This window comes from Streptomyces sp. NBC_00209 (assembly GCF_045206345.1).
Taxonomy (GTDB): domain Bacteria; phylum Actinomycetota; class Actinomycetes; order Streptomycetales; family Streptomycetaceae; genus Streptomyces.
In genome coordinates, this window is sequence record NZ_CP108121.1 from 2401612 (window position 1) to 2514997 (window position 113386).

The window sequence follows — 113386 nt, forward strand, 5'->3', positions numbered from 1 at the left end:
CCGGCCGTAGCGGACCCGGAAGTCGTCCAGCAGGCGCAGGGCCTGGCGGGCGAAGTAGCCGAGCTCCGGATGGTGCCGTTTGGCCTCCAGTTCCGTGACCACGACGACGGGGAGCACGACCTCGTGCTCGTCGAAGCGGGCCATGGCGTTCGGATCGGCCAGCAGGACGCTGGTGTCGAGAACGTAGGTGCGCCTGTCGGGCAGGCGGCGCTTTGTGCTGGTCACCACGGAAGGACGTACCCCCTCGGAAGAGGCTGGCGTGCGACGGCGGGCCGTCGCGGAGCATCCCGCTTGTCATCGGCGCCCACCTGGTTGGCGACCGGGCGCCGGCCTGTCAGGGATATGCCCTCTTACCCGGCCGGCCATGCCGACCGGATCTCTTCCGGGGGACGGCGGGGCGGACCCCGCCGGGCTCAGCCTCCGTAGCGCCGGTGGCGCGCGGCGTAGTCGCGCAGGGCCCGCAGGAAGTCGACCCGGCGGAAGGCCGGCCAGAAGACCTCGCAGAAGTAGTACTCGGAGTGGGCGCTCTGCCAGAGCATGAAGCCGGAGAGGCGCTGCTCGCCGCTGGTCCGGATGACGAGGTCGGGGTCGGGCTGGCCGCGCGTGTAGAGGTGCTCGGAGATCAGGTCGGTGGAGACGATCTCGGCCAGGTCCTCGAAGGAGGTGCCCTTGGCGGAGTGGTCCAGGAGCAGGGAGCGCACGGCGTCGGCGATCTCCTGCCGGCCGCCGTAGCCCACGGCGACGTTGACGAGTATCCCGTCGACCCCGACGGTGGCCTGCTCGGCCTCCTTGAGGACGGTCTGGGTGTGGGCGGGCAGCAGGTCGAGCGTGCCGACGTGGTGGACCCGCCAGCGGCCGTCCGCGGCCAGGCCGCGCACGGTGTTCTCGATGATGCCGAGGAGCGGGGTCAGCTCGGACTCGGGCCGGTCGAAGTTGTCGGTGGAGAGCAGCCAGAGCGTGACGACCTCGACGTCGGTCTCGCTGCACCAGCCCAGGAGTTCCTTGATCTTGTCGGCACCGGCCTGGTGGCCCTCGGCCGCCGTGCCACCGGACGCCTTGGCCCAGCGCCGGTTGCCGTCGAGGATGACGCCGATGTGCTTGGGCACCTGGGAGTGGTCGAGGCGGGCCTCCACCCGGCGCGCGTAGAGCCCGTACACCAGGTCGCGCAAGTTCACTGAGTCCACCTCTCGGTTCCGTGCGGGCCCGCCGGCCCCAGCTCAGGGGTCCGGGGTCGTCCCCTGGGGATCGGATCGCCGCACTGGAAGGGGGCGGATCGCCCCGCCGTGTCATGGCAGTCCCGTCAGGCCACATTACTGCGCGGGCGCCGCACCCACCCAACTCGGCCTGTCACAAGTCCGTGATAAAGAGATAATCGTGACTGATTCCTCTTCCCCCTACCAGGCCGCCGCATCCCGCTACGACTCCATGGAGTACCGCCGCAGCGGACGCAGCGGCCTCAAGCTGCCGGCCGTCTCGCTCGGCCTCTGGCACAACTTCGGCGACGACCGGGCACTCGGCTCCCAGCGGGCCATCCTGCGCCGCGCCTTCGATCTCGGTGTGACCCATTTCGACCTGGCCAACAACTACGGCCCGCCGGCCGGCTCGGCCGAGCTGAACTTCGGCAAGCTCTTCCGCCAGGACTTCGCCCCGTACCGGGACGAACTGCTGATCTCGACCAAGGCGGGGTACGAGATGCACCCCGGGCCGTACGGGGAGTGGGGCTCGCGCAAGTACCTGCTGTCGTCGCTGGACGCCTCCCTGAAGCGGATGGGCCTGGACTACGTCGACATCTTCTACTCGCACCGCTTCGACCCGGAGACTCCGCTGGAGGAGACGATGGGGGCGCTGGCCTCCGCCGTACAGCAGGGCAAGGCGCTGTACGTGGGGGTGTCCTCGTACAACTCGGCGCAGACCGCCGAGGCGGCGCGGCTGCTGCGGGAGATGGGCGTCCCGGCCCTGATCCACCAGCCGTCCTACTCGATGATCAACCGCTGGACCGAGGACGACGGGCTCCTGGACACGCTGGAGGCGGCCGGGATGGGCTGCATCTCCTTCGTACCGCTGGCCCAAGGGCTGCTGACCGGGAAGTACCTGAACGGCATCCCGGAGGGCTCGCGGGCCACGCAGGGCAAGTCGCTCGACCCGGACCTGCTGTCGCAGGAGGTGGTGCGCCGGCTGAACGGGCTGAACGACATCGCGCGCCGCCGCGGCCAGTCGCTCGCCCAGCTGGCCCTGGCGTGGGTGCTGCGCGACAGCCGGATGACGTCCGCCCTGATCGGCGCGTCGAGCGTGGGACAGCTGGAGGAGAACGTCGCGGCGCTGGCGGGCCCGGAGCTGTCGGCCGAGGAGCTGAAGGAGATCGACGTCTTCGCCGTCGACACCGAGGGCACCAACATCTGGGCCGCGCGGGGCTGAGTGCGAGCCCGGCCCGGCGCCGGGCACAAAAAACGGGCCGGTCCGTGGGGGGGGGTTACGGACCGGCCCGAGGGGGGGTTTCCACCATAACCCTTCGTAAGTGATGCTGGGTGCCGCGGCGCGAAATAATTACTCTCCGAGAGTGACAGGCTTCGCTCCCGTCACGAGGCGACCCTCGCCGGACGTCTCTGACCTGCGGGGACACCGCCCATCCCGGGGCGGGCACCGGAAACACGCCCGAGACGTCCACAGGATGTCCACATTCCGCTCGTCAGTGGCCGCCCCGGGGCTTCACACAGCCCGTTCCCTCCATGTAGCGGCCGTGCGCCTCCGCGTTGACGAGTCCGTTGACCACACCGTCCAGCGAGCCGTCCAGACAGAGGGTCCCGAGGGTCACGGTGAAGGAGGTGCGGTGCGTTCCGAAGGTGCTCGTGGTGACCGATCCGTCCGGGTATCCGAGGGCGTGGAGTGCCTGGAAGACCGTGTCCTCGGTGGACTCCTGCCCCTCCGCGAGCGCGGCGAGCCCCTGCTTCACCCGCTTCACCTCCGCCTCGCCCCGGGCGCGGTCCGCGTCGGACAGGTCGAGGGTGGACTGGAAGGCGTGGTTCTCGGCGTAGTGCGGGTTGGCGTCGCCGCCCTGTTCGACGTGCTGACCGGGGGTGGGCTCGGCGCGCTGACCGGCGGTCGGCTCGGCGGCATGCCCGTCGCCCGGGCCCTCCGGGACGGAGACGGCGGAGGCCGGGGGCGGCGCCGCGTCGCCGGGGGTGGCCCGGACATGGCCGCAGCCGGTGAGTGCGGCGGCGGTCAGGAGCAGGGCAGCCGTGCGTCTCGCGGAGGTCATGGGTACGAGTATGGAACGGCGGTCCGGCGTGTGGCGGCGGGAGTTGGCACCCGATGCCATTCCGTCACGTCGCGGCCGCCGCGCCCCGGTGGCCCCGGGTGAAGCGGACGCCCACGGTGTCCCCGCCGACGACCACGAAGCGGCCGCCCTCGCAGCGGATCACGGCCTCGTGGACCTCACCCCGCTCGTCCCGGCGCTCGTCCGTGCTGAGCACCGTCCAGCCGCCTTCCGGGGGCTGCGGCAGACCGGCCGGCTCGGCGAACTCCCACTGGGCGGCGGGCACACACCAGTCGGGCAGCCGTGGCCAGGTGCCGGCGCCCACGTGCAGGGTGCCGTCGGAGGCGCAGGTCAGGCGGACCGACTGGCCGTCGTCCAGCACGAACGAGACGGCCTCCGGCTCGCCCATCCGGCCCTCGGGGCGGTAGAAGATCCCGAGGACGCCGACGATCCTGGCCCCCTTGAGCCACTCGGAGCCACCCCGGCGCGGGCCGTGCGCGGCATCCCCGTCGGTGCCGAGGTCCATGGCCAGCTCCTTCCCCGAACGCTCGCGACCAGAGTGCCATCCTTCTCGCTCCGTGGGGGCGCCCGTCTCACGCGGGTTTGCGGGCCTCGATCAGGAAGCGGGTGGTGTGGGCGACGAACGGGCCCTCGGTCTCCAGGCGGTGGTGCAGCGCCGCGAGTTGGGGCCGGTAGTGCTCGACGGTGAAGCCGGGCACCATCCAGATCACCTTGCGCAGGAAGTAGACGACGGCCCCGATGTCGAGGAACTCGGTGCGCAGCCGCTCCGACCGCAGGTCCACGACGTCCAGCCCGGCCGCCTCGGCGTCGGCCCGCGCCCGCTCCGGGTCGCGCGCGCCGCGCACCTCCGGGGGCTGCGGCCCGAGGAAGTACTCGACCAGCTCGAAGACGCTCGCGGGGCCCACCTGCTGCGAGAAGTACGTGCCGCCGGGGGCCAGCACCCGGGCGATCTCCGCCCACCAGGTGGTCACCGGATGCCGGCTGACCACCAGGTCGAACGCCCCGTCCCCGAACGGCAGCGGCGGCTCGTCCTCGTCCGCGACGACGGCCGCCCCTCGCGGGTGCAGCAACGCGGTGGCCCGGGCGATGTTCGGCGGCCAGGACTCGGTGGCGACGGCGAGCGGCGGCAGCTCCGGCACGGAGGCCAGCACCTCACCCCCGCCGGTCTGGATGTCGAGCGCGGCCCGCGCCCGCCCCATCCGCTCCCCCATGGCCCGCGCGTACCCCCAGGAGGGCCGCTGCTCGGTAGCCCTCCCGTCGAGCCAGGAGAAGTCCCACCCGTCGACGGAGACGCTGTCCGCCTCCGCGACGAGAGCGTCGAACCGGGCGGCTTCACCGGACATGGGCGGGGTGGCGTCGGATTCAGCGGGCATGGGCTCATCGTCCCAGCCGGACCGTGCGGCACGCGACCGCATTACGGGCGGGCACCGTGAGTGCCCAGGCGTGCCCGAACAGTGGAGTACAGGCCACTGTGAAGCTTCCCCTTGATGTTGGACACCTGGAGACTGGGACGTGAGGTTCCAGAGGAAGTAGTGCCAGGTGGGAAGCAAGAGCAACCGCAGTAGGCGGTACTCGGAGGAGTTCAAGCGCGACGCGGTCGCGCTGGTCCGCTCCTCCGGTAAGACCGTCACCGAGGTGGCCCGGGAGATCGGGGTCAGCGCCGAGGGCCTGCGGAACTGGGTCAAGCAGGACACGATCGACCGCGGGCAGGGGGCGTCGGGCGAGCTCACGAGCGCGGAGCGGGAGGAACTGCGTCGGCTGCGGCGGCAGAACCGTGAGCAGGCCGAGACGATTGAGGTGCTGCGAAAAGCGGCGGTCTTCTTCGCGAAGGAGAGCGATCGATGAACGACGTGTATGCGTTCATCGAGGCGGAGAGGACCACCCACAACGTTGCTCTGTTGTGCCGGCTGCTGAAGGTGGCCCGGTCCTCCTTCTACGCCTGGCTGGCCGGTGAGCCGGCACGCGCCGCCCGCCGGGCCGCCGACGAGGCCCTGGCCCACGAGATCACCGTCTTGCACATCGCCTCCCGGTGCACCTACGGAGTGCCGCGCATCCATGCGGAACTGCGCAGGCTGGACCGGCGGGTCAACCGCAAGCGGGTGGAGCGGATCATGCGTGAGCGCGACATCACCGGGGTCACCCGGCGCAAGCGTCGGTCGCTGACCCGTCCGGCGAAGAAGGCTGTGCCCGCTCACGACCTGATCGGCCGCGACTTCACGGCCGCCGCCCCGGGGCGGAAACTGGTCGGTGACATCACCTACATCCCCACCGACGAGGGCTGGCTGTATCTGGCGACCTGGCTGGACCTGGCAACCCGCGAGATCGTCGGCTACTCGATGGCCGACCACCACCGCGCATCCCTGGTGGTCGACGCACTGACGATGGCCGCCGGCCGCAGCGACCTCCGGCCCGGCTGCATCGTGCACTCGGATCGCGGAGCGGAGTACACCGCCGACGAACTCCGCCGGGTGGTAAGCCGGTTGGGGCTGCGGCAGAGCATGAGACGAACCGGCTCGTGCTACGACAATGCCGCCGCCGAGAGCTTCTTCGCGCTGCTGAAAGCGGAGATCGGCACCCGCCGCTGGCCCGACCGGACCACTGCCCGCGCTGAGATCTTCACCTTCATCGAGAGCTTCTACAACCGCAAGCGGCTGCGGAGGCATCCGGTCTGGGGCTACCTCACCCCGCTGGAGACCCGGCAGCGACACGAGCAAGAACACGCCCTCGCAGTGTAAGCATCGAGTGTCCAGCATCACGGGGAAACTTCAGGACCTCGCCGAGGCCGACTGGATCAGCGTCCTCCACAACTTCACGCCCCGCCTGCAGCTTGCCGCCTGCGCCGGCGGTCGCCACCAGGAACCCCCGGCGCCGGTGTCACTGTCGCTCGGCACATCCGAGGCACTCGAGGTGTACTTGGTCACTGCCGAGGCCCTCACCAGGGAGGCCGTGCACCCTGCCGCCGCGGAACTGGCCCGTCGCGCCGCCGAACCGGATGCCCCGTTCCAGGCTCCATAGTCGCTGTCCCCATCTCGTTCGCCAGACAGGATGGAACGGACAACGGCGACGCAAATCCACTGCCCCCGAGAGAAAGCAGGGAAAGCCATGCAGAACATCACGCCTGAACCAAGTGCCCCCTACACGGCCGCGCAGGCCGAGTCCTACGGGGACGCCCGCGGACTGCTCAATGCCCTCATCGCAGCCTGCAGTGCCAAGATCGGCAACACCGACGCCACTGACGAAGCAACCCGGCTGCAAAGCGAGCAACAGGGCTACCTGGACGAGCGACGTCACCTCACAGTGACGGATGATGCAGCTGTGGCTCGGATCCTGCGCGACTACCCGGCTCGGCTTCGGGCTGTCCGCGGAGAGGGCACGTGAGCGACGAGCTCTACCCACGTCTCGGATCCGACCGTGAGAACGCCCGTGTCTTCAACCGGCACGTTCGCCCAAGGATCACCGGCACGCCGCGCGAGAACCCAAACGTCCTGTTCATCGGTGGGACGCCCGGCTCAGGCAAAACCACCGCGCAGGACACTCTGCTGTCTCGGATCGGCCGGACCGATTCCTTCTCGCTCGACGGTGACGAGCTGATACTCCAACACCCTCAAGCCGAACGGTTGCACAGAGAAGGGGAATTCACTGGTGCGTACCTGGCGTCGGAGGCCCTCAAAGGGCACTGGTGGAGCCGAGCCGCCAGGTTACTGCGCATGCAACGCCTGGACACTGTGATCAGTGCCCCACTCGCCGGCCCCCAATGGGCGATCAAACGGATCACTGAGTTCCGCCGAGCGGACTTCCAGGTCGGCGTCGCCTTCGTCGCCACCCACGAGGCCCTGAGCCTGCAGGGCGTTGTCGACCGGTACCACCGCAACCGCCAATTGTACGGATACGGCCGATGGATTCCGCCCCAATGGCACGACGCCGCCTACTCCGGTGTACTGGATACGGCTGACCAGATCGACGCCTTACGGGCCGCCGACACCATCTACGTCGCCCGCCGCGACGGCACCCTTCTTCATACCAACCAGTTGAGCCCCAAAGGTGCCTGGTCTCTCGGGCTTGCGACCAGCCAGGCAATCGAGGCCGAGCGCAACCGCCCCTGGACCGCTACAGAAAGCAGCCATTTCCTGCAGAAGCAAGGACAGTTGCGCAGAGAGTTGAGCGCCGAATGGACGCCGCTCCTGGACAGCATCGACCGCCGGGCCATGCCTGCGATCTCTCCCCTTGTCGTCCGCGACGACGTCCAGCTGGCAGCTCATCGCGCGGAAACCGAGGGGCTGCTCCAACGGATCGAGCACGAGGCCGCGACGATGAAGTCCCGCAGCGGGGAACTTGGCCGGGCACACCACAGCGGTGAGAATGCGACCCGCCTGAAGGAACTCCGCGAGGCCGGTGCTCCGGCCGCCGAGCTACGACAGATCCGCGAGACGATGCACCAGGACCGATGGAACGCGAACATCACCGAGTTCAATCTCGGCCGCCGGATCGCAGGCACGACCCAGCTCCTCGAACGCACGGGACAGGAACAGCAACGCCGAGGCGAATTGGCTCCTGCGGAGCGACTGTACGAAGACCGGGCCCGCCAGCATCTTCAAGCCCTCGCGGCCAATCAGCCCGTCAGGTCCGTCCCTACCCGAAACGAGGGCCCGCGGCTCAGCGGACCGGAAGGGGGAGGTCGCCGACAAGGATGGTGAAACCGGCGGACCGAGCGGGCCGGGCACCGGCCCCCGGCTCACCACCAGTAGACCGGGTACGCCTGCTTGTTGAGGCGGTTGCCCACCAGGCCCACCAGGACCAAGAGGACCGTCGCCGCCGCCAGCAGGGCGAGGAACGGGCCGGCGGAGGGGCCGGTCGCCGCCACGATCACGGCGGTCGCGGCGGCGGGTGAGTGGGCGACGCGGAGCAGCATCATCGCGCCGAGGGCCAGGCCGCCCGCGAGGCCGGAGGACCAGATGCCCGGCCCGAGGACGGCGAGGACCAGGAAACCGGTCACGGCGGAGACGAGCTGGCCTCCGATCACGCTGCGGGGCTGCCCGAGAGGTGTCTGGGAGGCGCCCGCGATCAGCGCCATGCTCGCCGCCAGCGGCGGGATGAGCAGGACCTGGTGCGACCACTCCCCCACCGCCACCAGGAGGGTCAGGGCGACGACGCTGCTCGCCGTGGCGACCAGCGTCGTCAGCGGCTTCGGCCGGGGCGGCGCCTGCGTCGCGTGCCAGGGGCGCGCGGGGACGGGGACCTCGGCCGGGGGCCTGGTCTGCGCCATCGTGTCGGGTTCCCTTCGGGACAGGTGCTAATGGCTTGCACGTTAGCGTCGGTGGGGTGAATCTACCCGCAACCGCCCGATCACGCGGCCGTTCGCGGAACCTGGAAGAATCCGCGTACGCGGGTCAGGGAGGGCCGGAATGACGACGCACGGCAAGGACACGCTCGAAATCCGCCCCCTTGAGCCTCTGGCGGTCGAGTTCACCAGCTCGTGGCATTACGAGGCGGGCACCCTGATCGACGAGATCGGCACCCCGCACGGGCTGGCCCACTGGGTCGACGCGTACCGCCCGCGCCTCGGCATGGACGCCACCACCCCCGTGAAGACGGGAGCGCAGGACGTCACGACCGCGCTCGCCGTCCGCGAGGCCGTACGGGACCTGCTCGACGCCCTGGTCGACCGGGGGCGGCCGCCCGCCGCCTCCCTCGGCCTGGTGACCGAGCGGGCCCGGGGCGTCCAGCGGGCCGCGGTCACCTGGCCGGACACCGGGCCGCGGCTCGAATGGCCGGACGGGGTGCGGGTGATGGACATCGTGACCGCCCAGGTCTGCGCCTCGGCCACCCGGCTGCTGACCTCGCCGCGCCGCGCACTCCTGCGCCGCTGCCCGGCGCCCAGCTGTGTGCTGTTCTTCACGGCCCTGCGCACGGGCCAGCAGTGGTGCGGCCCCGCCTGCGGGAACCGCGCCCGCGTGGCGCGCCACAGCGCCCGGACGCGCTGAGCCCCCTGCGGTCAGGCCGCCAGCCCGCCGAACAGCAGGCCCAGGAACGCCCCCGCGATCATGAACGGGCCGAACGGGATCCCCGTCTTGCGGTCCGCGCGGCGCAGTGCGACGAGCCCCGCCCCGTACACCGCGCCGAACAGGAAGCCCGCGAAACCGCCCGCGAAGACGACGGGCCAGCCGTACCAGCCGAGGACCGTGCCCAGGGAGAGGGCCAGTTTGACGTCGCCGAAGCCCATGCCGCGCGGGTTGACGAGGAAGAGCAGGAAGTAGAACGCGCCCAGGACGAGGCCGCCGAGGAGGGCGGAGAGCCAGGAGCCCGCGTGTTCCGGCAGCAGTGCCGCCAGGCCCAGGAGTACGGCGGAGGCTCCGGCGGCCGGCAGGGTCAACCCGTCCGGCAGCCGGTGCACGCGGTGGTCGATGCTCGCGAGGAGCACGGCGACCGGGGCGAGCAGCAGCCAGGCCGCCAGCTCGGGGCGCGTGCCGGTGGACCATGCGAGGGCGGCGCAGGCGAGCGCCGTGACGACGGGGGCGAGGCGGTGGGGGGCGTAACGGGGGGTGGGCGCGTCCCCGGTCGGTACGGCGCCCGGGGCGCCCGTACGCACCTCCGCGACCGCCCCCTCCCCGCACCCGCCGCAGCGCGCCGCACCGAGCCAGGCGCGGGCGGGGCCGGTGAGCGGGTGGCCCGCCGGGCAGGCGTTCCGCCAGGGTTCGCCGGGCGGAACGGAGAACCGGTAGACGGCGCGCGGTACCAGGAGCCCGGTCGCGGCGCCCCAGAGTGCGGCGACCCCTATCAGCATGGCGTACACCTGAGCGATCCTAATCGGCCCGCCCCGGAAGGGGGTTGGGCCTGTGGATTCGGGCCCGGCGGCGGGACCGCGCCGCTACCGTCGGGCCATGGCTCGATGGCGCGATGGCGCGGGGACCCTGACGATCACGGACCGGGACGGGGTGACCGAGACCCGGGTGCCGCTGCGAATCGCGGCCTCCTACCGGCACCGGGCGCGCGGGCTGCTCGGCCGGGACGGGGTCGACGGGGCGCTGATGATCACGCCGTGCGGGAGCGTGCACTCCTTCCGGATGCGGTTCACGATCGATGTGGCCTATCTGGACCGGAAGTTCAACGTGCTGGCGGTCCACACGATGAAGCCGGGCCGGCTGGGCCTGCCCCGGCCGCGCGGCCGGCATGTGATCGAGGCGGAGGCGGGCGCGATGGCGGCGTGGGGGCTGCGGCCGGGCGTACAGGTCCGGGTCGAGCAGGCTCCGTAGGCACCCGCGGTCTATCTGCGGGGCACGTCGCTGCCGTAGACCACCCACGGCGACTGCTGGAAGGAGTTCACTCCGGACAGCTGCGGCTGGGCGCCGGCCACTTCGGGCAGCAGCGCGAGCGTGTCCGGCCAGCAGTCGAAGTACACCGAGCCCTTGACGATGAAGCCCGTCCAGTCGGTGGCCGCCGACGCGCCCTCGCGGTCGAGCACGAAGCCCACGCAGAGCAGCGAGGCCCGTCCGATCGCCTCGCGCACCGCGCGGACCACCCGTTCCCGGGCGTCGCGGTCCAGCGCGCCGAGGCCGAAGCACAGTTCCACCGTGCCGTCGTCGCCCCGGCTGATCCTGGCCCGTATCTCCTCGCCGCCGGGCAGCCAGAGCAGGAAGTCGACCCGGTCGAGGCGTTGCAGCCCGGTCAGCAGCACGAGTTGGTCCCGGCTCACCCAGGACTGCGTACCGGACGGGTCGGCGCCGGGGCTGATCAGGGTGATGCGCCGGGTGACCGGGTGGTCAGCGCGCACCCCCGCCACCTCCAGGTCGCCGAGCAGCGACTCGGCGTCGGGGCGGCTCCAGCACAGGTGGTACGAGCAGAAGAAACCGTCACTCATCGGCGCGTCACCTCGGCACTCGTGGTGGCTGCCCGCCCCGCCCGCGGCACCGCACGGGGCGGCGGCGTGGGGGCCGGCGGGTGGTCGGTACCGAGCGTACGGGCAACCCCTGGTCCGCGGCTCGGGCCTGCTTCCTCACTCGGTCATCGGGCCCGGCGGTCATCGGGCCCGGCTCGTACACTCGCCCGGCGGGCCGACCGGTCCGCGGGGCGGGGACGGCGGGGAGTCGCGACATGGCCAGATGGGTCCAGCCGACAGGCGCCGAGGCGCTGTTGGCGCGGCGGGACGGCATACGGCGGACCTATGCGGAAGCGTTCGCGGGCCCGCCGTGGCACGAGGACCCGGAGCTGGCCGACGGCTACGTCCACCGCCTGGCGAAGGACGCCGCCCGTCCCGGATTCAGGGCCGCGCTGGCGCTGGACGGCGTCCCGGAGGAGCCGGACGCCGCCTCGGTGGTGGGGTTCGCGACGGCCTGGACCACCGCCTCCCCCTTCCCGTCCGCCCGGGGCTACGCGGCCGTCGCCTCGGTCCTGGGCCCCGAACGGACGGCGGCCTGGCTCGTCGGCGCGCTGGAGGTGGACGAACTCGCGCTCAGCCCGCACGCCCGGGGGACCGGCCTGGCGGCCGCGCTGCTGGAGTCCGTCACCGCGTCCGCGCCCGAGGGCCGCTGCTGGCTGCTGACCTCGGCGGACGCCGAGCCCGCGGTGCGCCTGTACCGGCGGCTCGGCTGGCGCCGGGTGCCCGGCCCCGCGGAGGGCCCGGACATCGCCGTCTTCCTCGGGCCCGGGCATCCGGCGCTGCGGGATCCCGCCCTGCGCGCCGACGCATAAGTGGTGGACAACCCCCTTCCGCCCGGGGAAGCTGTGCGGCGATGACACGCACCGACACGCCTCCCGCATGGGACGAGCGCACCCAGCTGACCACGTTTCTCGACTACGCCCGCGCCACCGCGGTCGCCAAGTGCGAGGGGCTCTCGCAGGAGGACGCCGTGCGGGCGCCCCTGCCCGGCTCCCCGCTGATGACGATCGCGGGGGTGGTCAACCATCTGCGCTGGGTGGAGTACCACTGGTTCGAGGTGGTCTTCCTCGGCGGCGAGGACGAGGGCCCGTGGACGGACGAGGACCCGGACCGCGAGATGCGGATCGCCGTCGACATGCCGCTCGCCGATGTGCTGCGGGAGTACGAGGAGCATTCCGCCCGCTACCGGGAGCTGGTCGCGGCCCATGACCTGGACACCCGGGCCGTGCGGAAGCGCTCCAGCGGCGCGACCCCCGATCTGCGCTGGATCCTGCTGCACCTCGTCGAGGAGACAGCACGTCACAACGGCCACATCGACATCATCCGCGAGATCGTGGACGGGACGACGGGGGACTAGTTCTGCCGGGCCCGGTCCAGCTCGACGTTGAACTGGGCCCCGGACAGCAGCGCCAGGTTGGTGAACCAGACCCAGATCAGGAACACCACCAGCCCCGCCAGGGAGCCGTACAGCCGGCTGTACGAGCCGATGTACGTGGCGTACAGCGCGAATCCCGCCGACGCGGCGAGCCACAGCAGCGCCGCGAGCACGCCGCCGGGCACCGCCTGCCGGGCCCGGCGGGCCGGCTCCGGGCCGGTGCGGAAGAGGACCGTGATCAGCCCGGCGACCAGGCACAGCAGCACCGGCCACTTCAGCACCTCCCACACCGCGTCCCCCACCTGGGTCAGACCGAGGCGGTGCCCCGCCCAGCGCGCCAGCGGTCCGGTGAGTACGAGGGCGAACGCGCTGGCCATCATCAGCAGGAGCAGCCCGACCGCCCACGCCACGATGAGGTGCGCCTGGCGCAGCGCCGGCCGGGTGTCGTGCACCCCGTGCATGGCGTGCAGCGCCCGCCGGAACACCGCGAGATAGCTGGACGCGGACCACAGCGCGCTGACGGACCCGGTCACGACGAGCAGCCAGACGGCGGTGCGCTGCTGGGTGGCGGCCTCCAGCGGCTCGCGCAGCGCGGCGGCGGCCTCGGCGGGCGCGAAGGCGGTGATGTCCGCGATCAGCGCACCGGTGGCGCCCGGGCTGGCGAGCCCGATGACGGACACGGTCACCAGCAGCGCGGGCAGCAGGGCGAGGATCGCGTAGTACGTGAGGGCCGCGGCCCAGTCCGATAGGTCGTCGTTCCACAGCGAGACGGGCGTGCGGCGCAGCGCGAGCGGCCAGCGCCGGGCCCTGCCGGGACCGGGGGCGGTCGGCGGGGTTCTGCGCGGGTGGGGCGGGGCCCCGGCGGCGGTACCGCTGGACTGACTGGACACGGTTGCGGCTCCGGGGACGTGAGCGGTGTGGACGGGGCGGCGTCGGGGTACGGAGCCGGGCCCGCTCCCCGCCTCTCCTCTTCTGCTCGGGTTCCCGTCCGGTACACCCGGTTCCGCACGGCAGGAGCCTTCGGCCGCCCTCGTTGTCGTACCCCGCCCTTACGCTCCCCCCCATGAGCGTCTCCCTCTACTACACCGCGCGCCGCGCGACCCCGCGGACCGGGGCGGAGTCGGCCGCCGTCACCCGTGTCGTCACCGCGCGCCAGACGACGTTCCCGTACGGGGACGAGGAGAGCCTGTACGTGTACGACCCCGGGGCGGCGGAGCCGGGGACCGTGCTCGACGGCTCCACCAAGATGCCGTTCGACCCCGGCCGGCTGCTGCCGGTGGTCGCCCATGTGCTGGGCTCGGTCACGGAGTTGCGCCGGGCGCTGCCCGACGCGGACTGGCATGTGCACATGGACGACCTGGACATCGAGTGGGATGAGGCCAAGGGCTACGAACTGCCCGGCATGCGCGACCCGGACCTCGTCGCGGAGCTTGCCGCAGGACCGGATGCCGTGGGGAACGCGCCGGACGGCCGTGCCACGCTTGGCCCGTGACGACGCCCTCGCCCGTGACACCCGACGCCCCCGACATCCTGCGCCGCCCGCTGCTCACTCAGCAGTGGCTCGACCTCTGCTTCGTCCACTGGGCCGTGGAGCCCGAGGCGGTGGCGGGGCTGCTGCCCGCGGGGACGGTGCCCGACACGTTCGACGGGGCCACGTACGTCGGTCTGGTGGCCTTCCGGATGCACCGGGTGGGGTGGCTGGGGCTGCCCGGTGTGCCGTATCTCGGCTCGTTCCCCGAGACGAACGTCCGTCTGTACTCGGTGGACGAGCGGGGTCGGCGCGGGGTCGTCTTCCGCTCGCTGGACGCGTCCCGGCTGGTCCCCGCGGCGATGGGCCGGCTGGGCTTCCACCTGCCGTACGTGTGGTCCCGGATGCGGGTGGAGGCGACCGGGGGCACGATCGGCTACACCAGCTCGCGCCGCGTACCCGGCCCTCGCGGCGCGTACAGCCGCGTCACCGTGCGTCCCGGCGAACGCATACACCGGCCAACGGAGTTGGAACACTTCCTCACCGCGCGATGGGGCCTGCACCAGTCCCTCCTCGGCCGCACCGCCTACCTGCGCAACGACCACCCCCGCTGGCCCCTGCACCGCGCGGACCTGCTCCTCTGCGAGGAGAACCTGATCGAGGCGGCGGGCCTGCCGGCTCCGGGCGAGGCCCCCATCAGCGTGCTGTACTCCCCCGGCGTGCCGGTCCGTCTGGGCGTCGTACGCGACCCTCGGCAGCGACTGCCACGTCCCCGCCGACCGTGAACGCCGGAAGTGATCGGTGATCGGCCGAAAACCGCTTGCCGATGTCCTTGCCCCCGCCTACCTTGGTGGGTATGGGTTCTCTGTGATACTCCCCCTGCGCCTGCGTTGAGCTCGGCTCCGCAGTAGCGCATTCTCCTGCGCATCCGCACTCTCACGCCTCAGCGGCTCCGTGACGCCTGCCTCCCGGCACGCGGCCCCGGTGTGCCGTCGGCGTGCGCGGACGCGCCCCGACCACCGCGCATCGATCGGCACGGGCCGAGAATCAGGGGCTTCTCTTGCACACCGGACAACTCACACTTCAGAACGTCACCCGCCGCTACGACGACCGCGTCGTGCTGGACGACGTCAGCTTCACCGTCAGGCCCGGCGAGCGGGCCGGCATCATCGGCGACAACGGGACCGGCAAGTCCACGCTGCTCCGGCTGGTCGCCGGGCTCGACCGGCCCGACAACGGGGAGCTGACCGTCGTCGCGCCCGGCGGCACGGGCTACCTCGCCCAGTCGCTCGACCTGCCCGCCGGGGCCACCGTCCAGGACGCGGTGGACGCGGCGCTCGCCGGGCTGCGGGAGCTGGAGGCCCGGATGCGCCGGGCCGAGGCCGGGCTCGCGGGCCTGGCGGGCGCGGAGCTGACCGCCGCGCTGGAGGCGTACGCGCTGCTGGTCGCGCGGTACGAGGCGCGCGCCGGTTACGAGGCCGACGCGCGGGTGGACATCGCCCTGCACGGTCTCGGGCTGCCCGGCCTGGGCCGGGACCGGCCGCTGTCCACCCTGTCGGGCGGCGAGCGGTCGCGGCTGGCGCTGGCGGGGACGCTGGCTTCCCGGCCGGAGCTGCTGCTGCTGGACGAGCCGACCAACGACCTGGACGACCGGGCGGTGGACTGGCTGGAGAACCACCTGCGGGCGCACCGGGGCACCGTGCTCGCGGTGACGCACGACCGGGTGTTCCTGGAACGGGTCACCACGACGATCCTGGAGGTCGGCGAGGGCCGGGTCACCCGGTACGGGGACGGCTACGAGGGCTACCTCGCCGCGAAGGCCGCGGATCGCCGGCGCCGGCTGCGGGAGTACGCGGAGTGGTGCGCCGAGCTGGCCCGCAACCGCGAGCTGGCCGCGTCCAACGTGGCCCGGCTGGACGCGATCCCGCGCAAGGTGCCGCTCACCGTGTTCGGGCACGGCGGCTTCCGGGCGCGGGGGCGGGGGCACGGGGCGATGGTCCGCATCCGCAACGCGAAGGAACGCGTCGAGCGGCTCACGGAGCGGCCGGTCGCACCGCCGCCGGATCCGCTGGTGTTCGCCGCCCGGGTGACCACCGCGGAGGCGTCCGCCCCCCGGGTCGCGGCGGAGCTGGCCGGGATCCGCGTCGGCCGGCGCCTCTTTGTGCCCGCGCTGCGGATCGGGGGCGCGGAACGGCTGCTGGTCACGGGGGCGAACGGGGCCGGCAAGTCGACGCTGATGCGGGTGCTCGCGGGTGAGCTGCGGCCGGACGCGGGGACCGTGCGGACGCGGGGGCGGGTCGGGTACCTGCGCCAGGAGGAAACACCGTGGCCGGCCGGTCTGACGCTCCCTGAGGCTTACGCCCACGGGCGCGGCGGGGACCTCGACGCGCACACGGAACACCTGCTGTCGCTGGGCCTGTTCAGCCCGGCGGACCTGCGCCTCCGGGTCGGCGAGCTGTCCTACGGGCAGCGGCGCCGGATCGAACTGGCCCGCCTGGTCGGCGAACCCGTCGACCTGCTCCTGCTGGACGAGCCGACGAACCACCTCTCCCCGGCGCTGGTGGAGGAGCTGGAGGGCGCCCTGACCGGGTTCGGGGGTGCGGTGGTCGTCGTCACGCACGACCGGCGGCTGCGGGACCGCTTCCGCGGGAGGCGGCTGGAACTGGACGGTGGGCGGGTGGCGGAGATGCCCCCGCGCGGCGGCGGCCCGGGTGCCGCCGCCGCGCGGTGCGGTGTGGTCTCAGTCGGCCGGCGCACCGGGGACGACCAGGCCGTACTCGTAGGCCATGACGACCACCTGTGATCTGTCCCGCGCACCGAGTTTGGCCATGATCCGGCTGACGTGCGTCTTCGCCGTCAGCGGGGAGACCACCAGTTGCGCGGCGATCTCGCCGTTGGTGCGGCCGGCGGCGATCAGCCGCATCACCTCGCGCTCACGGCCGGTCAGGACGTCGAGGCGTCGGTCGGGCGTCCGGGAGCGTTCCGGGCGCTCGGCGAACTCGGCGATGAGGCGCCGGGTGACGGACGGGCTGATGAGGGCGTCACCGCGGGCGGCGACGCGTACCGCATGGAGGAGTTCGGCCGGTTCGGTGTCCTTGAGCAGGAAGCCCGTGGCGCCGGAGCGCAGCGCCCCGTAGACGTACTCGTCGAGGTCGAAGGTCGTCAGCATCACCACCTTCACGTCCGCCAGCCGCTCGTCGGCGGCGATGCGGCGGGCGGCTTCGAGGCCGTCCGTGCCGGGCATGCGGATGTCCATCAGCACCACGTCGGGCAGCAGTTCGCGGCAGGCCACGAGGGCGGCGCGTCCGTCGGCCGCCTCGGCCACCACGTGCAGGTCGTCCTCGTCGTCGAGGATGCCGCGGATTCCCGCGCGCACGAGGCGCTGGTCATCCGCCAGCAGGATCCTGATCATGTACTGCTCCGCCGGTCGTCGCGTGCTGGTCCGGGAACGGTAGCCGGGCCCGGACCGTGAACCCGCCCGCGGCACCGGCCCCGGCCCGGAGTGTTCCGCCCAGGGCTCGCGCCCGTTCCGTCATGCCGGTGATCCCGTTGCCGTGTCCGGCACGGACCGGGCCGCGGCCGTCGTCGGTGACGGTGAGCGTCAGTTCCCGCTCGCCGTGCCGGAGGGCGACGACGACGTGCCGGGCGCCGCTGTGCCGGACGGCGTTGGTCAGCGATTCCTGCACGATGCGGTAGGCGGCGAGGTCCACCGCGGTGGGCAGCGGGGCGCGGACCCCGCCGCGTTCGACGCGTACGTCCAGACCCGCCCGGGTCGCCGACGAGACCAGTTCGTCCAGCCGGGAGAGACCCGGTGAGGGGGAGGTCGGGGCCTCTTCGTCGGCCTGTCGCAGGACGCCCAGTGTGGCGCGCAGTTCCCGCAGGCCCTCCTTGCTGCTCTGCTTGACGGCGGCCAGTGCCTCTTCCGCCAGGGCGGGGTTCCTCCCCATGCGGTGCAGGGCCGAGGATGCCTGTACGTGGATCACCGACATGGTGTGGCCGATGACGTCGTGCACCTCGCGGGCGATGCGCAGGCGCTCCTCCGTGGCGCGCAGTCTCGCCTGCTCCTCGGCGTACGCGAGCCGGCCGTGGCGCATCGCGCCCAGGGCCACCACGGCGACCAGCCAGCCGGTCAGCATGAAGACCGCCGTGCCGGTGACGTCTCCGGTGCCGGCGAGCGCGCCCGCGCCCACGCCGATGACCATCACCGCCGCCATGGCGGCCGACACCTTGATACGGCCCTGGGCCGCCAGCGCGTAGAGCGCGGCGACGGGGACCACCACCAGGGGGCCGTCGACCGTGCTCAGCAGGTAGTAGGCCCCCGTGCAGAGCGCCGTCCACCATCCCACCGCCACCGGGTGGCGGTGGTGCAGCGGCCATGCCGCGCACACCGCGACGGCCAGCGCCCACGAGCCGGCCACCGAGGCGGCCACTTCCCCGTCCGCACCGAGGCGCTGCCCCTCGGCCACCCCCGTCAGCACCAGCACGAACCCGGCGAGGGCGAGGTCCGCACGCGGCCCGGTGGGCAGGCGGAGGCGGGTGGGATCGAGGCGCGGCACCGCATCATTCTGCCCGGAGCGGGGCGCCACCTGGTGCGTTCTGCACCGTTTTGTTCCTACAGTGCCTGCCGGAGGAGTACGCGGCGGACCGCGCGTACATCCACGGGTGTACGTACTCCGCGGCTCACTGTCGGCCGTGGGGCGACGCGCCCGGCCGCGGGGGCCGAGCACGATCGAAGGCATGCACACGTCCTCCCCCCGCGGCTCCGCCGCTCCCCTCGCCCCGCCCCCGTCTCCGTCCGGCGCCTCCGGGCCGGTCGGCCGGTTCGGCGCGCTGGCCGGCTGGGCCCAGCGCCACCGCTGGACCGCCATCGCGCTCTGGGTGGCCGTTCTGGCCGCCATCACTCTGGGCTCCGTCGCGGCCGGCTCCGCGTACCGGAACGACTTCACGCTGCCGGGCACCGACTCCCAGACGGCCACCGACCTGTTCCGGGAGCACGGCAGCGACCGGGCGGGCGACAGCATCGAGATCGTCTTCGAGGACCCTGCGGGCGTCCGGAACGCCGAGGGCGCGATCGTGCCGATGCTGGCCGAGGTGAAGCGGATGGCCGGGGTGGCCGAAGTGGGCAGCCCCTTCGCCGACTCCTCGGCGGTGTCCCGGGACGGCACGATCGCCTATGCGTCCGTCACGCTGGACGGCAAGGCCGAGGAGGTTCCCAGAGAGAACGTCGCCGAGGTCATCGAGGTCGCGCGGAGCATCGCCACCGGGCACCTCCGGGTCGAGGTGGGGGGCGAGGCCGCGCGGAACGCGGAGGACCAGGCGCCACCGACCGCCGAACTCGCCGGAGTCGTGGCGGCGCTGGTCATCCTGGTGCTGCTGTTCGGCTCGCTGCTCGCGGCCGCGTTGCCGCTGCTCACCGCACTGTTCGCGGTCGGCGGCGCCGTCGGGCTGATCGCGCTGGCCTCGCATCTGTTCACCGTCGCCGACTTCACTCCGCCGATCCTCATGCTCGTCGGCCTGGGCGTCGGCGTCGACTACGCCCTGCTGATCTTCTACCGCTACCGGCACGAACTCCTGGCGGGGGCCGAGCCGGCGGAGGCCGGTCGCCGCGCCCTCGACTCCGCCGGGCGCACGGTCTTCTTCGCCGGGTGCACGGTCATCGTGGCCCTGCTCGGCCTGGTGGCCCTCGGGCTCGGCTCGTTGCAGGGCATCGCCCTCGCGGTCGCCGTCACCGTCCTGGTCACCATGGCCGCCTCGCTGGTCCTGCTGCCCGCGCTCCTCGCCCTGGCCGGCGAACGCATCCACCGCCAGGTGCTCGGGCAGCAGGCCAGGGCCGCGCGGAAGGGCAGGGTGGAGGGCAACCGCTGGCGGGCGATGGCGCGTGCGGTGCAGCGCCGCCCGGTTCCGACCCTGCTGGCCGGAGTCATCGCGCTCCTGGCGCTGTCCGCGCCGGCCCTCGGGATGCGGCTGGGGTTCGCGGACTCCGGCAACGATCCCTCCGGCAGCACGTCCCGGCACGCGTACGACCTGCTGGCCGAGGGGTTCGGTCCCGGCTTCAACGGCCCGCTGATCGTCCTGGTCAAGGGTGACCAGGCAGCGGGCCGGGCCGTCCGGGCCGAGCTCGCCGCCACCGAGGGTGTCGCCGGAGCGAGCCCGGCGATGCCTTCCGAGGACGGCGCCCTGTCCACCGTGTTCGTGTACCCGACGACCGCTCCGCAGGCCGAGGGGACCGTGGACCTCCTCCACCGCCTGCGTGAGGACGTGGCCCCGCCGCTGGAACACAGCACCGGGGCCGACGTGCTGGTGGGGGGCGCGACCGCCGCCTCCCAGGACGTCTCCGAGACGCTCGCCGACCGGCTCCCGCTGTTCGTCGCCGTCGTGGTCGGTGTCTCCTCGCTCCTGCTCCTGCTGGTCTTCCGGTCCGTCTGGATTCCCGTCAAGGCCGCCGCCCTGAACCTGCTGTCCATCTCCGCCGCGCTCGGCGTGATCACGCTGGTCTTCCAGAACGGCTGGTTCGACGTCCAGCCGGGGCCCGTCGAAGCGTTCATCCCCGCGCTGATCTTCGCCATCGTCTTCGGGCTGTCGATGGACTACGAGGTCTTCCTCGTCTCCCGCATCCACGAGGAGTGGGTACGGACCGGAGACGCCGCGCGCTCCGTCAGGGAGGGACTGGCCTCCACCGGCAAGGTCATCACGGCTGCGGCGGCCATCATGATGTTCGTCTTCGGGGCCTTCGTCCTCAGCACGGACCGCATGCTCCAGCAGTTCGGGCTCGGGCTGGCCGTCGCCATCCTGCTCGACGCGGTGGTCATCCGCTGCCTGATCGTGCCCGCCGCCATGCAGTTGCTCGGGGAGCGGGCGTGGTGGCTGCCGGGGCCGCTGGCCCGGAGGCTGCCCAGGGTGTCCATCGAGGGGGGCGGGGAGCGGGGGGGCGCACGGGGAGCGGTGAGCCGGGGCCGCGCGGCGGCGGGTCCGGGGCTGCCGGGGGCCGTCGCCGCGCGGTGCGGTCAGCTCTGCGAGCCTGATTCCCCGCGCTGGAAGGAGACCTCCACGCGGCGGTTCTTCCGGCGCCCGTCCTCGTCGTCGTTGCTGGCGATCGGGTAGTCCTCGCCGTAGCCCCGGATCTCGAACGTGATCCCGGAGCCGCCGAGCGCCTCGTCCAGCACGTTGTGGACGGCCTCGGCACGCTTCTTGGACAGCACGTCACCGTGCTCGGAGGAGCCGAGGTCGTCGGTGAACCCGAAGACCCTGACCTTCTTGGCGTCCTGCCGCTTGATCTCCTCGGCGATGGCGTTGATCCGCCCCTCGGCCTCACCGCTGAGCTTGGCGCTGTCCTTGCCGAAGAGCACTTCCGCCTGGAGGGCGAACTTGATGTCGGCGTTGGTGTCCTCGCGGCGCTCCTCGCCGCCGAGGTCCTCGATGACGGACTTGATGTCGAGGACTTTGGGCGGGGCGAGGGTGGCGCCGTCCGGGAGCTTCAGGTCGGAGTCCTTGGAATCGACCTGTACCGGTGGCTCCGCCGATGCCGACGGGTAAGGGCTGTCGTCGGCGACCGCCTGGCTGGCTTCGGTTGCTACGAATGCCAACGCCACTGCGAACGCGGTCATGACGACACGTGTCCTTGCCCCCTTCGCGGCGTCGGTGTCGGCACTCATCCGGAGATCTCAATCGTCGCGTTCGGGAACCCCGGGAACTGGAGATCAACCTTGTTGGTCGTGCTGGGCGGGGACGGGAACTGGGCGAAGAAGTTCAGGCTCTGTCCCGGGTCGATGCTCGACGTGTAGTTACTCGTGGTGAGCGGCCGGTTGTCCGTATCCCGCAGCACGTAGTAACGCTTCTTGCCGACCGAGTCCACAAGCGTCATGCCAGCCAGTGAAGGGCCTGTATCGGTGACCGCTTCCTCCTGCCCGCTCCATTCGAGAGGCGTGGTGAACCCTTCTCCGCCGGTGTTCTTGAAGTCGCCGCTGACGGTCAGGAAGCCGCCGCTGTCCCGCTTGGCCGAGTACACGATCATCTCGACACCTTTGTCGTTCTTGAGGGTCGCGAGCGTCTTGCTGCGGTCGGGAAGCGTCTCGCTCTGTGCCCCCTGTTTGCCCTGACCCTTTCCTGCGTCAAACGAGGCTGCGGGCTCCTTGCCCGCTTCCTTGTCGTCGCCACCACACGCTGCCGTTGAGAACAGCAGAGACGAGGCCAGGAGTACGACCGCCCCAGCCCGGCGTACTTTCCCCACGTGCCGGAAGTTCATTCGGGATCCTTTGCATCCATTCGTGGTCAGTTCTCGGCCAAGCGCACGGAGAAGAGGTCGGCCATCTCAGGCATGAGCGTCAGATCTTCGGAGTCGACCACCCAGTCCAGGCCCCCATCACAACGGACCTTGCCAACCGGCGTGGCTGTCGCCTCCGCGTCCGGATCTGCTCCCGTGTCCGGAGAGCTCGCCGGGTCGGGTGTGCTGTTCGGCTCCGCGGTGAACGTGCAGCGGGGTTCGACCACGGCCACGGCTGCAGCTTCCGCCTTCTTTCCCTCGGTGCCCGGCACGGTGTCCGTGCTTATGCCCTTGTTGGACTGCAGGCGGACCTCATAGCCCCATCGGCCGTCGGCCAGTGGCTGACAACGGACGACGCTCGCCTTGTTCAGCGCAGCGAAGGAGGACGCCCTCCAGCAGGCGTTGTCCGACCCTCCCAGGAAGGACGGGCTGAACACCGACTCAAAATAATCCGGGTCCGCGAGGTGCGCCTTGAGATCGGGTTCGAGCAGGCTGCGCGATTCCTTGGCCGCTGCCAGCGCTGCCGCATCGGCTGCACCCTGCACACCATTTCGCTGAATATCGGCTTCGCCGAATGCGAAGAAGATCAAGGCAAGGAAGAGCAGGCCCACCACCGCTGTGATGTACAGCGGTGCGGCCTGCCCCGAGTCCTCTGGCGTCACTTGCCCAGGACCTTGTTGATCTTATCCTTGAATTTGTTTCCGATGGTGGTGCCCATCTTGGTATTGATCAGAGCGATCACGATCGCCACCACCAGAATCGTGATGCCGACGTACTCGATCGCCCCCTGCCCCCTGTCCTTCCGGCGCGTCATGCGGTCCACGGTGGTGTGCGCCCAGTGGTTCACATAAGTCTGCGTCCGCACCGCCGCCCTGAGCGCGATGTCCTTCATGGCGATGTCCCCCTCCAGGTTCGACCGACCGGGAATCGGTCGACGTTGGTCCGTAAGTCCGTGTGTCGCGGGCAAAGTACGTCGGTGCAGTGGCCTTCGTCGTGGGCTGCCGGGCCCATTCCCACTTCGGGGGCTCGTCAGACGTATCGCTTTCGGCCATGCCGTCCCTCCCGCCCCCCACAGCTCCGAATGTCCCACAAACGGCCCTCTGCGGAGGGCACTTTGCGGGCTCAGCTGCCGAAGATCTCATTGATGTTCACGTTCGCCGCGTAGTAGAAGCCGACCGCGATCAGGATGATCGTGCCCGGGAGCATGAAGCTCGTGACGATCAGCGTGGCCTTGGGGACCGCCTTGGCGGCCTTGCGGCGGGCGTTCTGGGCGTCCGTGCGGCGCATGTCGTTGGCGATCTGGATCAGGGTGTCGACGATGGGGGCGCCCAGCTCCTCGCCCTGCTGGAGGGCGGAGACGAACATCGAGACCTGTTCGGACTCGTTGCGGCGGCGGAGCTGGTCGAAGGCGTCGCGTCTGCTGACGCCCATGTCCATCTGGCGCAGGGTGATGCGGAGCTCGTCGGACCACGGCCCGGTGTACTTCTCCGAGACCCGCTCCAGCGCCTGCCGGAAGCCGAGACCGGCCGAGACGACGACCGCGAGGACGTCCAGGAAGTCGGGCAGGGTGCGCTCGATGTCGTCCTTGCGTCGGGCGATGGCCGCCCGGATGATCACGTCCGTCCAGAACAGGCCGTAGACGAGCAGGATGACGGCCAGGACCACCTGCCCGTTCATCAGCATCGCCAGGGCGGCCAGGATGCCGAGCCCGCCGAAGACCGCGCGCCGGGCGGCGTAACGGTCGACGGTCAGGCCGCGCGGGTTGCCCGCCATGTCGAGCTTCCGGCGGATCCGGTCGACGCTCCTGGGGCCCATCAGCGACAGGACCCGGGGCGCGTACCGCATGCCGACGCGGTCGATGGCCGAACCGGCGGCGCTGGTGCGGCTGGCGCCGACCTCCAGGGCGAGGGCCAGGTCGCCGGGGAGCTTGGCGTCCGCGCGGTACATGCGGATGCCCTGGAAGGCGCCGAGGACGGCGAGTCCCATGACGGCGGCGAGCAGGATCTCCATGTGCGTCTCCTCTCCGGCCGTCAGATGCGGACGCGGGTCAGGCGGTTGATCAGGAAGAAGCCGAGGCCGTAGAGCCCGGCGGCGACGACGATCGCGATGCGGCCGGGGGCCGCGGCGGCCATGTCGTCCAGCGCGCCGCCCCTCATGGTGTTGATGAGGAGCAGGAAGAGCAGCCCGAGGACGGGGACGGCGACGGCGGTGACCTTCACCTGCGAGAGGAGGGTGGTGACCTCGCGCCGGGTCTCCTTGCGCTCCTCCAGCGTGTTGGTGAGGTTGCGCAGCGAGGAGACGATGGTGCCGCCCGCCCGGTTGGACAGGATGAGCGTCGAGACGAGGACGGTCAGCTCGCGGGAGGGCAGCCGTTCCACGAGTTCGTTGAGGGCGTCGTCCAGGGAGTGCCCGATGGCCAGGCGGTCGGCGACGCGCCGCAGTTCCTCGTGGGCGGGGTCGTCCAGCTCCTCGACGGCCATGGAGATCGCGGTGCGCAGGGCGAGTCCGGCCTGGGTGGCGTTGGCGAGGACGCGGGTGAGTTCGGGGAGCTGGCTGATGAACGCCTCGGTGCGTTTGGCGCGCTGCCAGTTGAGGAAGGCATTGCCGCCCCAGGCGCCGATGAGGACGGCGAGGAGCCCGAAGAACGGGGCGAAGACGGCCGCGGTGACGAAGTAGAGCCCGAGCAGGGCGGCGACGACGTACACCGCGTACTCGCCGGGCGTGAGGTCGAGGCCGGTGACCGCGAGCTTCCGCTCGATGCGCTTGCCGAGGCCGGTCCGCCGCAGCCTGCGGTCGACGGACCGGAAGCGCCGGGCGCGCCCCTCGATCGCCGGGGGGCCGGTCCGGGACAGGCGGTCGATGAGCGCCCGCTGCTGTTCCCTGCCGGAGGCGAGGACATGCAGGCCGACGACGGCGAGCACACAGGCGAGCAGGGTCACGCCGACCGTCAGGAGCGGCAGGTTGTCCATGTCGGGAAGCGCCTTCCGAGGGGTGAGAGGGTCAGGCCGTCGGCGTACGGGTCAGCAGCTGCTCGTCCGTATGGGCGACCCCGAACGCCGGCGGGACGGTCTCGTTCGCCATGTAGAAACGGTCCGCGACCCGGCGGGGCACGGGGGAGTACGCGAACTGCCCGTACACGCGCCCGTCCGCCGCCATCGGGAGGGCGTCGAAGCGGCAGACGGAGACGATGCGGTAGTCCTCGCGGCCGTACGAGTCCACGACGGCGATCTCCGTGACACGACGGGCGCCGTCGCCGTGCCGGGTCAGCTGGATGATGACGTCGACGGCGCTGTTGATCTGGTCGTGGATCGCGGCGAACGGGATCTCGACCTCGGACATGGAGCTGAGGGTCTGGAGCCGCATCAGCGCGTCCTCCGCGCTGTTGGCGTGGACGGTGGCGAGGGAGCCGTCGTGGCCGGTGGACATGGCCTGGAGCATGTCGAGGGTCTCGCCGCCCCTGACCTCGCCGACGATGATGCGGTCGGGCCGCATGCGCAGGGAGTTGCGGACGAGGTCGCGGATGGTGACCCGGCCCTTGCCCTCGACGTTCGGCGGGCGGCTCTCCAGCGTGATGACGTGGGACTGCTGGAGCCGGAGCTCGGCGGAGTCCTCGATGGTGACGATGCGCTCGCCGTCGGGGATCAGCCCGGAGAGCGCGTTGAGCAGGGTGGTCTTGCCGGTGCCGGTGGCGCCGGAGACGATCACGTTGAACTTGGCGCGGACGAACCCGGCGAGCAGGAGCAGCATGTGCTCGTCCAGCGAGCCGAGCGCGATCATCTCCTGGAGCGTGAAGGCGCGGGGGAAGCGCCGGATGGTGAGGATCGGGCCCGACAGGGAGAGCGGCGGGATGACCACGTTGACGCGCTCGCCGGAGGGGAGCCGGGCGTCGACCATCGGATTCGACTCGTCCACCCGGCGGTTGACCGTGGAGACGATGCGCTCGATGGTCTGCATCAGCTGTTCGTGGGAGGAGAAGCGCATCGGCAGGAGTTCGAGGCGGCCGCCGCGCTCCACGTAGACCTGTTCGGGGCCGTTGACCATGATCTCGCTGATGGAGGCGTCCTCCAGGAGCGGTTCGAGGATGCCGAGGCCCAGCGCCTCGTCCACGACCCGGCGGATGAGCTGGGAGCGCTCCACGGAGGACAGGACGGGGCCCTCGCGGCTGATGATGTGGCCGAGGACGCGTTCGAGCCGGGCTCTGCGGTCGGCCGCCGGGAGGGCGGACATCTCGGCGAGGTCGATCTCCTCCAGCAGTTTGGCGCGGTAGGCGCCGACGAGCCGGCTCTCCTCGCTCATCCCGTTGGCGGGTTCGGGGCTGGTGATGCGCGCCCGCAGGCTCATGTGCTCAACTCCTTCGAAACTCCGTCGATTCCGGTCGGCGCCGCTTGGGTCCGGGGTCAGTCGCGGGGCATGGTGGCGCTCTTCTCGACGGAGCCGAAGGAGAGCATCGGCAGCAGGCTGGGGATCTTCACGCTCACGCGTACGGTCACGGCTTCGGCGCCGGCCTCCTCGCTGACGCCGGCACCGTCGGCCAGCCAACCGCTCATGGACTGCTTCGCCACGGCGGCCCCCCGGCCCTGCTGGTCCTCGGTCGACGCCACCCGGGCCGCGGTCCGCGCGGCCGTACCCGCCTGCTGGGCGGCGTAGACGGCGATGCCGAGCTGCGCGACGGCGAGCGCGACGACGAGGAGCAGGGTGAGCACCCCCACGTACTCGACGGCGGCCTGCCCGCGCTGCCGGGAGCCGGTGCGGCGCCGGGTCACCATGCGTCCCGCCGTTCGTTCCTGGCCTTCGCCTCGCCCGTGGCGTGCATGGGCACGCTGAACGCCCCGGGGAACAGCAGGGGTACGTCGATGCGCACGGTCGCGGTGACCAGCTCGCCGACCCCGTCGCACCGCACCACCGTCGACCAGGCCCCGGGGACGTCCTCGCGCACCGCCCGTTCGCAGGCCGCCTCCGGGTCGCCCTCGGCGACGGCGGCGGCCCGGACGGCCTTGTCGGCGGCGTTCCCGGCGAGGATGTACGTGTAGCAGACGAGCCCCGCCTGCCAGAGCAGGGCGAGGGTGAGCAGGATCAGGGGCAGGGTGCCGACGAACTCGATCGCGGTCTGGCCCCGGTCGGAGCGGGCGGCACGGCGCACGTCTGCGCGTAAGAGGTTCATGGCACGGCACTCCCCCTCGGTGGTCATTTCGCCCGCGCCCGCCGGCCGCCGGACGCGCCGCGGTCTCCCTTGAGCCTGCCCCCTCGGGCGGCCGCTTCCGCGTTCTTGACCAGACCGAGGTCTCCGGCCAGCCCCCACAGAGCTTGTTTCACGGTGGACTTGGCGTCCAGGTCCTGGAGGCGTCCGGCGTCCACGACGGCCTGGAGCTCCTTGAAGTTGGCCGGGACGGCGGTCCGGGCGACCCTGGTGGCGGTGATCTTCTCGATCAGCGCGGGCTGGATCTCCGTGTGACGGGTGTGGCGGTTGACGAGGGTGATGGTCTCCTCGGCCTTGCGGACCTGGAGCCGGTCCCAGAGCCGGACCATGCGCTTGGCGGCCCGGACGGTGATCACGTCGGGGGTGGTGACGAGCACGGTGCGGTCGGCCATCTCGACGGCCGCGGCGTTGGCCGAGTTCATGTACGTACCGCAGTCGATGACGACGACCTCGTAGCGGTGGCGCAGGGCGCTCACGGTCTGGCGTACGACGCGGTCGGTGACGTCCTCGCCGCGCTCGCCGTCGGCCGGGGCCAGCAGCAGGGCGACCCCGGACTCGTGGTTGTACAGGGCGTCCTGGAGGACCCGGGGCGAGATGTCCTGGATGGTGGCGAGGTCCACCACGGACCGGCGGAACTGCACGTCCAGGTAGGAGGCGACGTCCCCCGACTGGAGGTCCAGGTCGGCCAGCGCGACGGTGTGCCCGGAGGCGGCGGCCGCCAGGGCGAGCTGGACGGCGGTGACCGTCGTGCCGACGCCGCCCTTCGCGCCGCTGACGGTGACGACGGTGCCGGCGGGTCCGGTGTGCGGCTCGGCCCCCGCCCCGAGGTGGCGGCGGACGCCCACGGACCAGCCGGAGGCTGCCTGGACGCGCTGCGCCAGTTCCTCGTACGAGAGGGGCAGGCCGACCAGGCCGCGGGCGCCGGAGTCCATGGCGGCCGAGTAGAGCCCGGGGCTGGTGTCGGCGGTGACGAGGACGACGCCGACGGCCGGGAAGCGCAGGGCCACTTCCCGGATCAGCTCCAGGGCCGGGACGGGGCCGATCCGTTCGTGCACGAGGACGACCTCGGGGAGCTCGTCCAGGGATTCGGCGGCGAGCCGGGCGAGGGTGTCGAGCAGTGAGGTCGAGTCGCCGATCGGGGCGGCCGGCTCCGCGTCGGGGAGCTGGCCGAGGAGGCCGGAGACGGCGCGGGCGGCGTCGGCGTCACCGACGGCCGGGAGGATGCGTGTGCTCATCCGGTCCTCACTTGCTCTTGTCTTCGTCGAGGTCGTAGCTGCCCTCGCCCGGGCGCAGGGTGGTCGGGCTGTCGGCGGGGAGCAGGGCGAGGCGTACGTGTTCGGCGAAGGACTCCGCGTAGGCGACGCGCTGGGCGTCGTCGGTGTCCAGGGCGAAGGTGATCGGCACGGCCTCGGTGGGGCCGTCGCCGCGGTCCTCCGGCTTGGGTTCGAGGGAGGTGAGCCGGCCGACGTCGATGACATGGGCGTTGGCCACGATGACGCGCGAGGTGGGCCTCTCCTTGTCGGTGCGGCCGGCGAAGGTGGCGTAGATGTTGACGAGGTTGCCGGGCCTGATCTTGCCGGCGACGCCGGTCGCGGCGTCGATCATGATGGCGATCTCCTGCTGCCCGCTCTTCAGCTGCGGGCGGTCGACCAGCATGTCTTCCTGGAGCAGGGAGCCCGGGTGCAGTTCGGTGACGGCGATCTTGCCGCGGAGGGCGGAGAGGTCGGTGACGGCGCTCTTGGAGAGCCACCGCTCGGGCATCGAGATCTTCTCGAACTGGCTTGATTCCAGCGGCTTGTAGGGCGCGATGGTGGTCTTCACCCGGTACGCGGTCACCTCGGGGCCCACCTTCGCGTTCACGTCACCGATCACCGAGATCACACCGGCGAAGGCGGCGAGGGCGCACAGGACCGACAGAACGAGCAGGATGACGCCGCGGCGTTGCCGTGAATTCATGGGCGGAGCGACCTCGTTGGGGTATGTGGGCCGACGGTCGGTACGGAGCGGGGCGGTACGGGGACGTCAGGGATTCAGCGCGGCGGGGCCGCGTGTGCGGTCCTCGGGCGGGTTCAAGGGGGCGTTGCACAGCCCGCAGCGGTCGCCGATGAGTTCGTTTCCGCACCAGGTACAGACCTCTCTGCGCACCGAGGAGACCAGTTGGTAGATCAGTGAGATGTCGGGCAGATAGGCCGCGAACTCGATCATCCTCGGGGTGCCCCACCAGCCGGGGGACTCGTCGGGCAGCACGGCCTCGTGCACCGCCTGCACCTGCCACGCCCGGGCCAGCGTCCCGGTCACCCACTCCGACGGGGACTGCCCCCGGGCGACCAGGAGATGCGTGGCGAAGCGGGGGCCGGACAGCTCCCCCGTTCCGGCCCTGACGAGCTGGGGCTCCGGGTTGGCGAGCACGCCGAACTGAGCACCGGGGAACCAGGACTTGGCGTGCGACTTGAGGCTGACGGGCACCCGGTCGAGCCGGGTCACGGAGTGGAGCAGGGCCCCGGCGTGCACGTAGTGGGACAGGAGCCGCGCGGCGGAGGCGATCACTCCCGCACTGAAGTCGCAGACGGACAACTGCCTTAACTGGCGCACCAGTACGGCCACGCCGAGCGGCGGCAGGTCCGACTTGAGCAGGGCGATCCGGTCGCTCTCCAGGACCGCGCGGACGGTGTGCAGCCGGCGCTCGTGCGCGGCGGGGATGCCGTCCGGGTAGACGGCGATGACGTGTCCGTGCTGCTCCAGGAGGAGCCGCATGTCGTCCACCGCCTGGTCCAGGGACTGTTCGCCGGGGGCGCGCAGGACGACCGCCGGGGGCGTCTGGCGGTCCTGCGGGGGCAGCGCGAGGCCGGGACCGGTCACTGCTATGGCTGTCGGCACGCCGCTCCCCGTTCCTCGGGCCGCCGCGTACCGCCGGCCGCACTCGCTCCCGCCGGGTGCTTCCGCTCGGATGCTCCCGCCTGAGCACTTTATCCACGTACGGCAGGACAGAGAACACTTTCAAGAAGCCCGTGGAGCACGGGTGATGAGGTCGTCGGCGCCTTCGGGGGGACCGGAGACCGCCAGAGGTCTTGACAACTTGATTGGTCTGGACCAGTTTATCGGCCAGCGGTGGCCACCGTTCCTCGATTCCACACCCCGGCACCCCCGTGCCGCCCCCCGCCATCCCCGACTCCCCCCGGAGGCAGCAAGTGGATCGTTCCCCCGCCCCGAGCCGCAGAAGACGCCCTGCCCGCCCGCTCCTCGGCTCCGCCGTGGCCGTCGTCGCGGCCGGTGCCCTGACCCTCACCGGGCTCGTGACCAGCGCCGAGGCCGCCGACGTCAACGTCGCCAAGAACGCCGGCTTCGAATCGGGCCTCGCCAACTGGACGTGCACCGGAAACTCCGGCACCACCGTCTCCTCCCCCGTGCACGGCGGCACCTCCGCCCTCAAGGCCACCCCGGCCGGCCAGGACAACGCCAAGTGCTCGCAGACCGTGGCCGTCAAGCCCAACTCCACATACCAGCTCAGCGCCTGGGTCCAGGGCAGTTACACGTACCTGGGCGCCGGCGGCACCGGAACCACCGACGTCTCGACGTGGACGCCCGGCTCGACCGGCTGGACGCAGCTGAAGACCAGCTTCACGACCGGTGCGAACACCACGTCCGTCACCGTGTACACGCACGGCTGGTACGGCCAGGCGGCCTACCTCGTGGACGACTTCTCGGTGACCGGCCCCGACGGTGGCGGCGGCACCGACCCCGGCCCGTCGATCCCCGGCGCCCCGGCCGGGCTCGCGGTCGGCTCGACCACGTCGTCCTCGGTCGGCCTGTCCTGGAACGCGGTGTCCGGCGCGACCGGCTACACCGTCTACAAGGACGGCGTGAAGGCCACCACGGCCTCCGGCACCTCGGCGACCGTCACCGGTCTCGCGGCAGACACGGCCTACCAGTTCGCGGTGACCGCCACCAACGCGGCCGGCGAGTCCGTGAAGTCGGCGACCGTCAGCGGCCGCACCGCCAAGTCCGGTTCGACCAACCCGAACCCGGGCACCTCCGTGCCGAAGCACGCGGTGACCGGCTACTGGCAGAACTTCAACAACGGCGCGACCGTCCAGAAGCTCAGCGACGTGCCCGCCAACTACGACATCATCGCGGTCTCCTTCGCCGACGCCACGACCACGCCCGGCGCCGTCACCTTCAACCTGGACTCGGCGGGCCTGAACGGCTACACCGTCGACCAGTTCAAGGCCGACATCAAGGCGAAGCAGGCGGCAGGCAAGAACGTCATCATCTCGGTCGGCGGCGAGAAGGGATCGGTCTCGGTCAACAGCGACGCGTCCGCGACCAACTTCGCCAACTCGCTCTACTCGCTGATCCAGGAGTACGGCTTCAACGGCGTCGACATCGACCTGGAGAACGGCCTCAACTCCACGTACATGACGAAGGCGCTGCGTTCGCTGTCGCAGAAGGCGGGCTCCGGCCTCGTCATCACGATGGCTCCGCAGACCATCGACATGCAGTCCACATCGGGTGAGTACTTCAAGACGGCGCTCGGCATCAAGGACATCCTCACCGTCGTCAACATGCAGTACTACAACAGCGGTTCGATGCTCGGCTGTGACGGCAAGGTCTACTCGCAGGGTTCGGTGGACTTCCTCACCGCGCTGGCCTGCATCCAGCTGGAGGGCGGCCTCGACCCGTCGCAGGTCGGCCTCGGCGTCCCCGCCTCCACCCGGGGCGCGGGCAGCGGTTACGTCGCCCCGTCGGTCGTGAACGCGGCCCTGGACTGCCTGGCCAAGGGCACCGGCTGCGGCAGCTTCAAGCCGTCGAAGACGTACCCCGGGGTGCGCGGCGCGATGACCTGGTCGACCAACTGGGACGCCACGTCCGGCAACGCCTGGTCGAACGCGGTCGGCCCGCACGTCCACGGCCTCCCGTAAACCACCTCCCCATGACCAGCAGCGCCGCCGCTCCCCCGGCGGCGCTGCTGCGTGTACGGACAGCACCCGCGGGCCACGACTTCGATACCGGTAACGCAACAGTCCTGTAGGGGAGTTGTGCCACCGCATGGCTGTCCGCGCCCGGACGTGGCACCGTGGTGGGCGCGGTGCTGGGGCGACAGGGGGAGTGACATGGCCGGGGCGCGGATCGAAGCGCTGGGCGGGGACGATCCGGTGACGCTCGGCCCGTACCGGCTGCTCGGGCGGCTGGCGTCCGGGGGCATGGGCCGGATCTATCTGGCCCGGGCCGGCGGCCGGGACCTCGTCGCCGTGAAGACGCTCCTCGCGGAGGGCCGGGTCGCCGACACCGACCGGCGGCGCTTCGCCCGTGAGGTGGCGGTCGCCCAGCGAGTGGACAGCGCCTACACCGCGCGCGTACGGGACGCCGATCCGGACGCCGAGCGGCCCTGGATGGCCATCGACTACATCGCCGCGCCCCCGCTCTCCGAACTGGTCCGCTCCTGCGGGGTGCTGCCCGCCTCGGCCGTACGGTGGATCGCGGCCGGCACCGCCGAGGCCCTGGTCACCCTGCACGGGGTCGGGATCGTCCACCGCGACGTGAAGCCGCAGAACGTGCTGCTGCCGCTGGACGGGCCCCGGGTCATCGACTTCGGCATCTCGCACGCCAGCGACCTCACCCTGACGGGCCTCACGCTGGGCACGATCGCCTTCACCTCGCCGGAGCAGGCGCGCGGCGAGGAGTCCACGGCCGCCTCCGACGTGTACTCGCTGGGCGCCACGCTCTTCCTGCTGGCCACCGGCCGGGCGCCCTACCGCGCGGACGGCGACACGCTGCGGCTGCTGGCCCGGGTGCAGCGCGGCGAGCTCGATCTGACCGGGCTGCCCAAGGAGCTGGTCGCGACGATCCGGCCGTGCCTGGCCGTGCAGCCCCGGCACCGTCCGACCCCCGCCGAGCTGCTGGCCCGCTTCCGTGAGCAGCAGGCCGGGCTGCCGATGACGACGAGCGGCACGCGCTGGCTGCCGCCGCGCTGGACGGCGCTGATCGACGCGTACGCGCACCAGGGCCTGGAATGGGCGGGTGGCCGGCCCCCGGGTGGCCCGTCGCACGCCCCGACGGTGACGCAGCGGACGCGCGCGGTGCCGAAGCCGCCCCCGACGCTGGTGTACTCGCCGCAGCGGCAGGCCCGGGCCGACCGCGACCGGACCCGCCGCGAGATGGCGGCCCTGGCCCAGCTGGCCGAGCGGCAGCGCGCGGAGCGCGAGCAGTCGGAGCGCGAGGAGGCGGATCGGGTGGCCCGCCGGCAGGCGGAGGCGGCCCGGCAGGCCGAGCGGGAGCGCGCGGAGGCCGCCCGCCTGGAGGCCGAGCGCGTGGCGCGGGGGCGGGCGGCCCGGGAGCGGGCGGACCGCGAGCGCGCCGAGCGGGAGCGGGCGGCCCGGCAGCGCGCCGAGCGGGACCGCGCCGAGCGTGCCGCCCGGGCCCGGACCGCCTCGCCCGCCCCGGTCCCCGCCCCGGCGGGCCCGCGCACCCGCTCGTCGTCCTCCGGCGCCACCGCCCTGGGCTGGCTGCTCGCCCTGGTCGCCGTGGCGGGGCTGCTGACGTGGCAGCCGTGGGAGAAGGCGGGCGGCCGCGCGTCCGGCTCCGTCACCTCGGGCAGCGACCTGGACACGCATTCGGACGCCGGCACGACCGCCGACACGGACACGTCGGGCGGCGGCGGCGGCTCGACGGACAGCGACTCCGACAACACCGACACCGAAGACCCGACGCCGACCCCCACCCCGACCCCCACCCCGACACCGACTCCCACCCCCACCATGGATTCCACCGATCGCGCCTTCGCCGCCGTGCACGCGGGCGACTGCCTCAACGTCTACAACGACGGCTACGACAAGATGAGCGCGAGCCGCCCGACCCGGGTGAAGTGCGCCGCCTCGAACGCGTACATGCACGTCAACCGGGTGAGCACCCGCACCGGCGCGTCCGGCTCCTGCGACACGGGCGCCGGTTTCACCTGGTGGAGCCGGTCGGGCGACGACGGGATCACGCGGACGCTGTGCCTGGACCGGGTGTACAAGGCGGGCCAGTGTTTCCCGGCCGACGTCACCGGGGAGACCAACGCGGACCTGACGGTGGTGTGGCGCTGCAACGCGTCGAAGGTGCCCAAGGCGGGCCAGTCGATCCTGCGGATCACCGGCTTCTACCGGGCCCCGAAGAAGGGCCAGAACTGGACCTGTCCGGCGGGGCCCGGCGAGCGGTTCTGGTACTGGCAGGTCAACCAGGGCCGCAGCATCATCTGCGCCTCGGCCGCCTGACCCGTACGCGTACGCGTCGGCGTACGGCTAGATCACCAGGCTGAGCAGCGCGGCGGCGACGAATCCGGCGACCGACAGGACGGTTTCGAGCACCGTCCAGGACTTCAGGGTGTCGCGCTCGGAGATGCCGAAGTACTTCGACACCATCCAGAAGCCGCCGTCGTTGACGTGCGAGGCGATGATCGAGCCGGCCGAGATGGCCATGATGATCAGCGCGAGGTGGGCCTGCGAGAAGCCCTGGTTCTCCACGAGCGGGACCACGATGCCGGCGGTGGTGACGATGGCGACGGTCGCCGAGCCCTGGGCGATCCGCAGCACGGCCGAGATCAGCCAGGCGAGCAGGATGACGGGCAGGCCGACGTCGTTGAAGGTGTCGGCGAGCGCGTCCGCGATACCGCTGCCCTTCAGCACGGCACCGAAGATGCCGCCCGCGCCGACGACGAGCAGGATGTTCCCGACCGGCTTCAGCGAGGAAGTGGACACGGATTCCAGGGACTTGCGGGACCAGCCGCGCCGGATGCCGAGCAGGTAGTACGCGAGCAGCAGCGCGATCGTCAGGGCGACGAAGGGGTTCCCGAAGAACTCGATGACCGAGCGGCCCGTCGAGGGGTCCATCGCGATCGAGGAGAACGTGGCGGCGAGGATCAGGATCAGCGGGGTGCCGATGATGGCGAGCACGGTGGAGAGCGCGACCGGATCCTCGCGCGGGGTGACCCCGGCGGCCCGCTGCTCGGCGACGACGGCGGCCTTCGCCTCCTCGGCGGCCTCCACCATGTCCTGCGGAACGTCCACGAAGATCCGCTTGCCGATCCAGGCGGCGTACCCCCAGGCGGCGAGCACGGACGGGATGCCGACGAGGGCGCCCATCAGGATGACCCAGCCGAGCGAGACGTGGAAGAGACCGGCGGCGGCGACCGGGCCGGGGTGCGGCGGCAGGAACGCGTGGGTCATGGAGAGCCCCGCGAGCAGCGGCATGGAGTAGAGCAGGATCGATTTGCCGGACCGCTTGGCGGCGGCGTAGACGATCGGCGCGAGGACGAAGATGCCGACGTCGAAGAAGACCGGGATACCGAAGATCAGACCGGTCAGGCCCATCGCGAGCGGGGCGCGCTTCTCACCGAAGAGCCGCAGCAGCCGGGCGCTCAGCACCTCGGCGCCGCCGGAGACCTCCAGGATCGCGCCGAGCATCGTTCCGAGGCCGATGATGATCGCGACATGGCCGAGGATGCCGCCCATGCCGGACTCGATGACGGAGACGGCGGCGGACTTCTGCACGGTGCCGAAGAGTTCGGTGACCGACAGCCCCGCGCCCAGGCCGACGGCTATGGAGACCGCGAGCAGCGCGACGAACGGCTGGAGCCTGACCTTGATGATCAGGAAGAGGAGGAGCGCGATACCGAGGACGGCGACGGTCAGCAGACCGGGCGTGCCGTCGATGAGGAGGAGGAGTCCACCGGTGTGGGGTGGCGTCTCGGGCGGGGTGGGGCCTGCGGCGAGCTGCATGGGTAACTCCGTTGTTGATCCATGTTTCTGGGCAGGGGGGACCGCGGCACGGCGCGAAGGGTGTGCGCGCCGTGCCGGGCGGGGTGCGGATTACGGGGATGGCTCAGCCCAGGACGGCGAGGGCGTCGATCTCGATGAGGAGGCCCTTCGGGAGGCCGACGTAGACCGTGGTGCGCGCGGCCGGGGCCTCCTTGAGGTTCTGCTCGGCGAAGTACGCGTTGTAGATCTCGTTCATCTCGGCGAAGTGGTCCACGTCCGTGAGGTAGACGCGCATCATCATCACGTCGTCCCAGCTCGCGCCGCCCTCCTCCAGGATCGCCTTGACGTTGGCGAAGGTCTGGAGGGTCTGCTCGCGCAGGGTGGGTCCGGCCGGGGTGGGCGCCTGGCCCTCGACGGCGGGCAGGAAGCCGACCTGGCCGGCGACCTGGAGGATGTTGCCCTTGCGCACGCCGTGCGAGAACTTCGCGGGCGGGGTGGTGTGGGTGCTGGGGGTGAGCGCGGTCTTGTCGGTCATCGCTGATCAGACTTTCTTGGGTCGGTTGCTGCCGGAGTACTCCCGGCTGATGGTGTCGGCGGTCCGACGGACCAGGGGGAGCAGGGTGAGGAGTTCCTCGGCCGTGACGACCACGTTCGGCGCGGAGACCGACATCGCGGCGACGACGCGCCCGTCGGCGCCGCGAATCGGGGCGCCGACACAGTTGATGGACTCCTCGTGGCCGCCGAGATCGGTGGCCCAGCCCTGTTCGCGTACGGCGGCGAGCTCCTTGAGGAACGCGGCGGCGCCGGGCGTCGAACGGGACGTGTACATGGGGTAGTCGAGCTTGTCGGCGATGGCCCGCCGCTCGGCCTCGCTCAGGTCGGCGAGCAGCAGCTTGGCCACGGCGGCGACGGTGATCGCGACGGGCTTGCCGATCCGCGAGTACATCCGGACCGGGTAGCGGCTCTCCACCTTGTCGATGTAGAGGACCTCGTTCTCCTCGTACACGGCGAGGTGGACGGTGTGCCCGCAGTGCTCGTTCAGCTCCACGAGGTGCGGGTGGGCGATCTCCCGTACGTCGAGGTTCTCGACGGCCTCCTGCGCGAGCGCGAACAGCCGTGTGCCGAGGCGGTAGCGCTGGTCCTGCTGCCGGTAGACGAGCCCGTGCTCGTGGAGCGTACGGAGCAGGCGCAGCGCGGTGGACTTGTGGACGCCGAGCCGGTCGGCGACCTGCCCGAGGTCGGCGGGCCCCTGGGCGAGCAGCGGCAGGATGCTCAGCGCGCGGTCGACGGTCTGGCTCATGGCGTACGTACCTCCGTGTCGTCCCCCGTCCACCCGGGGCCGAGACGCAGTCTCCCCCACGCGTCGTCGTCCAGTGCCGCGAGCCGGTCGGCGTGCTCGCGGGCGGGGGGCGCGGTGAGGTCGCCGGGGACGGTGAGGACGGCGGCGGCCATGAGGTGCCCGTGCCGGGCCCGGTCCCGTACGGGGAGCCCGCGAAGGGTCGCGGACAGGAACCCGGCGGCGAAGGCGTCGCCGGCGCCGACGGGGGCGACGACGTCCACGCGGAGCGCGGGGACGTGGGTGACCTCATCAGCCCCGCCGGCATTCGAGGCGCGGAGCCCCGGTTCGTGGGAGAACACCGTCACACCGTCGGCGCCGCGCTTCACGACCACCACCCCCGGCTCCGGCAGCGCCTCCCGGATCGCCGCGGCGCCCACGACCCCCCACGCCGCCTCCGCCTCGTCCTCCCCCACGAACACCACATCCGCCCGCCGCGCCGGCTCCAGCAGCACCGCGGGGGACTCCCCCCGCCACAACCCCGGCCGGTAGTTCACGTCGAACGAGATCAACGGCCGCCCCACCCGCGGGGCGGTCAGCTCGTGGAGCAGCGCCAGGCAGTCCGCCGACAGCGCGGCGGTGATCCCCGACAGGTGCAGGATCCGCCCGGTGGGCAGCCCGTCGCACGGCACGGTGGACGGCGACATCGCGGAGGCCGCGGACCCGGCCCGGTAGTACGCCACCTCGTGGACATCCGTGTCCCGGTCCGTGGCGGTACGGAAGTAGATCCCGGTCGGCCGCGAAGGATCGCGCCGCACGAAGGAGGTGTCCACGCCATACGCGGCGACCGCCTCCACGAGGTGGTCGCCGAAGCCGTCCGCCCCGACCCGGCTCACCCACGCCGTCCGGTGCCCGGCCGCCGCCAGCGCGCAGGCGACGTTGGACTCGGCGCCGCCGATGCCCCGGCCGAAGGACGGCACATCGGCGAGGCGCCCGGGCCGTGAGGGCAGGAACGTCACCATGGACTCACCGAGGCACACGACATCGGCGGGCGTCGTTCCGGACACGCGGGGCTCCTCAGCAGTCGGGCGGCGGCACCGGCACTCACCATTGACCGGGCGTCGGCTCGGATGTTAGACAGCCCTGAGCGATATACGCAATGGGTGTTGCACATGTTGCAATACCCTGACCGGATCACACCCTGACCGGACCCGGACCGAGGAGACCCCATGGCCGCCGCGCACGACGTGACCGCTCTCGCCGACGAACCGGTCGACCACCGGTTCAAGGGCCTCCCGCCCGACGCCGAGGGCCTGACCGTCGGCGCCCTGGCCGCCGAGCGCCGCAGCCTCTTCGGCGGCGGGTTCACGACCCCCGTGCTCGCCCTGTCCGCCGAGTCGGTCGCACACAACCTCGCGCTCCTGGAGACGTACGCGGAACGCCACGGCCTCGCGTTCGCCCCGCACGGCAAGACGTCGATGTCCCCGCAGCTCTTCGCCCGCCAGCTGGAACACGGCGCGTGGGGCATCACGGCCGCCGTTCCCCACCAGGCGCGGGTCTACCGCGCGTTCGGGATCGGCCGGATCTTCCTCGCCAACGAGCTGGTCGACGCCGCCGCGCTGCGCTGGCTGGCGGGCGAGCTGGACGCCGACCCGGACTTCGCCTTCGTCTGTTACGTGGACTCCGTGCGCGGGGTCGAGCTGATGGACGAGGCCCTGCGCGCTGCGGGCGCCTCCCGCCCGGTCGACGTCGTCGTGGAGCTGGGCGCGGGCGAGGGCGCGCGCACCGGCGCCCGGACCGAGGCGGACTGCGCCGCCGTGGCGGACGCGGTGGCCGGGGCGCCCACCCTGCGCCTGGTCGGCGTGGCCGGTTACGAGGGCGAGGTGCCGGACGCGGACGGCGACCGGGTCCGGGCCTGGCTGCGCCGGCTCGTCGCGCTCGCCGCCGACTTCGACGCGGCGGGCCGCTTCGGCGCACTGGGAGCCGGTGAGCGCCTCGTGATCAGCGCGGGCGGCAGCGCGTGGTTCGACGCGGTGGCGGACGTGTTCGCCGGGATCCCGGAGCTCTCCGCGCCCGTACTCAAGCTGCTGCGCTCGGGGGCGTACGTCTCGCACGACGACGGCCACTACCGCCACCTCACCCCGTTCAACCGCGTCCCGGAGGAGGGCGCGTTGCAGCCGGCGTTCCGGCTGTGGGCGCAGGTGGTGTCGCGCCCGTCCGCCGGGCAGGCGTTCCTCAACGCGGGCAAGCGGGACGCGGCCTACGACCTGGACCTGCCCGAGGCGCAGGTGGTGCGCTCGGGCCGGGACGGCTCGGAGCGGCCGGCCGAGGGGATCACCGTGACCGGCCTGTCCGACCAGCACACCTGGGTCCGCACGGACGAGGGCGCGCGGCTTGAGGTCGGGGACTGGGTGGGGATGGGCCTGTCCCACCCGTGCACCAGCTTCGACAAGTGGCAGCTGATCCCGCTCGTGGAGGCGGACGGCACGGTGGCGGACTTCGTCCGCACGTTCTTCTGAGCGGCATTCCCAGCCGCGTTCCAAGCCGCTCCGGCTTCTGATCACTTCAAGCCCCTCCGGCGATTGAGGAGCGGGGGCCCGGGGGTGGAGCCCCCGCTCCCCGGACCCCAGAAAGGCACCCATGGACCTCGTCATCCGCGACGCCCGCGTCGTAGACGGCACCGCCGCCCCCTCCTACCGTGCCGACGTGGCCGTCACCGACGGCCGCATCGCGGAGATCCACCGCGAGGACTCCCCCGGCCCCCGCCCCACGGGGGCCCGCACGGTGGACGCCGACGGCCTCGCCCTCTCCCCCGGCTTCATCGACATGCACGCCCACAGCGACCTCGCACTGCTCCGCGACCCGGACCACAGCGCGAAGGCCGCCCAGGGCGTCACCCTGGAGGTCCTGGGCCAGGACGGCCTGTCGTACGCCCCCGTGGACGACCGCACGCTCGGCCAGGTCCGCCGCTCCATCTCCGGGTGGAACGGCGACGGCGAGGACATCGACTTCGACTGGCGGACCGTCGGCGGCTACCTGGACCGCCTCGACCGCCAGGGCATCGCGGTCAACGCCGCCTACCTCATCCCGCAGGGCACGGTCCGGATGTACGCGGTGGGCTGGGACGACCGCCCCGCGACCGACGCCGAACTGGACCGGATGCGCCAACTCGTGGACCAGGGCATGCGCGAGGGCGCGGTCGGCATGTCCTCGGGCCTCACCTACACCCCCGGCATGTACGCGGACGACGCCGAACTCACCGAGCTGTGCCGGGTGGTGGCCGCCCACCACGGCTACTACTGCCCGCACCACCGCTCGTACGGGGCAGGCGCCCTGGAGGCGTACGAGGAGATGGTGCGGCTCACCCGCAGCGCGGGCTGTTCCCTGCATCTGGCCCACGCGACCATGAACTTCGGGGTCAACGAGGGCCGCGCCCCCGACCTCCTCGCCCTCCTGGACGACGCGCTGGACGCGGGCGCCGACATCTCCCTCGACACCTACCCGTACACCCCCGGCTGCACGACCCTCGTCGCGATGCTGCCCAGCTGGGCGAACGAGGGCGGCCCGGAGGCGGTCCTGACCCGGCTGGCCGACGCGGGGACGGCCGCCCGCATCCGCCACGACCTGGAGACCGTGGGGTCGGACGGCTGCCACGGGGTGCCGATCGAGTGGGACACCATCGAGATCTCGGGCACCGGCACCCCCGGCCTCGCCGGCTACGTCGGGCGTACGGTGGCCGAGTCGGCGGCGCTGCGGGGCGAGGAGCCCTGGGTGACCGCGCGGCGGCTGCTGGTGGAGGACCGGCTCGGGACGACGATCCTCCAGCACGTCGGCCACGAGGAGAACGTCCGGCAGATCATGCGCCACCGCGTGCACACGGGCGGCAGCGACGGCATCCTCCAGGGCGACAAGCCGCACCCCCGCGCGTACGGCACCTTTCCCCACTACCTGGGCCGTTACGCACGCGAGCTCGGCATCCTCTCCCTGGAGGAGTGCGTCGCCCACCTCACCGCCCGCCCGGCGGCCCGGCTGCGGCTCCCCGACCGGGGTCTCGTACGCGAGGGCTACCGCGCCGACCTGGTGCTCTTCGACCCGGCGACGGTGGCGGCGGGCTCGACGTTCGAGGCGCCCCGCACCCTGCCGGTGGGCATCCCGCACGTGCTGATCGACGGCCGCTTCGTGATCGAGGACGGCAGGCGTACCCAGGTGCTGGCGGGGCGGTCGGTGCGCTCGGCGGCGGGCGCGGTGTAGTTTCCCGGGACGCCGCCGGGGCAACCGGCTGTCATGAATATCTCTGCGACAGCCTCGAAGGGCCACGGCAAGGCCCGGCAGGCGGGAAACAGCACAGCGGTGGAAGCAGCCGGCCGCGCGGGGTTCGTCGCACGTGGGGTCATCTACTTCCTGGTCGGCTTCCTCGCCCTGCGCATCGCCTTCAACGGCGGCGACAGCGACGGCAAGGGCGGCGGCGGGAAGCAGGCGGACCGGGGCGGGGCACTCGCGGAGATCGCGCAGAAGCCCTTCGGCCATGTGCTGCTGTGGATCCTGGGCCTAGCGGTCGCGGGCATGGCCCTGTGGCGGCTGTCCGAGGCGGCGTTCGGCGCGGCGGGCCCGGACGGGCACAAGGCGACCAAGCGGCTGGCCTCCGGCGGACGCGCCGTCTTCTACGGCTTCGTCTCGTACTCGGTCCTGTCGTTCGCGGCCAGTGACAAGGGCAGCGGCAGCGGCAAGAGCGACGCCCGCTCGCAGGACGTCACGGCCCGGGTGCTGGACCTGCCGGGCGGGCGCTGGCTGGTGGGCGCGGCCGGGGTGGGCATCGCCTGTGCGGGCCTGTGGATCGCGGGCCGTGCGGCGCTCCGGAAGTTCCACAAGCACCTGCGGATGGACGACATGTCGCCCGTCGAGCGGCGGGCCGTGGACACCACCGGGATCTTCGGCGGTGTCAGCCGGGGGCTCGTCTTCGCGGTCGCGGGAGGTTTCGCGGTGTCGGCGGCGGTGAAGGCGCGGTCCGGTGAGGCCAAGGGCATGGACGACACCCTGCGGTCCTTCAGTGCCACCCCGGCAGGCCCGTGGCTGCTGGCCCTCATAGCCGTCGGCCTGGTCGCCTTCGGCCTGTTCTCCCTCGCGAACGCGCGGTGGCGCAAGCTCTGAGCGGGTGTGGGGCGCGACGAAGGGGCGGGGCCACGGAGGCCCCGCCCCTTCTCACGTACGACGGATCACGGCTTGGGCAGCACACACCCCGCACGGTTCAGGTCGAAGACGTTGCCGGTGCCGATGCACGCGGCGATGCCATAGGTCTCCTGGGCGTAGTTGATGCCCTGGCGGACCGTCACCTCCCCGTTCTCGTCGACCTCGCACGGGTTGTTGTCCGTGCAGCGCTGACCGTCCTCGTTGCCGGTGTTGTTGACGGCGACGACCTTGCCGGTGGCGTTGTCGATCACGGGCGAGCCGGAGGTGCCGCCGATGGTCTGGCAGGCGGAGGTGTAGCGGACCGAGTCCTTCCAGGTCCAGTTCCCCTCCTTGAGGCGGTAGACGAAGCCGTCCACGTTGCAGCTGTAGGTGCGCTTCCAGTACCCGGACGCGACGGTGATCGCGGTACCCGCGACGGGATGCGCGGTGCTGAGCTCCAGCGCCTTGATGCCGTAACGGCTCTCGATCTGCGCGTACGTGGAGGTGAGCTGGTACACCGAGATGTCGGTGTCCGTCATCGTCCCGTACGCGATCTTGCTCGCCCGGAGCGTGCCGACACCGCTGCCCGAGGCGTTGAGCAGGGTGAAGCTGCGGCTGGACGAGCGGTTGAACACGACCGCGCCGGGGGCCGGGAACCCGGTCTCCAGGCAGTGCCCGTTGGACAGCACGAGGGCGGGGTCGCCCGGCTGCGAGGAGGGCGTGCGGACGACCGAGCCGGAGCAGTTGCTGAGCGCCACGGTCCCGGCGAAGTCGACCGCCTTGGCCCGTATCGCCTTCTCGGCCTTGACCGCGGTGTGACCGGCCGGGGCCGAGGCCCCGGCCGTGCCGGCCGGTGCCGCGCCGTGGCTCGTGGCCGCGGTCGCGGGTGCGATGCCCGCTCCGAGGAGCAGCACCGCGAAGAGTGCACCGACGAGAGGCTTTTTCATGTGGGGGTCCCCTCAGTGACCTGTGCAGAGCACGTGGATCCTCTGCAACGGAAGTTCTTCCGGTTCCGGCACGTACGCTTGTGACGTGCGAGCCTTCCCGTGCATGCTTTTGACATGCGCATGATGCTGTACTGAAGGGAGCCCCACAAGGGGCGGATTCAGGTCACACGTCAGACCGCGACCCGCTCCGCCGGGCTCGACGACCGCAGGCCCGCGTCCCGCTCGGGCGAGAACCGGATGCCGTGACGCCACTCGCTGCCGACCGGGCCCGCGCCCCGCCCCGACACCGAGAGACGGGAGGCAAAAAGCCCCGGAGGCGGCAGGCGACCGGCAACAGATGCGGCCCGTGCGGCACAGGCACGACGCCAGGTGCAATCCGCAGCTTTTCCTGCCGCAGACTGCCTCACAGGGCTCATAGGTTCATCGGGCAAGCCAGGCGAGTCCCGCTGATCATCCCTGTGAGGAGTTTCATCATGGCGTTCGACCCGATCCGCAAGCTCAGCGAGGCCGGCAACTCGGTGGACATGCTGACCGACGAGCAGAAGGCCGCCTTCTCCTCGCTCACGGAGCACGAGGTCGAGGTTCTCACCTCGGTCCAGGCCAAGCTCGCCACCGCGAGCGCCGAAGTCGAAGGCCAGGACGTCAACATCATCCGAATCGGCTAGTCGCCTCGGGGCCTGCGCGTCGGCCCGACGCAAACGGTTCCGAGGGGCGGGTGCTCGCGCGTGAGCACCCGCCCCTTCCGTGGTTCGCCGATTCCGCCCGGACCCGCAACAGCAGCACCCAGGCAAGTGGGACATGTCGTGGCGATCGCCCCCAGAGGCGTGAGAGGTGACGTACTCAGTGGAACTCCCCCCGTCCCGACTTACCGATCGGGTCAACCCACAGAACGCAGAGCTCCCCTACTTGTTGATCAACCCGCCTCTCACCGACCCCACTTACCCTTACCATTCGCTCTCCTACTTGGTCGCCAACTGCGTGGAGCACGGGTTCACCGATTTTCGGTGCGAGGACGCGAACATCAACTCGCTGAATCACTTGGCACGCCCGGAGCACGTATCCGGCCTCCTGGCCGACGCGACATCGATCCGCGAGCGTATCGGGTCGATGCAGTCCCCCAGCAGGGCCGAAGAGCTGCAATACCGGACGGCCCTCAGCGCACTCGGACTCACTGCCGACTTCATGCAGCGCGCGATCGAAGTTCTCCGCACACATCAAGACTTCTTCGACTATCCCGTCTACCAAGATGCGGCGACGGCCGCTCACCGCTTCGTCAACCTTCTCTCTCTGCGCTCGCTCCCCGGAGTCTTCAGCGGATACTCACTCCGCTTGTCGGGTCCGGTGAATCTCCTGAACAGGAACGACCTCGCAGATCCGGGCATCATCGAGAAAGTAACCGGCGGATTCACCGAGTACTTCGAGCACCCATTCGCCGAACTGCTCGCCGAACGCGATTGGCAACTGATCGGAATCTCGGTCAGCTACAGCAGCCAGCTCCCCTTTGCCCTACGTATGGCACGCCAAATCAGACGGCAGTGCCCGAAAGCCCTCATCGTCTTCGGTGGCACCGAGGTCTGCGACGACGTGAAGTACGCGCAGAATTCCGCCGATCTGTGGGAGATCTTCGCCGACGTGGACCTGCTGGTGCCCGGCGAAGGAGAAAGCCCACTGGTAGACATCCTGTGCGCGGTTCGGGACAAGGCCCCCTTCCATGAACTCCCCGGAGTCCTTGTCCCGGGAGCCGGGACCAAGGCGATCCGCCTCAACTATGAGCACGTCGGGCGGCTTCCGGCCCCCAAATACGATATCTGGGACTGGTCCTCGTACTGGTCGCCGGAGCCCGTCGTACTGTACAGCCCGACACGTGGCTGCTACTGGAACAAGTGCACATTCTGCGACTACGGACTGAACGATGACCGACCCACCTCGCCATCCCGCGAGCGACCGGTCGAACTCGTCATCCAGGACCTCGCCCAGATCTCCTCATTCGCGAAGACACTCTACTTCTCGGTGGACGCGATGTCCCCGCGGTACTTGCGCACACTTTCCGAGGCAATGATCGAGGCCGACCTCGGCCTGAAATGGAGCGCAGAACTACGCTTGGAGCGGACCTTCCCCAAGCGTGGCACCGCAGCATTGCTCAAAAGAGCTGGCTGCATCGCAATCTCGTTCGGGTACGAGTCGGCGAGCCAGCGTATTCTCGACCTCATTGACAAGGGGGTGAACATCTCCCAGGTTCCGCTCATCCTGGAGCAGCTCGCCGAAGCAGGCATCGGCGTACAGATGATGGGCTTCACAGGGTTCCCTTCGGAGACGGCGGACGAGGCCGGAGAAACATACGAGTTCCTGGTCCGGCATCAGGATCACTGGTCCCTGGCAGGTGTCGGCGAATTCGGCCTGACACCGGGTTCGATCGTCGCCAAGCAACCGACCCGTTTCGGCGTCGAGATCCTGCCCCTGCCCGAATCCCACTCCATAGCCCGGGCTCTGAGCTGGCGCGATCTCAGCACCGGAGTCGATCATGTGCCCGGTGCCGAGGACGACAGGGTCCCCTCTCGCCTGAAGTCCGCGATCAGACGCGATGTCATCGGCCGTCCGTTCGTCGGCGGAGTCGATTCCAGCCACTCGCTCCTCTACTTCGGCCACTACGGCCGGTCCCTGCTGCCACCGAAGCCGGAACGGTACGAAGGCCGTGAACGGATTGCTCCGGAACATGTCACCCACGTCCCGTTCGCAAGCCTTGCGGAGCTCTGCTCCGTGCCTGACCTCGTCGCCGCGCACGAACAGACCCTGAACCTGCTCAACCGTGTCAGCCACGTGGAGATGTCCGCCTGGCTGGACGGGGAAGGCTCCAGCCGACCCGGCACAACCGTGGCGCTTGTCATGCCGGGCGGCGTGGTCGTCGACCTCCGCCTGCCGACGGTCGATGTCGATCCCGAGCGCATCATGACGGCACTGCGTGTCCTGTCGCCCCCAGCGGCACGGGCCGGCCGGTGAAGGCCGTGGCGCACCAGAAGCCGATTCCGAGGTGGACCGCATGAGCTCCGGACCGAGCAACCCTGCCTGCGGTACATGCGCGGCACCTGCCGCACCGGACGCCAGGTTCTGCGCCAGGTGCGGTGCGACACTGACGAGAGCCGATCTCCGGGAGGCCGTTCGTCGCCATGTCGTCGTACTCTTCGCGGACCTCGTCGGGTTCACCTCCATGAGCGAGGGCCTCGATCCCGAGGCGCTCCGCACCGTGATGGACCGCTACTTCGGGCTGGTGTCACGGATCATCTGGGACAACGGAGGGGCGACGGAGAAGTTCATCGGCGACGCCGTGATGGCAGTCTTCGGGATGCCGCAGGTCGCCGAGGACGACGCCGTACGGGCGGTCCAGGCAGGCGTGGAGATCATTTCGGCCCTGGAACCGCTCAATGTCGAGCTGCGGCAGGACTTCGGCCTGGACGTCGCAGTCCGGATCGGCGTGCATTCCGGGCCGGTCTCCGCGACGTACGACAGGAGCGGGGATTTCAGGATTGTCGGCGACATCGTCAACACAGCGAGTCGACTCCAGTCCGCCGCTCCGCACAATCGGGTCCTCGTGGGTGAGGCAGTCGCCCAGTCACTCCGCGGCAGGGCGCAGATGCGGGAGGTGCCCGCCCTGACGCTGAAGGGAAAGGACGCTCCCGTCCGGGCGTGGTGCGTCGAAGGGTTGTCCTCCTCCGTCGAGACGACACAACCGACGCCGCTGATCGGGCGGGACATCGAACTCGCACAGCTGAGGCAGGTCTACGAGCGGTCCCTGGGCAACGGCCGCGGGGCACTGGTCACTGTGCTGGGCGTGCCCGGTGTGGGAAAGACCCGGCTCCTGGACGAGTTCCTCTCAGGACTGGGGGCGCCCGAGCCGGTCGTACTGCGCGGCCGTGCCCAGTCGTTCAATCGCGGGGTCAGCTATCTTCCGATCGTCGAATTACTGCGGACAGCTTCCGCGGAGTGGGCCGCCTTCGTCGAGAGGGCCTCCACGGACTCCGCCACCGCCCGCGCGGTGACATGCCTGGACGGGCTCTCCCAGCGCTCGTCCGCGCCTCGGCACGGTGCCGAAGTCGAGGAGCTGGCCTGGGCACTGCGCACGTTCCTGAAAGCGGTGTCCACGCGAAGGCCACTGGCACTCGTCTGGGAAGACCTCCATTGGGCCGAACCCGCTCTGCTGGACATTCTGGAGTACCTGGCCGACGAGCTCTCCGACCTCCCGGTGCTACAACTGTGCACGGCCAGACACGAGCTGGCCGATCTCAGAGCAGACTGGCCGACTGGCGGCACCGGGTCCCTGACCATCGATCTCGCGCCGCTCACCCCCGCCGAGACGCTGGTTCTCGTCTCTCAGCTGACAGCGCGGGGGGACGTGGAGGCACACGTGGCCGACGCGGTCTGCGATCAGGTCGCGTCCGCGAGCGAGGGCAACCCCCTCTTCGCCGAACTCCTGCTGGCCATGGAGGGCAGCTCCCGAGAACCGCTTCCCCACACGATCACCGCTGTCTTCGCAGCCAGACTCGATCGGTTGAAGCCGGAGGACCGGCGAGTCCTGGAAATCGCAGCGGTGCTCGGCCGTGACTTCGCCGGCGCGGACATCGCGTACGTCCTGGCCGAGGACGGGTACGAGCCGACGGACCTGAGCGACTGCCTCGACCGGCTGCGCCGTACCCGGATGCTCACGGGGAGCCGGATCTCCGCCAGACACTGCTTCGTACAGGCATTCAGCCGCGACACCACCTACGAGTTGTCCGGAAAGCGAAGCCGGCTGCGATGGCATCTCGCGCTGGTGAATCGCGCGGAAGGCAGGGGTGGACCTCTCCGGGAGGGCGAGTTTGGCGGCGGCAGCGAGAGTCTGCTCACCTACCACTTGGAGGCGGCCGCGATGCTGAGCCGCCAGCTTCACCCGACCAGCGCCGAGACGGAGCACATCAGCAGACGGGCCTCCGAGCAGCTCGCGGAGCAAGCGGCGGACGCGACCGATCGTAAGGACCTGCGCTCCGCCGCCGGCCTGCTGGAGCGGGCACTTGGTGTACTCGCCGACGATGCCCCCGGACGTCTCGGCCTGACGCTGTGGCTGTCGGACATCCGGTGCGAACTCGGAGAGCTCCACGTCGCGGACGCCGTACTGCGCGCCTGGTCGCCGCAACCGGGCCGCTCGCCCTCGGATGTCCCGTCCTTGGCTGTATCGATCCAACGGGAGATCATCAGCTTGCGGGCGGGGAACCGGACGATCGAAGCAGTGCTGGACGCCGAGAGACGTTTTGAGCCGCAGCTGCGGGCCGACGACCATCTCGCGTGGTGCCGATTCCACCAGCTGCGATCGCATCGCCATCTCATGAAGGAGGAGTCGGGCGCCGCGGAGAGGAGCCTGGCGGCCGCCCGCAGGCATGCCGAGTTCCTCGGTGACATGCGTGAGGTCGACCGGATCGACCGCACAGCCGTCGAGCTCGCGTTCTGGGGTCCGGCCCCCGTAACCGACGGGCTCGCCCGCTGCCGTGAACTCGTCGAACGGTTCAAGGACAGCCGCGTCAGCCTGGTTCCCATCCTCGCTGCGATGGCGGGGTTCCTGGCGTTGGACAGCCGCTTCGACGAAGCCCGGGACGCGGCCGATACCGCGGCCTCGTACGCCACCGAGCTCCGGATGCACAGCGCCGATGCCGCCCTCTTCCACCTCAGTGGTGTGATCGGCTCCCTGGCCAAGGAGCCCGAGCGGGCGTGCCGGGACTTCCGCCGGGCCAGGGACATCCTCGCGACGGCGGGGCAATCGGACGGCGAGGCTCTTATGGACGCCTACGCGGCGCGCGAGAGCGTCTCCGCGGGGGCTCCCGTACCCCCTCGCTATGCGGAACTCGACGGGCCGGACGTAAGGGCCGTCACCGACCGCAGGCTCGGCGCACTGGTCAGCACCCTGGCCGCGCGCTCGGCCGCAGACGCCGGCGACGCGGAAAGACTGACCCGGCTCGCCGGTGCCGCACTCGACTTCGCCTCCGGCATGGACGATCTCTACTTCAGGGGCGCGATCAACCGGGACGTAGCAGCCCTGCGGTTTCGCGCCGGCGACGTAGCCGGGGCCGGCCTCGCGGCGGCCGTCGCCCGGGACTGCTTCTTGGCAAAGGGGGCGCGGGCCGCGACCTCGGAGGCCGAAGACCTCCTCGCCCTCATATCCGACCAGCAACCAGCGAAAGGAGCCTCTGAGTGACCGCGCCGCCTTGGCTGAGGACTCGGCCCAGCCGTTTCCCCGGAGTACCGGCATGGGGAGTCGCCACCTCTTCGGCTCCACTGGAGCCGTTCGCCATGGAGAAGTTCCCTGCCATCACGCGCGATTGGGCCTTCGGTGGAGCCGATGGGAGGGGAGTTCGTGTCTGTGTGGTGGACTCGGGCGTCGACGGCACGCACCCGTTGATCGGCCGGCTCGAGAAGTCCGCCGCGGTAGTCCCGGACGACCAGGGGCGATGGAACGTCCAAGAGGGTGTGCACGAGGACCTGGCTGGTCACGGGACGGCCTGCGCCGGCGTGATCCGTTCCGTGGCACCCGGAGTCTCTCTCTCGTCGGTGCGCGTTCTCACCCACGGCAAGAACGGCACCGGCCAGGCCCTGCTGGCCGGACTGTCCTGGGCGATCGACCAGGGGTTCGACATCGTGAATCTCAGTCTCTCGACCACCGTCCCCGCGGTCGCGGATGAGCTCCGGGACCTGGCCGACCGCGCCTACTTCAGAAGAACCCTTCTGGTGGCGTCAGCGCACAACATGCCTGTTCTCAGCTACCCTTGGACCTTTTCGTCGGTGCTCTCCGTCGCCTGCCACAACGAGGACGACCCGATGACGTACTACTACAACGCCGGCCCTCCCGTCGACTTCTTCGCGCGAGGTGTACGCGTCAAGGTCCCCTGGGCAGGGGGTACCGAGCGTCTCAACACCGGGAACAGTTTCGCCGCCCCCCACATCGCGGGTATCGCTGCCCTGGTTCTCAGCAAGCACAAGTGGTTGACGCCGTTCCAATTGAAGTCGGTTCTCTTCATGACCGCCAACAACGTTGCCGCAGAAGGTCCCGACGACACAGTGGTCACCCCAGCAGCCCAGGGAGGAGCCGGAGAGCATGAACCCCACGCGTAGAGATGCCGAATCACGGATCAGCGAGAAGTATCTGCTCCAGTCCGTCGTGGAAGTGGCCAAGGCCGCGTTCCGCGCGAAGGCGTGCTCAGTCTTCGTGGTGGACACCGAGACGGATGAATTGATCTTCGAAGCGGTCGCGGGCGAGGGTGAGAGCCATCTCGTCGGGACAAGAATCAGTTCCGGCACAGGGATCGCGGGATGGGTGGTGGCAAGCGGACAACCACTCATCGCCGACGACCTTCAAGAAAGCAGCTTCGACCAGGAGGCCGCGCGAGAGACGGGCTACGTCCCACACACGATCGCCGCCGCCCCCATCCTGCACGAGGGCCTGTGCATCGGAGTTCTCGAAGTCCTCGACCGCGACGCCGAGCGCGACGAACTGGAGACCTTGGAGCTCGTCGGCCTGCTCTCCACACAGGCGGCTGCCGGGATCGCTCTGCTCCGGCAGCTTCGCCGGAGCTCCCGTCGGCCGGCCGGCGGCATTCCCTCGGCGACCGACAACGCGGAAGCCCTCGAAGGTATCGCCGTCGATCTACCCCGCCTCGGCTCGGACGACGAGCAACTGCTCGCTCAAGTACTCGCAGTGGCGCGTGAGATCACCCGGCGCGCGGCGGAAACCTCTGCTGCCGGCCCGTCGCGAACGGACGGATACGGACGCTCGACATCGGAGGGGCGGGAGCAGTGAGATCGTTCAGCAATCTTCTCATCAACCGTGAATACGCGCGGCTGTGGCGCGGCCAAGCCATATCCACGGTCGGTGACTACGTCTTCGACACCACGCTGACCTTGTGGGTGGCGACGGAGGTGGTCAAGGGCAAGTCCTGGGCGCCGTCCGCCGTGAGTGGGGTGTTGTTGGCAGTCGGCGCGGCCGTACTGCTCGTCGGCCCGGTGGCCGGGGTCTTCGTGGATCGCTGGAGCCACAAAAAGATCATGCTGAACACCGAACTGATCCGTGCCGCGGTCGTCGCCGCGGTCCTGCTGCTCTCGCTGATACCCCTGGACGACCTGCCCGTCGGGCTGTGGCTCGGATGCATCTACCTGGCGGTGTTCATCCTCAACGCAGCCGGTCAGTTCTTCTCCCCGGCCCGCTTCGCAGCGGTGGGTGCCCTCGTACCGGGTGAGGCGGACCGTGCCCGGGCAGCGGGGCTCGGACAGGCGACCACGGGCGCCGCGTCCATCCTCGGCCCGCCCCTCGCGGCTCCGCTGCTCTTCAGCGTGGGAGTGCAATGGGCCATGGCCGCCAATCTGGTGTCCTACCTGTGCTCGTACGCAGCGACCCGCTCGGTGCGCTTCCCACCCTCGCAGGACACGAGCACGGTGGTGACCGACCCCGGATCGTCCGCGGTTCGGCGCTGGTCCCAGGACTTCCTCTCCGGCCTGAGGCACTTCGCCGGGAACCGCCTGCTCGTAGCTCTGTTGGCGAGCGCGGTCATCACGCAGATGGGAACAGGAGCGCTGAACACGCTCAACGTGTTCTTCGCGACCGGGAACCTCCACGCCTCCCCGGGCCAGTTCGGCTTCGTCTCCATGTCCTTCGGGGTGGGGGCGATCGGGGGAGCACTCGTCGGAGGCCACGCGGTGGGCCGGCTCGGTGCGCGGAAAGCCACCTGGCTCGGCCTGATCGTCTCCGGTCTCCTCGTGTGCGCCTACTCCCGGCAGAGCGTCTTCGTCGTCGCCGTCGTGCTGCTGATGCTGGTGGCCGTCCCGGTGGCGGCCCTGAACGCCGCGATGACGCCCCTCCTGCTCGAATCCACGCCCCCGGAGTACCTGGGCCGCGTGGTCGCCGTCTTCAATCCCGTCAACGAGCTCGCATACATGCTCTCGGCAGGAGTGGCCGGCTGGCTGGCGAGCACGGGCCTGGCCCACTTCGGCGGACACGTCGCGGGGATGGCCTTCGGACCCGTCGACACCATCTTCACGGCTTCCGGCATCATGATCATCATCGCCGGCTGCTACGCCTTCTTCGCCCTGCCGCGGGAGCGGACCGCAGTGGCGACGCCGCTGGAGGCAAAGGCATGACCACCACGGCCGGCAGCAAGGGTGCTGATCGGTTTCTCGTGACCGATCCCCACCTGATCCGTACCGCCGCCCGGGAAGACGGTGCGACGTACTGGAATACGTCCAATGGCAAGCGCTTCGCCGTCGGGCCCTCTGCGGCGCTCCTCCTGGAGCAGCTCCGCACACCGACCGCCCAGAAGGCTCTTGTCGGCCCGCAGACTCCTCCCGAGTCCTTGGTACAGCACTCCCTCCTCGATCAACTGCACGACCTGGAGCTGATCATCAGCGGCACCGAAGGCATCGGGCCCGTGGCCGGTGCCCTCTGCCCCACCCCGCCGGCGGTGGGCCTGTTCGGCTGTGAGGGGGTGAGCCTGGCCGCGGCACTGAACGATGACTCCGTTCACGGAGTCATCGTGGGCATGCCGTACGACGTCGGGACGACAGGCCGCCCCGGCGCTCGATTCGGGCCCCAGACGCTGCGGGGAGCCAGCCGGACGATCTTCCGGCAATCGGTTCCGGGAGACAGAAGCGGCATGTACGACCCGGTACGGGGTCGCCGCGTCCTGCACGGGGTCGGCCTCGCGGACATCGGTGACGTGAGCGCCGCAGACGTGCACGAGCGCAACGGCGACACAATGGACGTGCTCGAACAGATCGTCGGCGCGACCGTGGCCGCCGGAAAGTTCCCCGTGGTGCTGGGAGGCGACCATTCCATCAGCCTGCCCGCTATACGCGGCGTGCTTGCCACACTTCCCAGGCTGGGGATCATCCACTTCGACGCCCATCCGGACTACCGCAGGCCCCGTACGGACGATTGGCGGGCTTCCTGCCACCACGGGAACTTCATGGGGTGGCTGCTCGGGGACCCCGGCGTCGAGCGCTTGATCCAGTTCGGTGTTCGCCAACTGCTTCCGGACGAGATCGCCTCGAACGACGATGTCACCGTGTGGCCGGGTGTTTCGGCGGCCACCGCAACGCTGGACGCTGTCCTCGCGGACCTGCCGGATGATCTGCCGTACTACGTGACGATCGACGTGGACTGCCTGGACCCGCTGGTCATGCCCAGCACCGGCACTCCGCTTCCCGGTGGGTTCACACACGCCCAGCTCGTCGATCTGCTCGATGGCCTGTGCCGGGCGCGCCGGATCGTCGGAGTCGATCTCGTCGAATACATGCCCGACGGCAACACCCTCACGGGGCATGTCGCCGCCGACATCCTGCTCAGGGCCCTGGACAGTTCCTTGACCGGCAGGGAACAAAGGCCGGGGCCGCACCGAGGCTGAGGCGATGAACGTTTCCGGCGGCCCCTCTCCCGGCGGGAGAGGGGCCGCCGGACGCCCAGCTGTCGCCGCGAGGACAGGGGGCGCCGGAACCGACGACTCCGATCAGCCTCGCCCTTCCGCCAAAGCACGCCCCCACGGAGTCAGAGGCGCGCTCCGGAACGCCGCCGGCCCGTCGCCGTCGTCCATGCACGCAAAGGAAAACGCCGGCACGTTCGCGAGGAGCTCCCCGACACGCGAGCGCAGATACGCTCCGCGCAGTCGGCGCATCCACTCCTTCCGTTCTGCCGCACCGCCGCTTCCTTCCGCTACGAGGGGGAACGACTCGGCGATGACGTCCACCTCTTCACGCGCCTGCGCGGCTGCCGCAGCCAGCGCCAGGCCCCCGGTCGAGCTTGCGTCCCCCCACGCAAGTCCCGGCATCTCGGGGACCGAGAGATCGTCGATGCTGTCGACAGCCACCGCGTCACGAAGGAGCGCCCAGGAAACCAGCGGCGCCGAATGCCCGCTGACGGCCGTTGCCTTGTCCAGATCATCGAGCTCGGTGGCGACCCGCCGCCTCCACTCCTGCGGCGGTACCTGGGACCCCAGGGGCCGCCATGGCGCCAACCGGGACAGCCACTCCGACCGGGCCGTGGTCACCGTGATCCCGTTCAAGGAGGACGCCAGTGCCACAGTGCCCTCCCCGTCCGCATCGGTGCCCGGTTGGCGCAGAGGAATCAGCCGGCTCCGTCCACCCGGTCCGAGACGGTAGAGCTCGCCGTCTCGCAGGTCGAGCGTCACGCGTTCGGGGTGGTCCGGGAGCAGGAGCCGGATCCCGGACCGACGAAGAGCCAGGTCGCCGTCCTCGTCGACTCCGACGGTGAGAGTCGTCGAGGTGTGCTGCGAGGCCGACAACAACTCCGGCAGGAGGGCGATCCCCAACGCATGTGCCAGAGGGTCCTCGGCGCGCGTCCGTTGGGCGGCCATCGCGCTGTCACGCTCCGCCACGGAGAGCCAGGAACACACATCGGGGTCACGCAGCACGGCGTCCAGGCTGTCGGATGCCAGCCCTTGGATGCCGTTCACGACAGCCCGATACACCCGCTTGGCGTCGTCATGAGTCGTCCGGGCATGACGTTCCTGGCATTGCCTCAGGATCCTCGTGAGATTGCGGGCGGACCTGGCCCGCGCAAGCTCGGCGATCCGTTCGCTGTCCAGTCGGACGTCCTCCGGACGTGAATCGATCCGGTCCGTGTAGCCGCGGACCAGCGCCTCGTCCCAGGACAACTCCCGGTCCCGATCGAGGAACCGGCTCTTGAGCGACGTCGTTCTTCCCTCGCGGTCACCCAGTCGGGCAATTACTTCGGGTCGCATGCGTTCGGGCACGTCCGTCGTGACGAGCTTCTCCAGAACCGAGCGCCGCTCCGCCGAGCTGCCGGGACCCACAACGAGTGGCGTGGACCATCTCACGTCACGGCGGAGCTCGTTGAGTGCCTGCTCCTGGAGAGCGTGGAGGGCGGTGGCGACGTTCACGACAAGGCTCACACTGGTGCTGTCTCCGTCGGAGACCCCCCAATGGATCCAGTTGGTGGGAATGTAGAGCACATCGCCCGCTCGCACCTCGAAGGCCCGAGGCGTGGACGGCATCGACGCGGCGCCGAGCCCCGGTTCGCACAGGACCCGCCTGCGGCGGTCATCCGGATGAATTCCCTCGGGTCCACTGAGAAACCACGTCTTGTTGCCGGTCAGCTGAATCGTGAAGTTGTCGCTTCCGTCGTAGTGACTACCGATGGAGGACGGGCCCGCCGTGGCGAAGACATCGCACCAGACATCCCGCCATTCGAGCCACTCCCGCGCCTGGTCCACCAGCTCCGCCACTCCTGGCAGGCCCGAAGTCATCCCCTCCAGAAACCAGACGGTCACACCGTCCGTCTGGTGCGGCGTTCCCCCGCGGAGCAGCGCGACGATCTCGTCGCGTGAGGGGCTTTCCGGCAGGAAGTTGCCGGCGGAGCGGGGTAGGTACAACGGTTGCTGTCTCCAGTAACGCGCCATGAAGTCGACAGGCAGCGAAAACGGCGTGGCTGCAGGCTCGTCCTTGCTCGGCTCATGAGTCGCAGACATGGCGTCCTCTCGTTTCGGATGTGAGCCAGCCAAACCTAGAGGGACGGTGCGGCGGACAAAGGCAGTTCCTGCGGCGGTTTCCGCCCGGCACGTTGACTTCTTCCCGAAGGTTTCGCGTCACTCCGCGACGCCCGCTCCGGACCCGAGGACGGCAGCCCAGGCCAGGGTTTGCACCGTGGGTTGCTGGTGTCATGGCCCTCGTTGAGATGCTGTCGGGTCATATGCCCACAGACGCTTGTGTGAACTACATGACCCATGCAAGCATCTTCGACGGCGTCAGCATGTGACAGCACAGGGATGGGCGTAGGGCAAGTCCGCTGTGACGCGGACTGGCCGGTCGCGCGAAGACAGGGGGGTCATGCAGCGCCAAGCAGAGGGAAGAGCCGGCGAGAGAATCAGAGCCCAGCGCATACGGAAAGGCCTGACCCAGATCAAGTTGGCCGACTTGTCCACGGTGGGGGTCCGCACCATCCGTGAACTCGAGGCGGGTCGAACATTGCGGCCGCACCCGGTGACGCTGCGTCTACTGATGAGCGCACTGGGAATCCCTGACGACGATCACGCCGTGACGGCCCACTCGTGGGAGAGCGGAACCGGTCAGGGAGACGCGGCCGACGACTTGAAGCCACTGTCGCCGCTTCCTGCCACGTACGGTGATTTCATCGGCCGGGCGGACGACCTCGCCCTCCTGACCGGCGTGCTGGTGCAAGGGCAACGTCTCGTCACGGTCACGGGCTTTCCCGGGAGCGGGAAGTCCAGGTTGGCGATCGAAGTCGCCGGGGCGGTGCAGAAGTCGACCGGGATTCGCGTGGTCTTGGTGCCAGGTGACGGAGAACCGGTCGCGGCCATGCACGCGAGCGCCTCGGCGAGATCAGCTACTGGCGGTCACCGGGAAGCCGTACTCAACTCGCTGTCCCTCGGAGAACCCGTGCTGTTGGTGATCGACGGCGCGCAGCGGGGAGTCTGGCCTGCCGGGATACCACGACCGCCCCATCCCTCGTTCCAGGTACTGGCGACGTCCAGGCGCTCGCTCGGGCTCCCCGGGGAGATCGTGCACTCGTTGTCCCCACTTGCCGTCCCCGCGCCGGCCACCCAGGGCACCGACGCCTGCCCCGCGGTGCAACTGCTCATTCAGTTCATTCGAAGATTCCAGCCCGACTTCCGAAGAACCGCGTTGACCGATCATTCACTCGCGGAGTTGTGCCGGAGGCTGGACAGCAACCCGGCCCTTCTTCAAGGCATCGCCGAAGACTTCAGCATTTTCGAGGCCGAGAGCCTTGTCGGCTACGTCACCGCTGACCTCGTTTCGGCAGTGGCCGAGGCCGCACCGGCTGTCCTGGCCGGCGCGAGGGAGGTGCTTGCCGGTCTGGACGCTGCGGAGACTGAACTGTTGCTGCAGGTCTCCGGGCTCACCCCGGACTGGTCGGTCGACGATGTCGCGAACCTTCTGAACGAACCTCCCCTGCGAGTGGGCCGCCGCGTCCGAAGCCTCCTCGACGCCGGCGTTGTCCAACCGCGCGCGGCTTCCGGCGCACCACGTTTCCAAGTGCTCCGACTCGTACGCGCGATGACGGGGGGCATGGCGACAGCCCCTCTCTCCCCCTCCGCGGGTCATGCCTGACCCGCGGACGGCCCTCGCGGCGGCAGCCCTCGTGGAGAAGGAGTCAGGCGGTCCGGTCCGTGCCCGAGACCCTTCGGCGGGGATTCACTGCCCGTCGGCCGGACGCGTCCCGGCGCCCGCACCGCTCACCGCCACCGCCGCCGCCTCCCGCGACAGCTGCACGGCCTGCCGCAGGCTCAGCCCCGGCTCAGCCTGGCGCAGCGCCTTGACCGCCGCCACCGCGTCGAGGGGCCCGACGTACCCGCCCGACGTGATCCGCCGCGCGGCCCACCGCCCCCGGAGCTCCGCGTCCGGCGCCCCGGTCTGCGCCCCGGCCAGCGCGAGGGCCCGCTCCAGGCCGGGGCGGTCCGCGTCCGAGGCCCGCGCCAGCTCCTCGCGCAGCGCGGCGGCCACGGCGTCCGCGTCCCGCACCACGATCACGGCCATGTCCTTCTTCCCGTTTCCGATCATGTTCCGACCCTCCCCCGCGGCACCCCGGCGCATACGGCCCTTGAGGTACTTCAGAGGTACCGGAGGACCAGGACCGGCGGACCAGGACCACCCCTCCCCGGGACGGAGGCGGCGGACCGCCGCCCCCGCATACCGTCGGGTCATGACTCGCGACGCCGCCCACGCACTCGGCCTCGACGCCTACCTCGCCCGGATCGGGTACGACGGGGAGCGCCGCCCCACCGCGGACGTACTGCGTTCCGTGCACCGGGCCCACGCACTGGGCGTCCCGTTCGAGAATCTGGACCCGCTCCTCGGCACCGCCCCCTCGCTCGCACTGCCCGACCTGGAGGCGAAGCTCGTACGGGGCGGGCGCGGCGGCTACTGCTACGAACAGAACACCCTGTTGGCCGCAGCGCTCCGGACCCTCGGCTTCGGCGTCACCCTGCTCGCCGCCCGCGTGGTGCTGGGCGCGGCCCCCGGTGACGTCCGGCCGCGCACCCACATGCTGATGGAGGTCCGGGTGCCGGACGAGCCGGACCCGTACCTCGCGGACGTCGGCTTCGGCGGGTCCGGTGCGCTGCTGGCACCCATCGCCCTGGTCCCGGACGCGGAGCTGCGCGACACCCCGCGCCACCACCGGCTCGTCCGGCTGCCGCACGACGGGCCGCTGGACCTGTGGGAGCTGCGGGCCCGGACACGGGACGGGGCGTGGGAGGGGCAGTACGCGTTCACCCGGGAGCCCTTCGAGGCGCCGGACTTCGAGGTCATCAATTGGCACATCGCGACCAACCCGCGCTCGCCGTTCTCCCGGCTGCTGTACGTACAGCGCACCACCGAAGACGCCCACCTGTCGCTCTCCGGCCGCACACTCGTGGTGACACCGCACGACGGCGGTGCCCCGCGCGAGCGGGAGCTGGCGGACGCCGACGAGGTGACGCGCGTACTGGCGGAGGACTTCGCACTGCACCTCCCGGAGGGCGCGCGGCTTCCCGCGTGAGCCCCGGCGCACCCCAGTCCGTGGCGTATGTCACCCGTTCCGGTCCGTCACACCTCCGCGCCACCCCATTCCAAGCCCCGGGCCTCCCGTGACCGGCGTTCCCACGGTTCGCGGGAGGCGGGCGCATGGCGATGGAAGCCCGTGCGGAGGCGTGCCGCCGCCCGGGCGGGCCAACCGGCGGGCAAAGCCCGGGCGACCCGTGAAACACAGTCGTAAGCTCGCTGACATGCAGGTCATCCAGTCCACGAAGCTCGCCAACGTCTGCTACGAGATCCGCGGCCCCGTGCTTGAGGAGGCGATGCGGCTGGAGGCGGCCGGGCATCGCATCCTCAAGCTGAACACCGGCAACCCCGCCGCGTTCGGCTTCGAGTGCCCGCCCGAGATCCTTGAGGACATCCTGCGCAACCTCTCCGGGGCGCACGGCTACGGCGACGCGAAGGGGCTGCTGTCCGCGCGCCGGGCGGTGATGCAGCACTACCAGACCAAGGGCATCGACCTGGACGTCGAGGACATCTACCTCGGCAACGGCGTCTCCGAGCTGATCCAGATGTCGATGCAGGCGCTCCTCGACGACGGCGACGAGGTGCTGGTCCCGGCCCCGGACTACCCGCTGTGGACGGCCTCGGTCTCGCTGGCGGGCGGCACGGCCGTGCACTACCGCTGCGACGAGCAGGCGGACTGGATGCCCGACCTCGCCGACATCGAGCGGAAGATCACCGACCGCACCAAGGCGATGGTGATCATCAACCCGAACAACCCGACGGGCGCCGTCTACGACGACGAGATGCTGCGCGCGCTCACGGAGATCGCCCGCCGGCACAACCTGGTCGTCTGCTCGGACGAGATCTACGACCGCATCCTGTACGACGGCGCCACGCACACCCCCACCGCGACGATCGCCCCGGACCTGATGGTCCTCACCTTCAACGGGCTGTCGAAGAACTACCGGGTCGCCGGTTACCGCTCCGGCTGGATGGCCGTCTGCGGCCCCAAGGCGCACGCCTCCTCGTACATCGAAGGGCTGACGATCCTGGCCAACATGCGGCTCTGCGCCAACATGCCCTCGCAGCACGCGGTGGCCACCGCGCTCGGCGGCCGGCAGTCGATCAACGACCTGGTGCTGCCCGGCGGCCGCATCCTGGAGCAGCGCGACGTCGCGTACGACCTGCTGACGCAGATCCCGGGCGTGACCTGCGTGAAGCCGAAGGGCGCGCTGTACCTCTTCCCCCGGCTCGACCCCAAGGTCTACAAGATCAAGGACGACCGGCAGATGGTCCTGGACCTGCTGCGGGCCGAGAAGATCATGGTGGTGCAGGGCACCGGGTTCAACTGGCCGGATCCCGACCACTTCCGCGTGGTGACGCTGCCCTCGGCCGAGGATCTGACGGACGCGATCGGCCGGATCGCCCACTTCCTGGACGGCTACAGCCAGGTCTAGCGGACCTTCGCTCAAGCTTTTCTCGAAGCCGAACAACTTTAGACTGAATCCAAGCTAGGATGGTTCTCACAGCACCACCAGGAGGCCATCCATGTACGAACCGATCCGCACCAAATCGGTCCACACACCGGCCGACCACGCCGGCGACTTCCCGCACCGCACCCGCGAGGAGGAGCTGGACATCCAGCTCGCCGGACACCTGGCCGCCCTGCTCGCGGTCACCGACGAGCTGGGTCTCGGCGAGGCGGGCGACCGCATCGCCGGGCAGGTCGCCAGGCTGCGCGGCGCCCCGCCCGTCCGGCACGCCGGGCTCAGCGACGCCCCCGCGCCCGTCCTCCACCGCCGCGCCCACGCCCTCGCGGGCCGGGCCCTGGTGGTGGCGGCCTCGCGCGCCGACACGGCGGTCGCGATCCTCTCGGCCGAGCGCATGGACGCCCACACCGAGGCGCTCGCGGCCGACGCCCGGACGCCGGTCGGCGCCCACTGACGGCCCCGGTCCACGCACCGCAGAGGCGCGTGGACCGGGTGCCACCCATGTTCAGTTGTCACGCGTGCCCATCAGTGCCGGCCACGCGGCCTGGACTTCATCCGTACGGTGACGACGCCGGCCAGCAGCAGGAGCACGGCCGCGATGCCCGCACCGGTCGCCGCGCTGCCGGTGTCGGCCATGCCGCCGCCCCCGCCGTGCCCGCCGCCACCACCGTGGTGGCCCCCGTCGTGCGTCGGGTGCGGACCCGGGGTCCAGGACGGGCCGGGCCCGTGGGTGTGCGTGTGGGTCGGCTTCGGCGACGGGCTCGTGCTGTCCGTCGGCGAGGGGGTCGGGGTCGGGCAGTCGTCCGTGGGCGACGGGGTCGGCGTCGGAGTGGGGCTCGGGCTGGGGCTCGGGTTCGTCACCGGGACCTCGGTGGTGCAGGGCAGCTCGGGCGCCCCCTCCGTGGTGCAGCGCGCGCCCGGTGTGTCGGAGGTGACGGCGTTGCGCAGGACCGCGTCACCCTCGTCCGGGTCGTCCACGGTGACCGTGTAGGTGATCGTCACGGAGGCGCCGGGGGCCAGCTCACCGGACCAGTCGAGCGTGTCGCCGTTCACCTGCGCGGTGCCTGTGGTCGCGGTGGGTCCCGTGGTGAGCGAGGCGTCGTCCAGGACGCCGGACAGGTCGTCGGTGAGGTGGGCGGGGCTCAGCGTGGTCTCACCGCTGTTGGTGGCGGTCACGGTGTAGGTGACGGAGTCGCCCGGCTCGGCCTCGGCCGGCTCGGCCGTCTTGGAGATGTCCAGCACCTGGTCGAGCTGCTCGACGGGGACGGACGCGGAGGACTCGTTGGACGTCACGTCGCTGTCGCCCGCCGTGCCCTGGGCGGTTGCCGTGTTGGTGAAGGTGTCGTTGACGACGTCGGCCTCGGTCAGGACGTGGGTGCCCTCGCAGACCATGGACGAGGTCGCGGACCCCATCGGGCCGAGCGTGGTGGAGGGGCAGGTCACGTCGGTGACGGACGGGTCCTCGACATAGACGTCGGTGAGCTCCGACGTACCGGTGTTGGTGACGAGGAACTGGTAGTGCACGGTGTCGCCGACCTCGAAGGGCTCGGTGGCCGCGTTGTCCGGGGGCGCGACGGTCTTGACCAGGTTCAGCTGGTCGAGCGTGTCCACGGAGCCGGCTTCGAGCGCGCGGATGAGGTGGGTGTCGATGCTGCCGCCGGTCGATCCGGAGAAGCCGAACTTGTACGTGGGCGGGGCGTCGGCCGTCATCTGCGTGGACAGCACGGGCTGGAAGCCGGCACCGTCGTCGAAGTCGATCTCGACGTCCACGGTCGGCCGGGTGTCCGGGCTGACCGTGATGTGCACGGTGCGCTTGGCGGGGAGCGGGTCGGTGCCCTGCTCGCGCAGGCTGCCGGGCAGCGTGGAGCGGAAGCCGGACGGCTGGGTGTCGTCCGCCTCGATGGTGGAGTCCAGGAAGCAGTAGCCGTCGTCGCCCTGCCCGGGGCCGCGCAGCGTGACGGTGTCGGGCACCGGGAGTTCGCTGGTGACCGGGGACTTCTGGCCGTCGGGGCAGCCGTTGCCGCGCAACTCCGCGTCGTTGGCGAAGTTGCCGTACGCGTCGAGCCCGACGCCGAGGTAGCCGCCGTCGACCCCGGGTTCCAGGTTCCGCTGGGCGTACCCGAGGGAACCGCCGTTGGCCCCGGCCTTGGTGAGGTCCACCGAGCCGTCGACCAGGAAGAAGCCGATGCCGTCGGCGCCGGCGTCCCCGGTCCCGTACTGGTACTGCTCGAACGTGACGTCGAGCCCGCCGTTGCCGGGCAGCGGGCGGTTGTAGAGCATCCCGCCGACCCGGTAGTAGTCGTGGTCCGTGAGCTGGAGCCACCCCGGGGTCTCGCCCGGCGTCGGCACGGGCGGGGTCATCTGGGAGGCGGGGTCGTCACACGGGCCGATCTGCGACTGGTCGGCGGGCGGTTCGGCCGACGCACCGGTCAGGCAGGCCGTGTCCAGGGGTACGAAGCCGGGGTCGGCGACCGAGGTGCCGGTGAAGGTCTCGTCCAGCAGCACGGACTCGCCGAGCGCCCGGGCCGACGAGGTGGCGGCGGGTGTGGCGTCGGAGGTGGGTCCGGCGGACTGGGCGACACCGGAGGCGGTGGTCAGCAGGAGCCCCAGCGCCGTTCCCGCACAGGCGGTGGCCGCCACGGCCGGAACGTGAAGCAACCGTTCATATTTGCGCATGAAAAAAACATAAGAAAAGGGGACATGACACGTGCTCAGCCCACCCGGGACACGCCGCAGCGGCGGCCGAATGGCGGCGCGGGCCGCCGGGGCGCACGGTTCAGGGCGCGGACGTTGACGGGCGCGGCGACACCGTCGCGGCCCCCGTCGTCGACTCGAACGTCACTCGGCGACCTCGCACTTCTCGTCCGTCCGGCAAGAGGTGACGGTGACGCCATTGTCCCAGTAGATGTCCTCGTGGACCCTGCCGTACACCTGGGCGAACACGATCAGCCCGACGATCCCGGCCACCGCCGCCAGGGCGATCAGCCCGCCCACGGTGATCAGGGCGATCGTCATGCCGTCCATCCGGCGCCCGGGGAAGAGCGGCGGACCGCCCTCCGACGTGTTCGGGTACGGCGGATACTGCATGCCGGGCGCCCCCTCCGCTGCCGCGCACCGACGGCGCGACCGGCTCAACCGTACGGCCACGGGCATCACCCCCGTAGCTCCGCAGGGTCACAACCCGACGACGAACAGGGCACGTTGAGCAGGCCGATGGCCCCCGAAGCGGCTTCGGGGGCCATCGCCGTACGTACGCGGGGGCTCAGCCCAGGCGCTCGACCAGCGCGCGGTACTCGTCCCACAGCTCCTTCGGCGTGTGGTCGCCGAAGGTGTTGAGGTGCTCGGGGACCAGCGCCGCCTCCTCGCGCCAGACCTCCTTGTCGACCTTCAGCAGGAAGTCGAGGTCGGCCTCGGAGAGGTCCAGGCCCTCGGTGTCGATCGAGCCCTTCGCGGGAAGGATGCCGATCGGCGTCTCGACACCCTCCGCCTTCCCCTCCAGGCGCTCGACGATCCACTTCAGGACGCGACTGTTCTCGCCGAACCCGGGCCAGACGAACGTGCCCGCGTCGTTCTTGCGGAACCAGTTCACGTAGTAGATCTTCGGCAGCTTCGACTGGTCCGGCTTGTCCGCGCCGACCTTGAGCCAGTGGCCCATGTAGTCACCCATGTTGTAGCCGCAGAACGGCAGCATGGCGAACGGGTCGCGGCGCAGCTCGCCGACCTTGCCCTCGGCGGCGGCGGTCTTCTCGGAGGCGACGTTGGCGCCGAGGAAGACACCGTGCTGCCAGTTGAAGGACTCGGTGACCAGTGGGACGGCCGAGGCGCGGCGGCCGCCGAAGAGGATGGCCGAGATCGGCACACCCTTCGGGTCCTCCCACTCGGGCGCGATGATCGGGCACTGCCCGGCCGGGACGGTGAAGCGGGCGTTGGGGTGGGCGGCGGGCGTCCCGGACGCGGGGGTCCAGTCGTTGCCCTTCCAGTCCGTGAGGTGCGCGGGCGGCTCCTCGGTCATGCCCTCCCACCAGACGTCGCCGTCGTCGGTGAGCGCGACGTTGGTGAAGACGGAGTTGCCCCACATCGTCTTCATGGCGTTGGCGTTGGTGTGCTCGCCGGTGCCGGGCGCGACGCCGAAGAAGCCCGCCTCCGGGTTGATCGCGTACAGCTGGCCGTCCTCACCGAACCGCATCCACGCGATGTCGTCGCCGATGGTCTCGACGGTCCAGCCGGAGATCGTGGGCTCCAGCATGGCGAGGTTCGTCTTGCCGCAGGCGCTCGGGAACGCGGCGGCGACATACTTCGCCTCACCGCGCGGCGGCGTGAGCTTCAGGATCAGCATGTGCTCCGCGAGCCAGCCCTCGTCGCGGGCCATGACGGAGGCGATGCGCAGCGCGTAGCACTTCTTGCCGAGCAGCGCGTTGCCGCCGTAGCCGGAGCCGTACGACCAGATCTCGCGGTCCTCCGGGAAGTGCGAGATGTACTTGGTCTCGTTGCAGGGCCAGGGGACGTCCTCCTGTCCCTCCGCCAGGGGCGCGCCGAGCGTGTGGACGGCGCGGACGAAGAAGCCGTCGGAGCCGAGCTCGTCCAGCACGGGCCGCCCCATGCGCGTCATGGTGCGCATCGAGACGGCGACGTACGCGGAGTCGGTGATCTCGACGCCGATCGCGGACAGCGGCGAGCCGAGCGGGCCCATGCAGAACGGGACGACGTACATGGTCCGGCCACGCATCGAGCCGCGGAAGACGCCCCGCTCACCCGTGAAGATCTCCCGCATCTCGGCGGGGTCCTTCCAGTGGTTCGTCGGACCGGCGTCCTGCTCCTTCTCGGAGCAGATGAACGTACGGGTCTCGACGCGGGCGACGTCGCTGGGGTCGGAGGCCGCGTAGTAGGAGTTCGGGCGCTTGATCCCGTCCAGCTTGGTGAAGGTGCCCTTGGCGACGAGCTCCCCGCACAGGCGCTCGTACTCGGCCTCGGAACCGTCGCACCAGACCACCCGGTCCGGCTCGGTGAGTGCTGCGATCTCGTCCACCCAGGAGATCAGCTCCTGGTGGGTGGTGGGAACAGTAAGGGGAGCCGCGATGTCGCGCGCCACGATCGCTCCTTGATGAGGGTGTATTCGGTTGGTGCTCCTGCTGCCCCGTGGGGGCTGCGACCCGGATGCGTGTACCCCTTCGAATTCCCCTGGCGCTCATCCGGTGCCGACCGCACTCATTTGATCATCCGACCCTTGCGCCCATATGTCCAGAGGGGCGCCCATGTGAGCATCCACACGCGGACCCCGCCCATATCGGGTACCTACGGGCCCGTAGGTACGATGCGGGAATGACTGCTGCCGCTGCCGCACCCGACAACGCAGGCCCCCGCGCGGCCCCGCTCGCCGACGCCCCGCCGAAGCCCCTGATGCGCGGCTGGCTGCACGCCGGGATGTTCCCCGCCGTGGTCATAGCGGGCATCGTGCTCGTCGCCCTCTCGGACAGCACCCGGGGCCGGATCGCCTGCGGGATCTACGTCCTGACGGCATGCCTGCTCTTCGGCGTGAGCGCGGTCTACCACCGGGGTACGTGGGGGCCGCGCGGCGAGGCCGTCCTGCGCAGGCTCGACCACGCCAACATCTTCCTGATCATCGCGGGGACGTACACGCCGCTGACCCTGCTCCTGCTGCCCGAGTCCACGGGCACCCCGCTGCTGTGGGCGGTGTGGGCGGCGGCGCTCGCCGGCATAGCCTTCCGGGTCTTCTGGGTCGGCGCCCCGCGCTGGCTGTACACGCCGTGCTACATCGCGATGGGCTGGGCGGCGGTCTTCTTCCTGCCCGACTTCATGCGGACCGGCGGGGTCGCGGTGCTGGTGCTGGTGGTCGTCGGCGGCGTGCTCTACAGCGCGGGCGGCGTCATCTACGGCATCAAGAAGCCGAACCCGTCACCGCGCTGGTTCGGCTTCCACGAGGTGTTCCACTCGCTGACGCTGGCCGCGTTCGTGGTGCATTACGTGGGCATCTCGCTGGTGGCGTACAGCCACAGCTGACGTCTGCGCGGGGGCGCCTCGGGGGCGCCCCCGCGCAGGACTCAGGCCCCGCCGAGCGCGCGGGACAGCGTCTCCGCGTCCGTCGTCGGGGCGTCGCAGACGAAGTGCCGGCAGACGTACGCGGTCGGCGCGCCGTCCACCGTCGGCCGGTCGGCCAGCAGCGGGAACTCCGCCCCGCCCGGCTCCCCCGCCGCGACGACCGCGCCGGGCGCCCGCCCGAGCAGGGCCGTACGGTGCAGCTCCCCGCCGACCGGCCCGGCGACGGCCACCTCGCGCGGCCCGTCGAGCAGCGCCTCGGCCACCGCGAGCCCCCAGCCGATGAAGCGCGGGGCGCGCGGGCCCAGCGCCTTCACGACCCCCAGAGCCTCCTCGGCGGCGGTGCGGTGCGGCTCGGAGCCGGTGTGCGCGGCGTACGAGAGGAGCGCGCCGGCGGCGGCCGTCCAGCCGGCCGGGGTCGCGCTGTCGGTGGGGTCCTGGGGGCGCCGGATCAGCCGCTCGGCGTCGTCCGCGGTGTCGTACAGCTGGCCGCCCTCGCCCCGGAAGTGCTGGAGCACGATGTCCAGCAGGAATCCGGCGAACTCCAGCCAGGCCCCCTCGCCGGTGACACCGGCCAGCGCGAGGAAGCCCTCCGCGACGTCCCCGTAGTCCTCAAGGACCCCGGCGTGGTCACCGGCACGCCCGTCCTTCGACGTCCGCACGAGCCGGGCGACGGGGCCCATGTGCACCCGCACCAGCAGGTCCGCGGCCTCGGTGGCCCGCTCGACCAGGTCGGGCCGGTCGAAGAAGGCGCCGGTCTCCGCGAGCGCGGCGATGGCGAGCCCGTTCCAGGCGGCGACGATCTTGTCGTCGCGCCCGGGGCGCGGGCGCTGCTCCCGGGCGGCGAGCAGCCGCTCCCGTACGCCGGCGGCGCGGGGGCCGTCGGGGTCGCGGAGGCCGTCGGGGTCAACGGGCAGCTGGAGAACGGAGGAGCCCTCCTCGAAGGTGCCCTCCTCGGTCACCCCGAAGTGCGCGGCGGCGAACGCGGCGTCCTCCTCGCCCAGCACCTCGCGCAGCTGCTCCGGCGTCCACACGTAGTACGCGCCCTCGACGTGCTTGCCCTGGGCGTCCTCGCTGTCGGCGTCGAGCGCCGAGGCGAAGCCGCCCTCCGGCGTCCGCAGCTCGCGCACCATGAAGTCGGCGGTCTCCAGGGCCACCCGCCGGGCGAGCTCGGACCCGGTGGACCGCCAGAGGTGGGCGTACACGCGGCAGAGCAGCGCGTTGTCGTACAGCATCTTCTCGAAGTGCGGGACGACCCATTCCCGATCCACGGCATACCGGGCGAACCCGCCGCCGAGCTGGTCGTAGATCCCGCCCCGGGCCATCGCCGCGCAGGTGTCGGCGGCCATCCGAAGGGCGCCGTCGGACCCGGTGCGGGCGTGGTGGCGCAGCAGGAACTCCAGCGCCATGGACGGCGGGAACTTGGGCGCCCCGCCGAACCCGGCCCGCTTCTCGTCGTAGTCCCGGGTCAGCCCGAGCAGCGCCTGCGCGAGCTCCGCCTCCCCGGGCGGCCCGTCGCCGCCGTGCGCGAGACTCCTCTCGGACAGGTCCCGCACGATCCGCCCGGCGACCTCCCCGACCTCGTCGCGCCGTTCGGTCCAGGCGGCGCCGACCCCTTCGAGCACCTGCCGGAAGGACGGCATCCCGTGCCGGGCCTCGGGCGGGAAGTAGGTCCCGAAGTAGAACGGCTCCGCGTCCGCGGTGAGGAACACGGTCATCGGCCACCCACCCTGCCCGGTAGCCGCCTGCACCGCCTCCATGTAGACCGCGTCCACATCGGGCCGTTCCTCACGGTCCACCTTGACGGGCACGAAGTGCTCGTTCATGTAGGCAGCGGTCGCCTCGTCCTCGAACGACTCGTGCGCCATGACATGACACCAGTGAATCAGCAGAAACATAAGTGGCAGGACGCATAGCCCACACTCAAGAGGATGGGCACGTCCCGCCGCTTAGCTTCTGTCATCGCCTCCTCTCCCCATGGCCACCAGTCCACTGGATTGGAGGCGTGCTGGAGCAGGTAGGGCGACTGTGCGTTAGCCAGTCTGTTCATACCGGCATCGTCGCACGGTCCAGCCCGTGGCGGGCGGCCTCCGCGCTGGGGATCGACCGGAATGCGGCCGGACAGGCGCCGCACCGGGAAGTCCGCCCACTACTCGGACGGTGCAGCTCATGGCCATCGCCTTGCGCCCGAGCGGTGGACCGGCCGTATTCGCTCACTTCCATGACGCCCCAGGGCAGTACTGGACAGTCCAGTTCCTATGTGAGTACCGTACCGTCCCCTAAGCAGTACTACACCGTCTAGTTCTGGTATCGGCTCTCTCCGTCGCGGAAGGCATCACATGACCCAGACCGTCAGTGCCCGGATCGCCGCAGCCACCCCTGCCCGACCGGCGGCGCGGGCCTTGTTGGCCGGCGCCGCCGTGGCGGGCCCACTGTTCCTGGGCGCGGGCCTGATACAGGGCCTCACCCGCGACGGCTTCGATTTCACCCGCAACGCCCTCAGTCAGCTGAGCCTCGGCAGCCTCGGAGGAATCCAGGTCGCCGCCTTCCTGCTCACGGGCGTCCTGCTCGTCGCCGGAGCGCTCGGGATGCGTCAAGCGCTGCGCGATGCACCTGGCGGCATCTGGGCGCCGCGGCTCATCGGCGTGTTCGGCGCCTCTTTCGTGCTCGCCGGTCTTTTCACCGCCGACCCGGGCGCCGGATTCCCCGACGGCGCACCGGAGGCCCGCGCTGTCTCCATGAGCACACACGGCGCCATCCACATGTTCAGCGGCATGGTGGGCTACCTGGCGCTGTGCGCAGCATTCCTCGTACTGGCCCGCCACTTCGCCGCCCAGAACCAGCGCGGGTGGGCCGTCTCCTCCCGCATCATGCCCGCGGGAATCCTCGTGGGGCTCGTCGGCTCCTCCAGCACCGTCCTGGCCTTCACCGTCGGAGCCGGGCTCGGCCTCCTCTGGCTCACCGCGGTCACCACCCGGCTGATGGCCGCGGCGCCCGAGGCGCGGCGATAGCCACCCCCTTCCTCACCCACCGCTCCTGACGGAACGGCACACCACGATCGAGGCGTGAACGGACGGATTCGGGCGTCTGCACGTTGCCGCCCCTCTCTACAATGGGCTTCTGTGCTTTACGGAAGATCTGTGGAAATCAGCGCGCTCGAAGAAGTGGTCGCGCAGGCCCGCCAAGGCCGCGGCGGGGCGGTAGTGCTCCGGGGCGAGGCCGGCGCGGGCAAGACCGCCCTGCTCGACGCAGTGGCCGCGCGGGACGGGGCGATGAGGGTGCTGCGGACCAGCGGCATCGAGTCCGAATCCGACCTGGCATTCGCGGCGCTGCACCAACTACTGCGGCCGGTGGCCGGACTGCTCGACGCGCTGCCCGGTGCGCAGCGTGAGGCCGTGGGAGCGGCCCTGGGGCACGCCGCGGGCGGCGCGGGCGACCGCTTCCTCCTGGGCGCCGGCGTGCTGTCATTGCTGGCCGAGGTCGCTACCCCGAACGGCCTGATCTGCGTGGTCGATGACTTCCAATGGGCCGACCGTGCCTCGGCCGACGCGCTCCTGTTCGCTGCCAGGCGGCTGGGATCCGAACGGATCGCGATGTTGTTCGCCGTCCGCGGCGACGTTCCTGTGAAGGGCGTGCCGTCGACGGTCGGTGTGCGCGGCCTGCCCGAGGACGCCGCTGCCGAGCTGTTGAAGTCCCGGCACGGCCTGCTGGCTGCCCCTGTGCGACGGGAACTCATCACGCTGACCGGGGCGAACCCCCTGGCTCTGGACGAGATCGCCGCCCGGCTGACGCCCGCGCAGCTCGCCGGCCGCGCCCCGCTGCCCGACCCGCTGCCCGGAGGTGCCCGGCTCTTCGGCGACCGGGTGAAAGGGCTGTCGTCCCCCGCTCGACTCGTCGCCCTGCTCGCCGCTGTCGAGACCGATGTCGAGGCGGTCCTGTGTGCCACCGAGCGGCTGACGGAAGGGTCGGGGGCGGCCGCCTTTGCCGAGCTGGAGGAGAGCGGGCTGGCCGAGGTGTCAGGCACGGGCGTGCGCTTCCGCCACCCACTCATGCGTTCCGCGATTCACGAGGCGGCCACCCCTGCCGAGGTCCGCCACGTGCACGCCGTCCTGGCGGAGCTGACTGCGGGAGACCGTAGGGCCTGGCACCTGGCCGGCGCAGCCCTGGGCCATGCCGAGCCGGTCGCTGTCGCGCTGGTGGAAGTCGCCGCGAGGGCTCGCGACCGCGGCGGGTACGGAGCCGCCGCCACCGCCCTGACCAGGGCCGTCGAGCTGACACCTGAGCCACGCACCCGCGCCGTCCGGCTGAAGGACGCCGCAGTGGCTGCCTGGCTCGCCGGTCGCCCGGGACAGGCCGATTCGCTGCTGGCCGAGGCGCGCGAAGGGGCCAGCGGGGACATCACACTCTTGATGGAGATCGCCCAGCTCCGGGGCCGGTTCGAACTGAACTCGGGCAACGCGGCCGAAGCCGTACGGATCCTGGCGGCGGGCGACAGCCTGGACATGCTGGCCGACGCCATGGAGGCAGCCTCGTACGTCGGCGACACGGCGGCCGTCGTGGAGCTCGGCCGACGGGCGGCGGCGCACCCCGAGGGATTCCTGCGGGACGCGGTGGCCGGGATCGGGCTGACTCTGGACGGGGACGCTGCCGGACCGGGCCTGCTGCGACGGGCACTGGCGCGGGCAGGCGAGCTGGAGGATGCGGTGGGTTACCTGTGGGCGACGGCCGCGGCCAGTGCTCTGGGCGAGTCGGACGTGGCGACCGAGATGGCCGAGCGGGCCGGGCGGGTGGCCAGGGTGTCGGGGACGGCTGGGCAACTGCCCGTTGTGCTGGAGTTCGCGGCTTCCGCCGACCGCCTCACCGGGCGGCTCGCGCGCAGCCAGGCCGTCTCCGAAGAGGGCCTGGCGCTGGCGCGGGAGGCCGGGTACGAGAACACGGTGGCCGCGCACCTGGCCAATCTGGCGGTGCTGGCCGCTCTGCGCGGCGAGGAGGAGTCCTGCGAACTGCAGGCCCGCGAGGCGCTGGCCATCGCCGTGCCACACCGGGTGGGACTGCACGCGGGCGTGGCCGCGTACGCGCTGGCGATGCTCGACTTGTGTCTGGGCCGCTACGCGTCATCGCACGACCGCTTCCGGGCGATCGCGGTGGCGGGACCGGGCGCGGGCCATCCGACCGTGGCCTGGCGGACCATGCCGGACCGGGTCGAGGCCGCGGTGGGCGCGGGCGACGAGGCCGGTGCCCGAGCGGCGCTCTCGGCCTACGAGCGATCGACCAAGTACGCCGCGACGTCTGAGTCGCGCGCGCTGCTGGCCCGCTGCCGGGGCCTGACCGAAGCGGCTGAGGAGGCTTTCGACGAGGCGCTGCGGCTGCACACCAACCCCTTCGAGTCGGCCAGGACGGCCCTGTTGTTGGGTGAGCGTCTGCGTCGCGCACAGCGGCCGGGGCCGGCGCGAGCACATCTGCGGAGGGCGTGGGAGATCTTCGACCAGGCCGGTGCCCGGCCGTGGGCGTGCCGCGCGCAGCAGGAGCTACGGGCTGCGGGCGAGAACGCCGGCGCCCGACCTCATAGCGGGATCGAAGCGCTGACCACGCAGGAACTTCGCATCGCCGGCTTGGTCACCGACGGGTTGTCCAGCAAGGAGATCGCCGCCCAGCTCTTCCTGAGCCCGCGTACGGTCGAGTACCACCTGTACAAGATCTATCCGAAGCTGGGCATCAACTCCCGGACGGAGCTGGCCCGGCTAGTAGTTCTACGGAAGACACACGTAGCCGCGGACGACATGCTCTGAGACATGCGAAACGTAACCATCTGGAGTGAAGAGTTCGGTGCCGAGACAGACGCGCCGATTCTGTTGATCATGGGTTCGATGTCCCAGGGCATCCTGTGGCCGGACGAGCTCGTCGGCCAACTGGCAGCCGGCGGTCGCCGAGTCATCAGGTACGACCACCGTGACACCGGCTTGTCGGGCACCGTCGACTTCGCGACCGAGCCGTACGCCTGGGACGACATCAAGAACGACGTCTACCGGGTACTGGCGGCCCACGGCCTGGACAGCGCCCATCTGGTGGGCCACTCGGCGGGCGGGCTACTCGGCCAACTCATCGCCGTGGAGGCGCCGGAGCGAGTGCGGTCGCTGACCCTCATCGCCTCCTCGCCGCTCGGTGGTGGCGAGGGCCAGGTGCTCCTGCGGGCTCTGACGGGCCAGCCGCAGCCCGAGGGCAGCCTGCCGGAGCCGGAGGCGGAGTTCGTGGAATTCTTCCGCGCGCTGATGGCCGCCCCGCCCGCGCGGGACCACCGGGCGCTGATCGACAGCATGATCGCCGAGCAGCGCGTGCTGCACGGCACCGGGCTGCCTTTCGACGAGGACGCGGCGCGCCGACTGCAGGAGCGCGTCTACGGCCGGGCCCGCGACCTGTCGGCGGCGGCCAACCATCGGCTGGCGGCAGGGGCCGGCCCCGACTTCGAGCCGGTGGGCGCGCTGCACCGGGTGCAGGCACCCACGCTGGTCATCGAAGGCAGCCACGAGCCGGTCAAACCGGGGCACGGAGCGATCATCGCCGAACAGATCCCCGGGGCAAGGCTGTTGACCGTGAAGGGCATGGGACACACGCTGCCGCAGGAGACCCACCAAGAGCTGGCCGACGCGATCCTCACGCACACAGCCGAGTGAGGATGTCCGTTCTCAAGGCCGGGACTTTCTGGTCCGGAGCAGCCCCGACCCGGCAATGTCCTGCACTCCGCAGGGCCGTCCGTGGCGGAGCCCATGCCATTGCCCGGCCCGTAGGCGTTTGACAAGATCATCAGGGACCGTGACCGTGTGCGCGGCCCATGACGCACGACCGGCGGTGTGTGGCGCCCCGGCCGCCCCCTCAACCCATCGGTTGGCCCGCCAACGCGCCGCCGACCGGTACCTCGCTCCCGAAAGCTGTGTGAATGACCTCTCCAAGCAGTACTGCTCCTCGCTTGTCCGCCGTCTCGGGCCCCGGTGCGGAACTCGATCAAGTCCTTGCCCTCACCTCTCGTGAACCCGTGTGGCGCCTGCCTGCCGACGCCTACCGCGCGGAGGCCGCCCAGCGGCAGTACCGTCCGGAATGGACCTGGGCCGCCTGGAGCCCGGACGGCCGGGTCCTGGCCCGTGCCCTGTGGTGGGGTCAGAGCGACAGCGCCCACCCGATCGCACTCGACTGCCTGGCAATAGCCGACGACGTCCCCGCTGCCGAAAGGGCCGCTCTGGGCGCCACGCTCCTGGACGCGGGTCATCAGGCTTTCAGCGAGGTGGGCGCCCAGGCCCCGCCGCTGTACAACCTCATGCGACTGCCCGGCGCGTGGCGGGACGATCCTGCATACGTCGCCGCCGTGTCCTGGCGCCAGGAAGCCGCCCGCCGGGCCGGACTGACGGTCGAGGTGGAACGCCTGCAATTCGAGTGGACGCCCGAGGCGCCGCTGCCCGCCGAACCCGAGCGGCTGGTGTTCTCCCCGGAACCGGACGACGGCGTCTTCCTCGCCGCGATGCTGCGCGTGGCGGAGGGCACGCTCGACGCCCACACCCTGGAGGGCGAGGCGGCCAACGGCCGTGAGGCCACCGCCCGCGAAAGCCTGCAGTTCTACCTCGACCGGCCCGGCAAGCGGGAATGGTGGCGACTCGCACACACCCCGGACGGCACCCTGGCCGGCCTCGCGATCCCCTCGGCCACCCCGTACAACCGCAACGTCGGCTACCTCGGTGTCGTCCCCGAACTACGCGGCCACGGCTACGTGTCCGAGATCCTCGCGGACATCACCCGCTTCCAAGCCGCAGACGGCGCCGACCGCATCACCGCCACAACCGACCTCGGAAACCGCCCGATGGCCGCAGCGTTCACCCGCGGCGGCTACCGCAACACCGACACCAGGCTCATCTTCTCCGCACCGCAGGACTAGGCAATGCCTGGCAGATCATGTGATCACTAAAATCCAGGGTGTCCGTTCCCCGTCGGCCAGCGTCGGGGGATGTGGAAGTGATGAGCGGTGCGGATCCGGTGTTTCCCGCAGCGGATGGTGAACGGGGGCCTGTGGGGAGTCGACGGCTGCATGGGTGGCTTGGGGCGGCGGTGGCGCTGCTTCTCGCGGTGTCCGCTGCCATGCTTCTGGGCAGGTCGTGGACCGCATGTGACGTGGGCGTGAACAACGCGGCCAACAGCGGATTCCTGATGTGGCTGTTCATCCCGGGCCTCTGGACGACACTGCTGCTGGTCTGGGTCGCGGTGGGTGCCCTGCTTGGGAACCGCCCCCTCCTCCACGCCTCCGCCCTCGCGGTGACGCTCCTCGGTGTTGTCTGGTGCGTCCTCTCGATCTTCTGGGAGGGCGCCGCCGCACCCTCATGCCCTAGCGGCGTGCCCTCGTGGTGGCCGAGCTTCATCCCCGTCCCGGGATTCTGAGGGATCGGCTCCGGTTCGGCGGGAGTTGTACGCCTTGTCGCCGCTGACGTGGTCGGGCCGGGTCCAGGGACGTCCGCCCAGCGGGCGGGGAACCCGGATCCGGTCCAGGACCTCGATCATCTGTGGGGCGTCGCCTCCGCAGCCGTTGCGTTGATGCCACGGAGCGGACGCCTCATGGGACGTGAGTGCCCCTGCTCGACAGGGCACGGGCAACCACGTCCGACAGAGCGGCTTCCGTTCAGCCGGTTCGGCTCAGCGGCGAATCCCGGCGTACGCGGACGGGGGGATGCCGCCCTCGGCACCAGCCGCACCGCCCACGGTCCAGATCCGGCCCGTCGAGTCGGTCGCGGCCGCGTAGAGGTACCCGGCTCCGGGCGGCTCCTCGTCATGGGTGAGAGACCCGCGCGGGCCCGGCGTGAGGACGTAGTTCCCGTTCTGGCTGACGGCGGGGTCCAATGACTCGCCCACCGCGAGGGGGCGGCCGGAGCCGTCGAAGGTGATGTCGGACAGTTGGCCCGTCTCGGCGGGGGTGCGCACCGCGCTCCAGGAGCGGCCGTCGTAGCGAACGATCACGGGGCGCCGCCACAGGGTCTCGTCCCTCATGTAGCCGGCGGCCCAGACCTCGTTCGTCGTCGCCCGTATCGCGATGCCGTCGAACATGGCCCCGTCGAGCTTGGGGGGCATGCTCTGCCTGGTCCATGCGATGCCGTCGAAGCGGGAGATGCCGTCGCCGACGGCGTAGACGCCGCCGGGTCCCGCCTTCAGCTTCGAGACCCAGTTGAGCCCGGTGTCCGCCGGCAGCAGGGTCCACCGGCCGCTGCCGTCCGCGTTCCCGCGGAAGAGAGTGGGGAAGTACTCGCCGGCCGCATCGGCGTATCCGCCGTACACCCAGACCGAGCCGTTCGTGTCCGTATCGACAGCGGACAGTGACGACTGATCGGTGCCTTCCGGGAAGGGCAGGGACACCTCGTTCCAGGCGGCGCCGTTCCAGCGCTGGAGAAGTGCGTGCCCGTGCCTCCTTCTGCTGCGTGGTGAAGTTCCGCTGCAGTCCCGTCGCGACACCACCGGGGTTCACCGCATTGGCGATGATGCCGTCGGACGCCCATCGGCGACTCGCCTCGACGGCGAAGAGAGAGTTCGCCGTCTTCGACTGGGCGTAGGCAATCTGCGGATCGTAGCTGCGACGCTCGAAGTGGAGGTCTTCGAAGTCGATGCCGGCACGCATGTGCGCCGTCGAACTGACCGAGACAATCCGTGCTCCGTCGCGGTCGGCCGCTCCCAGGGCCAGGGCGCCATGAAGACCGGTGGTCAGGGCGAAGTGGCCAAGATGGTTCGTCGCGAATTGCAGCTCCCAGCCCTCACATGTGCGTTCGAGGCCGCCAGTGACCACGCCCGCGTTGTTGATCAGCAGGTGAAGCGGGCCGCCCCACGCGTCAACAAATCGCGTGATGGTGGTCCGGTCGGCAAGGTCGAGCCGGACGACGCGGGGCCGTATGCCTCCGGTCGACTTCTCGATCGTCTCAGCGACGACGTCCCCCGCCGTCGCGTTCCGGACAGCGAGCGTCACCTCCGCCCCGCCAGCGGTCAACGCGCGAGCCGTCTCGATCCCGATTCCGGAGGAAGCTCCCGTAACGACCGCGCGGAGGCCGGTGAGGTCTACGCCCCGCACTACCTCGTCCGCAGTGGTGGAGGCGGTGAAGGGCGTGGAGATGGGTTCGCGAGAAGTCATGGCGGCGACTATACGTACTAGTCCATACTTGTATAGTGCGTCTCTCGTTCGTATGCTCGACCCTATGAACAGTCCAGATGCCGGTAGATCGCCGTCGACAGTCGCCGACACCGGCCGTCGGACCATGGTTCTGGACTCTGCCCTGGTCACATTCGCGCGATTCGGTTACCGCAAGACCTCGATGGAGGAGGTGGCGCGGGCGGCGGACATCTCCCGGCCCGGGTTGTACTTCCTCTTCTCCTCGAAGGAGAGCCTGTTCCGCGCCGCCGTCACCCAGGCACTGGAGCGCGACATCACAGCGGTCGAACACGTCCTGGCCGACACCGGCCGCCCGCTTGCGGAGCGCCTCCTCGATGCGTTCGACCAGTGGGCGGGCCGCTATATCGGCCCGCTGACGCGCGATACGGCGGTGGTCATCGAGGACAACCCTGGCCTCCTGGGGAAGATCATCGAGACCACGCCACAACGTTTCGAGCAACTGATCACAGACGCGATCGCCGTCGAGGCAGGACAAGCGGCGGCCCGCCAAGTCGCCCAGACGATGATCAGCACATCGACCGGCCTCAAGCACCAGGCCGCATCAAGGGAGTTCTACCTCGAACGTCTGAAGGTCGCCATCGATCTCCTGGCGCGCTGAAGACCCTTACCTATGCCGCGGGAGAGCCCGGCCGAACAGTAAGGTTGGCACGCCCAACAGAAATGGCGCCGACCCCCGCCACCGACGATCCTCCGGCACCCGGAACGTACGCCAACCCGGCAGGCTTCGACCCCTGTTCGAACCACTTCAGCACGTCGACCGATGGCGCAGGTGACCAGCTCATCTCGCCGACGGGGAGTGCCTGTGTGTTCTTCGTCAAGCGTCGGGACAGCCTCTGCCCGGGGTTCGGTCTTCTCTGTGGGGCGTGCGACTGAACCTTTCCCGGTAATGGCTCATGACGTTGCGTGATCGTTCAGATGGCTCGGCCGTAGTCGAGTTGGAGCAGGACGAGAGCTGCGGCGATCCAGCAGCCAGCTCTGGAACGGGGCCAGCGCCACCAGGACGAGGGGGACAAAGCCGACCACGCGGATAACCGGCCTCAGCCGCCAGAGCTTCTTCACGAAGATCAAGGGAGCAGGCAGATGCCCTTCGGGGAGCCGAGCTGGTGCAACCTGGCGAGGCTCTGTCCCGGCGGATCCCGTGCCGAAGATTGCCGGACACCGGCAATGCGGCAAGATCTGCCGCGCATGCATGATGGTGCCTGCCGGGAGAAAACGGGGGAAGCAACAATGGAAGTAGTCGCGGCCCGCAGCGTGGCCCGTGCGCGTATGGGATCGGGCCTGGCGGTGACAATCCTTCTGCTGCCCTTCGGCGCCTACGGACTGGCCCGGACGGGGGCGGTCCCCGAAGACACACCGATCGTGCTCGGCCTGCTGTGCGTGATCGTCGGCTTCGTCCTCCTCCCCGCACTGTGCGAGGAGCAGGCCCCGTTCCGGCATTCGTCGTCGAGCCTGACCGCGCGCACCCTGACCGGCGAACGGTCCGTCGACTTGAACCGAATCGCCACGGTCCGGCTGCTGACGACCTTCTCGTACGGCGGCGCATACCGCGCCCTCGTGGTGCGCGACGCCCATGGTGTGCGCCTCGGCATCACGACCGAGAGAAGCCGCAGGAAGCTGCGACGAGCGATCGAGAAAGCGGACGCGAAGGCCGCGCGGGGTGTCCCCGGGCCCCGGGTGAGCCGTGCGGCCCGGGCCCATCTCAGCCTTGCCCCGGGGCGAGGTCTCGTCGTCCACACGCTTCTCAGCTTTCTGCTGCTGACGATGTCTGTGAGCCTGTACGTGGCTGTTGTGCTCCGACTCGGCGGGCAGTGAGCCTTCCCGGTAATGGATCACGACGTTGCGTGATCGTTCAGATGGCTCGGTCATACTCGAGTTGGAGCAGGACGAGGGCTGCGGCGGCGATCTTCGTGATGCGGCTGGGGTCGAGGCTGACCCGGCGCAGAGCTTTGAAGGTGGTCTTGAGCAGAGAGTTGGCGCGTTCGCATACGCCGTGGACACCCCGGATGACCTTGTTGTAGGTCTGCTGGGCCTCGGTCAGTATGCCGCCCGCGGGCTTCTTGACCGGGTGGCGAAAGCCGTCGCCGGCGTTCTCGTAGCCGAGGTCGACCAGGGTCGGGACGCCCAGCTCGGCGGCGAGGGCGTTCAGGGTGTCGATCAGGCCGTGATGGCGGGCACAGGTGGTGTCGTGCTCGCGTCCCGGACGGACCGGCGAGACCCAGAGCGGCCAACCGTCGGGGGTGGAGATGACCTGCACGTTCCCGCCATGATGCCGGTGCTTCCCGGACCACCACAGGTCCGCGCCGTTGGGGCCGACTGCGGCAACACGGTCGGTGCGGACCACTGTGCCGTCCAGATTCAGATGCGTCAGCCCTGCCTCCTTTGCCCGCCGCAGCGCGGTGTCGAGATCTGGTGCCCCGGCTGCCAGGACGGCCAGCCCTTCGTGCAGGTACCGGTAGGTGGTGGAGGTTGACAGGCCGTTTTCACAGGCGAGTTGGGCCAGGCGGGTACCGTCGATGAACCAGCGCAGGACGAGCACGGCCTGCCGGAAGCAGCCCAGCGCACGCCGTCCCCTGCGGGTGCCGATCTCAGCCCGACGGGCTCGCAGCAGCCGGGCCAGATGCTCGGCGGTGGACCGTCGCGCATCGAGCACGGCGGTGTATGTGACGCTGGTCGACACGTGAGGCCCCTCGGTCGGATCTTTCTGTCGCAAGATCGTTCCTATCAGGGGCCTTACGTCTGCCCGGACTTAAGTGCAGAGAGAGTGGCACCGCGAGCCGAACCGTCGCGGTCGGTGACCACCGGTTACAGGGAAAGGCTCACTGTCTGGTTGTGCCAGAGATGATGACGAGTGGGTGGGAGACGGCACGGAGGCCCGTGGTCCCATCACAGGACCGCGAAAACACAGCGGGGGACACCGCCCGGCGTACCGCCCCGGATGAGACTGACAGCTCCCAATATTGGAGATGTCCGCGGACTCATGCATAAGGTGCGGGTCATTGGCACCAGTGACAGGACGAGTACCCCACGCTCAACAACACGGGCACCCCGCGCCGCCGCGCCTCCTCGAACGCCTCGGGCGACCAGGGCCACCAGTCGACCGGATTGTCAGCATGCTGAAGCAGATACGGCGAGGTCACACCAGCCAACCGGTTCATGCGAGCCAGCCTCTCACAGCGCCGGGCCGGGGCATGGGGACCGCACGGACGCGGGTGCCTCGTGACCGTAGGACAGTAGGCTGAGCCTGAAGAGTTCCGGAACTGCTCAGGCTCCTCGAAGGAGGTACCCCATGACTGCCGAGATGGTGGCGCCCGAGTGGATGCACGCGCAGATCAGCGCGGAGCAGTACGACTCCTGGTCCGAGGAACAGTGCGCCGGCATCGAGATCGTGGACGGGATGGTCGTCGTGAGCCCGAGCGCCTCCAAGCGCCACAACCGGCTGGCCCGCATCCTGGCCAACGCCCTGGACGCCGCCGCGGGCCCGGACTGGAACGCCGACACGGACTTCGACGTCCGCCTGCAGGACGTCCCCCTCACCAACCGCCGCCCGGACGTCACCGTCTACCGGTCGGAAACCATCGATCTCACGCCTACCCGCCCCGAGCACGTACTCCTGGTCGTCGAGGTGGTATCGCCCGGCTCGGAGACCACGGACCGGATCGTCAAGGTGGACCAGTACGCCAAGGCCGGCATCCCCTTCTACTGGCGCATCGAACAGGCCGCCACCGGTGTCCCCATCATCTATACCTACGTCCTCGACCCCGCCACCAAGGCGTACAGGGACGGCGAAATGTTCACGGGCGCGATCAAGACCGCTACGCCCTTCTCCGTCACTGTCGACCTGGGAGCCGTCTGACAGCGCTGGAAGATTCCTCATGACTGAGCACAAGGGAAAGCGCAAATTCCGGGAGCACCTAGAGGCTCTTTTCGCTGCCGCTGGCTCCCCTAAGCCAGCCGCCATCTGCTCTGCGAGCAGGGACCGCCTTGGGCGAAGTTCCCTGTCCGTGCTCACGCCTCCAAGCTGAGAGCCCCGAGCAAGCTCTAGTGTGTGCAACCGAGATCCAGTTCGGTGTGGCAGGAATGCTGGTTGCCACGGATACTACCGAGGCTTAGCGTCCATTCGACTACCTCGTGGACGCCGTTGCCCGTGCTGCCGAAGCGACGGCCATCCCCGACGAGGTTTGGGAAGCTGCGGTCACGCACGCGAATGGCGGTAGCGAGCTGCTGCCTGTCGGGCGGTCTGCCTTCCGCTTCGGTCGTCTGCTGCTCGCCGAGCGCTGCTTTTCTCCGCTGGCGGCCCGGGGTGATCACGTCGCAATGCACGACCTTGGGTTCGTACAGCGTGAAAGACGGGCGGAACACACCTGGCCCTCGTGGTACCGGACCGTATCCGAGACAGGAACTACGTTGCAGGCACGCGCCCTTGGCGCCCTCCACGAAATTGAAGGGCGCTGGGACGAAGCAGCGGCTTGCTACGAGAGGGCCGCCGGTCAGGGAGATGCTCATGCCATGCGACTCCGGGGTGTGATCGCCCAGCGGCATAGGCAAGACGACGAAGCTCATGAGTGGTACGTCCGCGCTGCAGAAGGTGGAGATGCAGTTGCAATCGCATTTTTCAATGAACCAGGAATCTACCGGCCCGAAAGGGGAAACGAGCTGGGTTCGGAAACCTGGGACTCGAACGTCGAATGGGATGAGGAGGACGAAGAGCCGTGGCAGATGACGGCCCGCACATCACGCATCCTCAGCTGCAACCTGGAGATCCTTGCCGATACGGCTCACGACGAGTTGACTGAGCTGGGTGACCAGCCGGTCTCCCCGAACAGCGAGGCGACTACGACTGGCCCGTTTGTTCATGTTCACGCGCGACGGCATCCGCGAAGTCAGCTCCGAGCTCAGGTTCTCCGACTCGACACGCAAGAACGAACACCGGAGCAACTACCGGTTCGACGCGCTGTCCTCGGTACAGGTGACGGAGAACGCCGATGTCGGGTACGACCTGGAGCTCGTCCTCACCAACGGACCCGCCCGGAAGATCCGGGTAAAGGACGCCGACACTCATCAACTGGCACCGGACGAGAGCGCTCGGGAGATCTCCGAGATCAGTCTCAGCTCAGCCGGCTTCGCCCATACCTTCCGCCTCCTGGAGGGGATCGCGGCAGACGGGAAGGACTGGATCGAACGGCATGACCCCGACAACCTGACGCCCTTCCAGATCGCCGGCTGATCCTGGACTCGAGCAGAGGAACGGCTGACTTCCATGGACGATGTCACCGAGAGCAAAGTTCTGCTGGCCGAGTACGACCGCCTCAAGGAGGAACAGAAGACCCGCATAGGATTCCGCGACAACCTCCTCTACTTCACGCTCGCCGCGGTCACCGCAGTCGTGGCGGTCACCGTCCACAGCGGGCAGTCCGGACTCTTGCTCTCCGCCCCCGCCATCTGCCTGATCCTGGGGTGGACCTACCTGGTCAATGACGAGAAGATCTCGGCGATCGGCTGCTATGTCCGCGACCGACTCGGTCCGCGCCTGGGTGAACTCTCCTCGGCCCGGGACACGGTGTTCGGCTGGGAGATCTACCACCGCAACGTTGCGGGCCGCACCGTGCGCAAGCGGCTTCAGACCGCCGTGGACCTGTTCACGTACCTGATCCTGCCCACGGTCTGCACGATCGCGTTCTGGTGCTCCCCCACCACTCGACCCCTGCTCGTGCTCGCTTCACTTGGACAAACGCTCGCCCTGGCCGTGCTGGGCTGGCAATTCCTGCGCCGCGCGGAGGGGTAGCACGTGAACGAGCGGCCGGTCCGCTCGCTGGTGCCCGACTTCGAGCCCCAGTCCCGCATCCGCGTCATGCGGACATTTATCCAGGCCCCCTACCCTGCCGCCCATGGTTCGCCTCGGGGGAAGGAATCTGGGTGTGTACACCATTGTCGTGGTACCCGGGCCTGGCATGGAGCCCGGTGAGAAGGTTCGGTTGGCGCCCGGGGAGGCGTTGCGGTTCGGGCGGGGGGTGTCCGGGCGGGGGCTGGGGATTCCGCATGACGGGGTGTCGCGTTGTGCGGGGGAGATCGTCGCGACGGACACGTACTGGGCGCTCAGCAATCTCAGCCGTACGGCGACCTATGCCGTCGAGAACCCCGAGGGTGCCGGGGAGCACATCAAGGTGGCGCCCGGGCGGCTCGGCGCCCCGGTGGCCTTCGAGTTCGCGCGGGTCGTGCTGCCGGCCGGGCATGAGCTGGTGAGCTTCGACGTGTGGGCGCCGCGGCACGACTACGCGGCGGAGGCCGAGGCGGTGGGCCGGGACGGCGAGGCGACCGCGCTCGCCTTTCCGCTCGATCGGTCGAAGCGGTATTTCACCGTGCTGGCGGCCCTGTGCGAGCCACGGCTGCGCGGTGAGCCGTATGCGCCGCTGCCCACCGTGGAACAGGTCGTGGAGCGGCTGCGTCCGCTGTGGCCGGCGGCGAACCGGGCGGCGGTGCAGTGGAACATCGACTACCTCGCGGTGAAGCTGCGGCTCAAACCCGGGCCCGAGTCCTGCGAGACCGGGCCCCGGCTGAACGGCAAGAAGGACGCCCTCGTCGCGCTGGCGCTGCGGTTCGACCTGGTGCGCGAGGACGACCTCGCGGCGCTGTGCCCCGTACCGAAGGACGCGGCCCGGTGAGCGGCAAGCGGCCGTACGCCGTCGCATCCGTGCCGCCCGGCTATCGCGTCGGGCCCTGGATCGTGGAGAAGCCGCTCGGCGCGGGCGCCTTCGGGAACGTGTACGCGGCCCGCCACGAGATCCCCGGCGCCCAGCCGGAGCGCGCGGCGCTGAAGTTCCTGCCCACCGGTACGCACACGCCCCGCCGGCTGCACCACCTGCGGGAGCTGGCCGAGCGCGAGGTGGCCCTGCTCCGCAGGCTCAGGTCGCCCCGGCTGATCCGGATGTACGAGGCGCTCACCGTGGACGATCCGGAGCATCCCGAACTCGACGGCGCCGCCGTGCTCGTACTGGAGGAGGCGCGCAGCTCGCTCGACGCGTTACTGGGGGCGGACCACCCGCCCGAGGACGGCCCCACCCTGCTCGTACAGGTCTGCGAGGGGCTGTGCCAGTTGCACGACGCGGGCTGGGTCCACGGGGATCTCAAGCCCGGCAACGTACTCCTGATGAAGGACGGCACGGCCCGGCTCGGCGACTTCAACATGGCCGCCGAGCTGGAGGGCACGCATGCCTACGCGCCCGCGTTCGGGACCGCCGACTACACGCCGCCCGAGCTGCTGTGGTCCGAGGTCGGCGAGCGGGGCATGCGGATCCGGAAGACCGCGGACATCTGGGCGTTCGGGGTGCTGGCCCATCTGGTCCTGACCGGTTCCCTCCCGCTTCCCGGGGGCACGCCGACCGCCCGCCGGGACGCGGCGGTGCGCTATGCGCGCGGCGAGGCGGAGCTGCGCCTCGCGGACGAACTGCCGGACGCGTGGCGGGAGATCGTACGGGACTGCCTCGCCCGCACCCACGAGGAGCGGGCCCCGCACGACGCGCCGTCACTGCTGCGGCGGGTCACGGCCGCTGCGGCGGGCCGGGAGCCGCGCCCGCGCCGCAGCCGCCGCCCCCTGCTCGTCGCGGCGGCCGCCGTCCTCGCGGTGACGGCTGCGGGCCTCGGGGCGCGGGCCCTCTGGGACGAGGACCCGGCCGGGAAGCCGCAGGCCCGGGCGAGCGCGAGCCCGGTCGCGGAGGCGGCGGCGAAGCCCGCCGGATACGACCGCTGCCCGGCCCGGTCCGTCTGCTTCTTCCCGGAGGCGGACGGCCAGGGCGAGATATGCGCCTGGGAAGGCGACGATCCCGACTGGGCGGACGGGATGAACGACTGCGCGTGGGCGTCCAAGAGACCGCCCGCCTCGATCTTCAACAACGGCGGCGCCGATCCCAACGGCTTCGTGAACGTCACGTACTTCGGGGAGCGGGAGCTGCGCGGGCGCCTCGGCTGCGTACAGCGAGGGCAGCGGCAGAACCTCGCGCTGACCTCGTACGTGCAGTCCCACACCTGGGCGAAGAGCTGCACCCTCTGACGTACGAGGTACCGCCCCGCCCGCTCCGGCGGGAGGGTGTGGATGTGCCACCGGGGGGTGGCACACCAACGGGGGTGGTGGCATGAATCGGGGGATCATCGCCGCGTGCACGGTCGCGGTGGCCTTGGCGGTCACCGCGACCGGGTGCACGCATGGCGGCGCAGCCGAGCGCGACACCACATGGGCCGAGCGGCTGCGGATCTCCGACGCGACGGAGGTGCTGACCGGGCGCTGCATGAACCGCGCGGGTTTCCGGTACTGGACCAGCACCCGGCTCAGCCTGGAGGAGAGCCGGCCGCTCGACTACGTCAACGATGACGTCGACTGGGCCGCCGAGCACGGCTACGGCAGCCGCATCCAGGAGAAGACGGACAAGGCCCGCCGGGCGAACCCGAACGGGAACTACCGCGCCGGACTCTCCCCGCAGCGCCGCGACACGTACGACAAGGCGCTCGACGGCGGCCGGAACGCCACCTTCCTCACCACCGAGGTCCCGACGGCGACCGGCACCGGAAGGATCGGCAAGCGCCTCGGCGGCTGCTCGGCCCAGGCCGAGAAGCGGCTGTACGGGGACCCGGCCACCTGGTTCCGCGTGAACAAGACGGTCTCCAACCTCACTTCGCTGTATGTCCCCCGGATCACCCGGGACGAGAAGTTCACCGCCGCGCTCGCGGACTGGTCCCGCTGCATGGGCCGGGCCGGGCACCCGTATCCCGATCCGCCCGCCGCCCAGGAGGCGGTGGCGCGGCAGGCCGCGGAACTGCCAAGGGCGAAGGCGTTCGAGGCCGAGAAGCGCGTCGCGGTCACCGAAGCGCGGTGCGCCCGCGAGAGCTCGCTCGCGGCCGTCACCCGGGAGCGCGAGAAGCACTACCGCGCCGCCCTGCCCGCCCGCTACCGCGAGCAGATCGACGTACACCGGCGGCTGGAACACCAGGCGTACACCCGCGCGGCCGGGATCACCGGCCCGCGCGCCTGATGCGGGCCGCACCCACAGACGTCCACGGCGCCCTGCCGTGGATCAGCACGCCTCCGACGAGGCGGACACAAGGAGCAAACTATGCGAAAGCTGGGCATTTCCATCGCCGCACTCGGTCTGGCAGCCGCCGGACTCGTCGTCCCCGCCACCGCCGCCCAGGCATCCGCCTCGGGCACGGCGTCCAACCACTGCAACGACATCTGGCCGGGCCGGAACGGCTACGTGTACGCCTACGACTCCACGTACTGCTACGGCAAGCTGGGCGGCACCGCCGGCAACGACCCCGACTGGAACAAGGCGGGCGGCGGCTTCGAGAACGCGAGCGACAAGGCGTCGTCGGTGCTCAACTCCGGCTACTCCGGCGGCAACGACATCGTGAAGTTCTACTACCTGGCGAACTACGGCGGTGGCTACGGCTGCGTCTCGGCGGGCGAGTCCTTCGTCGACAACCTGGCCCGGAACACGCTCACCAACGGCTCGAACGCGAACAACAACATCCGCTCCCACAAGTGGGTGAGCAGCTGCAGCAACCTGATGCACTGACCCAACCCCCCAGCGGCCCACCGGCGTTCCCGGCCGGTGGGCCGTTCCGCTCCCTCGCGCGGACGCGCCGTACGAAGGACACTGGACCTCGCGACCAGCGGAGCCTGAGGGGGACACGGATGCAGTTGAGAGACAGTCACCGGGCCGACGCGGAACGGCTGTTGGTACGGGCCGTGGAGGAAGAGGCACGGCGCAGCGGTGGGCGGACGGACGCGTCCGTCCTGCTGCCCAGGGCGCGGGCCGCCCTCGACACCATCGCGGAGGGCGCGGCGGAGGAGTACGCGGCGTATGTGCAGGCGCTCGACGCGGCGGCGGGCGGGCAGCGGTTCGGGCGGGAGAGCCTGGCGACGCCGTTACTGGTCACCGGTGTCGCCGCCGCCGCGGCCTTCGGCGCCGACGTGGCGCTCGGCACGGCGTCCGGTCTCGCGCTCGGCGCGGGCGCGGTCGTCGCCGTGGCGGGGGCCACCGCGACGGTCGCCAAGGCCACCGCCTCGCACCGGCCGGCCGACCGGGCGGGCGCCCGTCCGGACCAGCTGCGGCTGCAATGGCTGGCTGCCCTGGATGTACGCGGCATACGCCCGTTTCTCGACCAGCAGCGGATGCTCGCCGCCACCACCCGCGCCCCGGCGAAGAAGGCCGCCGCCAAGGCGCGCACCCCGCTGCGCGGCGGGGACCGCAGCGCCGCCGCGCGAATGCGGTCGCTGCTTGAGCAGTCGTTCGGCCATCTCCCGGCGGCCGACGGGCTGTTCGCGGGGCGGCGGGGCGAGCTGGCCCGCATCGGCCGGTGGGTGCACGCGGCCCGGGCGTCGACCGAGACGAAGCCGACCGTCGTCGTGCTGCACGGTCCCCCGGGCGCCGGGCGCACCACGCTCGCCGTGCGGGCGGCGCACGAGCTGAAGGACCAGTTCAAGGGCGCGTGCGTGGTGGACCTGCGCGGCGACGCGGAGGGCGAGGTACCGCTGCCGACCCGGGACGCGCTGCTGCATCTGCTGAACCGGCTGGGCGCGCCCCGCGAGCAGCTGCTGTTCCGGGACAGCGCCTCCGCCGACCAGCAGGTGCGCCGGCTCGGCGAGCTGTACCACCAGCACCTGACGGGCACGGCCGTGACGATCGTCCTGGACGACGCCCGGGACGCGGAGCAGGTCGCGACGCTGATCCCGGAGCGCTCCGACAGCCTGGTCCTGGTCACCGCCCGTGAGCCGCTGGACCTGCCCGATTCGCTGCCCGCCTGGGTGCACCGGCTGGAGGTCGGGGCCCTCGATCCGGGCGGCGCGGAGGAGCTGCTGCGCGGGGTGTCGCAGGAGGCCGAGCCGGGTCCGTACGACTATCCGTCCAGCGAGGCGATCACCGAGCTGTGCGGCGGGCTGCCGCTGGCCCTGCGCGTCGCCGGTTCCGCGCTCGGGGCGCGTACGGCGGACGCGCTGGCCGCGGACCTCGCCGCGTACGGCCCGGTACCGCCCGTCGAGCGCGCCCTGTGGCTGCGCTACACCGACCAGTCCGAGCCGGCCAGGCGGCTGCTGCGGCGGCTCGCGCTGGCGGGCCGGGCGAGCCTGGGCGCGGCGGCGGCCGCCGCGCTGCTCGCCGCCGACGAGCAGGAGGCCGGCCGGCTGCTGACGGCCCTGGCCGGGGCCGGTCTGATCGACCACGTACGCGGCTCCCGCTACCGGCTGCACGATCTGGTACGCGGCTTCGCCCAGGCCCGGCTGCTCGACGAGGAGGAGCCGGCCGAGCGCGCCGCCGCGCAGGAACGGCTGATCACGAACTACGCGGAGCTGGCCGGCGCGGTGATCCGGATGGTGGACGGCAAGATGTCGACCCGGGCCGGCCAGTTCGGCTCGCACGGCTTCAGCTCGCTGGACGCGGCTCTGCGCTGGCTGGACGACGAGTCGAGCTTCATCACCTCCGCCCTGCGGCACGCGGAGGGCGTCGACCAGGCGGCGGTGCTCGCCCTGCTCGGCGCGCTGTGCGACTACTGCCTGCTGCGCGGCGACCTCTACCGGCTGGGTGAGATCAGCGAGCTGTCCCAGGCGGTCGACCAGGGGCTCCTTGAACGCTCGGTGCGCTGGCGTACGGGCATCGCGGCCCGCCAGCTCGGCGAGCTGGACAAGGCCCGCACCACGCTGTCCTCCGTCGTCGGCCTGTACCGGGAGGCGCAGAACGACGCGGGTACGGCGCTGGCGCTGTGCTCGCTCGGCATCACGCTGCACCACCAGGGCAACCTGACCGAGGCGGCGGCCCGGCTCCGCGAGGCGATGGGGCTCCAGCTCGCCGCCGGGCAGGACGCGGACCGGGCCTGGTCGCTGCACGCGCTGGCCGCTGTCGAACGCGACCGGGGCAACCTGGCCGAGGCGGTGACCCTCCTGGACACCGCGCTCACCCTGCACCGCGAGGGCGAGTCGCTGCACGGCGAGGCGTGGACCCGGTTCCAGTCGGGCCAGGTCCGGCTGCGCCTGGGCGAGGTGGAGCAGGCCGAGACCGCCCTGCGCGCCGCCCTCGATCTGTACGGGCGGACCCGCGACGATCGCGGTGTGGCGTGGGCGACGACCCAGCTGGCCCGGGCCCGGCTGCTGGACGGCGAACCGGGCGCGGCGGCCGAGCAGCTGACGGCGGCCCTGGCCCGGCACCGCGACAACGAGGACGCGCGCGGCGAGGCGTGGACCCTGTACTACCTGGGCCAGGCGCTGGAGGAGACCGGCGACACGGTGGAAGCCGTACGGCGGCTGGAGCGGGCCCGCACGATGTTCTCGCGGATGCGCGATGTCTACGGTCTCGCGTGCGCCCGGCACCACTCGGGGCGCGTCACCCGGGACCAGCGGGCCGCGCAGACGGGCAACCTGCGCAATTCCGGGTTCGCCCGCCAGCTGCTGGCCGACGCGCGGGCGGACTTCCGGCGCATCGGGGTCGCCCACGGCGAGGCGTGGACCTGCCTGGACCTCGCGCTGATCGACGCGGGCAACCAGCGGACGCCCCAGGCCCTCGGGCTGTGCGACGAGGCGGTCGTCCTGTTCGATGCGTACGGGGACGCGCGCGGCGCGGACTGGGCGCGCTTCCTGCGGTGCACACTGCTGCCGTACGCCTCGCCGGGCGGCGCCGAGGTGGGCACGGTGGTCGCCCAGCAGGAGCTGGCCGAGCTCCGCGCGGCCGGCCACCCGGCCAGGGACCCCAAGGTGGACGACTGCGCGGACACCTACCGGGTGATCCTGGACCGGGGCGCGGACCTGGAAACGGGCTGGCAGGCGTGGTCGCTGCACCTGACGCCGTCCCGGCGGACCCGGGAGATCATGGGCGTGAGGGTCTGACGTCCGCACCATCAACGCCGGACCGGCCACCATCCAGCCCGCCCGGCGATTGAGGGCATCTTTTCAGCCCGTCCGGCGCTTGAGGACCCGGCAGGCGGGGCGCAGCCAAGCGCCCCGCCGTACTACTTCCGCTTCGCGGACCCGGCCACCGGCTCGGACGCCGGCTCCGCCGGCCCCGGCTCCGCCGGTCCCTCCTCGAAGTTCACCCGCCCCATGTGCCGGTTCATCGACTTCATGAGCGCCCACACGCCCACGGCGAGCGCCGCGAAGACGATGAAGCCGAGGACCCCGGGGGTCACCTTGTTCTTGTCGAGTTCCTCGGCGAGCGGGACGAGGTTCGTCAGTGCCTGAGTCGCGTACATATCAGGCATTGTCGCGGATGCCCGCGAAGAGGTCGCTCTCGGGGAGGGAGGTATCGACCAGAGACTTCGCCAGCTCGTACTCCTCGGTCGGCCAGACCTCCCGCTGGATGTCCATCGGAACGCGGAACCAGCCGCCGTCCGGATCGATCTGCGTGGCGTGCGCGATCAGCGCCTTGTCGCGGATCTCGAAGAAGTCCGCGCACGGAACGTGCGTGGTCAGGGTGCGCTCGGCGCGCCCGAACTCCTTCCACCGCTCCAGCCACTCCCCGTACGGCGACTCCATGCCGCGGGCGAGCAGCGCCTCGTGCAGGGCGACCGTGCGCGGCCGGTTGAAGCCCTGGTTGTAGTAGAGCTTCCGCGGCGTCCAGGCGGGGCCGAACTCCGCCTCGGGGAACTTCTCGGTGTCCGCCGCGCCCTCGAAGGCGATCATCGAGATGGTGTGGGTCATGATGTGGTCGGGGTGCGGGTAGCCCCCGTTCTCGTCGTACGTGGTGATGACCTGCGGCCGGAACGCGCGGATCTTGGCGACGAGGCGGCCGGCGGCGACGGTCTCGTCCTCCAGGGCGAAGCAGCCCTCGGGGAGCGGGGGCAGCGGGTCGCCCTCGGGCAGGCCCGAGTCCACGAAGCCGAGCCACTCCTGCTTCACGCCCAGGATCTCCCGGGCCTCGTCCATCTCCTTGCGGCGCACCTCGTGGATGTTCTCCTCGATGTACGCGTCGCCCTGGAGTTTCGGGTTGAGGATGGAGCCGCGCTCGCCTCCCGTGCAGGTCACGACCAGCACGTCCACCCCCTCGGACACATACTTGGCCATGGTGGCCGCGCCCTTGCTCGACTCGTCGTCGGGGTGAGCGTGTACGGCCATCAGTCGAAGCTGCTCAGTCAAGACTCGATCCTCAGTGATTGGTCGCCATCAAAGGTGCCGTCCCGCAGGGACGCCGATCTCGGGGCGGCGGTCGGGTGACGGGTGGGCAACTTCTATAGTGACCGAACCGGGGGGTGGAAAATTCCTCGATCCCCGGCACGGGAGGAACGATCATGACTGCGGTGCGCGAGGCGCTTCCCGAGAACCGCTACGGCCGCTCCGCGGACCAGCGTGCGGACCGCAGGCTCAAGGTCATCGGCGCGGTGCTGGGCGCGGTGCTGCTGGGCGTGGTCGGCTGGATCGGCTACGACTACGTGGGCGGCAAGGGCCTCAGCGCCGAGATGATCAAGTTCAAGGTCACCTCGGACGACCGCGTCGAGGTGCACCTGGAGGTCCGCAAGGGCCGGGACGACCAGGGCTACTGCACCCTCCGCTCGCTCAGCGAGAACGGCACGGAGGTCGCGCGCAAGGACTTCCGTTTCGATGACGACAGCGACCGGATCGACAGGATCCTGACCCTGCGGACGACGTCCCGGGCGACCGCCGTCGAGCTGCTGGGCTGCACGGAGGACGGCGGGGCGTCGAGTTGACCGCAGCACGCCCGTCGTAACCCCATTTGACCGGCCCTGACCTGCGGTTTCCACGGTCGGGACTTTTACCTTCTCCCCCTTTTCCCGGTGAATTGTTAGGCTCGTGGTTTCGCCCACCCGTAGCAGCGCATGCTTGCGGGTAGGGCGTTGCTTTGTATTCCCAGTACCGACGAGGAGCACCCTGTGACCCAGACCAGCGAAAACGTCACCTGGCTCACGCAGGAGGCGTACAACCAGCTCAAGGCCGAGCTGGAGTACCTGTCTGGTCCCGCGCGCACGGAGATCGCCGTCAAGATCGCGGCGGCCCGTGAGGAGGGGGACCTGCGCGAGAACGGCGGGTACCACGCGGCCAAGGAGGAGCAGGGCAAGATGGAGCTCCGGGTGCGCCAGCTGACCCAGCTCCTCGAACACGCGAAGGTCGGCGAGGCGCCGGCCGACGACGGCGTGGTCGAGCCCGGCATGGTCGTGACGATCGCCTTCGACGGCGACGAGGACGACACCACGACCTTCCTGCTGGCCTCCCGCGAGTACGCGAGCGCGGACATCGAGACGTACTCCCCGCAGTCGCCGCTCGGCGTGGGCGTGAACGGCAAGAAGACCGGCGACAACGCCGCCTACGAGCTGCCGAACGGCAGGACCGCCACGGTGAAGATCCTCTCGGCCAAGCCGTACACCGGCTGACCCGTACGTGAGAGAGCCCCGGCCGCGCGGTGCGGCCGGGGCTCTTCCCTGTCCGGGGTCCTCAGTGGGAGACCGAGCGGTACTTGCGTACGGCCAGTGTGCGGAAGACCACGATGATCAGCACGGACCAGATCAGGGAGGCCCAGACGGGGTGCTCCATCGGCCAGGCGCCGGTCACCGACTTCGGGACGCCCGGGATCGTGTTGCCGAACAGTTCGCGGGCCGCCGCCACCGTCGCGCTGAACGGGTTCCACTCGGCGACGTACTGGAGGAACGTCGGCATGCCGTTGACCGGCACGAAGGCGTTCGAGATGAACGTCAGCGGGAAGAGCCAGATCAGGCCGCCGGAGGTGGCCGCCTCAGGGGTGCGGACGGTGAGGCCGATCAGCGCGCCGATCCAGGTGAACGCGTAGCCGAGCAGGAGCAGCAGGCCGAAGCCGCCGAGTACCTTGCCGATGTTCTCGTGGGTGCGCCAGCCGACGAGCAGCGCGACGCCCGCGAGGACGACGAGCGTGACGGCGGTCTGCACCAGGTCGGCCAGCGTCCGCCCGGTCAGCACCGCGCCCCGGGCCATCGGCAGCGACCTGAACCGGTCGATGAGGCCCTTGTGCATGTCCTCCGCGATGCCCGCGCCGGCGCCCGCCGTGGCGAAGGTGACGGTCTGCGCGAAGATGCCCGCCATCAGGAATTCCTTGTACGCGCCGGCGCTGACACCCGCGCCCGGGATGGCGATCGAGCCGCCGAACACGTACGTGAAGAGCACCACGAACATGACCGGCTGGATGATCCCGAACAGGATCATCTCGGGGATCCGGGTCATCCGGATGAGGTTCCGCTTGCCGATGACCAGAGAGTCGCGGACCGACTGGCCGATGCCGCCGCCCGGGCGTGGGGCGGCGGTACGGGCTTCGCTGAGGGCGCTCATTTCTCCGTCTCCGTTCCGGAATTCCCGGCCTCGTTCTTCTCCTGCTCGGCCGCGTGGCCGGTGAGGGAGATGAACACGTCGTCCAGGGTGGGGCGGCGCAGCCCGATGTCGTCGATCTCCACGCCCTGGGCGTCCAGGTCGCGGATGACCTCGGCGAGGAGCTTGGCTCCGCCGTCGACCGGGACGGTCAGCTTGCGCATGTTCGGCAGGACCGCGGTCTCGCCCTTGCCGAGGCGGGTGAGGACGGTGCGGGCCGGCTCGATCTGCTCGGGGTCGTGGACGACGACCTCGACGCGCTCGCCGCCGATGCGGGCCTTGAGCTGGTCGGAGGTGCCGCGTGCGATGGCGCGTCCGTGGTCGATCACGCAGATGTCGTGGGCGAGGTGGTCCGCCTCCTCCAGATACTGCGTGGTCAGCAGCAGCGTCGTACCCCCGGCGACCAGCTCCTCGATGACCTCCCAGAGCTGCTGGCGGTTGCGCGGGTCGAGCCCGGTCGTCGGCTCGTCCATGAACATGACCGGCGGCGACACGACGAGCGCCGCCGCCAGGTCGAGGCGGCGGCGCATGCCTCCGGAGTACGTCTTGGCGGGGCGGTCCGCCGCGTCGGCCAGGTTGAACCGGTCGAGGAGCTCGCCCGCCCGGACCTTCGCCGCGCGTCCGCTCATCTGGTAGAGCTGGCCGACCATGCGCAGGTTCTCGCGGCCGGTCAGATATTCGTCCACGGCGGCGAACTGGCCGGAGAGCCCGATCGAGCGCCGCACTTCGTTGGGATGCTTCAGGACGTCGATCCCCGCCACGAAGGCGCTGCCGCTGTCCGGCCTGAGCAGCGTCGTCAGGACCCGGACGGCGGTCGTCTTGCCGGCCCCGTTGGGGCCGAGGAGTCCGAGCACGGTGCCTTCCGGCACGTCGAGGTCGACACCGCCGAGTGCAGTGACGTCACCGAAGGTCTTGACGAGTCCTTCGGCATAGATGGCGCCTGGCATATGGGATTCCCCCAGTGCGTTCGGGTGGCTACCTCTCAGACCCCAGATCCTAGGTTTGCCGGGGGCGCCGTGCCCGATGAACACACAAGCGGGGACCTACCTGTCAGCCCATCACCAGATACCCCGCGTCCCGCAGCGCGGCCCTCACGTCGTCGCAGTGCTCGGGTCCCTTGGTCTCCAGCTGCAGTTCGACCTCCGCCTCGGTGAGACCGAGCCTGGGGTCGGTACGGGCATGGCTGATGTCCAGGACATTGGCGTCGGCCACCGACAGCACGCCGAGCATCGTGGCCAGCGCGCCGGGCCGGTCGGTGAGCCGCAGCCTCAGGCTGAGGTAGCGCCCGGCCGCCGCCATGCCGTGGGTGAGGATGCGCTGCATCAGCAGCGGGTCGACGTTGCCGCCGGAGAGCAGGGCCACCACCGGACCCTGGAACGCCTTCGGGTCGCCGAGGAGCGCGGCGACCGGGCTCGCCCCGGCGGGTTCGACCACCATCTTGGCCCGCTCCAGGCAGAGCAGCAGGGCGCTGGACAGCTCGTCCTCGGAGACCGTACGCACCTCGTCCACCAGGTCCCTGACCAGGGCGAACGGGACATCCCCGGGGCGCCCGACCTTGATGCCGTCCGCCATGGTCTGGAGCGTGTCGATGGAGACGGGGCGGTCGGCCGCCAGGGACGGCGGGTAGCACGCGGCGCCGGCCGCCTGCACGCCGACGATGCGCACGTCGGGCCGGACGGCCTTGACCGCGACCGCGATGCCGGCCGCGAGCCCGCCGCCGCCCATGCCGACGACGATCGTCCGGACCTCGGGACATTGCTCCAGGATCTCCAGGCCGACCGTGCCCTGTCCGGCGATGATGTCGGCGTGGTCGAAGGGGTGGATGAACACCGCGCCGGTCTCGCGCGCGTACTCCTGCGCGGCGGCCAGGGTCTCGTCCACGACGGTGCCGTGCAGCCGCACCCGGGCCCCGTACTCGCGGGTGGCGGCGACCTTCGGCAGCGGTGCGCCGACGGGCATGAAGACCGTGGACCGTACGCCGAGGAGCGCAGACGCGAGGGCGACACCCTGCGCATGGTTCCCGGCGCTCGCGGCCACGACCCCCGCGGCGCGTTCGACCGGGGTGAGTCCCGAGATGCGTACGTAGGCGCCCCGCAGTTTGAACGAGCCGGTCCGCTGGAGGTTCTCGCACTTGAAGAGGACGGGCGCGCCCACGAGGCCCGAGAGATGGCGGCTTCCTTCGAGCGGGGTGACCTTGGCGACCCCGGAGAGCATCTTCTGCGCCCCCCGTACGTCATCGAGGATCACGGAGGGAAAGCTGCCGGGCGACGGGAAGTTCATACCGTAAGTCTTGCAGCTCGCAGGGGTCCCGGCCGCCGCTTGCGGGGCCGTCCTGCGCCGATGTCCGCAGGTTTGTGCAGCACTGGTACGCGTTGCCCCGGGGCCGCGTACTCTGTCCCCCACCCATCCGACACCGCACGAAGAGAGCCCCCGGCCATGCCCCCTCAGGACATGACGACTGCCTCGTCTCCTTCCGGGGGCGCTGCCCCGGAAAACCCGGGTCCCGACCACGTTCTCGACACCCTTCAGCATCAGGTGGCCGTATTCGCCCGCCGGGCCGAGCAGACCCGTCTCGGCGGGGTGGGCCAGGTGCGCAACTCCATGGACCGGGCGGCCTATCTGCTGCTGAACCGGCTGGATCTGGAAGGTCCGATGGGCGTCAAGGCGCTGGCCGCCGGGATGGGGATCGACTCGTCCACGGTGACCCGGCAGGTCGCGCCGCTGGTCGACACCGGACTGGTGAAGCGGACCTCGCACCCGGAGGACGGCCGGGCGGTCGTGCTCCAGCTGTCGCCGCGCGGCCAGGCCCGTCTCGACGAGGTCCGGGACTCGCGGCGGGAGTTGATGTCGCAGGTGACGGACGGGTGGAGCGAGGAGGAGCGGGACACGTTCTGCGCGCTGCTCACCCGCTTCAACGCGGCGCTGGCGGCCCGGCAGGCCACGCACCAGACGGCGCCCGCGAACTGAACGCCCGCTGCGGTCCGGGGGGTTGACCCGAGGGCCGCGGCGCGTTCCGATGGACGTGTGCGAGAGCGTCATGCGGGCCCGCGGCGGGGCCGCGCCCAGGACTTCGAGTCCTTCGTCGCGGGCGCGGCGGGCCGTCTGCTGCACACGGCCACCCTGCTCACCGCCGAACCGGCGGACGCGTCCGGCGCCCACCCGCACGCGCGACGGCTGCTGACGGCCTCGCTGGCCCGGACGTTCGCCGACTGGGAGCGGCTGCGGGGCGAGGACCCGTACAACCGCACCCGGCAGGAGCTGGCGGCCAGGTTCGCCCGCGAGACGTGGCGCCATCACCGGCCGCGCGGCGGGCTGCTGGACCGGCTGACCCCGCAGGAGCGGCTCGTCCTGGTGCTGCGGCTGTACGAAGGGGTCCCGGAGGAGCAGACGGCGGCCCTGCTGGGGCTGCCCGAGGGCCGGGTGCGCGCGGTCTGCAACCGGTCGGTGGCCACGATGCGCGGCACCAGGAACCCGACCGTGCGCCGGGGCCCGGCCCGGCTGCTGGGCGCCGCCCCATGAGTGGCACCGGCCGGCGCGAGGACGAGGTGCGCCGGATGCTGGAGGGTCCGCATCCGCCGGTGCCCGCCGATCTGGCGGCGTCGGCGGCGGAGCGGGGCGCACGGCTGCTGCGGCGCCGGCGGGCGCTGCGCAGGCTCTGGGTGATGGCGCTGATCGCGGCGGTCACCGCGTTCACCATCTGGGCCCTGGCGGCCCGGCCGTGGGAGGCGCCTCCGGCGGAGACGACGCCGGTGGAAGGCTGGTAGACGCGGCGGTCGGGGCGTTCCGGACTACCCTGGAAAGGAGTGGTCAGGAGGCTGTCATGACCCGGAAAATCGCTGACTGCCGTAAGTATCCGAGTGAGTCGAACTGCTCGCTGACGATCGCCGGCGAGGAGGAGGAAGTCGTGCGGGCCGCGAGCGAGCACGCCGTCTCCGTCCACCAGCACACCGACAGCCCCGAGCTGCGGGAGCAGGTCAGGGCGACGCTGGAGGACGAACCGGCCTGAAGCCCGAGGCGGCGGGACCGAAGCTCCGGCCCCGCCGCCTTCCTACGCCTTTTAACCCAGCGCCTGCGTCAGGTCCGCGAGCAGGTCGTCCGCGTTCTCGATGCCGACGGAGAGGCGGACCAGGTCGGCCGGGACCTCCAGCGGGGAGCCGGCCGCCGAGGCGTGCGTCATGCGGCCGGGGTGCTCCAGGAGCGATTCGACGCCGCCCAGGGACTCGCCCAGGGTGAACAGCTTCGCCCGGTTGCAGACTTCGAGCGCCGCCTCCTCGCCGCCCTCGACGCGGAAGGACACCATGCCGCCGAAGGAGCGCATCTGCTTGGCGGCGACCTCGTGGCCCGGGTGCTCGGGCAGGCCCGGGTAGAGGACCTGGGAGACCTTGGGGTGCCGGGTCAGCAGCTCGGCGACCTTGGTGGCGTTCTCGCTGTGGCGGTCCATGCGCACGGCGAGCGTCTTGATGCCGCGCAGCACCAGCCAGGCGTCGAACGGGCCGGCGACGCCGCCCATCGCGTTCTGGTGGAAGACCAACTCCTCGGCCAGATCAGGATCGTTGACGATCAGCGCGCCGCCGACGACGTCCGAGTGGCCGCCCATGTACTTGGTGGTGGAGTGCACGACGACGTCCGCGCCGAGCGCCAGCGGCTGCTGGAGGTAGGGGCTCGCGAAGGTGTTGTCCACGACGAGCCGCGCCCCGGCGGTGCGGGCGACCTGGGCGACGGCGGCGATGTCGGTGATGCCGAGCAGCGGGTTGGACGGGGTCTCCACCCAGACCGCCTTGGTGCGCGGGGTGATCGCGGCCCGGACCGCCGCCACGTCCGAGGTGTCGGCCACGGAGAACTCCACGCCCCAGCGCGAGGCGACCTTCGCGAACAGCCGGAACGTGCCGCCGTAGGCGTCGTTCGGGATGACCACGTGGTCGCCGGGGGTCAGCAGCGTACGGAGCAGGCAGTCCTCGGCGGCGAGGCCGGAGGCGAAGGCGAGCCCGCGCCGGCCGCCCTCCAGGGCCGCGAGGTTCTCCTCCAGGGCGGTACGCGTCGGGTTGGCGCTGCGGCTGTACTCGTAACCGCCGCGCAGCCCGCCCACGCCGTCCTGCTTGTACGTGGACACCTGGTAGATGGGCGGAACCACGGCACCGGTGAGGGGGTCAGCGGTGTTCCCCGCGTGGATCGCGCGCGTTTCGAAGCTGTGCTGGTCGCTCATGGGGCCGAGCGTAGTTCGTTACGAGGTGCCTCACGGGTCACATGGCCGTCCGGTGACAATGGGGGCATGGAGATTCTGTGGTTCCTGCTCGCGCTGTGCCTGCTGACCGCCGCGATCGGCCCGTACGTGCTGCGCCGGCGCGGCGGTGGCATCCGGCTGGCCGCGCCCGGCTCCCCCGACGCCGCCGACCCGCAGGACTACGGCTTCGTACGCCAGGAGGAGCTGGACGTCCGGACGCCCGGCGCTGACCAGGACCTGCTGGACGTGCTGGAGGTGGTGCAGCACACGCAGGAGTGGCGGGCCGCGTCCCAGCTGCTGGCCGGGACCCCGAAGGAGGGTGAGCTGCGTTGGCAGCGGGTGCAGGCGTTCGCCGGGGCGGCCTCCCTCGAACTGCTGCGGAAGCCGGGCGTCGGCGGGGCGTGGCTGCGCAGGTGGCGCGCGGAGGCACCGAAGGACGCGGGCGCGGCGGCGGTGCACGCGGAGTTCCTGGTGCAGCAGGCGTGGCGGTCGTCCACGGCGGGTACGGACGACTTCCGGATCATCCTGGAGGAGGCCCGTACGGTGATCGGCGAGGCCGCCCTGCTGGCCCCGGGCGACCCGGTCCCGTACATCGTGGAGCTGGCGGTCGCGCGCGGACTGGGTTACTCCGGCGAGGAGTTCGACCAGCTGTGGGCGAAGATCATCGACCGGGCCCCGGCGCACCTGGGCGCGCACATCGCTGCGCTGCACTTCTGGAGCGAGCGCTGGCACGGCTCGCGCGAGGAGGCCGACCGCTTCGCGACGGCCGCCGCCGCCCGCGCCCCGCAGGGCTCGCTGCTCGCCGGGCTGCCGCTGTTCGCGGTGTACGAGCATCTCCCCGAGGTCAATCTGGTGCGCGGCTTCTACGAGAGCCAGGTGGTGACCCGGGCCGTGGAGGGCGCGATGTACGCGGTGCACTCGGCGCGCGCGGACGATCCGATGCTGCCGCACGTGCGCCATCTGCTGGTGCTGTTCCTGGTGCGGATGGAGCGCTGGGCGGAGGCGGTGCGCCAGCTGGTGCGCATCGACGGGTACGTGGGCGCGCTGCCGTGGACGGCGAGCGAGGACCCGGCCGCGGAGTACGCGGTGTACCGGGCGCTGGCGGTCGCGGGCTACGAGGCGAACGGCGGCAGCCCGGCGAGCCTGCCGCACTAGGAATCCGCGGGGCCCTCCGCGCGTTGTACGGACAGCACGCCCGACCCAGGAGGAGCCCCCGCATGTTCCTGCACCGCCGCACCCCCCAGCTCCCCACCCCGGAGGAGGCCCTGCGCGGCCGTCCCGTCCCCGAGTTCACCGTCCCGGCCCGGCACACGGTGCTGGGCAACCCGCTGCTGGGCCCGTACCCGGAGGGTCTGGCGGTCGCGGACTTCGGGATGGGCTGCTTCTGGGGCGCCGAGCGTAAGTTCTGGCAGACCGACGGCGTCTGGACGACGCTCGTCGGCTACCAGGGCGGCTCCACGGAGAATCCCGCGTACGAGGAGGTCTGCTCGGGCCTCACCGGCCACACGGAGGCGGTCCGCGTCGTCTACGACCCGAAGACCGTCACCTACGCGGAGCTGCTGAAGCTGTTCTGGGAGTCCCACGACCCGACCCAGGGCTTCCGCCAGGGCAACGACGTGGGGACGCAGTACCGCTCCGCGGTCCACACCCACACCCCGGACCAGGCGGCGGCCGCCGAGGCGTCCCGCCAGGCGTACCAGAAGGTGCTGACGGCCTCCGGGCACGGCGAGATCACCACGGAGATCCTGCCGGCCGACGGCCGCCCCTTCTACCCCGCCGAAGCGGCCCACCAGCAGTACCTGGACAAGAACCCGGCCGGCTACTGCGGTATCGGCGGCACGGGCGTCTCCTGCCCGGTGGGCGTGGCCCCGGCGGAGAGCTGAGACACCTCTGAACGGGACGGGCCCGGGCAGTGCGCCCGGGCCAGTCCCGTTCGGCCGGCCTCACAGGCTCCGGTACGCATCGCTCCGGTGTCCGAGGTGGAGGGCCAGGATGACCAGCGCGTCGCCCCGTACCTCGTACACCACCCGGAAGTCTCCGGCGCGCACCCGGTAGAGCCCGTCGTGCCCCGCGAGTTTCCTGACATCCGCGTCCGCCCGCCATGGGTCGTCGCCGAGCGGGGTGATGGCCGTGAGGATGCGGAGCGCGTCCTGCCGGCCGATCGCGCGCAGTTGGCGCTGGGCGTGAGCGGTGAAGCGGAAGGCGTACTTCACGCGGCCGGGCTCTCACCCTCGAAGAGGTCGGCGAGGAGTTCCGCCATGCCGACGGTCGGGTCCTGACGGTGCGCCTCCGCCTCCCGGGCGGCCAGTTCGTCGGAGGACGGGAACGGGCCCGGGGACGCTTCCCCGGGCCCGTTCCGCGCGTCGTGGCCGGGGTCAGATGAGCCCCTGCGCCAGCATCGCGTCCGCGACCAGTTCGAAGCCGGCGATGTTGGCGCCGACGACGTAGTTGCCGGGGCTGCCGTACTTCTCGGCGGTGGTGTAGCAGGAGTCGTGGATGTGGCGCATGATCTCCGACAGGCGCTGCTCGGTGTGGGCGAAGGTCCAGGAGTCGCGCGAGGCGTTCTGCTGCATCTCCAGGGCGCTGGTGGCCACGCCGCCCGCGTTGGCCGCCTTGCCGGGGGCGAAGGCCACGCCGGCGTCCTGGAAGACGCGGACGGCCTCGGGGGTGGTGGGCATGTTGGCGCCCTCGGCGACCGCCTTGACGCCGTTGCGGACGAGGGCGAGCGCGTCGACCTCGTGCAGCTCGTTCTGGGTGGCGCAGGGCAGGGCCACGTCGACGGGGACGTTCCAGACGCCGGTGCCCTCGACGTACTTCACGTGCGCGCCGCGCCGCTCGGCGTACTCGGAGATGCGGCCGCGGCCGCGCTCCTTGATCTCCTTGAGCAGGTCGAGGTCGATGCCCTTGTCGTCCACGACGTAGCCGCCGGAGTCCGAGGCCGTGACGACGGTCGCGCCGAGCTGCTGGGCCTTCTCGATGGCGTAGATCGCGACGTTGCCGGAGCCGGAGACGGAGATCCGCTGGCCGTCCAGGGACTCGCCCCGGCTGCGCAGCATCTCGGCGGTGAACATGACGCAGCCGTAGCCGGTCGCCTCGGTGCGGACGAGGGCGCCGCCCCAGCCGAGGCCCTTGCCGGTGAGGACGCCGGACTCGTGGCGGTTGGTGATCCGCTTGTACTGGCCGAAGAGGTAGCCGATCTCGCGGCCGCCGACGCCGATGTCACCGGCGGGCACGTCGGTGTACTCGCCGACGTGCCGGTGGAGCTCGGTCATGAAGGACTGGCAGAACCGCATGATCTCGGCGTCGGAGCGGCCCTTCGGGTCGAAGTCCGCGCCGCCCTTGCCGCCGCCGATGGGCATGCCGGTGAGGGCGTTCTTGAAGATCTGCTCGAAGCCGAGGAACTTCACGATGCCGAGGTTGACCGAGGGGTGGAAGCGCAGGCCGCCCTTGTACGGGCCGAGCAGGCTGGAGAACTCGACGCGGAAGCCGCGGTTGACGTGGATGTCGCCCGAGTCGTCCGACCACGGCACGCGGAAGATGAGCTGCCGCTCCGGCTCGCATATGCGTTCGATAACCCGCGCGTCCACGAACTCCGGCCGCTTGGCCAGCACGGGGCCGAGGGTCTCCAGGACCTCCCGGACCGCCTGGTGGAACTCCTTCTCGCCCTGGTTGCGGCGCAGCACCTCGGCGTACAACGGCTCGATGGCGCGGTTCTCGGCGGCGTGCGAGGTGGCGGAGTCAGGGGTGACCGGCATCTGATCAAGACCTTCCATGGGTCGGCTCATACGCGGGGGCAGCCCCGATTCTCCCAGTGGGCCCGCCGGAAGGCCCGTGGCACCCCCGGGGCGACCCCGCCCCTCAACACCCCGGACCTGGGCCAACGGCCTTGCGCGGGCCAGGATCGGCGCACGATTGGCCGGACCGGAGCGACCACCGGGACCCCGCCGAAGTGGTGAATCTCACAGCCATGCGGTCTCGACGGTGAGGTTCCGGAAATCCAGCCGTTACGCCGCCGGAGTGGCGACCGCCCCCGCGCGCAGCGCCGCGGCGGTCGCCCTCGGGTCGTAGTCCGGCGCGACGCCCTCCACGAGCACCAGGTCGCCCGCCATGTTCCGGGCCCGCAGCGGCACCAGCTCCTGACAGGCCGGGGACGCGTACCAGGCACGCGCCTCCTCGATGGACGGAAAGCCGAGCACGACCACCGCTCCGGGCCGCGCGCCCTCGACTCCGTCGACCGCATGACCCGCGGGGTAATACGGAACGCCCCGGGACGTAATGACGGGTCATCAGACATGATTCGCTCATGACATCCATACGGGGAAACCGCAGAGGTCTCCGTCCGCACCGGCCCGCCGGGCCCGTGCTGCCCGCCCGGCCCGGGTACCACGGGTCGTTACGCCCCGGCCCGCGCACCCCGCCGCGCGCCGGCGAGACGCGCCGCATCCTCGCGGTGGGCCTGGACTGCTACCTCTGCGTACTCACGGCGGGGCTGCTGGCCAGGCCGTACGTGGACACCGCGTCCCTGCCCGAGGCGGCGGCGCTGCTGGCCGTTCCGGTGCTCGTGCTGTCCTTCGTCAACCAGGTCGTGCTCACCGCGTTCCTCGGCGCCGGCGCGGGCAAGCTGATCATGGGCATCCGGGTGGTGCGCCTGCCGGACGTCCGCCGCCCCGGCCCCGGGCTGCTGGTGCGGCGCTGGCTCTACGGGCTGGCCTGGCTGCCCCTGCGCCCCTGGTACGGGCTGCGCGCCGGCCCCGGGGCCGGGCAGCCCGACGCGACCGGGCCGGTGCGGGTGCGGACCTGCGAGCAGGGCGTCTCGTACGCGGACCCGCTCGGTCTGCGCCAGGTCCGCCGGGGCGACCTCGTGGCGTACCGCAGGGCCGCGCGGCCCGGGAGCTGACACCGCCGCCGGGGGCACCAAGGCCCACCGGCGGCGGTCGGGGACGGGGAGGCGGGGCGGGGTCAGGCCGGGGCGTTCTCCGTGATGGTGACCTTGCCCTTGCGGATGGTGGCCAGGCGCGGGGCGCGGCGGGCGATGGCGCTGTCGTGGGTGACCATGACGAAGGTGAGCCCGTGCTCCTTCCACAGGGTCTCCAGGACCTCCATGATCTCGTCGCGCATGGACTCGTCCAGATTGCCGGTGGGTTCGTCCGCGAGAAGCACCTTGGGCCGCTTGACCAGGGCACGGGCGATGGCGACGCGCTGCTGCTGGCCGCCGGACATCTCGCCGGGCACATGGCCCAGCCGCTCGCCGAGCCCGACGGAGTCCAGCGCCTCGGCGGCTCTTCCGCGCCGCTCGGACGCCTTGACGCCGAGGGGGACGAGGGCGGTCTCGACGTTCTCCTGGGCGGTGAGCGTCGGGATGAGGTTGAAGCTCTGGAAGACGAAGCCGATGTTCTCGGCACGCACCTTGGTGAGCTTGGCCTCGCTGAGCCTGGCCAGGTCCATCCCGTCGAGCTCGATGCTCCCGGTGGTGGGCCGGTCCAGGCCGCCGAGCATCTGAAGCAGGGTGGACTTGCCGCCGCCGGTGGGGCCCTGGATGACCAGGCGGCCGCCGTCCTCGATGGTGAGGTCGACGCCGGCGAGGGCGTGCACGGTGGACTTTCCGCGCTGGTACTGCTTGGTGACGCCTTGAAGGGTGTACATGGGTGCTCTCCTGACGGGGTGTGGGGTCCGGACTGCTACTCGACGCGGCGGAGCGCGTCCGCCGGGCGCAGCCGGGAGGCGCGCCAGCCGCCGAAGGCGCCCGCGATCAGCCCGCCCGCCACGGCCAGGGCGACGGCGGTGAGGATGACGGAGAGGGAGACGGGCGCGGTGAGCGCGATGTCGAGGCCCTTGGAGGCGCTCTGCCGGCCGAAGCCGGGCCCGCCGCCGCCCATCATGCCGCCGCGCGTCCCGCCACCGCCGGAGGAGCCCAGCTCGGCGGTGAGCGTGGGGCTGACGGCGGTGACCGCGTAGGCGCCGGCCAGGCCGACGGCGATGCCGAGCACGCCGCCGATGAGGCCGTTGACCAGGGCCTCGCCGACGACCTGGCGGGTGACCCGGCCGCTCTTCCAGCCGAGGGCCTTCAGCGTGCCGAACTCGCGCACCCGGCGGCTGACGGCGGAGGAGGTGAGGAGCCCGGCGACCAGGAACGCGGCGGCCAGGACCGCGAAGGACAGCCACTTGCCGACACCGGCGGCCAGGTCGGACGCGGTGGACAGGGAGCCGGAGACGGTGTCCGCGAGGTCGGCGGAGGTGGTGACGGTGGTGCCGGAGATGTTCTTCTGGATGGCCGACTTGACGCCGTCGATCTTCTGGGAGTCCGCGGCCTTCACGTAGACCGTGGTGACCTTGTCCTTGGAGTCGGACAGGGTCTGCGCCTGCTTGAGCGGGATGTAGAGGTTGGCGGCCGCGTCACCGCTGTCGGCCGTCGAGACGCCGATGATCGTGAACTTGGTGCCGTGGACGGTCACGGTCTTGCCGGTGGCGAGGGTCTTCTCCTTGGCGTACGCGGAGTCGACCACGGCCACCTCGGCGTCGGTCTCGGTCGTCTTGAACGTACGGCCGGAGGTGATCTTCGAGGAGGTGAGCGGGCCGAGGTCCTGCTGGGTGACGTCGGTTCCGTACACCGTGTAGGAGTTGACGTCGAAGGAGGCGCCGCCGCCCCTGACCTCGCCCTGCGGCATGCCGCCGCCGGCCCCGCCGCGTCCGCCGCCCTGGCCCGTGCCGCCCTCCTGCTTGAACTCGCCGCGCTTGAACTGCCCGTCCACCTTCATGACGGACAGGCTCAGCCCGCCGACCGCACCGGCGACGCCGTCCTGCTCGCCGACCTTGGTGACGGTGGAGGAGGCCAGGGTCTGGAAGCCCTGGACCATGACCCGGTCCGTGCTCTGGGTCGCGTCGTCGTCGCTGTCCTTGGCGTCGAAATCGAACCTGGGGCGGCCGGTGGAGCCCGACGTGGGCGCCGTGGCCGCCTTGGTGACGGTCATGTCCGTGCCGAGCCCGTACAGCGATTCGAGGACCTTGTCCTGGGCCTTGCCCATGCCCGAGGAGACGGAGCTGACGACGATGACCAGCGCAATGCCGAGGGCGAGCCCGGAGGCGACGACGAGCGCCGCCTTTCTGCGGCGGCGCAGCTCGCGCCGGAGGTAGGTGAAGAACATGGCGTGAGGCTAGGAACGGCTCGTGATGGTGGGTTAAGGCCACCATGAGAGCCGGATGAGAACAGTGTGTACGCCGAAGGCGGCGGCACCGGATGGGGTGCCGCCGCCTTCGGCGTACGGGGTGGGGTTCGGCCGGAAGGGGGCCGGTCAGGCGTTGGAGCCCGCCGTCCACTCGGCCCAGCTCAGGTTCCAGCCGTTCAGGCCGTTGGAGGGCGGGATGGTCTTGTCGGGGGAGTTCTTGACGATGACGACGTCACCGACCATGGAGTTGTTGTAGAACCACGCGGCGGGCTGGTCCGCGTCACCGGCGCCCTTGACGTCCTGGAGGCCGACGCAGCCGTGGCTGGTGTTGACCTTGCCGAAGATGCCCTTGCCCCAGTAGTTGCCGTGGATGAAGGTGCCCGACGTGGACAGCCGCATGGCGTGCGGCACGTCCTTGATGTCGTACTCGCCCTTGCCGTCGTCGTCCGTGAAGCCGACGGTGGCGCCGTTCATCCGGGTCTCCTTGTACTTCTCGGAGATCACCATCTGGCCGTTGTACGTGGGGTTGTCGGGCCCGCCCGCGGAGATCGGGATGGTCTTGATCGTCTTGCCGTCCCGGGTGACGGTCATCATGTGCGTCTTGGCGTCCACCGTGGAGACCTGCGCGCGGCCGATCTTGAAGGTGACCGTCTTCTGCTGGACGCCGTAGACGCCGTCCGAGCCCTCGACGCCGTCCAGGGACAGCTTCAGGGTGACGGTCGAGCCGGCCTGCCAGTACTGATCGGGGCGCAGGTCGAGGCGCTGGTTGTTGAACCAGTGGCCGACGACCTCCTGGCCGCTGCTCGACGTCACCTTGATGCCGTCCTGGACGGCCTTGGTGTCGGTGATCGGCTTGTTGAAGTTGATCGAGACGGGCATGCCGACGCCGACGGTGGAGCCGTCCTCGGGGGTGAAGTTCCCGATGAAGCTCTTGTCGGGCGAGACGGTGGTGAAGGAGGCGTTCTCGTGGGCCTCGCGGTCCTTGGCGTCCTTCGCCGTGGCGCTGACCTTGTAGGTGGTCGAGCGCTCCAGCTGGGCGTCCGGCTGCCAGCTCGTGCCGTCGGCGGAGAGGGTGCCCTTGACGCTCTTGCCGTCCGCGCTGGTCATGGTGACCTCGGTCAGCTTGCCCTTGGCGACGGTGACCTTGGCGGCGTTGTTGATGCTCGCGTTGGTCGCGCCGTTCTTGGGCGTGATCGTTATCTGCGCCTCGGAGGTCTCCTGGGCCGCCGCCTTGTCGACGTCGGCCGCCTGGGATTTCGAGCTCTCGGGGCTCGGACCGCCCTTGTCGCCGCCGTCGTCGCAGGCGGAAAGCACCAGTACGCCGCCGAGCAGTGCGGACGCGGCCATCAGGCCCTTGCGCCGCTTGCTGTCCGTCATCACACGCTTCTCCATCGTTGCCGAAATCCCCAAAAACCCCGAACAAGGCCGCCAACGGCGAAACCCCGTCAATGTTCCAGAACCCCTTGTACGGGATCCCCGTTCCACGTGCGTCGAATGTGTGGGGAACACCACTCTTCGACGCCGTGCCGGGGGCGGTGGTTCCCGCGTCCGCGACACGGACCGGCCCGGGTCCGCCGCGAGCGGGCAGCGCCTGCGTTCCCGCAGGTCGGACCCGCCGCTACGGGCCGCCGAAGCCGTCGCCCTCCCTCCCATTGTGCGGGACGCCCGGGATGTGCCCCGTCGTGCACGCATTCCCCGGCGCCCTCGCCGCCATGCGTTCACCGGGGCTCTGGCGTGAGGCGGGTGACGGCCCTAGCATCGGGACGAGCCGGCCGTCGCAAGGGAGACCGATTTCGTGGCCATCGCCCTCCGCCCGCTCCTGACCGCCACCGCCGCGGGGACGCTGCTCTGCGCCCTGTGGTTCGTCCCGTCGGCCAACGCCACGGGCGATACGGGCACCGCGCCCGGAGCCGCGGCGACAACGGGCGACGACGCGGATTCCGGCGCGCTCCCCGGGATCGGGCTCAGGCCAGCGGCCCGGTGACCGGCTCCACGGCGGAGACCACCCCGCCCGCCCGTACGAAGGCGTCGGCGGCGGCCAGGTCCGGCGACAGGAAGCGGTCGGGGCCGGGGCCCTCGACACCGGCGGCCCGCAGCGCCTCGATGACGGCGCGCGTGGCGGGCGCCGGGGTCAGCCCCTGCTGAGCGCGCAGCTCGACCGCGCGGGTCGCCGCGTACAGCTCGACGGCGACGATCCGGGCGAGGTTGCCGACGGCGGTACGCAGCTTGCGCGCGGCGGACCAGCCCATCGAGACGTGGTCCTCCTGCATGGCGGAGGACGGGATGGAGTCGGCGGAGGCCGGGACGGCGAGCCGCTTCATCTCGCTGACCAGGGCGGCCTGGGTGTACTGGGCGATCATCAGACCGGAGTCCACGCCCGCGTCGTCGGCCAGGAACGGCGGCAGCCCGTGCGACCGGTTCTTGTCGAGCAGCCGGTCGGTACGGCGCTCGGTGATCGAGCCCAGGTCCGCGGCGGCGATGGCCAGGAAGTCCAGGACGTAGGCGACGGGCGCCCCGTGGAAGTTGCCGTTGGACTCCACCCGCCCTCCCCCACTCTCAACTCCGTTCGAGCGGGAGGTGCCCCCTCGGAGGACCACCGGATTGTCCACGGCGGCCGCCAGCTCGCGGTCGGCGACGGTCGCGGCGTACGCGAGGGTGTCCCGGCCCGCCCCGTTGACCTGCGGCGCGCACCGCACCGAGTAGGCGTCCTGGACGCGCGGCGCGTCATCCTGATGGTGGCCGGTGAGACCGGAGCCCGCGAGAACCCGCAGCATGTTGTCCGCGCTGGCGCCCTGGCCGGGGTGCGGGCGGATGGCGTGCAGCTCGGGCGCGAGGACCTTGTCCGTGCCGAGCAGGGCCTCCAGGGAGAGGGCGGCCGTGATGTCGGCCGAGGTGTAGAGCGTCCGCAGATCGGCCAGGGCCATGATCAGCATGCCGAGCATGCCGTCGGTGCCGTTGAGGAGGGCCAGGCCCTCCTTCTCGCGCAGCTCGACCGGGGCGATGCCGTGCGCGGCGAGGAGTTCCCCGGCCGGGCGGACGGTGCCGTCGGGGCCCTCCGCGTCGCCCTCGCCCATCAGGGCCAGCGCGCAGTGCGACAGGGGCGCCAGGTCGCCGGAGCAGCCGAGCGATCCGTACTCGTGGACGACGGGGGTGATCCCGGCGTTCAGCAGGTCGGCCATGGTCTGCGCGACCTCGGGGCGTACGCCGGTGTGGCCGGAGGCGACCGTCTTCAGCCGGAGGAACATCAGCGCCCGGACGACCTCGCGCTCGACGTGCGGGCCCATGCCGGCGGCGTGCGAGCGGACGATGTTGCGCTGCAGCTGGGCACGCAGCTCCGGGCTGATGTGACGGCTGGCCAGGGCACCGAAGCCGGTCGAGACCCCGTAGACCGGCTCGGGCTTCGCGGCGAGCGCGTCCACGATCTCGCGCGCGGCGGCCAGCGCGGCCACCGCGTTGGCGGAGAGCTCGACACGGGCGTTGCCGCGGGCCACGGCGATGACGTCCTGAGCGGTGGTACCGGACGTCCCCACCACGACTGTATGCATATCCATATTCAGCAGCGTACGGATTGAAACCCTTCATGTCACCAGTGGTCGGCGGGTTGAACCCTTACGCGAACCCAGACGCGAACGCCGACGCGCGTGCCGGTCGTACGGGTCAGTGCTCGGGCGGATTGCCGCGCAGCCGGCGGCGGTCGTGCGGGGACTTCGGCGGGGAGTCCGCCAGCCGGATGACCTCGTCGTCGCGCCCCGCCACCACCGGGCGGTCCGAGCGGGCCGCCTTCGCCCGGTACTGCGCCGCGTCCGCCAGCCGGAACAGCCGCCGGGCCGAGACCACGGGCCCGATCTCGTCGCCGGTGGACGCGATCCCGCAGGCGACCCCGTTGCCGAACTCGAGCCCGGCCGCCCGCTCGCACAGCTCGGTGGCCACGGCGACCACCTCGTCCGCCCCGGGACCCACGGCCAGCAGGCAGAACTCGTCGCCGCCCAGCCGGGCCGCCAGCGCGCCGGGCAGTATGGCGCCGCACCGCGACAGCACCGAGCCGAAACGTTCCAGCAGCCGGTCCCCGACCGCGTGGCCATGGGTGTCGTTGACCCACTTCAGCCCGTTCAGGTCGCAGACGACCAGGCTGACCACCGCCCCGTCCGCCCGGTGCCGCTCCAGCGCCTCGTCCAGCCGCACATCGACGGCCCTGCGGTTGGCGAGGCCGGTCAGCGGGTCCGTGAAGGCCAGCTTGCGGACCTCCTCCAAGCGCTCGGTCTGGGCGAGCCCGGCGGCCACCACGGCGGCCAGCACCGTCGCGAAGTCGGCGTCCGCGCGCCCGAAGACCGGTTCGCCCACCGGCCGTGCCACGTACAGCTCGCCCCACGCCCGCCCGTGCAGCACGATCGGCGCGACCACGCAGCAGCCCCGCCCGCGCCGGCGCAGCGCCGCCACCCGCTGGTGGCAGTAGCCGGGCCCGTACCCGTGCGCACCGGCCACCGGCCGCCGGCCCGGCCCCCCGTCCACCGGACCCTCGGCGGTCTCCACCCAGGCGTCCGGCTCGCCGCCCCCGGCCCACCGTTCGTGCAGGAACTCGGTGATCTCCGGGAACCGGTGGACCGGATAGACCTCCTCCTCGGGGAACTCCTCCTCGCCCTCGGCCCGCTCACCCGCGTTGACCAGGACCCTCAGCCGGCCCCGGTCGCGCTCCCAGACCGAGAGCGCGGCGAAGCTGCCGCCCAGCGCCTCGCAGGCCCCCAGGGCGGCAGCTCGCCAGCACCCCCGGGGCGTCTGCGCCGCGGCCATCGTCTGCGCCAGCGAGACCACGGCGCGCAGTCGTGCGTCGTCACCACCCATTGCGCCAGTTTAGGGCGATATGGCCTCAGCGATCACTCGGCGACTCCGGAGCGTGATCGATCCACCCGGAAACGGGCACCCAGGGTCACTCCCCCGGCCAGTTCGCCTTCCGCTTCTCGTTGAACGCGGCCACGCCCTCCGCCCGGTCCCCGGAGAAGGCCACCGACCGCCACGCGGAGTCCTCGACCTCAAGCCCGGCCCGCAGATCGAGCCCGTGCCCGAGCCGCAGCGCCCGCTTGGCCGCCCGCAGCCCGACCGGCGAGTTCGCGGCGATCCGGCCGGCCAGGGCCAGCGCCTCGGCCCGGTCCTCACCCTCGGCCACCAGCTCGTCCACCAGACCCAGCTCCCGGGCCTCGGGGCCGTGCACCCGGCGGGCGCTGAAGATCAGCTCGGCGGCGCGCGCGGCCCCGACCCGGCGGGGCAGCAGCTGGGTGCCGCCGCCGCCCGGAATGACGCCGACGGAGACCTCGGGCAAGCCCACCAGGGCGGTCGGGTCGGCGACGATCAGGTCGCAGGACAGGGCCAGCTCGAAGCCGCCGCCCAGGGCGAAGCCGTGCACGGCGGCGATCGTCGGCATGGGCAGCTCCAGCACACCGGTGTAGGCGGCGCGGGCGGTGGGCCGCTGACGCACCAGATCGGCGTCGGAGAAGGAGTTGCGCTCCTTGAGGTCCGCGCCCACGCAGAAGGCCCGCTCGTGGCTGGAGGTCAGGACGGTGACACGTACGTCCCGGTCGGCGGCGAGCGCGTCGCAGGCGGCGGCGATCGAGCGGGCCATGTCCGTGGACACCGCGTTCATGGCCTTCGGCCGGTCGAGAACCAGCTCGGCGACATGCTCAAGGCCCTCGTGACCCCGGACGACGACGAACTCCCCGTACCGCTGCTCGGACGTGACGGTCATGCGTGCACTCCTGTCGGTTAACGATCGTTACCGAAGGGATCCTAGAGCTCTTCCCCGAAAGGGTGTGCGGAACGGATTCAGGACGTGCCGCGCCGGGCCAGCAGCCAGGGTTCGACCACGCCGAGGCCGCGGACCGGGCGCTGCCACATCGGCTGGAGCCCGTAGCGGTACTTCGGCACCGGGACCACCTCGGCGTCCGGGCCCTCCTTCCCGGCCCGCTCCGCCGCCGCGGCGGCCTCCTCGGCCGCGCGCGCCTCGGAGACCGGGGCGTCGCCCGTACGCGTCAGCTCCTTGGCGAACGCCCCGTCGACGAGCACCGCGTCCTTGGGCGCTATCGACGTAAGACGGCTGGCCAGGTTCACCGTGGTGCCGAAGACATCGCCCATCCGGGTGGTGACCGTGCCGAAGGCGATGCCGACCCGGAGCGCCGGCATGGTCTCGTCCACGGTCATCGCCTCCACGAGGCGCAGCGCGATCTCGGCGGCGGTGCCCGCGTCGTCGGCGGCGAACAGGACCTCGTCGCCGAGGGTCTTGATGAGCCGGCCGCCGTGCGCCGCGACCAGGTCGGCGCAGGTGGTCTCGAAGGACTCGACCAGTTCGCCGAGCTCCTCCTCCTCCAGGCGGCGGGTGAGCCGGGTGAAGCCGACGAGGTCCGCGAAGCCCACGGCCAGGCGCCGGTCGACCATCTCGTCGTCATCGGCCGCCTGCACGACCCGGCCCGTGGCGGCCGCGAGCTGGCGCCGCCACACGTACACCAGGAACTCCTCCAGCTCGGGCAGGAGCAGTTCGACCAGGGGGTACGTGACCTCGGTGCGGGTCATACCGGGCTCGGGGGGCTCGGTCAGGCCCTCCAGGAAGGAGTCGATCTGCCATTCGGCCAGCCGGGCGGTGGTCTGCCCGGTCGACCGGGCGACCTGGATCGCCATCGGCTCGCTGAGCAGTCCGGCCTCCACCAGACCGGAGAGCCGCCTCAGGGCCAGCACGTCGGCCTCCGTGAGCGCCTTGGCCTGGCCGATGTCCGCGAAGCCCATGGCCCGCCAGAAGCGGGAGGCCAGGTCCATGGAGACGCCGGCCGTGCGGGCCGCCTGGAACGGCGTGTACCGGCGGTCGGCGCCCAGGATCAGCTGTTCCAGCCGGATCGCGAGGGGGTCGTCGGTCGGCTCGGCCGTGTGGTCGACTTCGTGGTGCGGTGTGGCGTGCACCGAGGAGTCCGACGACTGCTGCGCTCCATCGCCGGAGGTCGTGTCGTCGACGGTCACCAGCCGCCTCCTGCCCGTTCCCTGCGCACTGCCCTGCCGATCTGTCCGTCGGTGGATCACCTCAACGATACGGCAGGTGTGCCCTACCTCACGTCCTCAGGGCACGAGCCCCGGACGCCTCGGGTTCAGGTCAGGCCGCCCGCCGCGCCCCGCAGGTGCACGATGTCGCCCGCGGAGACCGGTTCGCGCAGTCCGCCGTCGGTGGCCAGGACGAGCCGGCCGTCCCCGTCGACGGCGACGGCCTCACCGGTGAGCGTGCGGTCGCCGGGCAGCTGGGCCCGTACGGCCTTGCCGAGGGTCGCGCAGCCCGCCGCGTACGCCTCCTGCACCCCGCTCGCCCCCGCGTCGCCGTCCGCGTCCCGCCAGAGCCCGTACCAGTGCTCCAGGGACCGCAGGACACCCCGCAGCAGCGTCTCGCGGTCGGTGGAGACCGCGCCGGCCAGGGCGAGCGAGGCGGCGGTGGGGGCGGGGAGCTCGTCGGCGCGCAGGGAGACGTTGAGGCCGATACCGATGACGACGCCGTCGCCGGCCCGCTCGGCGAGGATGCCGCCGGTCTTGCGCTCCTCGCCACCCACCGTGACGAGCAGGTCGTTGGGCCACTTCAGGGCCATGTCGACGCCCGCCGCGCGCGCCAGACCGGTCGCGGCGGCGACCCCGGTGAGCAGCGGCAGCCAGCCCCAGCGCTCCGCCGGCACGTCCCCGGGGGTCAGGTAGACGGAGAAGAACAGGCCCGAGCGCGCCGGGGCGGTCCAGGTGCGCTCCAGGCGCCCGCGCCCGGCGGTCTGCTCCTCGGCGACGAGGACCGTGCCCTCGGCGAGACCCGCCGCGCGCGCGGCGAGATCGG

General features: G+C 71.0%; 108 protein-coding genes and 5 pseudogenes (2 of these 113 running past the window's edge). 56 read left to right on the forward strand and 57 right to left on the reverse strand.

The genetic code is table 11. The features are described from left to right. Both OG867_RS10405 and OG867_RS10410 read right to left on the reverse strand, forming a co-directional pair. A protein-coding gene (locus OG867_RS10405) for a PhoH family protein (RefSeq protein WP_328902050.1) crosses the window boundary here: on the reverse strand, positions 1-228 show its 5' end (the start). The gene continues 1095 nt to the left of window position 1, outside the view; 228 of the gene's 1323 nt are visible here — the first part of the coding sequence; it begins with the start codon at positions 226-228; the stop codon falls past the left edge of the window. Positions 229-413: 185 nt separating this feature from the next. After that, a complete protein-coding gene (locus tag OG867_RS10410; RefSeq protein ID WP_018100938.1) occupies positions 414-1175 on the reverse strand; it encodes an isoprenyl transferase in 762 nt (253 codons plus the stop codon). A 199-nt stretch (positions 1176-1374) separates the two neighbouring features. On the opposite strand from OG867_RS10410, the gene mgrA reads away from it, so the two are divergent. Further along, positions 1375-2415: an L-glyceraldehyde 3-phosphate reductase gene (gene mgrA, locus OG867_RS10415; protein ID WP_406284479.1), complete on the forward strand. Its 1041-nt coding sequence runs from the start codon at positions 1375-1377 to the stop codon at positions 2413-2415. Positions 2416-2686: 271 nt separating this feature from the next. Here mgrA and OG867_RS10420 read toward each other — a convergent pair whose 3' ends face one another. From OG867_RS10420 to OG867_RS10430, 3 genes are all read right to left on the reverse strand, one after another. Further along, positions 2687-3256, reverse strand: coding sequence for a hypothetical protein (locus OG867_RS10420; protein WP_406284481.1), 570 nt, complete (start codon positions 3254-3256; stop codon positions 2687-2689). Positions 3257-3320: 64 nt separating this feature from the next. Continuing rightward, entirely contained in the window at positions 3321-3779 is a 459-nt protein-coding gene (locus OG867_RS10425; RefSeq protein WP_406284483.1) for a hypothetical protein, read from the reverse strand. A 67-nt stretch (positions 3780-3846) separates the two neighbouring features. After that, on the reverse strand, positions 3847-4647 hold the full coding sequence (locus tag OG867_RS10430) for a class I SAM-dependent methyltransferase (RefSeq protein ID WP_328902046.1): 801 nt from the start codon (positions 4645-4647) through the stop codon (positions 3847-3849). A 166-nt stretch (positions 4648-4813) separates the two neighbouring features. Between OG867_RS10430 and OG867_RS10435 the strand changes: the two genes are divergently transcribed. The 5 genes from OG867_RS10435 (at position 4814) to OG867_RS10455 (ending at position 7968) form a co-directional block, all read left to right on the forward strand. Then, a complete protein-coding gene (locus tag OG867_RS10435; protein WP_328898588.1) occupies positions 4814-5119 on the forward strand; it encodes a transposase in 306 nt (101 codons plus the stop codon). Then, positions 5116-6009, forward strand: a complete 894-nt coding sequence (locus OG867_RS10440) for an IS3 family transposase (protein ID WP_406284486.1) — start codon at positions 5116-5118, stop codon at positions 6007-6009. Before OG867_RS10435 ends, OG867_RS10440 begins: the two co-directional genes overlap by 4 nt. A gap of 7 nt (positions 6010-6016) precedes the next feature. Next, the gene (locus tag OG867_RS10445) at positions 6017-6289 is read left to right on the forward strand and encodes a hypothetical protein (protein WP_406284488.1); all 273 of its coding nucleotides are present in this window, start codon (positions 6017-6019) and stop codon (positions 6287-6289) included. 87 nt (positions 6290-6376) lie between these two features. Then, positions 6377-6652: a hypothetical protein gene (locus tag OG867_RS10450; RefSeq protein WP_328902035.1), complete on the forward strand. Its 276-nt coding sequence runs from the start codon at positions 6377-6379 to the stop codon at positions 6650-6652. Further along, positions 6649-7968, forward strand: a complete 1320-nt coding sequence (locus OG867_RS10455) for a zeta toxin family protein (protein ID WP_406284490.1) — start codon at positions 6649-6651, stop codon at positions 7966-7968. Before OG867_RS10450 ends, OG867_RS10455 begins: the two co-directional genes overlap by 4 nt. A gap of 38 nt (positions 7969-8006) precedes the next feature. Here OG867_RS10455 and OG867_RS10460 read toward each other — a convergent pair whose 3' ends face one another. Beyond that, positions 8007-8537 (reverse strand): HPP family protein, encoded by a 531-nt coding sequence (locus tag OG867_RS10460; protein WP_406284492.1) that lies wholly within the window; start codon positions 8535-8537, stop codon positions 8007-8009. Positions 8538-8676: 139 nt separating this feature from the next. On the opposite strand from OG867_RS10460, the gene OG867_RS10465 reads away from it, so the two are divergent. Beyond that, positions 8677-9255 (forward strand): ABATE domain-containing protein, encoded by a 579-nt coding sequence (locus OG867_RS10465; protein WP_328902032.1) that lies wholly within the window; start codon positions 8677-8679, stop codon positions 9253-9255. 11 nt (positions 9256-9266) lie between these two features. On the opposite strand, the gene OG867_RS10470 is transcribed toward OG867_RS10465, so the two are convergent. Then, positions 9267-10064 carry an A24 family peptidase gene (locus tag OG867_RS10470; RefSeq protein WP_328902031.1) on the reverse strand — a complete coding sequence of 266 codons (798 nt, stop codon included), beginning with the start codon at positions 10062-10064 and terminating at the stop codon, positions 9267-9269. Positions 10065-10152: 88 nt separating this feature from the next. On the opposite strand from OG867_RS10470, the gene OG867_RS10475 reads away from it, so the two are divergent. After that, a complete protein-coding gene (locus OG867_RS10475; RefSeq protein ID WP_365678111.1) occupies positions 10153-10524 on the forward strand; it encodes a DUF192 domain-containing protein in 372 nt (123 codons plus the stop codon). An 11-nt stretch (positions 10525-10535) separates the two neighbouring features. Here the strand turns inward: OG867_RS10475 and OG867_RS10480 are convergent, their stop codons facing one another. Next, positions 10536-11129, reverse strand: a complete 594-nt coding sequence (locus OG867_RS10480; RefSeq protein WP_328902029.1) for a hypothetical protein — start codon at positions 11127-11129, stop codon at positions 10536-10538. A 233-nt stretch (positions 11130-11362) separates the two neighbouring features. On the opposite strand from OG867_RS10480, the gene OG867_RS10485 reads away from it, so the two are divergent. Both OG867_RS10485 and OG867_RS10490 read left to right on the forward strand, forming a co-directional pair. Next, entirely contained in the window at positions 11363-11959 is a 597-nt protein-coding gene (locus OG867_RS10485; protein ID WP_406284495.1) for a GNAT family N-acetyltransferase, read from the forward strand. Between the two features lie 41 nt (positions 11960-12000). Then, entirely contained in the window at positions 12001-12504 is a 504-nt protein-coding gene (locus tag OG867_RS10490; RefSeq protein ID WP_406284497.1) for a DinB family protein, read from the forward strand. On the opposite strand, the gene OG867_RS10495 is transcribed toward OG867_RS10490, so the two are convergent. Beyond that, complete coding sequence (locus tag OG867_RS10495; RefSeq protein ID WP_406284499.1) at positions 12501-13412, reverse strand: YihY/virulence factor BrkB family protein; 912 nt, start codon at positions 13410-13412, stop codon at positions 12501-12503. The two genes, OG867_RS10490 and OG867_RS10495, sit on opposite strands and share 4 nt — an antisense overlap. A gap of 173 nt (positions 13413-13585) precedes the next feature. Between OG867_RS10495 and OG867_RS10500 the strand changes: the two genes are divergently transcribed. From OG867_RS10500 to OG867_RS10510, 3 genes are all read left to right on the forward strand, one after another. Beyond that, positions 13586-14014 (forward strand): hypothetical protein, encoded by a 429-nt coding sequence (locus tag OG867_RS10500; RefSeq protein WP_328902025.1) that lies wholly within the window; start codon positions 13586-13588, stop codon positions 14012-14014. Continuing rightward, positions 14011-14775 carry a YqjF family protein gene (locus tag OG867_RS10505; RefSeq protein WP_406284501.1) on the forward strand — a complete coding sequence of 255 codons (765 nt, stop codon included), beginning with the start codon at positions 14011-14013 and terminating at the stop codon, positions 14773-14775. Before OG867_RS10500 ends, OG867_RS10505 begins: the two co-directional genes overlap by 4 nt. A gap of 275 nt (positions 14776-15050) precedes the next feature. Then, complete coding sequence (locus OG867_RS10510) at positions 15051-16793, forward strand: TlrC/CarA/OleB/SrmB family ABC-F type ribosomal protection protein (protein WP_406284503.1); 1743 nt, start codon at positions 15051-15053, stop codon at positions 16791-16793. Here the strand turns inward: OG867_RS10510 and OG867_RS10515 are convergent. After that, positions 16731-17402, reverse strand: a complete 672-nt coding sequence (locus OG867_RS10515) for a response regulator (protein ID WP_406284505.1) — start codon at positions 17400-17402, stop codon at positions 16731-16733. The two genes, OG867_RS10510 and OG867_RS10515, sit on opposite strands and share 63 nt — an antisense overlap. Then, a complete protein-coding gene (locus OG867_RS10520) occupies positions 17377-18546 on the reverse strand; it encodes a sensor histidine kinase (RefSeq protein ID WP_406284507.1) in 1170 nt (389 codons plus the stop codon). The genes OG867_RS10515 and OG867_RS10520 overlap by 26 nt, the downstream gene beginning before the upstream one ends. A 181-nt stretch (positions 18547-18727) precedes the next feature. Here OG867_RS10520 and OG867_RS10525 point away from each other — a divergent pair, with 181 nt between their 5' ends. Further along, entirely contained in the window at positions 18728-21091 is a 2364-nt protein-coding gene (locus OG867_RS10525; protein ID WP_406284509.1) for an MMPL family transporter, read from the forward strand. Here OG867_RS10525 and OG867_RS10530 read toward each other — a convergent pair. The 12 genes from OG867_RS10530 to OG867_RS10585 all read right to left on the reverse strand — a co-directional run bounded on the left by OG867_RS10530 (position 20995) and on the right by OG867_RS10585 (position 30306). Beyond that, positions 20995-21594, reverse strand: a complete 600-nt coding sequence (locus OG867_RS10530) for an OmpA family protein (RefSeq protein WP_406284511.1) — start codon at positions 21592-21594, stop codon at positions 20995-20997. The two genes, OG867_RS10525 and OG867_RS10530, sit on opposite strands and share 97 nt — an antisense overlap. Positions 21595-21638: 44 nt before the next feature. After that, the gene (locus tag OG867_RS10535; protein WP_406284513.1) at positions 21639-22232 is read right to left on the reverse strand and encodes a hypothetical protein; all 594 of its coding nucleotides are present in this window, start codon (positions 22230-22232) and stop codon (positions 21639-21641) included. Between the two features lie 26 nt (positions 22233-22258). Further along, on the reverse strand, positions 22259-22912 hold the full coding sequence (locus OG867_RS10540; RefSeq protein ID WP_406284515.1) for a pilus assembly protein TadG-related protein: 654 nt from the start codon (positions 22910-22912) through the stop codon (positions 22259-22261). Continuing rightward, positions 22909-23142 (reverse strand): hypothetical protein, encoded by a 234-nt coding sequence (locus tag OG867_RS10545; protein ID WP_406284518.1) that lies wholly within the window; start codon positions 23140-23142, stop codon positions 22909-22911. Before OG867_RS10545 ends, OG867_RS10540 begins: the two co-directional genes overlap by 4 nt. A 230-nt stretch (positions 23143-23372) precedes the next feature. After that, entirely contained in the window at positions 23373-24260 is an 888-nt protein-coding gene (locus tag OG867_RS10550; RefSeq protein ID WP_406284520.1) for a DUF5936 domain-containing protein, read from the reverse strand. A gap of 20 nt (positions 24261-24280) precedes the next feature. Further along, on the reverse strand, positions 24281-25219 hold the full coding sequence (locus OG867_RS10555) for a type II secretion system F family protein (RefSeq protein WP_406284523.1): 939 nt from the start codon (positions 25217-25219) through the stop codon (positions 24281-24283). Between the two features lie 31 nt (positions 25220-25250). Beyond that, positions 25251-26591, reverse strand: a complete 1341-nt coding sequence (locus OG867_RS10560; protein WP_328902009.1) for a CpaF family protein — start codon at positions 26589-26591, stop codon at positions 25251-25253. Between the two features lie 56 nt (positions 26592-26647). Continuing rightward, the gene (locus OG867_RS10565; protein ID WP_406284526.1) at positions 26648-27016 is read right to left on the reverse strand and encodes a TadE/TadG family type IV pilus assembly protein; all 369 of its coding nucleotides are present in this window, start codon (positions 27014-27016) and stop codon (positions 26648-26650) included. Beyond that, positions 27010-27411: a TadE/TadG family type IV pilus assembly protein gene (locus OG867_RS10570; protein ID WP_406284529.1), complete on the reverse strand. Its 402-nt coding sequence runs from the start codon at positions 27409-27411 to the stop codon at positions 27010-27012. Before OG867_RS10570 ends, OG867_RS10565 begins: the two co-directional genes overlap by 7 nt. 23 nt (positions 27412-27434) lie before the next feature. Then, positions 27435-28682, reverse strand: a complete 1248-nt coding sequence (locus OG867_RS10575) for an AAA family ATPase (protein WP_328902006.1) — start codon at positions 28680-28682, stop codon at positions 27435-27437. Between the two features lie 7 nt (positions 28683-28689). Further along, a complete protein-coding gene (gene cpaB, locus OG867_RS10580; protein WP_406284532.1) occupies positions 28690-29403 on the reverse strand; it encodes a Flp pilus assembly protein CpaB in 714 nt (237 codons plus the stop codon). Positions 29404-29469: 66 nt separating this feature from the next. Continuing rightward, complete coding sequence (locus OG867_RS10585; protein ID WP_406290881.1) at positions 29470-30306, reverse strand: hypothetical protein; 837 nt, start codon at positions 30304-30306, stop codon at positions 29470-29472. A gap of 329 nt (positions 30307-30635) precedes the next feature. Here OG867_RS10585 and OG867_RS10590 point away from each other — a divergent pair, with 329 nt between their 5' ends. Both OG867_RS10590 and OG867_RS10595 read left to right on the forward strand, forming a co-directional pair. Then, positions 30636-32366 carry a chitinase gene (locus tag OG867_RS10590; RefSeq protein ID WP_406284534.1) on the forward strand — a complete coding sequence of 577 codons (1731 nt, stop codon included), beginning with the start codon at positions 30636-30638 and terminating at the stop codon, positions 32364-32366. Positions 32367-32558: 192 nt separating this feature from the next. Further along, positions 32559-34700, forward strand: a complete 2142-nt coding sequence (locus OG867_RS10595; RefSeq protein WP_406284535.1) for a serine/threonine-protein kinase — start codon at positions 32559-32561, stop codon at positions 34698-34700. 27 nt (positions 34701-34727) lie between these two features. Here the strand turns inward: OG867_RS10595 and OG867_RS10600 are convergent, their stop codons facing one another. The 4 genes from OG867_RS10600 to OG867_RS10615 form a co-directional block, all read right to left on the reverse strand. Next, positions 34728-36203, reverse strand: a complete 1476-nt coding sequence (locus OG867_RS10600) for a GntP family permease (protein ID WP_406284537.1) — start codon at positions 36201-36203, stop codon at positions 34728-34730. 103 nt (positions 36204-36306) lie between these two features. Then, the gene (locus tag OG867_RS10605; RefSeq protein WP_018100981.1) at positions 36307-36717 is read right to left on the reverse strand and encodes a RidA family protein; all 411 of its coding nucleotides are present in this window, start codon (positions 36715-36717) and stop codon (positions 36307-36309) included. Between the two features lie 6 nt (positions 36718-36723). Then, positions 36724-37482 carry an IclR family transcriptional regulator gene (locus OG867_RS10610; protein ID WP_328902000.1) on the reverse strand — a complete coding sequence of 253 codons (759 nt, stop codon included), beginning with the start codon at positions 37480-37482 and terminating at the stop codon, positions 36724-36726. Continuing rightward, positions 37479-38525: a sugar kinase gene (locus OG867_RS10615; RefSeq protein ID WP_406284542.1), complete on the reverse strand. Its 1047-nt coding sequence runs from the start codon at positions 38523-38525 to the stop codon at positions 37479-37481. The genes OG867_RS10610 and OG867_RS10615 overlap by 4 nt, the downstream gene beginning before the upstream one ends. Before the next feature lie 162 nt (positions 38526-38687). Here OG867_RS10615 and OG867_RS10620 point away from each other — a divergent pair, with 162 nt between their 5' ends. The 3 genes from OG867_RS10620 (at position 38688) to OG867_RS10630 (ending at position 42606) form a co-directional block, all read left to right on the forward strand. Then, positions 38688-39977 carry an alanine racemase gene (locus OG867_RS10620; protein ID WP_406284544.1) on the forward strand — a complete coding sequence of 430 codons (1290 nt, stop codon included), beginning with the start codon at positions 38688-38690 and terminating at the stop codon, positions 39975-39977. Positions 39978-40098: 121 nt separating this feature from the next. Next, positions 40099-41709: an amidohydrolase family protein gene (locus OG867_RS10625; RefSeq protein ID WP_406284547.1), complete on the forward strand. Its 1611-nt coding sequence runs from the start codon at positions 40099-40101 to the stop codon at positions 41707-41709. A 33-nt stretch (positions 41710-41742) separates the two neighbouring features. Continuing rightward, a complete protein-coding gene (locus OG867_RS10630; RefSeq protein WP_406284549.1) occupies positions 41743-42606 on the forward strand; it encodes a DUF1206 domain-containing protein in 864 nt (287 codons plus the stop codon). Positions 42607-42671: 65 nt separating this feature from the next. Here the strand turns inward: OG867_RS10630 and OG867_RS10635 are convergent, their stop codons facing one another. Continuing rightward, positions 42672-43571, reverse strand: coding sequence for a serine protease (locus OG867_RS10635; RefSeq protein ID WP_406284551.1), 900 nt, complete (start codon positions 43569-43571; stop codon positions 42672-42674). Between the two features lie 473 nt (positions 43572-44044). Here OG867_RS10635 and OG867_RS10640 point away from each other — a divergent pair, with 473 nt between their 5' ends. The 7 genes from OG867_RS10640 to OG867_RS10670 all read left to right on the forward strand — a co-directional run bounded on the left by OG867_RS10640 (position 44045) and on the right by OG867_RS10670 (position 53983). Next, positions 44045-44236, forward strand: coding sequence for an aroma-sacti cluster domain-containing protein (locus tag OG867_RS10640; protein ID WP_328901994.1), 192 nt, complete (start codon positions 44045-44047; stop codon positions 44234-44236). Positions 44237-44534: 298 nt separating this feature from the next. After that, positions 44535-46568: a B12-binding domain-containing radical SAM protein gene (locus tag OG867_RS10645; protein ID WP_406284554.1), complete on the forward strand. Its 2034-nt coding sequence runs from the start codon at positions 44535-44537 to the stop codon at positions 46566-46568. A gap of 40 nt (positions 46569-46608) precedes the next feature. Next, positions 46609-49788 carry an adenylate/guanylate cyclase domain-containing protein gene (locus OG867_RS10650; protein WP_406284558.1) on the forward strand — a complete coding sequence of 1060 codons (3180 nt, stop codon included), beginning with the start codon at positions 46609-46611 and terminating at the stop codon, positions 49786-49788. Between the two features lie 95 nt (positions 49789-49883). Then, positions 49884-50702: a S8 family serine peptidase gene (locus tag OG867_RS10655; RefSeq protein WP_328901991.1), complete on the forward strand. Its 819-nt coding sequence runs from the start codon at positions 49884-49886 to the stop codon at positions 50700-50702. Next, a complete protein-coding gene (locus tag OG867_RS10660) occupies positions 50686-51387 on the forward strand; it encodes a GAF domain-containing protein (RefSeq protein ID WP_328901990.1) in 702 nt (233 codons plus the stop codon). Before OG867_RS10655 ends, OG867_RS10660 begins: the two co-directional genes overlap by 17 nt. Further along, positions 51384-52721 (forward strand): MFS transporter, encoded by a 1338-nt coding sequence (locus OG867_RS10665; protein ID WP_328901989.1) that lies wholly within the window; start codon positions 51384-51386, stop codon positions 52719-52721. Before OG867_RS10660 ends, OG867_RS10665 begins: the two co-directional genes overlap by 4 nt. Next, on the forward strand, positions 52718-53983 hold the full coding sequence (locus tag OG867_RS10670; RefSeq protein WP_406284562.1) for an arginase family protein: 1266 nt from the start codon (positions 52718-52720) through the stop codon (positions 53981-53983). The genes OG867_RS10665 and OG867_RS10670 overlap by 4 nt, the downstream gene beginning before the upstream one ends. Before the next feature lie 102 nt (positions 53984-54085). Here the strand turns inward: OG867_RS10670 and OG867_RS10675 are convergent, their stop codons facing one another. Then, positions 54086-56083, reverse strand: coding sequence for a JmjC domain-containing protein (locus OG867_RS10675; protein WP_406284565.1), 1998 nt, complete (start codon positions 56081-56083; stop codon positions 54086-54088). A 358-nt stretch (positions 56084-56441) separates the two neighbouring features. On the opposite strand from OG867_RS10675, the gene OG867_RS10680 reads away from it, so the two are divergent. Beyond that, positions 56442-57704, forward strand: coding sequence for a helix-turn-helix domain-containing protein (locus tag OG867_RS10680; RefSeq protein WP_406284567.1), 1263 nt, complete (start codon positions 56442-56444; stop codon positions 57702-57704). 84 nt (positions 57705-57788) lie between these two features. Here OG867_RS10680 and OG867_RS10685 read toward each other — a convergent pair whose 3' ends face one another. Then, on the reverse strand, positions 57789-58154 hold the full coding sequence (locus OG867_RS10685; RefSeq protein ID WP_328901985.1) for a hypothetical protein: 366 nt from the start codon (positions 58152-58154) through the stop codon (positions 57789-57791). 142 nt (positions 58155-58296) lie between these two features. On the opposite strand from OG867_RS10685, the gene OG867_RS10690 reads away from it, so the two are divergent. From OG867_RS10690 to OG867_RS10700, 3 genes are all read left to right on the forward strand, one after another. After that, positions 58297-59133 carry an arylamine N-acetyltransferase gene (locus tag OG867_RS10690; RefSeq protein ID WP_406284569.1) on the forward strand — a complete coding sequence of 279 codons (837 nt, stop codon included), beginning with the start codon at positions 58297-58299 and terminating at the stop codon, positions 59131-59133. Positions 59134-59359: 226 nt separating this feature from the next. Beyond that, positions 59360-60571, forward strand: a complete 1212-nt coding sequence (locus OG867_RS10695; RefSeq protein WP_328901983.1) for a pyridoxal phosphate-dependent aminotransferase — start codon at positions 59360-59362, stop codon at positions 60569-60571. A 91-nt stretch (positions 60572-60662) separates the two neighbouring features. Continuing rightward, the gene (locus tag OG867_RS10700) at positions 60663-61058 is read left to right on the forward strand and encodes a hypothetical protein (RefSeq protein WP_018100994.1); all 396 of its coding nucleotides are present in this window, start codon (positions 60663-60665) and stop codon (positions 61056-61058) included. A 71-nt stretch (positions 61059-61129) separates the two neighbouring features. Here OG867_RS10700 and OG867_RS10705 read toward each other — a convergent pair whose 3' ends face one another. The 3 genes from OG867_RS10705 to OG867_RS10715 all read right to left on the reverse strand — a co-directional run bounded on the left by OG867_RS10705 (position 61130) and on the right by OG867_RS10715 (position 65693). After that, a complete protein-coding gene (locus tag OG867_RS10705; protein ID WP_406284572.1) occupies positions 61130-63244 on the reverse strand; it encodes a lectin-like domain-containing protein in 2115 nt (704 codons plus the stop codon). 198 nt (positions 63245-63442) lie between these two features. Continuing rightward, the gene (locus tag OG867_RS10710; protein WP_406284575.1) at positions 63443-63691 is read right to left on the reverse strand and encodes a hypothetical protein; all 249 of its coding nucleotides are present in this window, start codon (positions 63689-63691) and stop codon (positions 63443-63445) included. Between the two features lie 175 nt (positions 63692-63866). Next, a complete protein-coding gene (locus tag OG867_RS10715; RefSeq protein ID WP_328901979.1) occupies positions 63867-65693 on the reverse strand; it encodes a phosphoenolpyruvate carboxykinase (GTP) in 1827 nt (608 codons plus the stop codon). Positions 65694-65923: 230 nt separating this feature from the next. Here OG867_RS10715 and OG867_RS10720 point away from each other — a divergent pair, with 230 nt between their 5' ends. Further along, a complete protein-coding gene (locus OG867_RS10720) occupies positions 65924-66622 on the forward strand; it encodes a hemolysin III family protein (protein ID WP_406284577.1) in 699 nt (232 codons plus the stop codon). 41 nt (positions 66623-66663) lie between these two features. Here OG867_RS10720 and OG867_RS10725 read toward each other — a convergent pair. Further along, positions 66664-68708, reverse strand: a pseudogene (locus tag OG867_RS10725) (thioredoxin domain-containing protein). A 289-nt stretch (positions 68709-68997) separates the two neighbouring features. On the opposite strand from OG867_RS10725, the gene OG867_RS10730 reads away from it, so the two are divergent. The 5 genes from OG867_RS10730 to OG867_RS10750 all read left to right on the forward strand — a co-directional run bounded on the left by OG867_RS10730 (position 68998) and on the right by OG867_RS10750 (position 75076). Then, positions 68998-69669 carry a DUF998 domain-containing protein gene (locus tag OG867_RS10730; RefSeq protein WP_406284579.1) on the forward strand — a complete coding sequence of 224 codons (672 nt, stop codon included), beginning with the start codon at positions 68998-69000 and terminating at the stop codon, positions 69667-69669. A 111-nt stretch (positions 69670-69780) separates the two neighbouring features. Continuing rightward, on the forward strand, positions 69781-72447 hold the full coding sequence (locus OG867_RS10735; RefSeq protein ID WP_406284582.1) for an ATP-binding protein: 2667 nt from the start codon (positions 69781-69783) through the stop codon (positions 72445-72447). Positions 72448-72525: 78 nt separating this feature from the next. Continuing rightward, positions 72526-73329: an alpha/beta fold hydrolase gene (locus OG867_RS10740; RefSeq protein ID WP_406284585.1), complete on the forward strand. Its 804-nt coding sequence runs from the start codon at positions 72526-72528 to the stop codon at positions 73327-73329. A gap of 359 nt (positions 73330-73688) precedes the next feature. Beyond that, entirely contained in the window at positions 73689-74579 is an 891-nt protein-coding gene (locus OG867_RS10745; protein ID WP_406284587.1) for a GNAT family N-acetyltransferase, read from the forward strand. Positions 74580-74812: 233 nt separating this feature from the next. Beyond that, entirely contained in the window at positions 74813-75076 is a 264-nt protein-coding gene (locus OG867_RS10750) for a hypothetical protein (RefSeq protein WP_406284589.1), read from the forward strand. A 15-nt stretch (positions 75077-75091) separates the two neighbouring features. Here the strand turns inward: OG867_RS10750 and OG867_RS10755 are convergent. The 3 genes and pseudogenes from OG867_RS10755 to OG867_RS10765 form a co-directional block, all read right to left on the reverse strand. After that, positions 75092-75220, reverse strand: a pseudogene (locus tag OG867_RS10755) (IS5/IS1182 family transposase); the annotation flags it as partial. Positions 75221-75328: 108 nt separating this feature from the next. Further along, positions 75329-76042, reverse strand: coding sequence for a hypothetical protein (locus OG867_RS10760; protein ID WP_406291261.1), 714 nt, complete (start codon positions 76040-76042; stop codon positions 75329-75331). A gap of 46 nt (positions 76043-76088) precedes the next feature. Beyond that, a pseudogene (locus OG867_RS10765) lies at positions 76089-76805 on the reverse strand (SDR family NAD(P)-dependent oxidoreductase); the annotation flags it as partial. A 64-nt stretch (positions 76806-76869) separates the two neighbouring features. Between OG867_RS10765 and OG867_RS10770 the strand changes: the two are divergent. Beyond that, positions 76870-77442, forward strand: coding sequence for a TetR/AcrR family transcriptional regulator (locus tag OG867_RS10770; protein WP_406284591.1), 573 nt, complete (start codon positions 76870-76872; stop codon positions 77440-77442). A 668-nt stretch (positions 77443-78110) separates the two neighbouring features. Next, complete coding sequence (locus OG867_RS10775) at positions 78111-78656, forward strand: hypothetical protein (RefSeq protein ID WP_406284594.1); 546 nt, start codon at positions 78111-78113, stop codon at positions 78654-78656. 37 nt (positions 78657-78693) lie between these two features. Here the strand turns inward: OG867_RS10775 and OG867_RS10780 are convergent, their stop codons facing one another. Both OG867_RS10780 and OG867_RS10785 read right to left on the reverse strand, forming a co-directional pair. Then, complete coding sequence (locus OG867_RS10780) at positions 78694-79521, reverse strand: transposase family protein (RefSeq protein WP_406284596.1); 828 nt, start codon at positions 79519-79521, stop codon at positions 78694-78696. A 322-nt stretch (positions 79522-79843) separates the two neighbouring features. Then, positions 79844-79999, reverse strand: a pseudogene (locus tag OG867_RS10785) (DUF255 domain-containing protein); the annotation flags it as partial. 131 nt (positions 80000-80130) lie between these two features. Here OG867_RS10785 and OG867_RS10790 point away from each other — a divergent pair. Then, the gene (locus tag OG867_RS10790; protein ID WP_328901976.1) at positions 80131-80697 is read left to right on the forward strand and encodes a Uma2 family endonuclease; all 567 of its coding nucleotides are present in this window, start codon (positions 80131-80133) and stop codon (positions 80695-80697) included. A 185-nt stretch (positions 80698-80882) separates the two neighbouring features. Here the strand turns inward: OG867_RS10790 and OG867_RS10795 are convergent, their stop codons facing one another. Then, complete coding sequence (locus OG867_RS10795; RefSeq protein WP_406284599.1) at positions 80883-81404, reverse strand: hypothetical protein; 522 nt, start codon at positions 81402-81404, stop codon at positions 80883-80885. Positions 81405-81687: 283 nt separating this feature from the next. Here OG867_RS10795 and OG867_RS10800 point away from each other — a divergent pair. The 7 genes and pseudogenes from OG867_RS10800 to OG867_RS10830 form a co-directional block, all read left to right on the forward strand. Then, positions 81688-82068: pseudogene (locus OG867_RS10800) on the forward strand (hypothetical protein); the annotation flags it as partial. Between the two features lie 33 nt (positions 82069-82101). Continuing rightward, a complete protein-coding gene (locus OG867_RS10805) occupies positions 82102-82626 on the forward strand; it encodes a hypothetical protein (protein WP_328901974.1) in 525 nt (174 codons plus the stop codon). 133 nt (positions 82627-82759) lie between these two features. Beyond that, positions 82760-83503: an FHA domain-containing protein gene (locus OG867_RS10810; RefSeq protein ID WP_328901973.1), complete on the forward strand. Its 744-nt coding sequence runs from the start codon at positions 82760-82762 to the stop codon at positions 83501-83503. After that, entirely contained in the window at positions 83500-84888 is a 1389-nt protein-coding gene (locus OG867_RS10815) for a protein kinase domain-containing protein (RefSeq protein ID WP_328901972.1), read from the forward strand. The genes OG867_RS10810 and OG867_RS10815 overlap by 4 nt, the downstream gene beginning before the upstream one ends. A gap of 82 nt (positions 84889-84970) precedes the next feature. Next, the gene (locus OG867_RS10820; protein ID WP_328901971.1) at positions 84971-85864 is read left to right on the forward strand and encodes a hypothetical protein; all 894 of its coding nucleotides are present in this window, start codon (positions 84971-84973) and stop codon (positions 85862-85864) included. A gap of 81 nt (positions 85865-85945) precedes the next feature. Beyond that, positions 85946-86407, forward strand: a complete 462-nt coding sequence (locus OG867_RS10825) for a hypothetical protein (RefSeq protein WP_406284602.1) — start codon at positions 85946-85948, stop codon at positions 86405-86407. A 119-nt stretch (positions 86408-86526) separates the two neighbouring features. Beyond that, entirely contained in the window at positions 86527-89706 is a 3180-nt protein-coding gene (locus OG867_RS10830; protein ID WP_406284604.1) for a tetratricopeptide repeat protein, read from the forward strand. Between the two features lie 122 nt (positions 89707-89828). Here the strand turns inward: OG867_RS10830 and OG867_RS10835 are convergent, their stop codons facing one another. Beyond that, a complete protein-coding gene (locus tag OG867_RS10835; protein WP_328901968.1) occupies positions 89829-90068 on the reverse strand; it encodes a hypothetical protein in 240 nt (79 codons plus the stop codon). A gap of 1 nt (position 90069) precedes the next feature. Next, positions 90070-90951, reverse strand: a complete 882-nt coding sequence (gene mca, locus OG867_RS10840; protein ID WP_328901967.1) for a mycothiol conjugate amidase Mca — start codon at positions 90949-90951, stop codon at positions 90070-90072. A 152-nt stretch (positions 90952-91103) separates the two neighbouring features. On the opposite strand from mca, the gene OG867_RS10845 reads away from it, so the two are divergent. Then, entirely contained in the window at positions 91104-91520 is a 417-nt protein-coding gene (locus OG867_RS10845; RefSeq protein ID WP_406284608.1) for a DUF4307 domain-containing protein, read from the forward strand. A 183-nt stretch (positions 91521-91703) separates the two neighbouring features. Continuing rightward, positions 91704-92201, forward strand: coding sequence for a transcription elongation factor GreA (gene greA, locus OG867_RS10850; RefSeq protein ID WP_328901965.1), 498 nt, complete (start codon positions 91704-91706; stop codon positions 92199-92201). Positions 92202-92262: 61 nt separating this feature from the next. Here the strand turns inward: greA and OG867_RS10855 are convergent, their stop codons facing one another. The 3 genes from OG867_RS10855 to ilvA all read right to left on the reverse strand — a co-directional run bounded on the left by OG867_RS10855 (position 92263) and on the right by ilvA (position 95442). Next, positions 92263-93126, reverse strand: a complete 864-nt coding sequence (locus tag OG867_RS10855) for an ABC transporter permease (RefSeq protein WP_328901964.1) — start codon at positions 93124-93126, stop codon at positions 92263-92265. Beyond that, entirely contained in the window at positions 93123-94109 is a 987-nt protein-coding gene (locus OG867_RS10860; protein WP_406284611.1) for an ATP-binding cassette domain-containing protein, read from the reverse strand. The genes OG867_RS10855 and OG867_RS10860 overlap by 4 nt, the downstream gene beginning before the upstream one ends. A gap of 103 nt (positions 94110-94212) precedes the next feature. Next, the gene (gene ilvA, locus OG867_RS10865) at positions 94213-95442 is read right to left on the reverse strand and encodes a threonine ammonia-lyase (protein WP_406284613.1); all 1230 of its coding nucleotides are present in this window, start codon (positions 95440-95442) and stop codon (positions 94213-94215) included. 156 nt (positions 95443-95598) lie between these two features. On the opposite strand from ilvA, the gene OG867_RS10870 reads away from it, so the two are divergent. The 4 genes from OG867_RS10870 to OG867_RS10885 are packed head-to-tail and all read left to right on the forward strand — an operon-like array spanning position 95599 to position 97168. After that, positions 95599-96129: a MarR family winged helix-turn-helix transcriptional regulator gene (locus OG867_RS10870; RefSeq protein WP_406284615.1), complete on the forward strand. Its 531-nt coding sequence runs from the start codon at positions 95599-95601 to the stop codon at positions 96127-96129. Between the two features lie 57 nt (positions 96130-96186). Next, positions 96187-96681, forward strand: a complete 495-nt coding sequence (locus tag OG867_RS10875) for a sigma factor-like helix-turn-helix DNA-binding protein (RefSeq protein WP_406284617.1) — start codon at positions 96187-96189, stop codon at positions 96679-96681. Next, entirely contained in the window at positions 96678-96926 is a 249-nt protein-coding gene (locus tag OG867_RS10880; protein WP_328901959.1) for a hypothetical protein, read from the forward strand. Before OG867_RS10875 ends, OG867_RS10880 begins: the two co-directional genes overlap by 4 nt. A gap of 56 nt (positions 96927-96982) precedes the next feature. Next, the gene (locus tag OG867_RS10885) at positions 96983-97168 is read left to right on the forward strand and encodes a DUF1059 domain-containing protein (RefSeq protein ID WP_328901958.1); all 186 of its coding nucleotides are present in this window, start codon (positions 96983-96985) and stop codon (positions 97166-97168) included. Between the two features lie 51 nt (positions 97169-97219). Here OG867_RS10885 and OG867_RS10890 read toward each other — a convergent pair whose 3' ends face one another. Continuing rightward, entirely contained in the window at positions 97220-98365 is a 1146-nt protein-coding gene (locus OG867_RS10890; protein WP_406284620.1) for a cystathionine gamma-synthase, read from the reverse strand. A 66-nt stretch (positions 98366-98431) separates the two neighbouring features. Between OG867_RS10890 and OG867_RS10895 the strand changes: the two genes are divergently transcribed. Together OG867_RS10895 and msrA are read left to right on the forward strand one after the other, a co-directional pair. Continuing rightward, positions 98432-99538, forward strand: coding sequence for a hypothetical protein (locus tag OG867_RS10895; protein ID WP_406284623.1), 1107 nt, complete (start codon positions 98432-98434; stop codon positions 99536-99538). 62 nt (positions 99539-99600) lie between these two features. Beyond that, entirely contained in the window at positions 99601-100266 is a 666-nt protein-coding gene (gene msrA, locus OG867_RS10900) for a peptide-methionine (S)-S-oxide reductase MsrA (RefSeq protein WP_406284626.1), read from the forward strand. A gap of 60 nt (positions 100267-100326) precedes the next feature. Here msrA and OG867_RS10905 read toward each other — a convergent pair whose 3' ends face one another. The 3 genes from OG867_RS10905 to OG867_RS10915 all read right to left on the reverse strand — a co-directional run bounded on the left by OG867_RS10905 (position 100327) and on the right by OG867_RS10915 (position 102660). Next, the gene (locus OG867_RS10905) at positions 100327-100596 is read right to left on the reverse strand and encodes a type II toxin-antitoxin system RelE/ParE family toxin (protein ID WP_406284629.1); all 270 of its coding nucleotides are present in this window, start codon (positions 100594-100596) and stop codon (positions 100327-100329) included. Between the two features lie 162 nt (positions 100597-100758). Next, complete coding sequence (gdhA, locus tag OG867_RS10910) at positions 100759-102138, reverse strand: NADP-specific glutamate dehydrogenase (protein WP_328901952.1); 1380 nt, start codon at positions 102136-102138, stop codon at positions 100759-100761. Between the two features lie 249 nt (positions 102139-102387). Further along, positions 102388-102660, reverse strand: a complete 273-nt coding sequence (locus tag OG867_RS10915; RefSeq protein ID WP_406290883.1) for a DUF1330 domain-containing protein — start codon at positions 102658-102660, stop codon at positions 102388-102390. Positions 102661-102686: 26 nt separating this feature from the next. Here OG867_RS10915 and OG867_RS10920 point away from each other — a divergent pair, with 26 nt between their 5' ends. Further along, a complete protein-coding gene (locus OG867_RS10920) occupies positions 102687-103280 on the forward strand; it encodes an RDD family protein (protein ID WP_406284631.1) in 594 nt (197 codons plus the stop codon). Between the two features lie 62 nt (positions 103281-103342). Here OG867_RS10920 and OG867_RS10925 read toward each other — a convergent pair whose 3' ends face one another. The 3 genes from OG867_RS10925 to OG867_RS10935 all read right to left on the reverse strand — a co-directional run bounded on the left by OG867_RS10925 (position 103343) and on the right by OG867_RS10935 (position 106923). Further along, a complete protein-coding gene (locus OG867_RS10925) occupies positions 103343-104026 on the reverse strand; it encodes an ABC transporter ATP-binding protein (RefSeq protein WP_406284633.1) in 684 nt (227 codons plus the stop codon). A gap of 35 nt (positions 104027-104061) precedes the next feature. Further along, complete coding sequence (locus OG867_RS10930; protein WP_406284635.1) at positions 104062-105525, reverse strand: ABC transporter permease; 1464 nt, start codon at positions 105523-105525, stop codon at positions 104062-104064. Between the two features lie 147 nt (positions 105526-105672). Continuing rightward, positions 105673-106923 carry an Ig-like domain-containing protein gene (locus OG867_RS10935; RefSeq protein WP_406284638.1) on the reverse strand — a complete coding sequence of 417 codons (1251 nt, stop codon included), beginning with the start codon at positions 106921-106923 and terminating at the stop codon, positions 105673-105675. Between the two features lie 418 nt (positions 106924-107341). Here OG867_RS10935 and OG867_RS10940 point away from each other — a divergent pair, with 418 nt between their 5' ends. After that, positions 107342-107530 carry a hypothetical protein gene (locus OG867_RS10940; RefSeq protein WP_328904556.1) on the forward strand — a complete coding sequence of 63 codons (189 nt, stop codon included), beginning with the start codon at positions 107342-107344 and terminating at the stop codon, positions 107528-107530. Here OG867_RS10940 and hutH read toward each other — a convergent pair. The 5 genes from hutH to OG867_RS10965 all read right to left on the reverse strand — a co-directional run. Continuing rightward, positions 107511-109091, reverse strand: a complete 1581-nt coding sequence (gene hutH, locus OG867_RS10945; RefSeq protein ID WP_406290886.1) for a histidine ammonia-lyase — start codon at positions 109089-109091, stop codon at positions 107511-107513. The two genes, OG867_RS10940 and hutH, sit on opposite strands and share 20 nt — an antisense overlap. A gap of 112 nt (positions 109092-109203) precedes the next feature. Further along, a complete protein-coding gene (locus tag OG867_RS10950; RefSeq protein ID WP_328901947.1) occupies positions 109204-110385 on the reverse strand; it encodes a GGDEF domain-containing protein in 1182 nt (393 codons plus the stop codon). 85 nt (positions 110386-110470) lie between these two features. Then, a complete protein-coding gene (locus tag OG867_RS10955) occupies positions 110471-111283 on the reverse strand; it encodes an enoyl-CoA hydratase-related protein (RefSeq protein WP_328901946.1) in 813 nt (270 codons plus the stop codon). A gap of 77 nt (positions 111284-111360) precedes the next feature. Next, positions 111361-112542, reverse strand: a complete 1182-nt coding sequence (locus tag OG867_RS10960; protein WP_328901945.1) for an adenylate/guanylate cyclase domain-containing protein — start codon at positions 112540-112542, stop codon at positions 111361-111363. Positions 112543-112667: 125 nt separating this feature from the next. Further along, a protein-coding gene (locus OG867_RS10965) for a biotin--[acetyl-CoA-carboxylase] ligase (protein ID WP_406284642.1) crosses the window boundary here: on the reverse strand, positions 112668-113386 show its 3' portion. The gene runs 145 nt beyond the window's last position; only the last 719 of its 864 coding nucleotides appear in the window; its start codon lies off the right edge, out of view; it ends in the stop codon at positions 112668-112670.

Coding starts and splice junctions, on each gene's coding strand:
- OG867_RS10420 (WP_406284481.1), bottom strand. CDS start 3,256: ATGACCTCCGCGAGACGCACGGCTGCCCTGCTCCTGACCGCCGCCGCA.
- OG867_RS10425 (WP_406284483.1), bottom strand. CDS start 3,779: ATGGACCTCGGCACCGACGGGGATGCCGCGCACGGCCCGCGCCGGGGT.
- OG867_RS10430 (WP_328902046.1), bottom strand. CDS start 4,647: ATGCCCGCTGAATCCGACGCCACCCCGCCCATGTCCGGTGAAGCCGCC.
- OG867_RS10440 (WP_406284486.1), top strand. CDS start 5,116: ATGAACGACGTGTATGCGTTCATCGAGGCGGAGAGGACCACCCACAAC.
- OG867_RS10450 (WP_328902035.1), top strand. CDS start 6,377: ATGCAGAACATCACGCCTGAACCAAGTGCCCCCTACACGGCCGCGCAG.
- OG867_RS10460 (WP_406284492.1), bottom strand. CDS start 8,537: ATGGCGCAGACCAGGCCCCCGGCCGAGGTCCCCGTCCCCGCGCGCCCC.
- OG867_RS10465 (WP_328902032.1), top strand. CDS start 8,677: ATGACGACGCACGGCAAGGACACGCTCGAAATCCGCCCCCTTGAGCCT.
- OG867_RS10475 (WP_365678111.1), top strand. CDS start 10,153: ATGGCTCGATGGCGCGATGGCGCGGGGACCCTGACGATCACGGACCGG.
- OG867_RS10480 (WP_328902029.1), bottom strand. CDS start 11,129: ATGAGTGACGGTTTCTTCTGCTCGTACCACCTGTGCTGGAGCCGCCCC.
- OG867_RS10485 (WP_406284495.1), top strand. CDS start 11,363: ATGGCCAGATGGGTCCAGCCGACAGGCGCCGAGGCGCTGTTGGCGCGG.
- OG867_RS10490 (WP_406284497.1), top strand. CDS start 12,001: ATGACACGCACCGACACGCCTCCCGCATGGGACGAGCGCACCCAGCTG.
- OG867_RS10500 (WP_328902025.1), top strand. CDS start 13,586: ATGAGCGTCTCCCTCTACTACACCGCGCGCCGCGCGACCCCGCGGACC.
- OG867_RS10515 (WP_406284505.1), bottom strand. CDS start 17,402: ATGATCAGGATCCTGCTGGCGGATGACCAGCGCCTCGTGCGCGCGGGA.
- OG867_RS10525 (WP_406284509.1), top strand. CDS start 18,728: ATGCACACGTCCTCCCCCCGCGGCTCCGCCGCTCCCCTCGCCCCGCCC.
- OG867_RS10530 (WP_406284511.1), bottom strand. CDS start 21,594: ATGACCGCGTTCGCAGTGGCGTTGGCATTCGTAGCAACCGAAGCCAGC.
- OG867_RS10535 (WP_406284513.1), bottom strand. CDS start 22,232: ATGAACTTCCGGCACGTGGGGAAAGTACGCCGGGCTGGGGCGGTCGTA.
- OG867_RS10545 (WP_406284518.1), bottom strand. CDS start 23,142: ATGAAGGACATCGCGCTCAGGGCGGCGGTGCGGACGCAGACTTATGTG.
- OG867_RS10550 (WP_406284520.1), bottom strand. CDS start 24,260: ATGGAGATCCTGCTCGCCGCCGTCATGGGACTCGCCGTCCTCGGCGCC.
- OG867_RS10555 (WP_406284523.1), bottom strand. CDS start 25,219: ATGGACAACCTGCCGCTCCTGACGGTCGGCGTGACCCTGCTCGCCTGT.
- OG867_RS10560 (WP_328902009.1), bottom strand. CDS start 26,591: ATGAGCCTGCGGGCGCGCATCACCAGCCCCGAACCCGCCAACGGGATG.
- OG867_RS10565 (WP_406284526.1), bottom strand. CDS start 27,016: ATGGTGACCCGGCGCCGCACCGGCTCCCGGCAGCGCGGGCAGGCCGCC.
- OG867_RS10570 (WP_406284529.1), bottom strand. CDS start 27,411: ATGAACCTCTTACGCGCAGACGTGCGCCGTGCCGCCCGCTCCGACCGG.
- OG867_RS10575 (WP_328902006.1), bottom strand. CDS start 28,682: ATGAGCACACGCATCCTCCCGGCCGTCGGTGACGCCGACGCCGCCCGC.
- cpaB (WP_406284532.1), bottom strand. CDS start 29,403: ATGAATTCACGGCAACGCCGCGGCGTCATCCTGCTCGTTCTGTCGGTC.
- OG867_RS10595 (WP_406284535.1), top strand. CDS start 32,559: ATGGCCGGGGCGCGGATCGAAGCGCTGGGCGGGGACGATCCGGTGACG.
- OG867_RS10600 (WP_406284537.1), bottom strand. CDS start 36,203: ATGCAGCTCGCCGCAGGCCCCACCCCGCCCGAGACGCCACCCCACACC.
- OG867_RS10605 (WP_018100981.1), bottom strand. CDS start 36,717: ATGACCGACAAGACCGCGCTCACCCCCAGCACCCACACCACCCCGCCC.
- OG867_RS10610 (WP_328902000.1), bottom strand. CDS start 37,482: ATGAGCCAGACCGTCGACCGCGCGCTGAGCATCCTGCCGCTGCTCGCC.
- OG867_RS10620 (WP_406284544.1), top strand. CDS start 38,688: ATGGCCGCCGCGCACGACGTGACCGCTCTCGCCGACGAACCGGTCGAC.
- OG867_RS10625 (WP_406284547.1), top strand. CDS start 40,099: ATGGACCTCGTCATCCGCGACGCCCGCGTCGTAGACGGCACCGCCGCC.
- OG867_RS10630 (WP_406284549.1), top strand. CDS start 41,743: ATGAATATCTCTGCGACAGCCTCGAAGGGCCACGGCAAGGCCCGGCAG.
- OG867_RS10635 (WP_406284551.1), bottom strand. CDS start 43,571: ATGAAAAAGCCTCTCGTCGGTGCACTCTTCGCGGTGCTGCTCCTCGGA.
- OG867_RS10640 (WP_328901994.1), top strand. CDS start 44,045: ATGGCGTTCGACCCGATCCGCAAGCTCAGCGAGGCCGGCAACTCGGTG.
- OG867_RS10650 (WP_406284558.1), top strand. CDS start 46,609: ATGAGCTCCGGACCGAGCAACCCTGCCTGCGGTACATGCGCGGCACCT.
- OG867_RS10655 (WP_328901991.1), top strand. CDS start 49,884: ATGGAGAAGTTCCCTGCCATCACGCGCGATTGGGCCTTCGGTGGAGCC.
- OG867_RS10660 (WP_328901990.1), top strand. CDS start 50,686: ATGAACCCCACGCGTAGAGATGCCGAATCACGGATCAGCGAGAAGTAT.
- OG867_RS10670 (WP_406284562.1), top strand. CDS start 52,718: ATGACCACCACGGCCGGCAGCAAGGGTGCTGATCGGTTTCTCGTGACC.
- OG867_RS10675 (WP_406284565.1), bottom strand. CDS start 56,083: ATGTCTGCGACTCATGAGCCGAGCAAGGACGAGCCTGCAGCCACGCCG.
- OG867_RS10680 (WP_406284567.1), top strand. CDS start 56,442: ATGCAGCGCCAAGCAGAGGGAAGAGCCGGCGAGAGAATCAGAGCCCAG.
- OG867_RS10685 (WP_328901985.1), bottom strand. CDS start 58,154: ATGATCGGAAACGGGAAGAAGGACATGGCCGTGATCGTGGTGCGGGAC.
- OG867_RS10690 (WP_406284569.1), top strand. CDS start 58,297: ATGACTCGCGACGCCGCCCACGCACTCGGCCTCGACGCCTACCTCGCC.
- OG867_RS10695 (WP_328901983.1), top strand. CDS start 59,360: ATGCAGGTCATCCAGTCCACGAAGCTCGCCAACGTCTGCTACGAGATC.
- OG867_RS10700 (WP_018100994.1), top strand. CDS start 60,663: ATGTACGAACCGATCCGCACCAAATCGGTCCACACACCGGCCGACCAC.
- OG867_RS10710 (WP_406284575.1), bottom strand. CDS start 63,691: ATGCAGTATCCGCCGTACCCGAACACGTCGGAGGGCGGTCCGCCGCTC.
- OG867_RS10720 (WP_406284577.1), top strand. CDS start 65,924: ATGACTGCTGCCGCTGCCGCACCCGACAACGCAGGCCCCCGCGCGGCC.
- OG867_RS10730 (WP_406284579.1), top strand. CDS start 68,998: ATGACCCAGACCGTCAGTGCCCGGATCGCCGCAGCCACCCCTGCCCGA.
- OG867_RS10740 (WP_406284585.1), top strand. CDS start 72,526: ATGTCCCAGGGCATCCTGTGGCCGGACGAGCTCGTCGGCCAACTGGCA.
- OG867_RS10770 (WP_406284591.1), top strand. CDS start 76,870: ATGAACAGTCCAGATGCCGGTAGATCGCCGTCGACAGTCGCCGACACC.
- OG867_RS10775 (WP_406284594.1), top strand. CDS start 78,111: ATGGGATCGGGCCTGGCGGTGACAATCCTTCTGCTGCCCTTCGGCGCC.
- OG867_RS10790 (WP_328901976.1), top strand. CDS start 80,131: ATGACTGCCGAGATGGTGGCGCCCGAGTGGATGCACGCGCAGATCAGC.
- OG867_RS10795 (WP_406284599.1), bottom strand. CDS start 81,404: ATGAGCTTCGTCGTCTTGCCTATGCCGCTGGGCGATCACACCCCGGAG.
- OG867_RS10805 (WP_328901974.1), top strand. CDS start 82,102: ATGGACGATGTCACCGAGAGCAAAGTTCTGCTGGCCGAGTACGACCGC.
- OG867_RS10820 (WP_328901971.1), top strand. CDS start 84,971: ATGAATCGGGGGATCATCGCCGCGTGCACGGTCGCGGTGGCCTTGGCG.
- OG867_RS10825 (WP_406284602.1), top strand. CDS start 85,946: ATGCGAAAGCTGGGCATTTCCATCGCCGCACTCGGTCTGGCAGCCGCC.
- OG867_RS10830 (WP_406284604.1), top strand. CDS start 86,527: ATGCAGTTGAGAGACAGTCACCGGGCCGACGCGGAACGGCTGTTGGTA.
- OG867_RS10835 (WP_328901968.1), bottom strand. CDS start 90,068: ATGTACGCGACTCAGGCACTGACGAACCTCGTCCCGCTCGCCGAGGAA.
- OG867_RS10845 (WP_406284608.1), top strand. CDS start 91,104: ATGACTGCGGTGCGCGAGGCGCTTCCCGAGAACCGCTACGGCCGCTCC.
- OG867_RS10855 (WP_328901964.1), bottom strand. CDS start 93,126: ATGAGCGCCCTCAGCGAAGCCCGTACCGCCGCCCCACGCCCGGGCGGC.
- OG867_RS10860 (WP_406284611.1), bottom strand. CDS start 94,109: ATGCCAGGCGCCATCTATGCCGAAGGACTCGTCAAGACCTTCGGTGAC.
- ilvA (WP_406284613.1), bottom strand. CDS start 95,442: ATGAACTTCCCGTCGCCCGGCAGCTTTCCCTCCGTGATCCTCGATGAC.
- OG867_RS10870 (WP_406284615.1), top strand. CDS start 95,599: ATGCCCCCTCAGGACATGACGACTGCCTCGTCTCCTTCCGGGGGCGCT.
- OG867_RS10880 (WP_328901959.1), top strand. CDS start 96,678: ATGAGTGGCACCGGCCGGCGCGAGGACGAGGTGCGCCGGATGCTGGAG.
- OG867_RS10885 (WP_328901958.1), top strand. CDS start 96,983: ATGACCCGGAAAATCGCTGACTGCCGTAAGTATCCGAGTGAGTCGAAC.
- OG867_RS10890 (WP_406284620.1), bottom strand. CDS start 98,365: ATGAGCGACCAGCACAGCTTCGAAACGCGCGCGATCCACGCGGGGAAC.
- OG867_RS10895 (WP_406284623.1), top strand. CDS start 98,432: ATGGAGATTCTGTGGTTCCTGCTCGCGCTGTGCCTGCTGACCGCCGCG.
- msrA (WP_406284626.1), top strand. CDS start 99,601: ATGTTCCTGCACCGCCGCACCCCCCAGCTCCCCACCCCGGAGGAGGCC.
- gdhA (WP_328901952.1), bottom strand. CDS start 102,138: ATGCCGGTCACCCCTGACTCCGCCACCTCGCACGCCGCCGAGAACCGC.
- OG867_RS10920 (WP_406284631.1), top strand. CDS start 102,687: ATGACATCCATACGGGGAAACCGCAGAGGTCTCCGTCCGCACCGGCCC.
- OG867_RS10925 (WP_406284633.1), bottom strand. CDS start 104,026: ATGTACACCCTTCAAGGCGTCACCAAGCAGTACCAGCGCGGAAAGTCC.
- OG867_RS10930 (WP_406284635.1), bottom strand. CDS start 105,525: ATGTTCTTCACCTACCTCCGGCGCGAGCTGCGCCGCCGCAGAAAGGCG.
- OG867_RS10935 (WP_406284638.1), bottom strand. CDS start 106,923: ATGACGGACAGCAAGCGGCGCAAGGGCCTGATGGCCGCGTCCGCACTG.
- hutH (WP_406290886.1), bottom strand. CDS start 109,091: ATGCATACAGTCGTGGTGGGGACGTCCGGTACCACCGCTCAGGACGTC.
- OG867_RS10950 (WP_328901947.1), bottom strand. CDS start 110,385: ATGGGTGGTGACGACGCACGACTGCGCGCCGTGGTCTCGCTGGCGCAG.
- OG867_RS10955 (WP_328901946.1), bottom strand. CDS start 111,283: ATGACCGTCACGTCCGAGCAGCGGTACGGGGAGTTCGTCGTCGTCCGG.